The following is a 111057-nucleotide window of genomic DNA, read 5'->3' on the forward strand; positions in this document are numbered from 1 at the left end:
CCCGAGTCCCGAGTCCCGAGTCCCGAGTCCCGAGTCCCGAGTCCCGAGTCCCGAGTCCCGAGTCCCGAGTCCCGAGTCCCGAGTCCCGAGTCCCGGCACTCGACGCCTAGCGCCGCCCGCGCTCCTCGCGCGCATGCGCGCGCCGGTCGAACAGCACCGCGCTGATCACGATGCCCAGGCCCAGCGCCACGCCCAGCAGGAACAGCACCATCGCGATCGTGGGGTAGCCGAACAGCTTGCTGCCGGTGTCGATGCGCATCATCTGCGCCGAGGCCAGGATCAGCGCGGCGGTGACCACGCCGGCGGCGACGCGGTTGGCGATCTTCTGCAGGCTCTCCATCAGCCGCGATTCCTCCAGCCCGGCCACGCGCACCTGCAGGCGGTTGTCGGCGGCCAGCGACAGGATGTCCGACAGCTTGCGCGGGCCTTCGCGCAGCAGCGCCTGCATCTCCATCGCCTCGCTGGCCAGGTTCGCCGCCGACAGCGACTTCTTCAGCCGCGCGCGCATCACGTGCTGCAGCTGGTCCTCGACCACGCTGCGCGTGTCCAGGTTGGGCGACAGCGCGCGGCACACCGCTTCCAGGTTCAGCAGGGTCTTGCCGAGCAGGCTCAGTTCCGGCGGCGTGCGCAGCCCGTAGGCGGTGGCGATGCGCACCAGGTCCAGCACCACGCGGCCTTCGGAGGTGGCGTCGTGCGCGGCATAGCGCGCGATCATCTGCCCGGTCTCGCGCTGGTAGTGGTCCTCGTCGAAATCTTCCAGGCGCGTGCTCAGCGCGATGGTTTCCTCGGCCACTTCCTCGCCGCGGCCATCGACCGCGGCGAACAGCAGCTTGAGCAGGCGCTCGCGCAGCTTCGGCGGCACGTGCGCGACCATGCCCAGGTCGAAGATCGCCAGGCGTCCGTCGCTCAGCACGCGCAGGTTGCCCGGGTGCGGATCGGCGTGGATCTCGCCGTGCACGAACATCTGGTCCAGGTAGCCGCGCACCAGCGCCGCGGCCAGGTCGTCCATCGGCTGTTCGGTGCGGCGCAGCCCGGAGATCTTGTCCACGCGCACGCCTTCGGCGAGTTGCATGGTCAGCACCTTGCGGCTGCTCAGGTCCCAGATCGGCTGCGGCACCCACAGCTGCGGGAACGGCTTGAGATGCTCGCCGAAGCGCGCCAGGTTCTCCGCTTCGGCCTCGTAGTTCAGTTCGGCCAGCAGCGCCTTGCCGAACTCGGCCAGCCAGTCGGCGAAGCGGATGCGCCGGCCCAGGCCGGTCAGCTTGTCGGCGGCGCTGGCGAAGCTCTTGAGCACCTCCAGGTCCGAGCGTACCTGCGCGGCCACTTCGGGCTTTTGCACCTTGATCGCCACCGGGGTGCCGTCGCGCAACGCGGCGCGGTGCACCTGGGCCAGCGAGGCGGTGCCCAGCGGAGTGTCGTCGAACGCGGAGAAGGCCTTGTTGACCGGCACGCCGAGTTCGGCCTCGACGATCTCGCGGATGCGCTCCACCGGGATCGGCGCGGTGTTTTCCTGCATCCGCTCCAGCGCGGTGGCGAATTCCGGCGGCACCACGTCCGGACGCGTGGACAGCATCTGCCCGAGCTTGACGAAGGTCGGGCCCAGCGCCTCCAGGTCGGTAACGAACTGCTCGGGCGTGCCTTCCGGCGGCAGCGCGTGCTCGGCGTCGGCGGCCTCCACGTCCATGCCGGAGAACACCCCCGAGCTGCGGTAGCGCAGCAGCAGGCGCAGGATCTGGGTGCGGCGGCTGAGGCCGCCGACTACGTGCGAGGTGTCCGCAGCGTCGGGCGTCGCGCTCAAGGTTCGGCTCCGGGAATGGCAGGGATTGCGGCGGCCAGTGTGGCCGGGGCCGGGTCGTCGCCCGGTGAACTCGCACTCGCCACGGTGGGGCCGGGCCGCCGGACACGGACCCGTGGCACCCAGCGCATGCCGCGCTGGGCGGGCTGTTCTAGAATCCGTCGCTCCGGCACAGCGTGCCCACCTCCAGGACATGCCATGCGGTCGTTCTCTGCGCCCCTCCGAGTGCGCGCCGCCTGGCGCTGCGGTCTCGCCTTGCTGGGCGCGTTGTTGCTGGCGGCCACCGCGGCGGCCGCGCCGCAGCGCGACACCGACGACGGCTTCGATGCGCAGGCCTTCGCCGGCAGCCAGCGCCGCACCTATGAGGTGCAGGACTTTTCCACGCGCTACCGGGCGACGCTGGAGATCGAGGACACCAGCGAGGTGTTCCGCCCCGGCATCGTGCGCGTGTTCGCGCGCGGCCGCGCCACGCCGCTGATCGAGGTGGCTTCGCCCGAGCTGGTGCTGCACACCGATGACCAGGGCGGCAAGGCCAGGGCCAACGTGCACGAACTGCCGTACGGCGAGCAGAGCGTGCTGATCTACGCCGATTTCAATTTCGACGGGATCAAGGATCTGGCGTTGATGGACGGGCAGAACAGCTGCTACCACGGCCCCTCCTACCAGGTGTACCTCGGCACCGCCGACGGCTTCGCGCCGAGTCCGGCATTCACCGAGCTGGCGCAGAGCAACTGCGGCCTGTTCCAGGTGGACGCGCAGGCGCGCGAACTCCGCACCACGACCAAGGACGGCTGCTGCTGGCATCAGTCGGCGGTGTACACGGTGCGCAATGGCGAGCCGCTGCTGGAGCGCGAACTGGTCGAGGACGCCACCGGCGCCCCGCCGGGCCTGGCCCAGGAGACGCGCTACCGCGACCAGGGCGGCAGGCGCGTGGCGGAGCAGTACTACCTGTGGGACGAGGACGGCAGCATGGCGTTGTTGCCGCACAAGATCCTGCTCGAGTTCCGCCTCGCCCCCGCCGGCAAGCGCATCGTCGTGTTCGCCGACGCGGGCGATGGCGAGGCCGCGGCGCCGTACTACGCGGCGATCGGCGCGCAGCAGCGGGTGGACCTGCTGTATCCGGACGGCGCGGGCGAAGGTTTCGACTACGACGCCGACCGGCACGTACTCGGCTTCGGACGCGGCGACACCCGCTACCGCATCGTCGGCGATGCGCAGGGCGTGCCGCAGCGCATGGAAGTCGTCGTGCGCGGCAAGACCCAGCCGCTGGCATTGCAGCCTGGATCGGTGCATGGATCGTTGCAGGCGGTGGCGCAGGCGCTGAGCGCCGCACAGGCGGCTGCGGCGCAGTAGGGCCGGCGCCGCGCATCGATGTTCCTGGCGCGCATCGATGTTCCCTGTAGGAGCGGCTTCAGCCGCGACAGGCACTCTCCGGAAAGGCCCTGTCGCGGCTGAAGCCGCTCCTACAAGAGCAAGACGGCTACTGGCCCCATGCCGCGCAGCGCGTCAGTCCCGGTTGTTTCCGAAGCTGATGCGCTTCCCGGCTCCGCTCGTCGCGACTGAAGTCGCTCCCACAGCGTTTTGCGGCGAATGGGTCGGCTGCACTGTGGGAGGGACTTCAGTCCCGACTGCTTCTGGAGCCGGGTAGCTGGCGGACTTCGTTTGTCGCGGTTGAAACGGCTCCTGCAGGCGATTTCCGGCCGAGTGCATCGTCGGCATTCATTCGCCCCACGCCGCGAAGGCGCGCGCCACCGCGTCGGCGCCGGGGTCGACCACGCCGCGCAGCGCGTCCGCCGGCACCGCGGCCGAGCGGCCGGCGCGAGCTCGGTCCATCTGCGCGGTGGCATCGGCCCCAGTGCGTGCCGCGCGCGCCGCGTCGTCGGCGCTGCCGCCGCGTACCAGCGCCTCCAGTGCCGGCAGCAGCGCGTCGAGCATGGTGCGATCGCCCGGCTGTGCGCCGCCGTAGTGCTGCATGCGCGCCACGCCGGCCTGCAATGCCGGCACCCAGCCGCGCCCGGCTTCCAGCTCGGTGGCGGCGGTGGTGAACAGGATCGACAGCAGTACGCCGCTGGAGCCGCCCATGCTGCGTTCGATCGTCGCCGCCAGGCCGTGCGCCAGCGGCGCGGCTTCGCCGGTGGCCAGCGCGTCCTCGTCCAGCGCCTGCTGCAGCGCGCGGGCGCCGGCGGCGAAGGTGCTGCCGGCATCGCCGTCGCCGGTCTGCGCATCCAGCGCGTCCAGTTCCGCCTGCGCGGCGATCAGTGCCTGCGCGACCCGGGCCAGCGCCGCGCCGCGTTGCGCATCGCGGGCGCCGTGCCGGTGCGCGTCGCTGCGCAGCAGCGCCGGGGCGAAGTGGGCAGGCGCGTGCGGCACGCGCACGCCGGGCCAGCCCAGGGTCTGCACCGGCGCCTGCAGCGCGGCGAGCGCGTCGGCGTCGGCCGGCGCCAGGGTGATCGAGAAGCCGTGCATGTCCATCGAGGTCATCAGCGCGGCAGGCACGGTCATCAAGGCGATCCGCGCCACGCCGATGCGCTGCAGCGCCAGTCGGGTCAGCACGCCCAGTTCCTGGGTGGAGCAGCCGCCCAGGTCGTTGAGCATCAGCAGCAGCGGCGCATCGGCGCCGTAGCGCGCGTCTGCCTGTTCGAGCAGCGGGTCCAGCACCAGCGCCAGCGCCTCCTCGACCGAGGCCGGCTGCACCTTGCGCGTGCCCGGCTCGTTGTGGATGCCCAGGCCCAGCTCCGGCGCGCGGCGGCCAGTGTGCTGGCCCGGCACGGTGCAGCTGGACAGGGCCATGCCCAGCGACAGCAGGCGGTCGGCGAAGGCCTGGCCGCGCTGCGCCAGTTCGGCCAGCGGCACGCCTTCGCGGGCCAGGTGGCCGACGTACTTGTGCACCAGCACGGTGCCGGCGATGCCGCGCGGCTGTGCGGCGTCGGGCAGGGCGATGTCGTCGGCGACCAGCACGCTGGCCACGTCGATGCCTTCGGCGCGGGCGCGCTCGGCGGCCAGGCCGAAGTTGAGCCGGTCGCCGGTGTAGTTCTTGATCACCAGCAGCACCCCGGGCGCGTCGGCGCAGGCGCGGATCGCGGCCAGCACCGCTTCCACGCCCGGCGAGGCGAACAGGTCGCCGGCGATCGCGCCGCTGAGCATGCCGGGGCCGACGAAGCCGGCATGCGCCGGCTCATGGCCGGCGCCGCCGCCGGACAGCACCGCGACCTGCGCCGGGTCGCGCTCGGCTTGCAGCACGATGCGCGCGCCGCTGGCCGGGTCCGAACGCAGCAGCGGTTGCAGCGCGGCGACGGCGTCGAGCACGTCGTCGACGATGGCGCGGGGGGCGGTGAGGAACTGGTCCATGGGGGTCCTTCGCGGCGGCGTTGTGTGTGCCGCACACGGTAACCGAGCCGGCGTTATGCGCGGCTGAGGCCGTGCGTGGCCCCGCTCACCCACCCGGCGCGCGGAATCGGCGAGAATCCCCGCTCACCCTCGAACGGAATCCCCGCATGGCCGGCGCCAGCCTGTTCACCCTGCTCGACGACATCGCCACGTTGCTGGACGACGTGTCCATCCTGACCAAGGTGGCGGCGAAGAAGACCGCCGGCGTGCTCGGCGACGACCTGGCGCTGAACGCGCAGCAGGTCACCGGGGTCAACGCCGACCGCGAGCTGCCGGTGGTGTGGGCGGTGGCCAAGGGCTCGCTGCTCAACAAGGCGATCCTGGTGCCGGCGGCGCTGGCGATCAGCGTGTGGCTGCCGTGGGCGATCACCCCGCTGATGATGATCGGCGGCGCGTTCCTGTGCTTCGAGGGCGTGGAGAAGCTGGCGCACCGCTTCCTGCATTCCAAGGAAGAGGACGCGCAGCACCACGCGCAGCAGCTGCAGGCGCTGGCCGACGAGAAGGTGGACGTGGTCGCGCTGGAGAAGGACAAGATCAAGGGCGCGATCCGCACCGACTTCATCCTCTCGGCGGAGATCATCGTGCTGTCGCTGGGCGTGGTCGCCAACGTGCCGTTCGTGCAGCAGGTGTCGGTGCTGGTGGCGATCGCGCTGGCGATGACGGTCGGCGTATACGGCCTGGTCGCCGGCATCGTCAAGCTCGACGACCTGGGCCTGTATCTGACCCGCAAGGGCGCCGCCGCCGCGGCGATCGGCCGCGGCATCCTGTGGCTGGCGCCGTGGCTGATGCGGGTGCTGTCGATCGCCGGCACCGCGGCGATGTTCCTGGTCGGCGGCGGTATCCTGGTGCACAGCATCGGCCCGCTGCACCACGCCATCGAAGGCATCGCCCCGCCGGGCGCCTGGGGCAGCCTGGTCGTCAACCTGGGCAACGCGCTGGTCGGCATCGTGGCCGGGGCGGTGGTGCTGGGGGCGGTGGTGTTGTTTCAGAAGCTGCGGAAAGGCCGGGAGTAGGGATTCGGGATTCGCAAGAGCGAAACACTCGCGTTTGCCAATCCCGAATGCCCAATCCCCAATCCCGCGCCGGCTGCGCCGGCGCTAATCCGCTGAAACCACCCGGTTCTTGCCCGCCTTCTTGGCCTCGTACAGGGCGCGGTCGGCGCGCTTGACCACCACGTCCTGGGTCTCGCCGGCGCGGCGCAGCGCGACGCCGGCGCTGAAGCTGACGAACACGCGCTGGTCCTCGTGCACCACCGCGCGCTGGGCCAGGGCGCGTTGCACCCGGGTCACCGCCGCGGCGGCTTCGAAGATGGTGCAGTCGGGCATCAGCAGCAGGAATTCCTCGCCGCCGAACCGGGCGATCGCGTCGCTGCCGCGCAGCGTGGTGCGGGCCACCTCGACCACGTGGCGCAGTGCGGCGTCGCCGCCGGGATGGCCGTAGATCTCGTTGAGCTTGCGGAAGTTGTCCAGGTCCAGCATCGCCACGCACAGCGGCTGCTCGCCGCGCTCGGTGCGCACCAGCTCGCGCGCGAAAAGTTCCTCCAGGCCACGGCGGTTGAGCGCGCCGGTGAGCTGATCGACCCGCACCAGTCCGCTGACGTCCTGCAGCTCCTGCTCCAGGCGCAGGATGCGCTGCTCGGCCGCGTCCACTTCCTGGCGCGCGGCGATCAGGTGGTCGCGCGCGCGCAGCGCCTGCTGCTGCACGTGGCCGGTGTCCTGCAGCACTTCCTGCAGCAACCGGTTGAGGTCGCCGATGCTGCGCGCGTCGCGGATGGTCTGCGAGTAGTCGGCGATGCGGTCGTGGAATTCGCTGGTGCTGATCGCCATGCCGTCCAGGTTCTCGACGAAGGACACCATCATGTCCTTCATCGCTTCCTTGGATTCGGCGATGCCCTGCTTCAGCAGGCCCTGCTTGTAGGTCACCTCGCGCAGGCTGCCGCGCGCTTCCTCGATCGAATAGCGGTCCAGCGGGCCGCTGATCAGGTCGCGCACCACCGCGATCTGGCCCTGCAGCCAGCTGGTGTCGTCGAGCAGTTCGCCGACGTTCTCCAGCAGCAGGTCGAACAGGCCCAGCAGCAGGGTCTGCTGCTCCTGGCTGTCGCTGGCGCGCAGCGCGACCTGGTGGCACAGCTCGCGCACGCGCTGCGCCAGCGGTTCCAGCGGCTGGCCCGGCCGCCACTGCCGCAACGCCTCGCCGGTGGCCTCCGATTCGTTGGCCAGTTCGGGCAGGTTGTGCAACAGCGAGGCCAGCGCGCCGGCCACGGCCTGGCGCAGCAGGTCGCGCAGGCGTTCGGTGTCGCTTGGGCCGGCCAGCGGATCGCCGACGTCGATGGTGCGGATGTACTTGTCGATCAGCTGGCGCAGCGCGCGGCCGTAGCTGGGCCAGTCGCCGCTGCCGGCTGCCGACTGCAGGCGGCGGCCCATGTCGCCGAGTTCGCCGTGCAGGCCGGCCATGCCGTCGGCGAAGGCGCCGAGCAGGTCCAGCGGCTCGTGGGCGCGGTTGAACAGCTGGATCAGCGCCGCGGTGGCCGCGGCCGGATCGCTCCCCTGCGCATCTGCCGGCGCGGGCGCATGGCCGTGCGGCGCCACCGCCGAGGCGGCCGCCGGCGCGCGGCGGCGCGGCGACAACAGCTTGCGCAGGCCGCCGGCAGGCGGCTCGTCGCGTTGATCCGGCATGCGGACGCTTCCTTTCCAGTGAACGCGCCACCCTGCCACAAACGCGGCGACCGGGGGTGACGCTCAGGAACAGGATATCGGCGCCGGCGGCGTGCGCTTGAGCCGGCGCTGGCCCCGGCCCTACAGCGCGGCGCGGACCTCGTCCAGGCTGGGCGGGTTGGCGCCGGCACGGGTGCAGTTGATCGCCGCGGCGGCCACGCAGAACGTCAGCAGCCGCTGCAGCGCGTGCGCCGAGGTGCCCAGCGCGGCGAGCGCGGCCAGGTCGGGCAGCTGGTGCAGCAGCGCGGCCTGGAAGCTGTCGCCGGCGCCGACGGTATCGGCCACCTGCACCGCCCGCCCGGCCACGCGCGCCTCGGCATCGCCGCTCCAGGCCACCGCGCCGTCGCTGCCCAGGGTCATCACCACCAGCGACGGGCCCTGCTGCAGCCAGCTGCGCGCGATCGCGAACGGATCCTGCTGCGGGTACAGCAGCTCGATGTCCTCCTGGCTGACCTTGACCACATGCGCCAGCGCGATCCAGCGATCCAGCCGCGCGCGCCATACCGCCATGTCCGGTTCCACCGTCGGCCGCACGTTCGGATCCAGCGAGATCAGCCGCTGCGTGCGTTCGCGCTCGGCCAGGGTCTGGAAGGTGCTGGCGGTGGTCTCGGCGACCAGCGTGTAGGAGCCGAAATGCAGGCCGCCGACCGCGGCGTCGAGCGTCGGCAGGTCGGCCGCGGTCAGTGCGCGGTCGGCGCAGCCGGTGCCGTAGAACGAATAGTTGGGCACGCCTTGCGCGTCCAGCGCGACCATCACCAGGGTGGTCGCCTCGGCCTTGTCGATGCAGTGGTCCAGCGCCACGCCCTCGCGTTCCAGGGTGCCGCGCAGCTGACGGCCGAGCGGGTCGGTGGACAGGCCGGTGAACAGCGCCGACGGCGTGCCGAGGCGGGCCAGGCCGATCGCCACGTTGAACGGCGACCCGCCCTGGCGCGCGGTCATGCCGACCGAGGTGCCGGCGTAGCCGTCGATGAAGATGTCGTACAAGGCCTCTCCACACACCACGAACATCGAACGGCTCCTCGGTTGGCTGCTGCGGCGCCGGACGGCGCGCTGGCGGCTATTGTGGCGTACGCGCCGCAGCGCGGCGACCATGCGCGGCGCTGCGGGATCGGCTGCCGTGCAGGTACGCGGGCTTGTGTGTTGGGTGCACGAGGCTGCGCCCGTACCCTCATCCGCCCCTGCGGGGCACCTTCTCGCAAGGGGAGAAGGAGCAGCCCTAGCCCTCTCCCACCGGGAGAGGGGTGGGGTGAGGGTACGGCGCGCAGCGTCTCGCTGGGTTTTGGGTGCACGAGGCTTCGCCGTACCCTCATCCGGCCCTGCGGGCCACCTTCCCCCCAAAAAGGGGCCATGGTCCCGATGGGAGAAGGGAACAGCACAGTGCGCTTAGCCCCTCTCCCACCGGGAGAGGGGTTGGGGTGAGGGTACGGCGCGAAGCGTCTCGTGGGAGCCGGCCAAGCTCGCATGCCGCCAGTGCCTTGCCCATGCGCCTGCGATCGGCGTAGCTTCCTCCATCCACCGTGCAAGGGCGCTTTCGATGAAGATCCTGCTCGCCGGCGCCACCGGTCTGGTCGGCCGACATGCGTTGGCGCAGCTGCTCGCCGCGCCGGCATGCAACGCGGTCGTGGCGCCGACCCGGCGCGCGCTGGATCTGGTCCATCCCAAGCTGCACAACCCGTTCGTGGACTTCGAGCAGCTGCCGGCGCAGGCGCCGTGGTGGTCGGCCGATGCGGCGATCTGCGCGCTCGGCACCACGATGAAGCAGGCCGGTTCGCGCGCCGCGTTCCGCCGCGTCGACTACGACTATCCATTGGCGATCGCGCGGCTGGCGCAACAGCACGGCGCCACCACGTTCGCGCTGAACTCGGCGCTGGGCGCCGATCCGCGCTCGCGCTTCTTCTACAGCCGGGTCAAGGGCGAACTGGAACGTGAGCTGCAGGCGCTGGGGTTCGCCTCGCTCACGCTGGTACGCCCCGGACTGATCGGCGGCGAGCGCGCGCAGCCGCGCGGCGCCGAGCGGCTGGCCGGCACGCTGCTGCACGCGCTGGGCCCGCTGCTGCCGCGGCGCTACCGGGTCAATCCCGCCGCGCGCGTCGCCGCCGCGCTGGTGGAGCACGCGTTGCGGCCGCGTGTCGGCGTCCACGTGGTCGGTTCGGAACAGCTGGCCTGAGCGGCGCGGAGCGCGGATGGCGTGGTGTCGCCGCGCGCGTGGGCGACGCCGCGTCGGCGTAGCGCGCTTGCACGAAGGAGGCGCTGCCGCGTCCGCCATGCCTGCGTTGCTGCGCTGGCGGCATGCGCCGGCCGTTGCTGCACTTGCTGCGCCTGTGCTCCATGCCTGGCAACGCCTGGCAACCGATTGCGGTGCACCGGAGAAGGCGGTGACCTGATCGCCGACCTGCTCCCGCCACATCACCGCCTTGGGAAGCTCCAATCACCCTAAAAAACTTGATCGAAGCGCTCGTGATCCATTCGTGCACATCGCGTGCAAGTTTCGGAAATCGAGATTTTCAGAGGCTCCCATATGGCGCCGTGGGGCCGGCGCCATCGGACGCGTCGCCGGCGCTAGCCACCGCTCAGAAGTTCATGCTGACGCGCAGCCCGCCGACCACGCCGTTGTTGTCCTTGATCCCGTTGGCGTTGCGGATGTACTGCAGGTTGGGCATCAGCGACAGCGCCGGGGTGATGGCGTACTGGTAGTTCAGTTCCAGCGGGTATTCGTATTCCTGCACGCCCACCGCTGCCGCGCCGGCCGGCAGCGCGGCGTTGTAGCGGCGCTGCGCATCGCCCAGGCGCTCGCTGACGCGGGTGCGGCCGGCGGCAAAGCCGATGCGGTCGTACGGGCGCGAGGCGAACGGCGCATCCAGCCATGCGCCCAGCTGCAGCATCTGGTCGATGCGGTCGGTGTCCTTGTCGGCCTGCACCCAGTTGCCGAACAGGCGCAGCGTGCCGCCGCCGGGCGCGCGCCACAGCGCCTGCTCGGCGGTGGCGTAGTAGCCGCTTTCGCTGTCCATCACCGCGGTGGCGTCGTCGCTGACGTCCGACGGCAGGCCGCTGACCGTGACGGTGTTGCGGTAGTTGGCGCTGTTGCGCCAGCCGCCGACGCGGTAGTGGCCTTGCAGGCCATCGCCGAAGGTCGGCAGGTACTCGATCTCGGCCACCACCAAGGTTCCCTGGCTGTCGCCGTCGGTGCGCAGTTTCAGGCCCTGGTCGTGGTCCAGGTTGTTCGGGTTGACGTCGTAGGCGCCGACCTTGAAGCGCCAGGCGTCGTTGGGCTTGAACGCCACCACCGCGCCGTACTGGCTGATCGGGTCGACGTACCAGCCGTTGCTGACGTAGCCGGGCAGGCCGCCGCAGAAACTCAGGTTCTGGAACTTGCAGGAGAACGAGAAGAAATCGCCGTTGGCGTACAGGCGGCCGAGCTTGATGCTGAGGCGGTCGTCGAACAGTTCCTGGGTCAGCGAGAACTGGCTCAGGCGGGTCACCGCGCCGCGGCCGTGGATCTCCTGCACCGCCAGCAGGGTCGGAAAACCAGCCGTGTCGTTGAGCGAGTCGCCATTGCGGTTGGCCACTTCGACCTTGAAGGTCGCGCCGCGCCAGGCCCACAGCTTGTCCAGGTCGAAGGTGCCCGCCAGGAAGAACTGGTCGGCGTAGGCGTAGGTGTCGTCGCGGCTGCCGCCGGAGTTGTTGTGCGCGAACTCGCCGGTGTAGGACAGGCGCAGGTCCACGCCGCTGTCGACCAGCCGGGTGCGCGCGCCGCCCCAGTCGCCGGTCAGGGTCTTGGCCGGGTCGAAATCCTCCGCGGCGGCCTGTGCGCAGCACAGCGCTGCCGACAGCGCCGCCAGCGCGATGCATGGGTTCTTGTTCATGAGTGACTCGCTTTGCGCGGGGCCGCGGTGCGCGGCCCGGTCATGGGAAGGACTCCGGCGCGGCGGCTGCCGTCCGGAGGAGGGCGGCGATCGCCGTGGGGACTGCTGCATCGGTCGCCGGCCGCGGCGGATGCGGGGCTCAAGGCGCGGACGGGTGCCGTCCTTGCGGCGCGCGGTGGGCGGGTGACGGTGTCGATGCGTGGATGGAACACGTGGCCTCCAGGTGCCCGTCGCATGCGTGTGCTGCGGCGCGCGGGATGAAGTCGGATGCAACCCCTGCGCGCCGGAGCTTATCGTCGCCATGATCGTTTCATGTTCGTTATTGTTCGAATGGGTGTCTTCTTGTTGTTATTTATTCAGGTATGCTCCTGGGCGCGCGATCCCGCCACGTGCGTCGACCGTTGCGCAGCGCGGTTCCTGCTGGTCGAAGGGGATCGGCGCTGCCGCGCGCCATCGCGCTGCTGCATTGGCGAGGCATCCCGCGAGCGGAGCGTTTTTGGTGCGCCGCAGCGCTCGACTGCAGACACAGGGACCACCGCGGCGGCTGGAGACGCCGCCTGCGGTCATGGCATGAGTAGCGCACGGCGCGATTCGCCGAGCCGATTCAGGGAGTCGGCGAGCCTGCCAGGCCTCCGGCGCCGTTGCCGGTGCTTGCCCACGATGTGCTTGCGTACGCGCTGTGCGCGCAACGATCACCGGCCGCCGTGCGGCGGTCCTGCGCAGCCGCGCATGGCCCCACGCCCAGCGGCTAGGCGCCTGCCGACGGCCGACGCGGCGCGGTCAGACGCCCAGCGACTGTCCGCCGTCCACCGCCAGGATCTGGCCGGTGATCCAGCGCGCCTGAGGCGAAGCCAGGAACAACGCGGCGTGGGCGACGTCCTCGAGCGCGCCGAAGCTGCCGAATGGGATATCGGCGCGGATGCGCCGGTACAGCCCCGGCTGCTGTGCGCGGCGCTGGTCCCACAGCCCGCCGGGGAACTCGATCGAGCCGGGCGCGATCGCATTGACCCGGATCCGTTCGCGCGCCAGTTCGGCGGCCAACGTGGTCGTGTAGTAGTTCAGCGCCGCTTTCGCCGCCGAATACGCCGGCACCCGCGGCGTGGGCCGCAGCCCGTTGATCGAGCTGATGTTGAGGATGCAGCCGTGGGCGCTGGCGCGCAGCGCCGGCAACGCGGCGCGATTGCAGCGCACCGCGGCCATCAGGTCGATGTCGAATCCGGCCTGCCAGCTGGCGTCGTCGTCGCCATGGCCGTAGCCGGAGGCGTTGTTGACCATCACGTCGATGCCGCCCAGCGCATCGGCCGCATGCGCCACCCACTGCTGGATCTGCGCCGGGTCGGCCAGATCGCAGCTCAGCCGCGATACCGGATGGCCGTGGCGCAGCAACTGCTCGGCCGCGTCCGCCAGATGCGCGGGATTGCGCGCGCAGATCGCCACGCCCGCACCCTGGCGGGCGAAGGCGTCGGCGATCGCCAGGCCGATGCCGCGGCTGGCGCCGGCGACGAGCACGCGGTAGCCCGCGAAGGTGGAGGGGTCGGTCATCGGCGGCTCCTGCGGCGGCGGCGCGGGGATGCGCCAGGCGCCGATTGTCGGCCAATCCGCAGCGCGGGGCCGGGTTCTGGCACCATGGCGACCCCGCCGCGCCCGCCTGCGGCCGGCAGCAGGGCCATTGCCCGGGTCAGGCCGCACGCTCGCCAGCCGCCGCCGCGCCCGCCCGGCGGCCGCGTTCCCTCTTTCCAGGATCCTCCCGCAGTGAAGAAGACTTACCAGCTCCGCATCGAAGGCAAGCACCCCGACCGCCTGCTCGACGCCAGCAAGCACGACATCCGCAAGTACATCCGCCGCGAACGCCGCAAGACCCTGCCGGCCGGCGCCGACTATTGGGACTTCGACACGCTGTTCGGCGCCGACGAGGCCAGCGCCGCGGTGGTGCCGCCGGCCGAGCTGATCCGCGCGATCGACGCGCTGGTGGCGACCGGCGCCACCCAGTTCTACGTCGAGATCCGCAGCAAGCCGGGCAAGCGCACGCCGCGGGCGCAGGGCGATGCCGCCGTGGCCGATCCGTTCGACGATTGAGCGTGCCCCTGTTGGGAGCGGATGGGGGTGGTCTTCCAGCCATTGGCCGCGATGATCGACGCCGGGCGTTTCGGCCGCGACCGACAGGATCGGCGCGCAATGCATCGGATCGCGGCAACCTGCGCTCTGCGAAATAGCGCGCGCATCTCCGGCACCGGCCGCGACCAGCGCCGCGAACGCGATCAACTCTTCGCAGGCAGTCCGCCGCTGCCCTGCGCAGCCGCCGCGCGCAGCTTGTCCTTCTTGCTCGGGCGCTTGCCCTTGATGCCGCCGGTCTGCGGCGCTGTCTCGGCGGCAGGCGCGGCCGTCTGCGTCGGTTCGAAACCGGCGATGCGTTCGCGCGGCACGCGCAGCCGTTGGCGCTTCTCGATCAGGCGCAGGTGCGCCTCGCTGGCCGCATCGACGAAGCTCACCGCCAGGCCGTCGGCACCGGCGCGCCCGGTGCGGCCGATGCGGTGGGTGTAGTCGGCGGTGGCGCGCGGCAGGTCGTAGTTGACCACCACCGGCAGCTGCGCGATGTCCAGCCCGCGCGCGGCCACGTCGGTGGCGACCAGGACCTGCAGCTGGCCGCTCCTGAACCCGGCCAGCGCCTGGTTGCGGCGGCCCTGGCTCAGTTCGCCGTGGAACGGCTGCGCCGCCACGCCGGCCTTGTGCAGCTTCTCGGCCAGGTTGTCGGCGCCGCGCTGGCTGGCCACGAACACCAGCGCCTGCGGCCAGGCCTCGCTGTGCAGCAGGTGCCGTAGCAGCGCGGTGCGCTGAGCGCTGTCGACCTCGATCGCGCGCTGGCGGATCGTCGCCGGGGCGGCGGCGGCTTCCTCGCCGATGCGGCGCGGTCCGCGCAGCAGGCGTTGCGCCAGCACGTCCACCTCGGCCGGGAAGGTGGCCGAGAACAGCAGGGTCTGCCGGCGCCGTGGCAGCAGCGCCAGGATCCGGCCCAGTTCCTCTTCGAAGCCCAGCGCCAGCAGGCGGTCGGCCTCGTCCAGCACCAGCGTGCGCACCGCGCCCAGATCGAGTGCGTTGTGCGCGGCCAGGTCGAGCAGCCGGCCCGGCGTGGCTACGACGATGTCGGCGCCGCCGCGCAGCTTCAGCATCTGCGGATTGATCGAGGCGCCGCCGGCGACCGCAGCCACCTTGACCCGTCGCGGCAGGTAGCGCCCCAGCGCCTGCAAGGTGTCGCCGACCTGTGCGGCCAACTCGCGGGTCGGCACCAGCACCAGGCTGCGCACGCGGCGGCTGGGCGGCAGCAGCGCCGCATGCTGCAGCAGCGGCAGCGCGAACGCAGCGGTCTTGCCAGAGCCGGTCGCGGCGCAGGCCAGCAGGTCCTCGCCGCGCAGGATCGGCGCGACCGCCTGCGCCTGGATCGGCGTGGGCGTGGTGTAGCCGGCGGCGTCGAGCGCGCGGGAAAACGCGGGCAGCAGCTCGGGGGCGAGGCCCAGCGTGGCGAATGGCATGCAGCGTGGTCCGGAAGAGGGCGGCGAAACCGATGCCGTCGCGATGCGCTGCGGCGGACGTAGCCGCGCAGCCTACCCGCAGCCGGACGCCTATGCGAGGCGTACGCGTCTGGGAGGCCAATTGCCGCCGCTCGAAAGACGCTCGATCGGCGACAGCGGCCCTTGCCCGAGTGTCCTGCGGGAAACGGTCGCCGCAGTCGCCGCTCGCTGGCAAGGCGAGGTGGCGCGCGCGTGGAAAACCTGGCGCGGTGCTGGGTTGGTGCCGAACCGGTCGCGCATGACGACGTGCGCAGGCACCTCGCCATGCGCACCGGCGATAGCGCAGTCCGCTGGCTTGCCCGCAACGCCGTGTGGCCATATCGCCGCACGGCCACCGGTCCAGGTGGCCGTGCGGCGGGTGGTACCGGCTGCCGCGGTTACTGGCAGGTCACGCCGACCGAACTGAACGCGGCAGTCACCGCCGCCGCCGAACGGCCCAGGTCGCTGGCCGCGGTGCGCACGCCGCAGGCGCCGCTGTTGAAGCTGGTGCTCGGGGTCCAGTACAGGCGGTTAGCGCGGGCGAATACCTCGAAGGCAGTGCGCGTGTTCCAGCCGGAGGTGGTGGCCAGCTTGTAGAACGCCTTGTTGTAGACGCCGGAGGAGTAGTGCACGTCGAGCCCGCTGCGGTAGTTGGCGGCATTGTCGATCGAGGCGCCATCCTGCGGCGGATTGGCCATGTAGCGCAGCGCGCCGTTGGACTTGAAGATCTCCGGGCCGACCAGGAAATCGTTGCTGCCCTTGAGGTAGTACTCGGTGGCCTCGCCGGCGATGTCCGAATACGCCTCGTTGATGCCGCCGGACTGGCCGGAGTAGGTGAGGCCGGAATTCTGCTCGGTGAAGCCGTGCGAGACTTCATGGCCGGCGACGTCGATGCTGACCAGCGGATAGAAGCGGGTGTTGCCGTCGCCGAAGGTCATCGTCGAACCGTTCCAGAACGCGTTCTCGTAGCGCGTGCTGTAGTGCACCCGCATCACCAACTGGAAGCTCAGCGGCGCCACCCCGGCATAGGCGCGGTACATCTTCTCGATGACGCCGCCGAAGTAGTGCGCATCGTTGATCGGCGAGTAGGCGCCATTGATGGCCTTGTAGGTGTTGCGCGGGCAGGTGAACTGGTAGGCCGTGCTGCCGGAGGTGCCGCCATTGAGGTTCACCGACTTGACCGTGCTGTTCTGCATGCGGCAGTTGTTGTCCACCTCGAGGAAGCCGTGGATGCTGCCGCTGGTGCCGTATTCGTACTGCCCGGTCTTGGCGTTGCCGCCGGGGCCGGTGGCGTCGCGCGTGGTCAGCCCCTCCCACTGCCGCAGCACCGCACCGCTGCGCGCGTCGACGATCACGAATGGGCGGGTCGGTTCGCCGCCCTGCGGCGCGTCGGCGAAGAACGACACCACGTAGGCCATGTGTGCGCGGTCGTCGTCGTCCAGGTAGATCATCTGCGGCGCCTGTGCGCGCTCGATGCGGCGCGCGGCCAGCGCATCGCCGAGCGCGGCGCGCTTGGCCACGTCCAGCGCGCGATTGGCCGGCAGCAGCGCGGCTGCAGCGGCAGTCGCGGTGGCCGGCAGTTCGCTGGCCAGGCCGGCGACCGAGCGCCCGAACAGGCTGCGCACGCTGCCGTCGCTGCGCTCGCTGACCACGACGTGCTCGCCCCAGATCGGCACGCCGCGGAAGGTCTGCTGGTAGCGGCTGTGGACGGTGCCGTCGTCGTCGGTGCTGCTGCTCAGCAGGCTCAGCGCGGACTCGGCATCCAGCCCGACCAGCTCGGCATGGCGCACCGCGGCGGCCGCGGGCACGCCGCCGAGGCTGGTGGCGGCGGCCTTGTACTGGGTGTTGAGCGTGCCGAGATCCTTGCCGTGCAGATCCACGCGTTCGGCCGCGGCGGCGGAGGTGGCGGCGAGGGTGAGCAGCAACGACGGCAGCAGCGCCAGCGGGCGCTGGCGGCGGATGGACTGGGTCATTTGGAATTCCTCATGAGCGATAGGGAATGTCTTGCCGGCGCGGCAGCGCATGGCTGCCACGTTGCTTGCGGTTGCGTCGTGGATCGCGTCGGCATTGCGGCCAATGGCGCGCTGCCGTCCCCCTGGCAACGAACATAGCGATGCGGTTAGCGGCCGTGGTAGACGGCTTTCGCTCGGAGTGCCGATATGGGATGGCGAGCCTGCTATACCGTTTCGGCACGCGGGCGGGTGGGGACGCCTGCCGTGACGATTCGACGCAGCATGTCGGCAATAGCGCGATTTCGCTCAAGCCGCGTTTGCGGCAGGCGACGCTGGCGGTTCGTGCCAAGGCGCACAATAATTGCGCCGCGTTCCGTGGCAGGTGCAATATTTCTCGCAAGCGACGTGCGAACCGCTGCGGCGTGACGCGACGGTATGGCGTTCGCGAGAATGGCGGAAAACACGCACGCCAGCTGGATTGTGGCGCATGCGAGCGCTCGATTGCGATCCTTTCCTGTGCTTGGAAATGCCGCAGCGACTTGTTCGGTGCCACGCCAACGATGGTCGAAGCGCTGACGCGCAGGAGCGGCGGCTTGCGGTCTACGCCTCGGCATTGGATGGCAGCGCGGCGATCCGCTGCGGCTCGGTGAGGCCGCGCATGCGGCGCTGGTGCAGTGGCGGAACGTCAGCGGCGCGACCAGATGGCGCTGCAGATCATCCAGGCTTCGACGAGCAATTGATCCGACATGAGGGCCGCCGCTCCGTTGCGAAGCGGCGGCTCGCGGCTCAGTCCGCCAGCGCCAGGTCGTCGATCAGCGCGCGCAGGAAGCGCGCCGCTTCGCCGCCGGTGCAGGCGCGGTGGTCGAAGGTGACCGACAGCGGGATCAGCTTGTGCGTCTCGATGCCGCCCATCACCGGCACCAGCTGGTGGCGGGCGCGGCCGGCGGCGACGATCGCCACGCATGGCGGCACCACCACCGGGGTGGCGTAGCGGCCGGCGAACATGCCGAAGTTGGACAGCGAGATGGTGTAGCCGCTCAGTTCCGAGGCGGCGATGCTGCGCGCCTCCACCTGCTGGCGCAGGCGGCTGATGCCTTCGCGGATGCCGCGCGCATCGAGCATGTCGGCGTTGCGCAGCGCCGGCACGAACAGGCCGTCGTCGGTGTCCACGGCGATGCCGATGTCGACCTGCGCGTGCAGGGTGCGGGTCAGCGCGTCGCCGTCGAACCAGGCGTTGAGCGCCGGCACCGCGCGGCAGGCGGCGACGATGCCGCGCACCAGGCGCGCGGTCATGTCGTTGCCGGGCGCCCAGGCGTGGATGTCGGCGTCGTCGTTGAGCGTGGTCGGCACCACCTTGGCGTGCGCATCGGCCATCACCCGCGCCATGTTGCGGCGCACGCCCTTGAGCTGCTCGGGCTGGCCGTGCGCGGTGGCGCCGGGCGGCTGCGTGCGCATCGGCTTGCCTGCGGCGGACAGCGGCGTGCGCGTTGGTGCTGCGGTGGTGGGCGCGGTTGCAGGGGTGGCTTCCGCCTTGACCTGCGCAGGCCGTGCGGTCGCGGCGGAAGCCGCTCCTACAGCGGCCGAGCCGTCGGCGGCGGCCTGCTTCACGTCGGCCAGGGTCACCGCGCCGTCGCCGCCGCTAGCGCGTACCCGGGTCAGGTCCACGCCCAGTTTCCTGGCCAGCGCGCGCACCGCCGGCATCGCGCGCACGCCGCCGACCGAGACCGTGCGTTCGCTGTGCACGGCGTTGGAGCTCTGCATCGCGCCGACCACGGTGCCGGCGTCGTCGCGTTCGCCGCCGGCTTGCGCCGCGTCGGCGTCGCGCAGTTCGCCGCCGTCGTCGGAGGCGACGACGCGGTCGTTCTCGCCCGGCGCATCCGCGCCGGCGCCCTTGCCGGGGCTGGCCGGCGCAGCGCCGCCATGGTGGTGGCCGGTGTCCTGGCCCTCGGCGCGCTGCGGCATGCTGGCGTCGGGCGCGAACTGCGCCAGCATCGCGCCGGTAACGACGATGTCGCCCGGTGCGCCGGCCAGTTTCAGCACCTTGCCGGAGACCGGCGAGGGCACCTCGACCACCGCCTTGGCGGTCTCCATCGACACCAGCGGTTCGTCGAGCCGGATGGTGTCGCCTTCCTTGACGAACCATTCGACGATGGTCGCGTCGGGCAGGCCTTCGCCCAGGTCGGGCAGGTTGAAGCTCTTGGTTTCGCTCATGTGGTCTCTTCCAGCAGTTCCAGGTCGCGTGCCGGCAGCCAGCCCTGCGCGCCATCGGCGCGCTCGGCCCACCACCAGTCGCCGTATTCGTGATGCAGGGTCACGGTGTCGCCCTGCACCGCATCGAGTTCGCGCGCATCGTAGTCGCGCAGCGCTTCGGCATGGCCGTCGCCGGTCGCGCGCAGCCAGGCCAGCGGCGCCCAGCCGGCGCTGCCGGCGGCGGTGGTGGTCCACACGAACGCCGGCCATTCCTCGTCGCGCACGCCCAGCAGCACCCGCTCGCCGGCGGCGACGCGGAGCGGGTGCGGGTAGGTGGCGCGGTAGTCGCTGAGCAGGCGCGCGCGCATGTCAGCCTGCGGCGACGGCACGCTTGGCCGCCGCGACGATCTTGTCCACGCTCGGCAGGTATTTCATCTCCAGCCGGAACAACGGGATGTGCGTGTCGTAGCCGGTCACGCGCTGCACCGGCGCGACCAGGTCGTACATCGACTGCTCGGCCAGGCGCGCGGCGATCTCGGCGCCGAAGCCGGCGCTGCGCGGGGCCTCCTGCACGATCACGCAGCGGCCGGTGCGCGCCACCGATTCGGCGATGGTGTCGAAGTCCAGCGGGCGCAGCGTGGCCACGTCGATGACCTCGGCGCTGATGCCGTCGGCGGCCAGCTTGTCGGCCGCTTCCAGCGCTTCCTTGACCTGCGCGCCCCACGCGACCAGGGTCACGTCGCTGCCTTCGCGCAGCACGAAGCACACGTCCAGCGGCAGCGCCTCGCCGTCGTCGACCACCACTTCCTTGTACTGGCGGTACAGGCGCTTGGGTTCCATGTAGATCACCGGATCCGGCTCGCGGATCGCCGCCAGCAGCAGGCCGTAGGCGCGCTGCGGCGAGGACGGCAGCACCACGCGCAGGCCCGGCACGTTGGTGAAGATGGCTTCGTTGGCCTCGCTGTGATGCTCCGGCGCGCGGATCCCACCGCCCCACGGCACGCGCAGCACCATTGGGCAATGCAGGCGGCCGCGGGTGCGGTTGCGCAGGCGCGCGGCGTGGCAGATCAGGTGATCGACCATCGGATAGACGAAGCCGTCGAACTGCGCCTCGGCCACCGGCTTCATGCCCTGCGCGGCCAGGCCCACGGTCAGGCCGGCGATGGTGGTTTCGTCCAGCGGCGTGTCCAGCACGCGCTGCGCGCCGAAGCGCTGCTGCAGGCCGGCGGTGGCGCGGAACACGCCGCCGTTGACGCCGACGTCCTCGCCCAGCACCAGCACCGACGGGTCGTGCTGCAGTTCCCAGGCCAGGGCCTGGGTGACCGCTTCGATCAGGGTGATGGGGGTGCTGGTCATGAGGCTGTCTCCGCGCGCGGTGGCGGCGTGGTGGGCGGTGCCGGCCGCGTGCGTGGCGGCCGTGTCGGCAAGGCGGGGAGCGAGTTCATCCATGGCGCCGCTCCAGGGCGACGGCCTCGGCGCGCTGCGCGAGCAGCTCCGGCGGCGGATCGGCGTACAGGTAATCGAACATCGCCTCCACTGGCTGCACCGGGGTGGCCAGGTAGGCGTCGACCTCGATGTCGACCAGGCGCGCGCATTCCTGCTTCCATGCCGCTTCCTCGGTCTCGCTCCACAGGCCCTGCGCGGTCAACCAGGTGCGTAGGCGGGTCAGCGGTTCGCGTTCCCAGGCCTGCTTGACCTCGGCCTCGTCGCGGTAGCGGCGGGCGTCGTCGGCGGTGGTGTGGTCGGACAGGCGGTAGGTCATGAATTCGATGACGCTGCCGCCCTGGCCGGACAGCGCGCGCTCGCGCGCCTGGCGCATCGCCTCCAGCACCGCGATCAGGTCGTTGCCGTCCACCTGCAGGCAATGCAGGCCGCCGGCCAGACCCTTCTGCGCCAGGGTCTGCGCGCCGGTCTGCGCCGCGCGCGGCACCGAGATCGCCCAGCCGTTGTTGATCACGCACAGGATCAGCGGCAGCTGGTAGGCGCCGGCGGAATTGAGCGCGGCATAGAAATCTGTCTTCGACGAGCCGCCGTCGCCGCAGGTGGCGACTGCCACGTGGCTTTCGCCGCGCAGCTTGAACGCCAGCGCCGCGCCGGCGGCGTGCAGGCACTGGGTGGAGATCGGCACGCAGATCGGGAAGTCCTTGGCCGCGTCGGAATCGCGCAGGAAATCGCTGCCGCGCTCGTCGCCGCCCCAGTACAGCAACACTTCGCGCGGACGCACGCCGCGCATGAACATGGCGCCGTATTCGCGGTAGCTGGGCGCCAGCACGTCGCCGCTGCGCATCGAGGCGCCGATGCCGATGTGGGTGGCCTCGTGGCCCAGGCACGAGGCGTAGGTGCCGAGCTTGCCGGTGCGCTGCAGGGCCACTGCCTTGCTGTCGAAGGTGCGCACGTAGAGCATCTGCTTGAACAGTGTCAGCAGGGTCTGTGGGTTGGCCGAGTCGGCCGGAAGGGCGTCGCGGGCCGGTTGGCCGTCCGCGTCGAGGTACTGCAGGTATTCAATTTCGAATTGCGCGGCGATGGTCATGACGGCGGCACTCTCGACAACAAGTTTCAAATGATATGAGCTGGCATGTTAAGGAAGGCGTGCACAAAAGCCGTCCTGCACCGCAGCACGGCATCTTGCTGGATTGCAGCAAAAACGCGCCATGGGTTGGCTGCGTGCGCTGCTGGCGTTCATTTGGGAGATTGTTGCGCTGCGGTTGGTGGACGCGCGGTGGTTGCGGATGTCCAGCGGTGGACGTTTGGAGTTGGGCGCGATGGTGGGCTGCCGTGGTGTTCGGGTGACTGCGCAAAAGCATCGCGATGGCTGGAGCAAGATCAAGATCAAGATCAAGAGCTTTCGCGCCTGCCGGCGCGAGTTACTTTTGTCTTGGCAAAAGTAACCAAAACCGCTCCCGCCCGACACGAGCCGGTGCGATACAGCCGCACCGGTGCCCTGTGCTCCTCGCGGCGAGCGGCACGGCGCCCAAACTCGCTTCGCTCAAACAGGGGCGCCTCTTCGGCCGCTCGCCGCTGCGGTGCTCGGCTCGCTTTAGGGCGGGAAGTTTTAGGAGCGACAGCTAACGGCAACAGCAAGAGCAACAACTCAGGAGCGGCCCTTCGGCTGTTCCCTTCTCCCCTCGGGACCATGGCCCCCTTTTCGGGGGAAGGTGCCCCGCAGGGGCGGATGAGGGTACGGGCGAAGCCTCGTGCATCCAACTCAGCGAGACGCTTCGCCCCGTACCCTCACCCCAACCCCTCTCCCGAGGGGAGAGGGGCTTGGCTGTTTCCTTCTCCCCTCGGGAGAAGGTGGCCCGCAGGGCCGGATGAGGGTACGGGCGAAGCCTCGTGCCCCCAAACTCTGCGAGACGCTTCGCGCCGTACCCTCACCCCAACCCCTCTCCCGAGGGGAGAGGGGCTTGGCTGTTTCCTTCTCCCCTCGGGAGAAGGTGGCCCACAGGGCCGGATGAGGGTACGGGCGCAGCCTCGTGCCCCAAACTCCGCGAGACGCTGCGCGCCGGACCCTCACCCCAACCCCTCTCCCGTGGGGAGAGGGGCTTTGACAGCGGAGGTTTCGAGGGCTACTGCAGTTTCGGGAGCCACGGCGAACTCCGGAGCGGGTGCAAAAGAAAAGGGCGCGGCTTTGCGGCCGCGCCCTTGTTCTGCCCGAAGGCGCTGCGCTCAGCGGCCGATGCGGGTGCTGAAGCGCGCCGTGTTGTCGGACGGGTCGGCATCGGGCGAGGCGGAGCTGGCGCTGGCCTGGATCACGATGGTGCGGTCGGCCGGCAGCGGGCGGGTGGCCAAGGCCAGGGTGAACGTGGTGCTGGCGCCCGGGGCCAGGTCGGCGCGGGTGCTGCACTGGAACTGCGCGCTACGCAGGCCGTGGGCCTGGCGCACGCATTGCCAGCCGCGCGGCGGTACCAGCGCCGACAGCACCGACAGCGTGTTGCCGCTGACGCTCAGGCTGGCGCGGCGCACCGGCGCATTGCCGTGGTTGCTCAGGGCGATGCGGTAGTTGGCGCCGAATGCGGTCAGCGGCAGCGTCGCCGGGCCGTCGATGCGCAGTGCCAGGTTGCCGGCAGGCGCGGCCTGCACCGCCACCGCGGCGCTGGCGCCGTTGTTGCCGGCGTTCGGGTCCTCGGTCTGCGAGGCGACCGAGGCGGCCAGGCGCAGCGTGCGGCCGACCAGCTCGGCCGTGGCCGGCACCGCTACCTCGAAGCGCTGCGCCGCGCCGGCGGCGAACTGCGTCGTGGTGCAGGTGACCACGGTCTGCGCGCCCACGTCCGGCGCCGCACAGTCCCAGCCCGGGGCGGCGGTCAGGGTCGGCGTCACCGCTGCGTCCAGCGCGAAGGCGACCGCGGCGAAGCGGGCCGCGTCCGGACCGGCGTTGCCGACCTCGACGCTGTAGCGGATCGTGTCGCCGGCGTAGACCGCGGCATTGGCCGCGCTCGCGGTCACGCCCAGGTCGGCGCGCTGCAGCGGCTTGAGCTTGAGCAGCACCACCGCCGGGTCGTGGTCGGACAGCCGCGCCGGCGAGTTGGCGTCGTTGCGCGCGGTGGCCGGGAAGTCGGCGTTGAGCCGCGCGTGGCTTTCGCTCAGCGTGGCGATCTGCGCCGACCCCATCAGCGCGCTGTTGGCCAGCACGTGGTCCAGCGACTGCACATTGCCGTCGTAGGCATACGAGTAGCTCTGGTCCGGCGTGGACAGCAGGGTCAGGTTGTACAGGTCCGGGTCGACCAGGTCGGCACCATCGCCCTCGACCACGGTCTGCGCGTCGGCGGACGGCAGGCCGGTCACCGTGCCCATCGCATCGACGTAGCCGTCGTTGAACTCGAAGGCGTTGAAGTCGCCCATCACCAGCATCTGCTCGGCGGGATCGGCGGCCTGGCGTGTCTGCAGCAGGTTGGCCAGGAACACCGCCTGCGCCTGGCGCTTGGCGCGGATGCGCTGGCCGCTGGCGTCGTCGGTCTCGGCGCCGTTGAGCGAACGCTGGTGCACCTCGACCACGGTCAGCGGCAGTGCGCGGCCGTCGGCGAAATGCACTACTGCCTTCAGCAGCAGCGGCGGGCGGTCGTTGAGCAGGCTGGTGCCGCCGGCCGGCTCGGTCCAGGTGGTGGTCTTGCCTTCCTGGCTGACCGACACGACCTCCACGCGGGCGACGCCGGCACCGACCGCGCCGGTCTTGACCAGGAAGCCGACGTCGATGCCGCCGACATCATTGCCTTCCTGCAGATAGGCCACGTACTGCGGATCGGGTTGGCCGGCGGCGACCGCATCGCTGTTGACGCGCGCGGCCAGTGTCTGCAGCACGCTCAGGCTCTCCACTTCCACCGTGCCCAGGATGTCGGGCGTGTTGAGGTAGTTGCGGATCGCCAGCGAGGCCTTGTTGAGCCGGGCTTGGTAGGCGGCCGGGGTCAGCACCGGTTCGCCGATCGCCGGGTCGTTCTGGTCGTCGAAGAAGCGCTCCATGTTGTAGGTGGCGACGTTGACGTCGTCGGCCTGCGGCGCCGGGGCCGGCTTGGGCTGGTCGGCGCCGTTGCATTGCACGGTGGGCGCGGTTTCCGGATAGATCGTGTAGCGGCGGAAGCTGTAGTCCAGCGGTCCGCTGACGCCGAGTACCACGCAGCCGCCGGCCACGTCGATGCGCTCGCCGCCGAGGCCGGCGCTGCCCACCGCGATCACCTGCGGATTGGTGTTCCAGCGCGGCACGCCGGCCGGGGAGCCGGCTGGCAGCGGGTCGGGCTGCTGCACGCCGGGAGTGCGCCAGGCGCGCGGCAGGCCGGTGACCACGGCATGGAACACGCCGTTGCTGCTGGCGCTGGCGTTGGTCTCGTTGACGTTGCCGCCGGTGGGCGCGTTGACGGTCAGGCTGGGCGCGGCCACGCGCATGCCTTCCAGGCGCTCGAGCTGGTCGTAGGCGCCGCTCGGGTCGGGGAAGCTGGTGGTCAGCGTCACCGCGGCCGGCAGCGGATTGCCGGTGGACTGCAGCAGTACGGTTGGTGTGCCCAGCTCGGTCAGCGGCGGCTGGGTCGGGTCGGCGCTCGGCACGTACTCCAGCACGGTGGCCTGCACGCGCACCGCGTTGCCCACCGCGGCCTCGGCCGGCGGCGCGCTGCCGGTGTAGACGTAGATGCCTTCGGAGGTCTGCGGATCGGCATCGGCCTGGGCGTCGGACGCCTGCAGGAAGAAGCCGGCGCTGCGCCGCGCGGTGACGATGCCGCTGGTGGCGACGATCTGCCCGACCAGCGGCGAACGCGCGCCGCTGCCCTGGATGCTGTGGATCGGCACCAGGTTGAAGTCGTCGTTGAGGATCACGCCGCTGGCGGTCAGCGTGGCCGGCAAGGCGCCGCTGATGCCGCTGACGTCGAGGTAGAAGGTCTCGTCGGGTTCGTTGGCGGTGTCGCCATTGACCGGCACGCTGACCTGCGCGCTGCTGTCGCCGGCGGCGATGGTCACGCTGGTCGCGGCCAGGGCCTGGTAGTCGCTGCCGGCGCTGGCGCTGCCGTCGCGGGTGGCGACGCTGAAGCTCACCCCGCCGCTGCCGGCCGGCTGGCTCAGGGCGATGGTGAACACGAACGCGGTGCTGCCGCTGTCGCCTTCGCCGCGGCTGACGTTGGCCACGCTGGCCACCGGCTGGTTGCCGCCGCCGCACAGGTTGAGCGCCGCCGCGGCGTTGCGCGGGGTCGGCGCGCCGGTGGCGAAGTCGGCATTGTTGTTGTCGCTGTCGCTGCAGCCGCCGTTGCCGCGCAGCACCGCCAGGGCGTTGCTCGGCGCGGCGGTCGGCGCGCTGCCTTCGGCGCAGCTGGCGGTGCTGCCGTAGCCGACGAAATCGACGTTGCCGGCGGGGCAGGCGCCGCTCAGCGCGGTCGCCGCGTTGCTCAGCGCGATCTTGCCGGCGGTGCCGCTCATCGCGGTGGTGCCGGTGGCGTCCGGGGTCGGCAGCGCAGTGCTGCCGCCACTGCCGTCGGCCTGCTTGACCAGGTAGTAGCCGCCCGCCGGGATGCTGCCGGCCAGCGCGGTGACCTGCCAGCTGCTGCCGGCGGCCGAGGCGTACTGCAGCGACCAGCCGGCCAGGCTCACCGCCTCGTTGCCGTTGTTGTGCAGTTCGACGAAATCGCTCTTGTAGGTGGCGCCGCTGTTGCCGCCACCGCCATAGACCTGGCTGATGACGACCTGGGCCTGGCCGGTTCCGGCACAGGCAAGCGCGCACGACAACACTGCGGCACGAAGCAGCATGGTTCGCATGACGAAGACTCTCCCCAATCCTTGAAGACGTGACGACGGATGACGATCGGGCGCCCCCCAAGGCGCCGGCTCGATTCTGCCCGAGTTTGCCGCCCGCCGCTGACCGGGATGTGACAGGCGTCGCTGCGGTACCCTTGCCGGCCCCGGACCGCCGTACCCGCCCATGCCCGTCGAACAGAACCAGCGCCCGCTCGAAGCCGGCATCCACACCGACCTGGAGGGCCGCCTGACCTACGGCGGCTACCTGCGGCTGGACCAGCTGCTGTCCGCGCAGCAGCCGCTGTCCGACCCGCCACACCACGACGAGATGCTGTTCATCATCCAGCACCAGACCTCGGAGCTGTGGCTGAAGCTGCTGGCGCACGAGTTGCGCGCGGCGATCGTGCACCTGCAGCGCGACGAGGTCTGGCAGTGCCGCAAGGTGCTGGCGCGCAGCAAGCAGGTGCTGCGCCAGCTGACCGAGCAGTGGTCGGTGCTGGAAACGCTGACCCCGTCCGAATACATGGGCTTTCGCGACGTGCTCGGCCCGGCCTCCGGCTTCCAGTCGCTGCAGTACCGCACCATCGAATTCCTGCTCGGCAACAAGAACGCGCAGATGCTGCGCGTGTTCGGCCACGACCCGCAGGGCCAGGCGGCGCTGCAGGCGGTGCTGGAAGCGCCCAGCCTGTACGAGGAATTCCTGCGCTACCTGACCCGCTTCGGCCATGCCGTGCCCGAGCAGTACCGGGCGCGCGACTGGCGCCAGCCGCACGTCAGCGACCCGCTGCTGCGGCCGGTGCTGGAGCGCATCTACGAGAACACCGATCGCTACTGGCGCGAATACGCGCTGTGCGAGGACCTGGTGGACCTGGAGACGCAGTTCCAGCTGTGGCGCTTCCGCCACATGCGCACGGTGATGCGGGTGATCGGCTTCAAGCGCGGCACCGGCGGCTCCAGCGGCGTGGGCTTCCTGCAGCAGGCGCTGGCGTTGAACTTCTTTCCGGAGCTGTTCGAGGTGCGGACCTCGGTGGGGCTGGAAAGCCGGGACCGGGGACCGGGGACCGGGGACCCGGAAGCGGCATCGCAGGAACCGTAAGGCCACCGCCGGCGCCGCGCTTGCCAGGGAATCGTTGCGGCTGGGCGCCCCTGCTTTCCCGGTCCCTGGTCCCCGGTCCCCGGTCCCGCCAATTTGACGTCCCCGCCAACTGTCGGTGATGCTCGCCCGTTACCCGGCCCGGCCGGAATCGCCCAGCCCATACTGAATACGCAAGGGAACACCGCATGAGCGTTGACGACGTCGCGTCGCACCCCCCCGCCTCACCGCAGCCGGCGCAACCGCCCGAATTCAAGACCTTGCTGGGCCATCCACGGCCATTGTGGATGCTGTTCATGACCGAATTCTGGGAGCGCTTCGCGTTCTACGGGATTCGCTGGGCGTTGGTGCTGTACATCGTGGCGCAGTTTCATGACGGCCAGGGGACGGGCCAGGCGCCGGCCAGCGCCACCTACGGCGCCTACCTGGCGCTGGTGTACGCGGCGGCGATCTTCGGCGGCTACATCGCTGACCGGGTGCTCGGCTACCAGCGCTCGATCCTGGTCGGTGCGGCGGTGATGTCCGCCGGCCTGTTCCTGATCTCGATCCCGAACCCGCAGATCTTCGAGCTGGGCCTGGCCACCGTGGTGGTCGGCAACGGTTTGTTCAAGCCCAACATCTCGACCATGGTCGGCCAGCTGTACAGCGCCGCCGACCCGCGCCGGGACAGCGGCTTCACCATCTTCTACATGGGCATCAACCTGGGCGCGATGATCGCGCCGTGGCTGACCCAGCAGCTGGCCGAGAAGGTGTTCGGCACCGCGGCGATGCCGTCGTACAAGATGGTGTTCATCGCCTCGGGCATCGGCATGCTGATCAGCCTGGTGTGGTTCTGGTTCGGCCGCGCCCAGCTCAAGGGCATCGGCGCACCGATCCACGACGGCGCCAGCCGCATGCGCGTGGTGTACGTGCTGCTCGGCATGCTGGTGGCGATCCCGGTGGTGTACCTGGCGCTGGCCGCTGGCGCCGGGGTGCTGCAGTGGATCCTCAGCACGATGTTCGTGATCCTGGCGGTGATGCTGCTGATCGAAGGCGTCCGCAACGGCAAAGTGGCGCGCGACAAGGTGATCGCGATGCTGATCATCTTCGCCTTCAACGTGCTGTTCTGGATGTTCTTCGAGCAGGCGGGCAGTTCCTTCACCTTCCTCGCCGACGAAATCGTCAATCGCCGGTTCGGCGACTGGACCTTCCCCACCGCCTGGTTCCAGTCGGTGAACTCGCTGGCCATCATCACCCTGGCGCCGCTCATCGCCTGGATCTGGGTCAAGGCCGGCCGCTTCAATCCCTCCATCTCGCGCAAGTTCGCGCTGGGCCTGACCTTCAATGGCCTGGCGTTCCTGTTGCTGATGTTCGCGCTGTCGAGCCTGGTCGACGACGCCGGCAAGATCCCGTTCTGGACCCTGTTCATGGTCTACGTGATCCAGTCGGTGGGCGAGCTGTGCCTGTCGCCGATCGGCCTGTCGATGGTGACCAAGCTGGCGCCGCTGCGCCTGGTCGGCTTCGGCATGGGCGGCTGGTTCCTGTCCACCGGCATCGGCAACAACCTGTCCGGCATCTTCGCCAGCCATGTCAGCGGCGAGGGCGGGATGACGGTATCGTCCGCCCTGAGCGGGTATACCTTCGGCTTCTGGGCGCTGCTGGGCTCGGGCGTGTTGCTGTTCCTGATTGCACCGTTGATCAGCAAGCTGATGCACGGTGTCAAATGACGTGAGGTAGATCGCAATGTCGAACAAGACGATCAAGACGATAGGCAGCGCCGCGGCGCTGCTGCTGGCACTGTCAGGCTGCGAGAAGGCCGTCGCACCGGAGGCCGAGCAGGCCCCGGCCAAACCGTTGGACACCTCGGTGCAGAAGCCGCCGGTGGCCGATCCCAGCCAGCCGGTGGCCTCGGGCAATACGCCCGCCGCCGCCGACGTGGCCGCGGTGGCGGCGCTGAGCGCGCAGTTCGACCCGGCCCGCGACCCGGCCAAGGACCTGGAGACCGCGCAGGTGGAAGCCAAGCGCGGCGGCAAGCGGATCCTGCTCGATGTCGGCGGCGAGTGGTGCTCGTGGTGCCACATCCTCGACCAGTTCATCGAGGGCGATGCGGAACTGCGCAGCTTCCGCGACGCCAACTACGTGTGGGTCAAGGTCAACTACAGCGACGACAACAAGAACGAGGCGTTCCTGGCCCAGTACCCGAAGATCGAGGCCTACCCGCACCTGCTGGTGCTGGATGCCGACGGCAAGCTGCTGCAATCGCAGTTCACCGGCGAGCTGGAGAAGGGCAAGGGCTACGACCGCAAGAAGTTCTTCGACTTCCTCAAGCAGTGGGCGCCGCCGCAGACCTGAGCGAAGCGGTGGGGCGTCTTGCTGGCTGCCGGAAGGCATTGAACCTGTAGGAGCGGCTTCAGCCGCGACAGGCTTTACCGGTAGAGCCCGTCGCGGCTGAAGCCGCTCCTACAGGGGTTCGTGCATCCGCCGGATCTCCATGTGGAGCGATTTCAGTCGCGACGGCTTTGCCGAACGGCCCGTTGCGGTTGCAGTCGCTCCCACAGGGCTGCCGCTCGGCGGTGTCCGTGTAGCTGGGCACACAAATCGCCCGCGCGAGGCAGCATCCAACCTCTGTAGGAGCGGCTTTCAGCCGCGACAGATCGCTTCGAGGCGCAGCAGGCCAGCGGTGGCGGCCAAGCCGCTCCTATAAGGATTGCTGTGGACCCACCAGATCCTCATGCGGGAGCGACTCAGTCGCGACGGGCCTTGCCGTCGGGCGCGCCACTCCCGCAACACCGCGGCTACTTGCCCGTCATGCTCGGCAGGCCCTCGGCCGCCAAGCGGTCGATCAGCCGGTGCAGCACGCGCTGCTCTTCCTCGCTGAACGGCGCCAGCAGGCGGCGCTCGCATTCCAGCACCATCGGCGCGACCACCTGGTAGACCTCCACGCCCGCCGCCGTCAGGTGCAGTACCGAGCGGCGGCGGTCGTCGCCATGGGTCTCGCGCTGGATGAAGCCGCGCTCGAGCAGGCGCGCCACCGCGCGGCTCACCGCCACCTTGTCCATCGCGGTGCGCTCGGACACCTCGCCGGCCGACAGCCCCGGGTACAGCGCCAGCACCGCCATCACCCGCCATTCGGTCACCGCCATGCCGTAGCGCTCGCCGTAGACGCGGGCGATGTTGCTGCTGATCCGGTTGGACAGCACGCTGATGCGGTAGGGCAGGAACTGCTCCAGGTCGAGCGAGGGCTGCTCGGGAGCGGGTGGGGCGGAGGAAGCGATCGACGTCATGCTGCATTGCACCTTGCTGGTGGTTTCATTTGTAACTACAACGGAGGACACTACCGACCATTCTCGCGAGTCTGGCGTCCGTCCGCATCCGAAATTTCGGCCGGCCGCGGCCCGCGTCCTCCAGGAGACGAGCCATGAGCGCACAACCGCAGTATCCGTCCCAGCCGGCCAACCTGGGCATGCAGGTCACCACCTTCGAAAACCCGATGGGCATCGACGGCTTCGAATTCGTCGAATTCGCCGCGCCGGCCGGGCAGGGCGAACAGCTGCACGCCTACTTCCGCAGCATGGGCTTCAGCGCGGTGCTGCGCCATCGCAGCCGCGCGATCACCGTGTACCGGCAGGGCGGGGTCAACTTCCTGGTCAACGAGGAGCCGGATTCCTTCGCCGCCGACTTCGCCGCCGCGCACGGCCCCTGCGCCTGCGGCTTCGCGATCCGCTTCCGGCATCCGGCCGACGAGGTGTTCGCCAAGGTGCTGGGCAACGGCGGCGAAGCCATCGCCGACAAGGCCGACACGCGCGCGGTGCCGGCGCCGGTGGTCAAGGGCATCGGCGACTGCATGCTGTACCTGGTCGACCGCTATGGCGAAAAGGGGTCGGTGTACGCCGATTTCGAACCGGTGCCCGGCGCCGAGCCGCATCCGGCCGGCTTCGGCCTGACCTTCATCGACCACCTGACCCACAACCTGTACTTCGGCAACATGCAGCGCTGGTCGGACTACTACGAGCGCCTGTTCAACTTCCGCGAGATCCGCTACTTCGACATCAAGGGCGCCAAGACCGGGCTGACCTCCAAGGCGATGACCGCGCCGGACGGCGTGGTGCGCATCCCGCTCAACGAATCGTCCGACCCGAAGAGCCAGATCAACGAATACCTGGACGCTTACCACGGCGAAGGCATCCAGCACATCGCCTGCTTCACCGACGACATCTACGAGACGGTGGAGCGCATGCGCGCGGCCGGGGTCGAGTTCCTGGATACGCCGGACGCGTACTTCGAGGTGATCGACCAGCGCATCCCCAACCACGGCGAAGATGTGCCGCGGCTGGCCCGGAACAAGATCCTGATCGACGCCGACCTGGAGACCAAGCAGCGCAAGCTGCTGCAGATCTTCACCCAGAACTGCATCGGCCCGATCTTCTTCGAGATCATCCAGCGCAAGGGCAACGAGGGCTTCGGCGAAGGCAACTTCCAGGCCCTGTTCGAGAGCATCGAGCGCGACCAGATGAAGCGCGGCGTGCTCTGACGCGACACCGCGGAGAACGCTGATAAGCGCATGAGCCCCTCTCCCATCGGGAGAGGGGTTGGGGTGAGGGTACGGTGGCGTCATGACCGTGAAGCCGCCATTGCCTACAGCGACGCTCGGAAACGCCCGCAGGTTGCGCCATGCCATGACCGATGCGGAACGAAAGCTCTGGCAGTATCTGCGCGGCGGGCGTCTGCTCGGTCTGAAATTCCGCAGACAGCACCTGGTTCCACCTTACGTTGTCGATTTCTACTGCGAAGCGCTGAAACTTGTCGTCGAACTGGATGGCTCGCAACATTCGACAGAGGTCGATGCCGAGCGAACTCGTTACCTGCAGGCGCAAGGAATGCACGTACTGCGCTTCTGGAACAACGATGTAATGCTACAACCGGACGCAGTACTGGAGTCGATTCTGGGCTTTGCCAGCGTCCGCACCCTCACCCCAACCCCTCTCCCAGTGGGAGAGGGGCTTTCAGAGCTAGAGTCCACGCCATGAACATCCAGCATCACGGCTACCAATCCGGCTTCGGCAACGAATTCGCCACCGAAGCCGTGCCCGGTGCGCTGCCGCAGGGGCAGAACTCGCCGCAGCGCGTGGCCCATGGCCTGTACGCCGAGCAGCTGTCCGGCACCGCGTTCACCGCGCCGCGCGGCGTCAACCGGCGCAGCTGGCTGTACCGGATCCGCCCGGCGGCGGTGCATGGCGCATTCGCCGCGTACACGCAGGCCGGCGGCTTCCATAACGACTTCAACGCCGGGCCGGTGTCGCCGGACCAGTTGCGCTGGAGTCCATTGCCGCTGCCGCAGGCGCCGGTGGATTTCGTCGACGGCCTGTACACGGTGGCCGGCAACGGCTCGGCCGAGGCGCAGCATGGCGTGGCGGTGCATCTGTACGCGGCGAACGCCTCGATGCAGGACCGTTTCTTCTACAACGCCGACGCCGAGCTGCTGATCGTGCCGCAACTCGGGCGGCTGCAGCTGTGCACCGAACTGGGCACGCTCGAGGTCGAGCCGCAGGAGATCGCGGTGATCCCGCGCGGCGTGCGTTTCCGCGTCGCGCTGCCCGACGGACAGGCGCGCGGCTACGTGTGCGAGAACTTCGGCGCACTGTTGCGGCTGCCCGACCTGGGGCCGATCGGCGCCAACGGCCTGGCCAATCCGCGCGACTTCCTCACCCCGGTGGCCGCCTACGAAGACGACGAAGGCGAGTTCGAACTGATCGCCAAGTTCCAGGGTCACCTGTGGCGCGCGCCGATCGGGCATTCGCCGCTGGACGTGGTCGCCTGGCACGGCAACTACGCGCCGTACAAGTACGACCTGCGTCGTTTCAACACGATCGGTTCGATCAGTTTCGACCATCCCGATCCGAGCATCTTCACCGTGCTCACCGCGCCCAGCGACACGCCGGGCACCGCCAACCTGGACTTCGCGATCTTCCCGCCGCGCTGGCTGGTGGCGCAGCACACGTTCCGCCCGCCGTGGTTCCACCGCAACGTGGCCAGCGAGTTCATGGGCCTGGTGCACGGCGTCTACGATGCCAAGGCCGAAGGCTTCGCGCCGGGCGGCGCCTCGCTGCACAACTGCATGAGCGGGCATGGCCCGGACGCGGCCACCTTCGACAAGGCCTCGCAGGCGGACCTGTCGCGGCCGGACGTCATCGCCGACAGCATGGCCTTCATGTTCGAGACCCGCGCGGTGCTGCGCCCGACCGCGCAGGCGCTGGCCGCCGCGCACCGGCAGCGCGACTACCAGCAGTGCTGGCAGGGCCTGCGGCGCAATTTCCAAGCGCCCTGAGCGGCGCGGTGTGTGGCGTACCGGCCCTCCCGCACTGCGGACCGCGGGCCAGCGCCTGCAGCAGCGCGCTTAGGCGGTTCCCAGTTCCAGCGACGCGCGCGGCGGGGTGGCAGCACTTGTAGCGTGCGCTGCGCGTAGCGCCGGAGGTCGTTTTCCGCGCGCCCCGACTAGGTCGCGCACCGGTCCGCGCCGACCGAGGGTCAGCAGTAGGGCGGTGCGCTCAGGCGGCTTCCAGCGACGCGTGCAGCGGCGCGGGCAGCACTTCCAATACGCGCTCGCGGATGCGCTGCGCGTAGCGCTCGGAGGTCATTTCCGGCATCGCGCGCAGGGCGTTCGCGATCGCCTGCAGTGTGGTGGCGTCCTCGCGCGCATCGCGCAACTGCTGCTGCAGCGGGCGCGAGGCCGGGTGGCGCTGCAGTTGCAGCAGGTCGAGCAGATACATGCGCGCGTTGAGCAGCGCGCGGCGCGGATCCGCTGGCGCCGCGGCCGGGGCTGCCGGAGCGGCGACCGGTGCGGCGGCGCGGCCATCGTCCAGATAGCCCTGCTGCAAGAGCGCCTGCACGATCGCCGCGGCGTTGCTGCCGCCCAGCGCGGCCAATTCCTCGACGCTGCGCTGGCCATCGGCCAGGATCAACACGCGCCGCTGGCGCATGTCCAGTGGCGCGGCGTGGGATTGCGGTGCCGCGAGGGCGAGGGCGGTCTTGCGCGGATGCATGGCAGTGGTACCGGAAGAGGCGCAGCTTCGCCTTTGGCGGTGAAACGCTGATGACAGGCGATGCGCGCTGCGCGGCGGCGAGTCGCGTGCGGGTACGAGGCAAGGCCAGTGTGAGGAGGGAAACTTCGTCTACGCACGGGTGGCGATGCCTCCCTCCTGGGATGCCGGACGAATGCGATGCGCCGCATGTGCAGCAGCGTTCGCCGGCACCATCAACATCAACATCAACGCCACAACCACAACCACAACCACAACGACAACGACAACGACAACGACAACGGCAGCCAAGACCAATGCCAAGGCGCAGTTACAGCGCAGCCACGGGCACGGCTACGGCTAAGTCAAAGCCAAAGCCAAAGCTGCTGAGCCGGGTGGCGATAGCGAGGACGATGGCGGACCTGCGTCGTGATTCCGCAACGCCAGCCAGTGCATGCATCCGCCGCGCGCGCTAGCCTATGCGCTGCTCTTGCGAGGAACTGCGATGAAGCCGACCCTGCCCGCCGCCGCATTGCTGCTGCTCGCGCTGAGCGCTTGCGACACATCGCCGCCAGCATCGCCGCCGTCGGCGTCAGCGCCCGCCGCGGCGAACGACGACGCCTTGCCGCCGCCGCCACTGGACCAACCCGATACCGACGTGCCGCCGGCGCAGGCCCCGGCGGCGGCGATACCGCCGGAGATGGCGCCGGCCGAGCGCCAGCTGGCCCGCGCCAATGGCTACGGCGACCTGCGCCTGGGCATGAGCGCGGCGCAAGCGCGCACGGCATGGGGCGGCGAGCTCGACGGCCAGCCCGGTGAGCCTGGCGGCTGCTATGTCCTCAGGCCGCGCTGGGCCAAGGGCGGCAACGACTTCGGCCTGATGTTCGAAGCCGACAAGCTGGTGCGCTATGACGTGCGCACTCCCAAGGAGACCGCGCCGGGCGGCGGCAAGGTCGGCATGGACTTGGCGCAGCTGCGCGCGCTGTATGCCGGGCGCCTTGAGGAGCAGCCGCACAAGTACATCGAAGGCGGCAAGATCCTGCGCATCTCCAGCGCCGCCGGAGAGTCCGGCGTGCTGGTATTCGAGATCGACGCCGCGGGCAAGGCCAGCGCCTGGCGCGTCGGCCTGCCGCCGCAGGTGGACTACGTCGAAGGCTGCGGCTAGCCGAGTCGCTGCAGGAGCGGCGCCGTCGCGAAGGGATATCGCGATGGATTTAACGAAAGCGCGTTGGGGGCCGATGGTCCAGCTACAGGAGCCACTCCCACAGCGCACCCAGCCAGTGCAGCGGCTTGACCGGCGCCTAGTGCACGAGGACAAGCTGGTCGATCAGATCAGCGCGACTTTGTAGGAGCGGTTTCAACCGCGACAGATACCGCGTAAGACGACGGGCTTCGGCAGACAGGCTGCGTAGCAGTCGAGGCTGAAGCCCCTCCCGCAGTGCACCCAACCAGCGCACCGCGGCTTTGCAGGAGCGGTTTCAACCGCGACAGGTACCGCGACGAGGCAAAAGGATTCGGCAGCTGACGGGACTGAAGCCTCCTTCACAGTCCAGTCTGGCAGGCTCGCCGCAAGTCCCTGTGGGAGCGACTTCAGTCGCGACGAGCGAAGCGGTGGACCTGAAGCTCCAGGACAGCCGTCTGAACTGATGGCACCAGGCCATCCGGAACCCTGCTGCAATTGTGCCTTCCAACCTGACGGCCCCTCACAGGCACGGTTCTGGTTGTCTTCGGTTTGCGACCGTGACCCGCGCTTGGCCAGGAGGACCGCCTGACCACGGATCGCCCCGCCATTACCACGATGACGACCGCATCATCCGCGCTGAGCATAGAATCGCGCATCGTAACGGCGAGGGGATGGGCGATGGCGAGCGCGATCGGCTTGGTGCTGGTGGGACTGCTGTTGCTGGCCTTGGGCGGCGACTCGATCGTCAAGGCGGCGTCCGGCCTGGCGCAGCGCTGCGGCGCCTCGCCGTTCGTCGCCGGCCTGCTGCTGGTGGCGTTCGGCACCTCGTTGCCGGAACTGGCGGTCAATGCGCGCGCCTACGCGGTCGGCGCGCAGGACCTGGCGCTGGGCAATGCGGTCGGCAGCAACCTGGCCAACCTGGGCCTGACCCTGGCGTTGGCCGCGCTGGCGGCGCCGCTACTGGTACGCACGCGGATGCTGGCGCCGTTGCTGGTGGTGCTGGCGGTGGCGACGCTGGCGCTGATCGGCTTCGGCCTGGATGGGGCGATCGCGCGCTGGGAAGGCGCGCTGCTGTTGCTGGGTTTCGTCGGCGTGCTGGTGTTCCTGTTGCGCCGCGCGCGCAGCGAGGACGCCGCGCGCCAGCTCGGCCTGTCCGGCTATGCGGTGACCCGCACCGCGCTCGGCCTGAATCTGCTGCGCCTGCTGATCGCGATCGCGCTGCTGTATTTCGGCGCCAAGCTGGTGGTCGATGCGGCGCCGCGGCTCGGCGCCGCCTGGGGCCTGTCGCCGTTGCTGGTCGGCCTGCTGCCGGTCGCGATCGGCACCGCGCTGCCGGAAGCCGCCGCCGCGATCGCCGCGGCGCGGCGCGGGCAGGGCGACATGGTGGTCGGGCACGTGCTCGGCTCCAGCCTGTTCAACCTGCTGGTGGTGATCGGCGGCATGGCGGCGCTGCGTCCGCTGCCGTTGCCGGCGTCGTTCGTGCGCCTGGAACTGCCGGCGGCGGTCGCGCTCAGCGTGGTGCTGTACCCGATGCTGCGCGGCGACATGCGCATCAGCCGCGGCGAAGGCGCGGTGCTGCTGGTCGCGTTCCTGGCTTGGGTGGGGCTGGAAGTGGCGTTGGTGGGGTGAGGCGGTGTGTCGGGACCAGGGACCGGGGACCGGGGACCCGGAAAGCGGAGGCTGGTTGTTGGCTGGAGCCTGCAGCCAAGCGACGCCACTTGTAGGAGCGGCTTCAGGCGCGACAGGGCGTTACCGGTAATGCGCGGTCGCGGCTGAAGCCGCTCCTACAGGGTGCTGTGTCAACGTGGCACATGCGGGTCGGAATCTTCTAGCGCTCGTCCTGTTGCGCCGGCGGCGGCAGCCCTTCCTTGTCGGCGTGGTCGCTGCCCGGCACCTGCGGGCGCTGTTCCATCATCAGCGACAGCGCGGCCTTGGCCATCATGTGCGCGCTGATCGGGGCGGTGATGAACAGGAACGCGGTGATCAGCAGTTCGCGCGGTTGCGGGTCCTGGCCCAGGAACAGGTGGTAGCCGACCGAGGCCAGCAGCACGCAGCCCACGCCCAGGGTGCTGGCCTTGGTCGGCGCGTGCAGGCGCTTGAAGAAGTCCGACAGCTTCACCAGCCCCAGCGCGCCGAGCAGGATGAAGAAGCAGCCGACGATCAGCAGCAGCGACAGCCCGACCTGCAGCAGCCCGATCATTCGACGATGTCCCGGCGCAATACGAACTTGCTCAGCACCACGGTGCTGCCGAAGCCGAGCATGGCGATCACCAGCGCGGCCTCGAAATAGATCGGCGAATCCAGGTACATGCCGAACAGCATCAGCTCGGCGATCGCGGTCACCGACAGCGTGTCCAGCGCCAGGATGCGGTCGGGCACCGTCGGCCCGCGCAGCAGCCGCCACAGCGCCAGCAGCATCGCCAGCGCCACCACGTGCATGCACACGGCGATGGTGCCCTCGATGAACATGTGGCCGGTCATGGGAAGATCTCCATCAGGGGCGCTTCGTAGCGCGTCTTGATCTGCCGGATCACTGTCTCGGCGTCGTCCAGGTGCAACACGTGCACCAGCAGATACTTGCGGTCGTCCGACAGCGCCGCCGACACCGTGCCCGGGGTCAGCGTGATCATGCTGGTCAGCGCGGCGATACCGTGGATGTTGGCGATGTCCAGCGGCACCCAGATGAAACCGGGATGGATCCGCGATTCCGGGCCCAGCACCTGCAGCGCCACCACCACGTTGGAGCGCACGATGTCCCAGGCGACCACGCACAGCATCTTCGGCACCGGGCGCAGCGAGCCGATGCGTGCGAACTCGCGGTCCAGGCGCGCGGCGAACAGCGGCACCGCCACGCCCAGCAGCGCGCCCAGCACCACCTGGGCCAGGCTGAAGCTGTCGCTCATCAGCAGCCAGAACACGGTGACGGTGACGCTCAGCGGCCACGAAGGGAACAGGCGGCGCAACCAGGGACGGCGCATGTCAGGGCTCCCGCAACGCCGGCGCGACGGCGCGCAGCTGGGTGGCGTAGTCGGCCGGGCGCAGCAGCTGCGCCGCGGCGGCCTCGGTATAGCGCAGCATCGGCCCGGCGGCGATGGTCATCGCCACGCCGTAGCCGAGCAGCAGCAGCGTCGCCGCGGTTTCCAGCGGCCGCGCGCGCGCCTTGCGCGGTTGCCGCTGCGGCCGCTGTTCGAGGCTGTCGTCGTCGAGGCGCTGGTCGCCCGGCACGCGCCAGAACAGGCGCACGCCGGCGCGGGTCAGGCCCATGATCACCATCAGGCTGCTGAGCAGCACCGCCGCCCACACCGGGCCGACGCTGGCCGCGGGCGTGGCGCCCAGGATCGCGACCTTGGCCAGGAACCCGGACAGCGGCGGCAGGCCGGCGATCGACACCGCCGCGATCAGGAACAGCACGCCGGGCACGGTCTTGCCCGGCAGCGGCGCGATCACTTCCTTGCGGTCGCTGGCGTCGCCGCGGCGGCGCCGGATCAGGTCGGCGATCAGGAACAGCGCCGCGGCGACGAAGCTGCTGTGCGCCAGGTAGTACAGGCCGGCGCCGAGCGTGCCCGGCGCGTCCAGCGCGAAGGCGATGAACAGCGTCGCCGCCGACACGATCACCAGATAGCCGACCAGCACCCGCAGGCGCACCGCGGCCAGCACCCCGAGCGCGGCCAGCAGCAGCGTGCCGATGCCCAGCCACAGCAGCCAGTCGCGGCCATAGCCGGCCAGCGCCTGCGCCTGGTTGCCCAGGATCAGCGTGCTGACCCGCAGCACCGCGTACAGCCCGACCTTGGTCATGATCACGAACAGCGCCGCCACCGGCGCCGGCGCCCGCGCATAGGTTTCCGGCAGCCACAGGTACAGCGGCAGCAGCGCGGCCTTGGCGCAGAACACCAGCAGCAACAGGCCGAAGGTAGCCTTGATCAGGCGCAGGTTCTCCGGCGGCGCCTGCGCGATGCGCTGCGACAGCTCGGCCATGTTCAGCGAGCCGAGCAACGCGTACAGCAGGCCCAGCGCGATCAGGAACAGGGTGGAGGAGGTGACGTTGAACACCACGTAGTGGAAGCCCACGCGCAGGCGCAGGCCGCGCCCGCCGCTGAGCAGCAGGCCGTAGGAGGCGATCAGCATCACCTCGAAGAACACGAACAGGTTGAACACGTCGCCGGTCAGGAACGCGCCGTTGAGGCCGACCAGCTGGAACTGGAACAGCGCGTGGAAGTGCGGCGCGCGCCGGTCCCAGCCGGCGCAGGCGTGCAGCAGGCAGGCCGCGGCGAGCAGGGTGGTGGTCAACAGCATCCACGCCGACAGGCGGTCGGCCATCAGCGCGATGCCCAGCCGCGAAGGCCAGTCGCCGAGCAGGTACACCTGCACCTGGCCGTCGCCGGCGCGCACGAACAGCGCGATCACCGCCGCGGCCAGCGCCGCCATCGACGTCCATGCCACCGCGCGGCGCGCGTGGCGCCCGTAGCGGCGGTGCTCGACGAACAGCGACAGGGCGGCGCCGAGCAGCGGGATCAGGATCGGCAGGATCACCAGATGGTTCATAGCGCGCTGCCGCCATCGTGATCGACGCGCGCATCGACATGGTCGCTGCGGTTGTCGCCGCGGCTGCGCATCGCCAGCACGATGCTGACCGCGGTCATCGCGAAGGCGATCACGATCGCGGTCAGCACCAGCGCCTGCGGCAGCGGATCGGCGTGCTCGGCCAGGGTCGGCGCGATACCGTCGCGCAGCACCGGCGCCTTGCCCTGTACCAGCCGCCCGCCGGCGAAGATCAGCAGGTTGGTGGCGTAGGACAGCACGGTCATGCCCAGGATCACGTCGAAGCTGCGCGCGCGCAGCAGCAGGTACACGCCGACCGCGGTCAGCACGCCGATGGCGCTCGCCAGTGCCAGTTCCATCAGCGCATCTCCCCGGTGCGTGCCGAGCGCTGCGCCGGATCGATCTGGCCGCGCTGCGACGCGCGGGTGCGCGAAGGCTTGACCGTGCCCATCATCGACAGGGTCAGCATGGTGCCGCCGAACACCACCAGGTACACGCCGGTATCGAAGCCCAGCGCGCTGGCCAGCGGGATGTCGCCGATCAACGGCAACTGCAGGTCGTAGTGGCCGCTGGTCAGGAACGGCACGCCGAACAGCATCGAGGCCATGCCGCTGAGTGCGGCCAGCAGCAGGCCCAGGCCGATGCAGCGGATGTAGTCGAAGCCGAAGCGCGACTCCACCGAGGCGGCGCCCTGGATCACGTACTGGATCAGCAGCGGCACCGCCAGCACCAGTCCGGCGACGAAGCCGCCGCCGGGCGCGTTGTGGCCGCGCAGGAACAGGAAGATCGACACGGTGAGGGTCAGCGGGAACATCAGCTGCGCCAGATCGGCCGGCACCGGCAGCTTGATCGGCGGGCCGGGCATCACCTTCTCCGGCGCCATCCGCGCGCGCCGCAGCAGCGCATGCACCACCAGCGCGGCGATGCCGAACACGGTGATCTCGCCGAAGGTGTCGAAGCCGCGGAAGTCGACCAGGATCACGTTGACCACGTTGCGCCCATAGGCTTCCGGCAGCGCGCGCTGCAGCAGCTCGCCGGCCATCGTCGATGCCGGCCGGGTCATCACCGAATACGCCAGCAAGGCCATGCCGGTGCCGGCGGCGATCGCCAGCGTCGCATCGCGCAGCTTGCGCCAGCGCTGCGGCTCGACCGGAGAGGCCTTGGGCAGGTAGTTCATCGCCAGCAGCATCAGCACCAGCGTCACCATCTCCACCAGCAACTGGGTCAGCGCCAGGTCCGGCGCCGACAGGAACACGAACACCAGGCTCACGCCCAGGCCGCTGCCGCCGATCACCAGCACCGCCAGCAGCCGCTGCCGGTACAGGAACAGCGTGGCCAGCGCGCAGCTGACGATCAGCAGCCACAGCCCCCAGCCCAGCAACGGCATCGGCTGCGGGGCCGGCCACTGGTTCCACAGCGGCGGCGCGGCGACGAACGGCGCCGCCGCGACCACCACCGCGCTCAGCAGCAGCCAGCGTAGGCTGCGCTGCAGGCTGCCGTTGGTCAGCAGCCGGGTGAAGCGCGCGGCGACGCCGAACAGCGCTTCCACATGCCAGTGGAAGACCCGCTTGCCCAGCGAGCGACGCGCCTCGGTGTACAGCGCGGTCAGCTTGCGCAGGCCGAAGTACAACGCCACCCCGCCGACCACGCCGGCGAAACTCATCGCCAGCGGCGCGTTCCAGCCGTGCCACACCGCCAGGCTGTAGGCGGGCAGCGCCTCGCCGAGGATGGAGTGCGCGGCGGTGCGCAGCACCGGCGCCACGGTCAGCGCCGGTACCACGCCGACCGCCACGCACAGCAGCACCAGGATGTCCACCGGGATTCTCATCCAGCGCGGCGGCTCGTGCGGCATCGCGTCCAACTGCCGTGGCCCGCTGCCGAAGAAGGTCTCGTAGACGAAGCGCAGGCTGTAGGCGACGCCGAACACGCCGGCCAGCAGCGCCGCGGTGGCGGTGAACACGCGCATCGCCGCCGGGCCGCCGGCCTCCAGCGCCTGCGCGAAGAACATTTCCTTCGACAGGAAGCCGTTGAGCAGCGGGATGCCGGCCATCGACAGCGAGGCGATGATCGCCAGCGCGCTGGTGAACGGCATCCAGCGGCGCAGGTTGCCGAGCCGGCGCATGTCGCGGGTATGCGTCTCGTGGTCGATGATGCCGGCGGCCATGAACAGCGAGGCCTTGAACACCGCGTGGTTGAGGATGTGGAACACGCCGGCCACCACCGCCATCGGCGTGGACAGCCCGAACAGCATGGTGATCAGGCCCAGGTGCGAGATCGTCGAATACGCGAGCAGGCCTTTCAGGTCGTGCTGGAAGATCGCCAACCAGGCGCCGGCCAGCAGCGTGATCGCGCCGACGCCGCTGACCGTGTAGAAGAACAGGTCGCTGCCGGCCAGCGCCGGATGCAGCCGCGCCAGCAGGAACACGCCGGCCTTGACCATGGTCGCCGAATGCAGATAGGCCGACACCGGCGTGGGCGCGGCCATTGCGTGCGGCAGCCAGAAATGGAACGGGAACTGCGCGCTCTTGGTGAAGATGCCGAGCAGGATCAGCCCCAGCGCCCACGGATACAGCGCACTGGCGCGGATCGCCTCGCCGGCGGCGAGCACCGCATCGAGCTGGTAGCTGCCGACGATGCGCCCGAGCAGCAGGATGCCGCCGAGCAACGCCAGGCCGCCGCCGCCGGTGATCACCAGGGCCATGCGCGCGCCGTCGCGCGCGTCCTTGCGATGCGACCAGAAGCCGATCAGCAGGAACGAACTGATGCTGGTCAACTCCCAGAACACCATCAGCAGCAACAGGTTGCCGGCGATCACCATGCCCAGCATCGCGCCCATGAACAGCAGCAGATAGCCGTAGAAGCGCGCCACGTTCTCGCGCGCGCCGAGGTAGTAGTGCGCGTACATCACCACCAGCGCACCGATCGCCAGCACCAGCCCCGCGAACATCCACGCCAGCCCGTCCAGGCGCAGCGAGAACGTCAATCCGATCTGCGGCAGCCAGGCGTGGTCGGCGCGCACGATGCCGCCGTCCAGCACGGTCGGCGTCAGCATGCCCAGCAGCACCAGCCCGGCCAACGGCGCGGCCGCGGCGACCCAGGCCAGAGTGGCGCGCGAACGATGGCGCAGGGCGACGATGGCCGCCGCCATCAGGAACGGCAAGGCCAGCAGGATGTCCAGGACGGGGATCATGCAGGGAATGCGAGATTCGCGAGCAGGAGCCCGAGTGTAACAGGCGCATCCCGGCGCTGGCCTGCGATGGTGGTCGGCGCATGCGAGGTCATTGCGCCACGATAGCGCAGGCGGGGTGATGCGTTTGCGAGCGCCGCGCCGCAGGCATTGGGCGTGGCGGCGCGCGCTCGCTATGCTTGTGCGATGACCGACGCGCCTGCCATTGCCGCTTCCTCCACGCTTGCACACGATACGGGCGCGCGCGTGGCGCTGCTGTTCGGCGGCAGCGGCCAGATCGGCGAGCGCGTGGTGCAGGGCTTGCTGGCCGCCGGCTGGCAGGTGCATGCGTTCTCGCGCAAGCCACAGCCGCCGCGCGACGGCCTGCATTGGCACCTGGGCGAACTGGGCGCGCTGCAGGCGCCGCCGCTGCAGGTCGATGCGATCTTCAGCTGCGGCCCGCTGGATGCGTTCGCCGACTGGTACCGGCGAACGCCGCTGTCCGCGTCGCGCGTGGTCGCGTTCGGTTCCACCAGTCTGGAGGTCAAGCGCGATTCGCTGGACGCCGCCGAGCGCGACGTCGCGCGGCGTCTGCGCGAGGCCGAGGCCACGCTGTTCGCCGTCGCCGCCGAGCGCGCCGCCGCCGCCACCGTGCTGCGCCCGACCCTGGTCTACGGCGCCGGCCGCGACCGCACGCTGAGCGCGATCGCGGCCCTGGCACAGCGCAGCGGCTGGTTCGTGCTGCCGCGCAGCGCGCAAGGCCTGCGCCAGCCGGTGCACGTGCAGGACCTGGCCGAGGCGGCGCTGGCGGTGCTGGCGCATCCGGCCACGCATGGCCGCAGCTATGCGCTGGGCGGCGGCGAGGTGCTCAGTTATCGCGAGATGGTGCGGCGGGTGCTGGCCGCATTGCAGCCGCCTGCGCGGCTGCTGTCGCTGCCGCATGCGGTGTTCGCGCTGGCCCTGCGCATCGCCCATGCCGGCGGCCGCCTGCGCGGCATGAACCGCGCCGCGCTGCAGCGCATGGGCGAGGACCTGGTGTTCGACCTGGCGCCGGCGCAGCGCGATTTCGGCTATGCGCCGCGCGCGTTCGCGCCGGATGCGGGAATGCTAGGTTTGCCGCGCTGAGGCAGACGCAGACGCGGCGCCTGGCTCAGTAGCGCCAGCCCATGCGCCGATAGACCTTGGCCAGCACCCACGCCGGTCCGATCAGCAGATACACCAGGTCGGTGAGGAAGCTGGGCTTGTGGCCTTCCAGCTTGTGCCCGACGAACTGCGCGATCCAGGCCACCACGAACACGCCCAGTGCCAGCCACAGCAGGCCGTGCAGGCCGAGGTGCGCCTCCAGCAGCCGGCACAGGCAGCCGCAGAAGAAGAACGCCGCCAGCATGCCGTAGCCCAGCGGCCGCGACAGCCGGTTGTAGAACATCCACGCCGCGAACATGCCCAGCGCCGCCCACAGCCCGCTCTGGAACCAGCTGCCGCCGACCGGGATGCACCACAGCAGCGCCACTACCGACCACAGGATCGCCGGCACCGCCAGCACATGGATGCGCTGGTTGGCGACATTGCGGTGATCGTCGGAATAGCTGGCGAAGTAGCGGTCGATCGGGCGCGCGTAGGCGGTGGTATCCATCTTCCCTCCCAGGAACCGGGCCAGCATAGCGCCATCGGCGTGGCGATGCGGAGACGGCGGTGCGGGTCGGGAGCCGCCCGAAATCCGGTGGGAGCGACTTCAGTCGCGACGAACGAAGCGCTGGATATCCGCGACTGGAAAAGCGTCGGGCTGAAGCCCGTCTATAAGGCAAGCACATCGAAGCCCAGCATCGACTGCGCTTGCGCAAGGGCTGTTGCGGATTTTGCGTTGTCCCTCGCTCCGGGGGCGACGCCATCGGGTGGTCCAGAAGGCCATCCCCCATAGATTGCCGCGCTTCCTGGATGATCATGTGATGCGGCTTGCTGTGGGATCGCTGGCGTCGCCTGAGTCGCTGTGGGGCTCTTATCGTCTGGGTATCGCCTACTTGCCAGCCCTCGAAGCGGCCATGATCGAAGTCCTGGTCTATTTGGTTGTGAATCCAGAGTCGTTACAGTCAAATTCCATTGGAGAAAACGTCCAGCTGCTGAGGCTCTACCCAGCCCTGGGCGCAGTCGCCTTCAGGGCGTGCGCCGTCTATCAGTGCGCATGCCTTGCCGCTTTTGTGCTGCGCGACGAAGGTGATCGGGCGGTCACCATACTGGTTGCAGATCGGCTTGCCTCGGCACGCGGGGATGCTGGCGACGGGGAGGCCCACCACGTAGTAGTAGGCCGATTGCTGGCCGGCACGCGCCGTCGCCTGCACGCACACGAATTGTCCATCGGAGAGGTGTGCATTGATCTGGGCTTTGCTGCCGGTCACCGGCAGGGTATCCAGCAGGGGCGCATCGGGTTCGGAAACGCCTGCGAAGAAGCCCTCCGCACTACAGTTCGGGGACAGCTCGATGTCGTAGAAGTCGCCGGCTTCCATATTGCCTGCTGTGCAGCCGCGTCCCTTGGAAGCGTCCTCGCACTGGACGTGCAGGGCTTTCGCGAAATTGGCGAGATCGTCGCCTTGCGAGGCGTCGGCAGGCAATGCCGCTGGTGGAGCGACCGACGCCTGCTCCTTCGATGTGTCCGGGTGCGTGGCAGCGGCAGCATTCATGCTGGTAGGGCGATTGCATCCAACCAATCCAATGACCGGCAGAGACAGCGCCAGAAAGAGAGCGTGGCGAAAGTAGCCAGACAAGTTGCTCATAAGAAGCAGAAACTCGGAAGCAAGGGAGAAGATTCGCAGCGAACTGCGGTGCTCTGCGCGTGACTGGTGCAGTGGAGCTTTGGCCCGTAGGTCTTTCCTTATCCTCATGGAGATCCATCGAGGGTGCTGCGTGTCCTTCGGTTCACAGGGATTGATCGTCCACCTTCACCAAGGTCCAACACGGGCGCTGGGCGAAGTGGTAGACCTGCTGATCGCTGGTGTCGGCCTTGCGGACCAGCACCTGGCGGCCGTCGGCGTTCTCGGAGACGACGACCTCGCGGCCGCCGCGACGCGCTTCATCCAGAGTCGGGATCACCGGCCACTCGACCTCGGCCAGCGGGACCTCGCGGCTCACCGGCGCCGGCTCGGGCTGGGCGCCCGGGTCGACACTGATCATCGTCAGCGGGTTGGCCGTGGCCTTTTCCTGCACCGCGATGTCGGCGCTGAACCGCTGGAGGAAACTGCCGAAATCGGCATCCGGGCAGCGGGGCGCGGCCTGGGCGGGGGCGGCGGCCGTCGCGGAGGGCAGCGAGGTGACGGCCGTGGACTCGCCCTGCTGCGGCTTACACGCGGCAAGGAGCAGGCTAAGCGCGAGAGCGGTCGAAAGCATGCGTGCTAAGACCAACGGATCCTCCTGATCTGGTTGGATGGCATGACCCCAGTGGGGTGAGCAGCTTATGGAGGCGGGGTAAAGAGCCAGTGATCCGCCGACGTGGCGGTGCGGCTGGATTGGCGGCGTGTGCTCGTGGCTCAGGCGTCCGTCGCCGCGCCAGGTAAGGCCAGCACCAGACGGGAGGTGCTGGCGAGCACGGACCCGGAGGGCCTGCGCAAACCCAGGCCCAGCCCTTGCGGCGCGCCGTTGGAGCCTCAGTCGATCGAGATGCCCGCCAGCCGCTGCAGCGCCTCGGCGTACTTGGCGCGGGTGCGGTCGATCACGTCCTGCGGCAGGCTGGGGCCGGGCGCGGTCTTGCCCCAGTCCAGCGTCTCCAGGTAGTCGCGCACGAACTGCTTGTCGTAGCTCGGCGGGCTGGTGCCCACGTCGTACTCGTCGGCCGGCCAGTAGCGCGAGGAATCCGGGGTCAACATCTCGTCCATGATGTACAGGCGGCCGTCGGCGTCGGTGCCGAATTCGAACTTGGTGTCGGCCAGCAGGATGCCGCGTTCGGCAGCGAAATCGGCGGCGAAGCGGTAGATGCGCAACGTGGCGTCGCGCACGCGCTCGGCCAGCTCGGCGCCGACGGTCTTGACCATCGCGTCGAAGTCGATGTTCTCGTCGTGGTCGCCGACCGCGGCCTTGGTCGAGGGGGTGAAGATCGGTTCGGCCAGTTTCTCGGCCTGGCGCAGGCCGTCGGGCAGTTCGATGCCGCTGACCTTGCCGGTGCGCTGGTAATCCTTCCAGCCGCTGCCGATCAGGTAGCCGCGCGCGATCGCCTCCACCGGCACCGGCTTGAGCTTCTTGGTCACCACCGCGCGCCGGGCGTACAGCGCCGCGTCCACGCCGGCCGGCAGCACCGCGGCCACGTCGATGCCGGTGAGGTGGTTGGGCATCAGGTGCTCGGTCTTCTTGAACCAGAAGTTGGAGACCTGGCACAGCATCTCGCCCTTGCCGGGAATGGGGTCGGGCAGCACCACGTCGAAGGCGGACAGGCGGTCGGTGGCGACCATCAGCAGGTAGTCCCCGGGCGGGGCGTCGGCCGGCAGGCGCTCGCGGGGAATATCGAATACGTCGCGGACCTTGCCCCGGTGACGCAACGGCAGGCCGGGCAGATCGGATTGCAACAGCGTGGTGGACACAGGCGCTCCTACGGACTTCGCAATGGCGGCTGTCCCGGGACCCGGCGGGCCCGCGGCTCGACAGCGGGCCGCGTAGTGTACGGCCGGAAAGGCCCGCTGTGCCGTAAAATACGAGGCCTTGTCCGCCGAGCCCGCCCTCGCCCATGCACTGGTACGGAAAACTGCTCGGCGCGATCGTCGGGGCACTGCTGTTCCGGCCCAATCCGGTGTTCGGCGCGGCGCTCGGGCTGCTGGTCGGGCACGCCTTCGACGCCGACTGGTTCAAGCTCGGCCAGCGCGACGACCCGTACCGCGAGCTGGGCGTGACCCGCGACGCCACCGATGCCGAGATCGAGCTGGCCTACCGCCGGCTGATCTCCCAGTACCACCCCGACAAGGTCGCCGGCGCCAGCCCGGAGCTGCGCGCGCGGGCCGAGAAGAAGGCCAGCCAGCTCAACACCGCCTACGACCGTATCCGCACCCTGCGCAAGCGCTGAGACCTTCGCCATGTCCGACTGCATCATCTCCCCGTCCATCCTCTCCGCCGATTTCGCCCGCCTCGGCGAGGAAGTGGACAACGTCCTCAAGGCCGGCGCCGACTGGATCCATTTCGACGTGATGGACAACCACTACGTGCCGAACCTGACCATCGGCCCGATGGTGTGCCAGGCGCTGCGCAAGCACGGCGTCACCGCGCCGATCGACGTGCACCTGATGGTCGAGCCGGTGGACCGGCTGATCCCGGATTTCGCCGAGGCCGGGGCCAGCCTCATCAGCTTCCACCCCGAAGCCAGCCGCCACGTGCACCGCACGATCCAGCTGATCAAGTCGCATGGCTGCAAGGCCGGGCTGGTGCTCAATCCGGCCACCCCGGTGGACATCCTCGACTGGGTGCTCGACGACCTGGACCTGGTGCTGGTGATGTCGGTCAATCCGGGCTTCGGCGGCCAGGCCTTCATCCCCTCGGCGCTGGACAAGCTGCGCGCAATCCGCGGCCGGATCGACGCCAGCGGCAAGCCGATCCGGCTGGAGATCGACGGCGGGGTCAAGCCGGACAACATCGCCGCGATCGCCGCGGCCGGCGCCGACACCTTCGTCGCCGGTTCGGCCATCTTCAATGCGCCGGACTATGCCGCGGTGATCGCGCAGATGCGTGCAGCGGTGGCGGCGCGCTGACATGGCCGCGTTGCGCATCCGCCCGGCCACGGCCGACGACGCGGCGCTGATCCTGCGCCTGATCCGCGAGCTGGCCCGCTACGAGCGCGCCGAGGATGCGGTGCAGACGGACGAGGCCGGCCTGCGCGCCAGCCTGTTCGGCCCCGGCGCCACCGCGCATGCGCTGATCTGCGAAGCCGACGCGCAGCCGATCGGCTACGCGGTGTACTTCTACAACTATTCGACCTGGCTCGGCCGCAACGGCCTGTACCTGGAAGACCTGTACGTGGCCCCGGAACACCGCGGCGGCGGCGCCGGCAAGGCCTTGCTGCGGCACCTGGCCAGGCAGGCCGTGGCCGAGGGCTGCGGCCGCTTCGAGTAGTCGGTGCTGGACTGGAACCGGCCGGCGATCGATTTCTACGAAGCCGTCGGCGCGCGGGCGCAGGACGAATGGACCGTGTACCGCCTGCAGGGCGAGGCGCTGGCCCGGTTCGCAGCCGGCTGAGCGGCGCCACCGGCGCAAAAGAAAAGAACCGCACTGTCGCCAGTGCGGCCCCTGGGAGAAATCGGAGGCTGATCCTGCCTCCATCCGTCGTCCTTGCTATGGCCTCCCATGGTCCGGGCGATCGGTGACGGGCGTATGACACGGCGGCAGACAGCGTCTGGTTTCACCGGCGACCCGTGGCCGTCGTCGCTGGTGCCGTAGCGCGTCGCCCATGGCCCATGTGCCGCCGCTGCACGGCGTATTCACGATGCCCGCATCCGCTGCCGGCTAGGCTGCGGGCCTGATCCCGGGAAGCTCCGTATGGCAACACCGCACTGGCGTCTGATCCTCAACGGCAAGTCCGCGGGCGACGAAGCGCTGCGCGAGGCGGTCGCCGATCTGCGTGCGCGCGGCATCCAGCTGCAGGTGCGGGTCACCTGGGAAGAGGGCGACGCCGAACGCTACGTGGCCGAGGCCGTGACCGACGGCGTGGACTGCATCGTCGCCGCCGGCGGCGACGGCACGCTGAGCGAAGTGGCCAGCGCGCTGGCCCACCACGATGCCGGCGCCGCGGCGTTGCCGGCGCTGGGCCTGGTGCCGCTGGGCACGGCCAACGACTTCGCCAGCGCCGCCGGCATTCCCGACACGCCGCTGGAAGCGCTGCACTTGATCGCGCAGGCGCCGGCGGTGGCCATCGACCTGCTGCGCATCGAGGCCGAGCACGGGCCGCACTGGTGCGCCAACGTCGCCAGCGGCGGCTTCGGCACCCAGGTCACGGTGGAGACCGACGAGGGCCTGAAGAAGATGCTCGGCGGCCTGGCCTACCTGATCACCGGGATGGGCAAGCTGGGCCAGATCGAGCCGATCCAGGCGCGGTTCGAGGGCCCGGAGTTCGCCTGGGAGGGCGAATTCATCGCGCTGGGCCTGGGCAACGGGCGCCAGGCCGGCGGCGGCCAGGCGCTGTGCCCGGACGCGCTGATCGACGACGGCCTGCTCGACCTGACCATCGTCCCGGAGATGACCGGCGAAGTCGCCGCGACGCTGGGCACGCTGGTCACCTCTGGCAAGCAGGCGGCGCTGGAGCGCGTCGCGGTGCGCGCGCGGCTGCCGTGGCTGCGCATCGACGCGGCGATGCCGTTGACCCTGAACCTGGACGGCGAGCCGGAAACCTCGCGGCACTTCCGCATCGATTGCGTCGCCGGTCGCTTGCGCATGCACCTGCCGCTGGAGTCGGCATTGCTGCGCGGTCGCGCGGGGTAGCGGCCGCGCCGGTCGCTTGCCTGGAGGGTATGTCGCGTCGCGACTGAAGTCGCTCCCACATGGGTGGGCCACATGAGGTAGGCCGTTGGCGTACAGGCCCTTGGTGACAGAGCTCCAATCCCGATTGCCCCGAAGCCGTCCGTGCGACCACTTCATTCGTCGCGATTGCGGCCCTGCAAAAAGCTCGCGGTGAGCATCCCGAGTGCATTGTGGGAGGAACTTCAGTCCCGACTGCATGCCATCGACGCCACCGCTTCACCCGTCGCGATAGCGACCCTGCAAAGGCTCGCGGTGAGCATCCCGAGTGCATTGTGGGAGGGACTTCAGTCCCGACTGCATGCCATCAACGCCACCACTTCACCCGTCGCGATAGCGACCCCACAAAAGGCTCGCGGTGAGCATCCCGGGTGCATTGTGGGAGGGACTTCAGTCCCGACTGCATCAGTCCAGCAAGTCTGCTGCTTTGCTCCGAGCTGGTCGACCGGCTCGCGATGCACCGTTGTGCCAACCGACGATTGCGCCGAGTCCACGCGCTTGGCGATCCATTGCCTTGCGGGAGGGGTTTCAACCCCGACGCCTTTCCCCGCACGATTCGGCTCCGATGCCGCAGCACCACCGCAACGCCGATGGTCCCTTCTGCAACCGTTGCCAGCCCTCGCAGTTGCGGTAAAGTACCGCCGTGTCCAGGCTGACGACTCCGCGTTCCCTCACTTCCGCTCGCCGTGCGTGGCGATGGTGGCCTGCAGCCGTCGTCCGCCCCGCCACCGAGTCCCGGAAGGAAAGCCGTCTTGATCACCCGCGAGCAGTTCCAGCGCTACGCCGCTGAAGGTCACACCCGCATCCCCGTCGTCCGCGAAGTGCTGTCCGACCTAGACACGCCGCTGTCGGTCTATCTCAAGCTCGCCGCCGCACCGCATACCTATCTGTTCGAATCGGTGGAAGGCGGCGAACGCTTCGGCCGCTACTCGATCATCGGCCTGCCGGTGCGCCGCGTGTACACCTTCAGCGGGCAGACGCTGGAAGTGCGCGATCACGGCGAGCTGGTCGAGCGCCGCGAGGTCGCCGATCCGTTCGCCGAGGTCGAGGCGCTGCGCTCGGCGCATTCGGTGCCCAAGCTCGACGGCGTGCCCGGCTTCACCGGCGGGCTGGTGGGCTGGTTCGGCTTCGAATGCATCGGCTACATCGAGCCGCGCCTGGCCAGCGGCGACAAGCGCAACGAACTGGACACCCCCGACATCCTGCTGATGCTGTCCGAGGAGGTCGCCGTGTTCGACAACCTCAAGGGCCGCCTGTACCTGATCGTGCACGCCGATCCGCGCAACGTCGATGCCTGGGAACAGGCGCAGGCACGGCTGGATGCGTTGACCGCCACGCTGCGCCAGCCAGGCGCCGGCTATCCGGTGCCGCTGGCGCGCGACGTGCTCGACGAAAGCGACTTCGTGTCCGGCTTCACCCGCGAGGGGTTCATCGCCGCGGTGGAGAAGTCCAAGGAATACATCCGCGCCGGCGACATCTTCCAGGTGGTGCTGAGCCAGCGCCTGAGCGTGCCGTTCAGCGCGCGCCCGGTGGACGTGTACCGCGCGCTGCGCGCGCTGAATCCATCGCCGTACATGTATTTCCTCGACGTCGGCGACACCCAGGTGGTCGGTTCCTCGCCGGAGATCCTGGTGCGGCTGGAAGCGGGCCAGATCACCGTGCGCCCGATCGCCGGCACCCGCCCGCGCGGCAAGACCGCGGAAGAGGACCTGGCGCTGGAAGCGGAACTGCTGGCCGATCCGAAGGAGCGCGCCGAGCACCTGATGCTGATCGACCTGGGCCGCAACGATGCAGGCCGCGTGTCGCAGGCCGGCACCGTCGAAGTCGGCGAGCGCTTCGTGATCGAGCGCTACAGCCACGTCATGCACATCGTCAGCGAGGTCACCGGCACGCTGCTGCCCGGACTCAGCTACGCCGACGTGCTGCGTGCCACGTTCCCGGCCGGCACCGTCAGCGGCGCGCCGAAGATCCGCGCGCTGGAAGTAATCCGCGAGCTGGAGCCGATCAAGCGCAACGTCTACGCCGGCAGCATCGGCTACCTCGGCTGGCACGGCGACGCCGATACCGCCATCGCCATCCGCACCGCGGTGATCAAGCACGGCCGCCTGCACGTGCAGGCCGGCGCCGGCATCGTCTACGACTCCGATCCGCAGACCGAATGGGACGAGACCATGAACAAGGGCCGCGCGCTGTTCCGCGCGGTGGCCGAGGCGGCGAAGGGGCTGTGAGCGTGTCCGCACCGACCGCGCGGATCGGCTTCCGCAACGACTACAGCGAAGGCGCGCATCCGCGCCTGCTCGCCGCGCTGGCCGCGGCCAGCGCCGAGCAGAACGGCGGCTACGGCCTGGACCGGCACAGCGAGCGCGCCGCACAGTTGATCCGCCGCGAATGCGCCTGCGACCATGCCGACGTGCACCTGCTGGTCGGCGGTACGCAGACCAATCTGGTCGCGATCGGCGCGTTCCTGCGCCCGCACCAGGCGGTGATCGCCGCCGCCTGCGGGCACATCGCCACCCACGAGACCGGCGCGATCGAGGCCACCGGGCACAAGGTGCTGACCGTGGACGCGGCCGATGGCCGGCTCAGTCCCGAGCGGATCGCGCCGCTGCTGGCCGAGCACGGCAACGAGCACATGGTGCAGCCGCGGCTGGTCTATATATCCAACACCACCGAAGTCGGCACCCTCTATCGCAAGCGCGAATTGCAGGCCTTGCGCGACTTCTGCGACGCGCACGGGCTGTGGCTGTTCCTGGACGGCGCGCGCATTGGCAGCGCGCTGACCGCCGAAGGCAACGACCTGAGTCTGGCCGACATCGCCGCGCTGAGCGACGCGTTCTACATCGGCGGCACCAAGAACGGCGCGCTGCTCGGCGAAGCGCTGGTGATCGTGAACCCGGCGCTGCAAGCCGATTTCCGCTACCTGCTCAAGCAGCGCGGCGCGCTGCTGGCCAAGGGCATGGTGCTGGGCGCGCAGTTCGCCGCACTGTTCGAGGACGGCCTGTTCTACGAACTGGCCGCGCATGCCAACCGCATGGCCGCGCGCCTGCGCCAGGGCCTGGCCGCGGCCGGCGCGCAGTTCGCGTCGGACTCGCCGACTAACCAACTGTTCGTGGCGTTGCCGGCCGCTGCCGTCGAGGCGTTGGCACAGCGCTACGACTTCGAACGCTGGCAGTTGCTGGCCGACGGCCGCTGGGTGATCCGCTTCGTGACCTCGTGGGCCACGCAGGCCGATGCGGTGGATACATTGATTGAGGATTTCGACGCGCTCGCGCAACCCGGCGCGCAGCGCGCGGCCGGCTGACATTCACCAAGGAGAGGAAGGATGAAGACGAACATGTTCGGTGCCTGGCTCATGGCCGCGCTGCTGGCGCTGCCGGCGTTCGCCAGCGCGCAGGTCAACAGCCTGCCGTCGCAGCCGCACCTGCTGGTCAAGGGCGAGGCGCAGCGCGAGGTGGTGCCGGATCGCTTCGGGGTCAAGATCACGCTGAGCGCAGTGGACGCCGATCCGGGTGCGGCGCGCAAGCGCGTGCAGGCCAACGCGGCGAGCGTGCTGGCCGCATTCAAGCAGCAGCACGCGCTGGCCGACAGCGTGCAGGCGACGACGCTGTCGATCGAGCCAGAGCAGCGTTACGAAGACGACGAGCAAGTCTTCAAGGGTACCCGCGTGCAGCGCACCTTGTCCGCCGACTTCGGCGCGCTGGACGATGTGCGCAGCCTGCTTGGCAAGCTAAGTACCAGTGAGGAACTGCAGGTGTCCGGCATCGCACCGCGCTACAGCGGCGAGGCTGCGTTGCGTGCAGAGCTCAAGCGTCAGGCAGCCGAACAGACTCGTACGTCGGCGCAGGCACTGGCAAAGGCCTATGGCGTGCGCCTGGGCGGGCTGTACACCATCTCGGAGGTGGCGCCTGACTTTGCGTATGGCATCCAGGCTGGTCATTGGCCATCGGAGTCGCGTCGCAAGGATCTATTCAGCGATAACTACAGGTCTACGCCGCTTCCGATGCCGGCGCCCCCCGCCGAATCCTTGGAAGCCGGCAGCCTCACCCTCTCCGAAAACGTCTACGCGGTCTTCCTGATCGCGCAATGAGCCCGCGCCATGGTGCCGGTGCTGGATCTCCAGCATCGGCGGCATCCGATACGACCGACGTCCGCGCAGCGCACGCCTGACGCTGCCTGCGTCAGGTTTTCTTCCTGGCCGCGGCCGGACTGCGGCGGGCCACCTTCGGCTTGGCCGCAGCGGCTTTCGTCGCGACGGCTACTGGCTTCTGCCGCGTCTTCTGGGCGGCGGTTTCGTCGCCATGCAGCGTCATCAGCGATTCCAGCAACTGCTCGTCGGAACTGGAGCAGACCCCCAGCAGCAGGGCTTCCTTGCAGCCCTTGGCGGCGAGGTAGGCGTGGCCCATGTTGGAGTCGATGTAGACCGATTGGCCTGCGTCCAGGACGATCGGGTCGTAGAACTCGGTATGCACTTCCACGCGCCCCTCGAGCACGTGGATGTATTCCTCGCCCGAGTGGTGGACCAGTTCGCCGAACTCCTCGATGCTCTTGGCGCGCACCTTGGTCAGCACCGGGATCATGCGCTTGCGGCGCAGTTCGGGGCACAGGTAGTAGTAGTCGTAGTTGGGCGTGTTGACCCGGATCGCGTCCTCGATCCGGCCGATGCTGCGGCGCGCGGTCACCGCCGGCTCGGGCGTGTCGTCCTGTTCGGCGAACAGTTCGGACATGCGCAACTGCAGGCGTTGGCTCAGCTGCAGCAGCTTGTCGTAGGTCAGGGTCAGGCGGTCGTGCTCGACCTTGGACAGCGTGGAGAGCGGAATGCCCGAATGCTGGCTCATCTGCTTCAGGGTCCAGCCCTTGCGCGCCCGCAGCGAGCGCAGCAGTCCGCCGATGGTGGGGTGGTGCGAATTCATCCTTACCTGCTCTCCTGGGGGAATGCCCGGACCCACGGAAGCGTCCTGGGCAGGATCATCATCGCCTTAGTGGATGAGGTTGGAAAGGGCGAAGGCCAAGGGCCGCAGTGGATGTCGCCGGCGTTTTGCTCGTGGTTGACAATTCTCTGATTGGGATCATTATTACCAAATCAGGACAAAGACAGCCCGCATCTGCCCGGTCGTCGCAGGCCGCGGGATTGCCCATCACCAGCTCCGGAGAGAAGCGATGCGCCTCATCCCGTTCGCGTTGTGCGGCTGTCTGTTGTTCATGGCATCGGTTGCGCCAGCGGGGGCGCGGCAGGCGCCTTCGGTTCCGCCCAGCGTGCCGCCAGCGACCGCGCCGGCCACCGCCGCCGCTTCGCCGCTGCCCGACACCGGCAGCCCTGCCGGCACCCCCGCGCTGACCCGCGCCGACGCGGAGGCCTGGCTGGACGGCTACCTGCCCTACGCGCTGGAGAGCGGCGACATCGCCGGCGCGGTGGTGGTGGTGGTCAAGGACGGCCAGGTGCTGCTGCAGAAGGGCTATGGCTATTCGGATCTCGACAAGCGCACCCCGGTCGATCCGGCAGGCACCCTGTTCCGGCCCGGCTCGGTGTCCAAGCTGTTCACCTGGACGGCGGTGATGCAACTGGTCGAGCAAGGCAAGCTGGATCTGGACGCCGACGTCAATCGCTACATCGACTTCAAGATTCCGCCGCGCGACGGCAAGCCGATGACGCTGCGCCAGATCATGACCCACACCACCGGCCTGGAAGAGCAGATCCGCGGGTTGATCAGCTCCGATGCGGACCAGATCGTGTCGTTGGAAGCGGCGCTGAAGCGCTGGGTCCCCGAGCGCATCCATGTGCCAGGCGCCACGCCGGCGTATTCCAACTACGCGACGGCGTTGGCGGGCTATATCGTGCAGCGCGTGTCGGGCGAGCCGTTCGACGCCTACATCGCGCGCCACATCTTCCAGCCCTTGGGCATGGCCCATTCGAGCTTCGCGCAACCGCTGCCGCCGGCCTTGCTGGCCAACATGTCCAAGGGCTACGACAAGGCCTCCGACGGCAAACCCAAGGACTACGAATTCATCAGTCTGGCGCCGGCGGGCAGCCTGGCGGCCACCGGCACGGACATGGGCCGTTTCATGATCGCGCACCTGCAGGACGGCGCCTACGGCGATGCGCGCATCCTGGGCGCGGACACTGCGCGCAAGATGCATTCCACCGCGCAGGCGTCGGTGGGGCCGTTGAGCCGGATGATGCTCGGCTTCTACGAATCCACGGTCAACGGCCACCGCGCGATCGCGCATGGCGGCGACACCATGTGGTTCCACAGCGATCTGCAGCTGTTCCTGGACGACGGCATCGGCATCTTCGTCTCGATGAACAGCAGCGGCCGCGATGGCGCGACCGGGCACATCCGCGGCGCGCTGGTGCGCGGATTCGCCGATCGCTATTTGCCGGGACCGGCGACGCGCGCAGCGGCCGGCGTCGCGCCGGAACAGGCCAAGTTGCACGCGCAGCAGATGGTCGGCCACTACGACAGCAGCCGCCGCCCGCAAAGCAACCTGCTGTCGCTGGCGAACCTGCTGGGCCAGGTCAAGGTGATCGCCAACGAAGACGGCACGATCAGCGTGCCGATGGCGACCGACGCCAGCGGCGCACCGAAGAAGTGGCGCGAGATCGCGCCGTACCTGTGGCAGGACGTCGCCGGCAGCGACCGTCTGGCCGCCGATGTGGTCGACGGCAAGGTGGTGCGTTTCACCATGGAGCCGTACGCGCCGATCATGGTGTTCGAGCGCCTGTCGCTGTGGCGTTCGCTCACGCTGCCATTGCTGGCCGCGAGCCTGGCGGTGCTGCTGCTGACCGTGCTGGCGTGGCCGATCTCGGCGCTGGTGCGCCGCCACTATGGCGTCGCCTACGGGCTGTCGGCAGCCGACGCGCGCGCCCAGCGCGTGGCGCGGCTGACGGCCTTGGCCGTGCTCGTGTCGATCGGCGGCGCGCTCGGCTTCGTGGTGGCGATGCTCAGCGATCTGGAAATGACCGGGTCCGGCTCCGACGCAATGATCAACGCGCTGCGGCTGTTCGCATTGGTGGCGCTCCCGGTCGGCGCGGCGCTGTCCCTCTGGAGTGCGTGGCAGGCGGTGCGCCGCCGGCGCCGCTGGCTGGCCAAGCTGTGGGCGGTGTTGCTGGCGCTGGCGTGCCTGTTCCTGCTGTGGGTGGGATTGGCCAACCACCTGATCGGCTACGGCGCGTACTACTGAGCGCAGCGGGCGGCGCTCGCCCGCCCGCCGCTTCCCGTCCGTCTTTCGCGAGGTGCGCATGACCATCGCCGGTCCCATCGAACTCGATCTGCACAACGAGCCGCTGCCGCTGTCGGCACCGTTCCGCATCGCCGGGCATGTGTTCGAGGCGATGCCGGCAACCGTGGTCACCCTGCGCGATGGCAGGCATGCCGGGCGCGGCGAGGCGGCGGGGGTGTACTACACGCAGGATCGTCCCGAGACGATGATCGCCACGCTCGAAGCGTTGCGGCCGCGCATCGAGGCGGGCATCGACCGGCACACGCTGCGCGCGCTGCTGCCGGCCGGCGGCGCGCGCAATGCGCTGGACTGCGCACTGTGGGAACTGGAATCGCAACGTCGCGGCGTGCCGGTGTGGACGCTGGCCGGGCTGCAGGCGGTGCGCCCGCTGCTGACCACCTTCACCGTCGGTGCCGACGATCCGGCGCGCATGGCCGAGCGCGCGGCGGCCTACGTGCAGGCGCGTGCGTTGAAGCTCAAGCTGACCGGCGATCCGGATCTCGATGGCGCGCGCGTGCATGCCGTGCGCGCGCGCTGTCCAGAGACCTGGATCGCGGTCGATGCCAACCAGGGCTACGACGCCGATTCCCTGCCGCGGCTGTTGCCGGCGCTGGTCGCGGCGCAGGTGGCGCTGCTCGAGCAGCCATGCGCGCGCGGCCGCGAAGCCGATCTGGACGGTATCGAGCGCGCGCTGCCCTTCGCCGCGGACGAAAGCATCCTCGACCTGGCCGAACTCGAAGCGCGCCACCACCGCTTCGATGTGATCAACATCAAGCTGGACAAGTGCGGCGGGCTCACCGAGGGCCTGCTGATGGCCGCGCGCGCGCGCGAACTGGGCAAGCGGGTGATGGTCGGCAACATGTGCGGCACCAGCCTGGCGGCGGCACCGGCGTTCGTGCTGGGGCAGTTCTGCGACGTCGTCGACCTGGACGGGCCGATCTTCCTGGCCCGCGATCGGGTGCCGTCGGTGCGCTACGAGGATGGCCACATCTTCTGCGGCGATGAGGTCTGGGGTCCCAGGATCAACGCATGAGCGGCATGGCGGACAAGACATGGTTCGGCCAGCCGCGCGGGCTGACCATCCTGTTCCTGACCAACATGTGGGAACTGTTCTCCTACTACGGCATGCGCACGCTGCTGGTCTACTACATGACCAAGCAGCTGTTGTTCGCCCAGGAAAAGTCCTCCTTCATCTACGGCAGCTACACCGCGATGGCGTACTTCACCCCGATCCTCGGCGGTGCGGTGGCCGACCGCTGGCTGGGCAAGCGCAACGCGGTGATCATCGGCGGCAGCGTGATGGCGCTGGGCCATTTCCTGATGGCGTTCGAACCGCTGTTCTACGTCGCGCTGGCGACGATCGCGCTCGGCAACGGCCTGTTCCTGCCCAGCCTGCCCAGCCAGATCAACGACCTGTACGCCGCCGACGATCCGCGCCGCGGCAGGGCCTACAACGTCTACTACGTCGGCCTGAACATCGGCGGCTTCATGGCGCCGATGATCTGCGGCACCCTGGGCGAAGTCTACGGCTGGCACTACGGCTTCGGCGCCGCCGGCATCGGCATGTTCGTCGGGCTGGCCATCTACGTGCTGGGCCGCGGCTATCTTCCGCCGGACAGCCGCACGCGCGCGCCTGCGCCGGCCGCCGCGGGCGCATCCAGCGGCGACGGCAAACGGGTCTGGTTGCTGCTGCTGGGCGTAGGTCTTGCGGCGACGATCTTCCGCGGCGCCTACGAGCAGATCGGCAATACGCTGTCGCTGTGGATCGATGTCGGCGTGGACCGGACCTGGGGTGGCGTGGTGATTCCCATGACCTGGTTCCAGTCGCTCAATCCCCTGCTGGTCATCAGCATGACCCCGCTGCTGCTGCTGCACTGGCGGCGTCGCGCCGATGCCGGCCGCGAGACGCCGCCGGCGCGCAAGATGGCGATCGGTGCGGCGATCGTCGCGCTGGCCTACCTGTTGCTGGCGGCACTGGACGGGGCGGCCGGCGGCGGGCGCGTCGGTTGGCCATGGGTGCTGGCGTTCTTCGCGATCCTCACCCTGGGCGAGCTGTACATCCTGCCGACCGGGCTTGGCCTGTTCGCGCGCCTGGCGCCGCCGCGGCTGGGCGCGACCACGGTGGCCGCGTGGTTCCTGGCGATCTTCACCGGCAGCCTGCTGGCCGGCGCGGTGGGCGCATTGTGGTCGCGGATCAGCCACGCCGGATTCTTCGTGCTGCTGGCCGGGCTGGCGGTGCTGGCGGCGTGCCTGCTGTGGACGCTGGACCGGCCCATCCGCCAGGTGGAACGGGACCGCGGTCCTGCGGCGGCCGCATCGCCGCCGCCGACCGCGGCGGGCATGCTGCCGAAGGAACGTCTTCGTTGAAGTCCGCCGGTTTTCCTCTGCCGGCGGTGTCTGTTGTCGTCGCGGTACCTACCAGGAGCACACCGATGTTGCGAGTGCGAGGTTCCATTCTGATGCTGGCGCTTGCCGGCTGTTGCTCGGCGCCTGGCGCGATGGCTGCCGCCGGCGAGACGTACGACGTGCTGATCCGCAACGGCGTGGTCTACGACGGCAGCGGCGCCGCCGGCCGGCGCGTCGACGTGGCCGTGCGCGCGGACCGCATCGTCGCGTTGCTGCCGGCGGGGAGCGGGGCGACGGCCACGCACACTGTCGATGCCCGCGGCCATGCGGTGGCGCCGGGCTTCATCAACATGCTGAGCTGGGCGCCGGAAGCGCTGATCGCCGATGGCCGCGGCTTGAGCGATACCAAGCAGGGCGTGACCCTGGAGGTGTTCGGCGAGGGCTGGTCGATGGGTCCGTTCACCCCGAAGATGAAGGCCGATGCGCTGAAGCAGCAGGGCGACATCCGCTACCCGATCGAATGGACCACGCTGGGCCAATATCTGGACTACCTGCAGAAGCGCGGCATCACGCCGAACGTGGCCTCGTTCGTCGGCGCTACCACAGTGCGCATCCATGAGTTGGGCGAGGGCGACGTTGACCCCGATGCCGCGCAGCTTGCGCGCATGCAGGAACTGGTGCGGCAGGCGATGGGCGAAGGCGCGCTGGGCGTGGGGGGCTCGCTGATCTATCCGCCGGCCGCGTTCGCCGACACCGGCGAACTGGTCGCGCTCGCGCAGGCCGCGGCCGAATCCGGCGGCGGCTATGTCGCGCATATGCGCAGCGAGGCGGACCGGTTCCTGGAGGCGCTGGACGAAACCATCGCCATCGCCCGCGCCACCGGGCAGCGCGCCGAGGCGTATCACCTCAAGGCCGCGGGCGAGAAGAACTGGCCGAAGATGGCCCAGGCGATCGCGAAGATCGATGCGGCGCGTGCGCAAGGTTTGGCAGTCAGCGCCAACATGTACGCGTACACCGCCGGCGCCACCGGCCTGACCGCGGGCTTGCCGCCCTGGGTGCAGGCCGGCGGCCACGAGGCGATGGTCGCCCGGCTCAAGGATCCCGCCATCCGCAAGCGGGTGATCGCCGAGATGAAGGATCCCAACGTCGACTGGGAGAACATTCGCCTGCTCACTGGTTCCGACGAGCGCGTGCTGTTCATCGAGTTCAAGAACGAGAAACTCAAGCCGTTCCTCGGCAAGACCCTGGCCGACGTGGCCAGGGTGCGTGGCACATCCACCGAAGAGACCGTGCTCGACCTGATCGTGGAGGACGATTCCCGCGTGGTCGCCGCGTATTTCCTGATGAGCGAGCAGAACGTCGAGCTGGGCCTGAAGCAGCCATGGACCAGCCTGGGCTCGGACGCCGAATCCTCGGCGCCGGAAGGCGTGTTCCTCAAATCCAGTACGCATCCGCGCGCCTACGGCAATGTCGCCCGGTTCCTGGGCCACTACGTGCGCGACCGCAAGCTGATGCCGCTGGAAGAGGGCATCCATCGGCTGACCGGCCTGCCGGCGGCGAACTGGAAACTGCGCGACCGCGGTTGCCTGCAGCCGGGCTGCTTCGCCGACATCGTGGTGTTCGATCCGGCCACGATCGTCGACCACGCCACCTACGCGGCGCCGCAGCGGTACGCGACCGGCGTCAGCGACGTGTTCGTCAACGGCGTGCAGGTGTTGCGCGACGGCGAGCACACCGGCGCGAAACCGGGGCGCGTGGTGCGCGGGCCGGGCTGGCGCGAGCGCAAGCGGGACTGAGTGCGATGCCGATTGCGGCGGCGTCAGCTGCTTCGGCGTGCACAGGTAGTTTCCAAATGTATTGACAATTCTCTGATTAGGACGATTATCTCCTATCAGAGCATGCCCGATCGCCGCGAGCGCCATGCAGCGCGGCTCGCACGTACGGATCGCCATCCGGGGAGAGCAAGATGAACGCGTTCCAGTCCACCCGCCCGTGGTACCGCTCGCCGTTGTCCCTGGCCATCGCCGGCAGCCTGGCGTGGGTGGCCACGGCGCCCGTCGCGGCGCAGCAGCCTGCCGCACTCCAGCCGGCCACCGCCGAGCGCCTGGCAACGCTCGACAAGGTGGAAGTCACCGCCAACAAGCGCGTCGAAAACATCCGCGACGTCGCCGCGTCCATCAGCGTCCTCGGCGAGCGCCAACTGGAAAACCTCGGCGCCAGTTCGTTAGCCGACTACGCGAGCCTGATCCCGGGAATGCAGGTGCAGGACAGCGGCAGCCCCGGGCAGACCTCGGTGTCGCTGCGCGGCATCTCCGCACTGTCCTCCGGCGCCACGGTGGCGACCTACATCGACGAGGTTCCAGTCGGATCGAGCGGCATCTACCAGGGCGCCAACACCTTGATGCTGGACGTGCTGCCCTACGACATCACCCGGGTCGAAGTGCTGCGCGGGCCGCAAGGCACGCTGTACGGCGCCGGCGCCATCGGCGGCCTGCTCAAGTACGTGACGCGTGCGCCGGAGGTGAGCGGCGAGGAGTTCCGTCTCGGTGTCGGCCTGCGCTCGGTGGCCGGCGGCGGACAGGGCTGGAACACGCGCTTCGGCGCGAGCGTGCCGCTGAAGGAGGATCGCCTGGGGTTGCGCATGAGCTTTGCGCGCAACGAACTGCCCGGCTACACCGACAACGCCACCGACGGCCGCAAGGACATCAACGACAGCGAACAGATGGGCGCGCGCGCGGCGCTGTTCTGGGACGGCGATGCGTTCGACGCGAACCTGTCGGTGCTGCAACAGCGCATCGATGCCGACGGCCGCGGCGGCACCGCGCTGGACCCGGACACGCTCGAGCCCCTGTTCGGCGACCACGTGGACCGGACCTGGCAACCGCAGCCGTTCTCCAAGGAACTGACCCTGACCGCGCTGAGCCTGGAGTGGGACCTGGGCTGGGCCGACCTGGTGTCGGCCACGGGCTGGTCGCAGACCGACACGATGACCCAGACCGATTCGACCATCCAGTTCGGCGAAGTCGCCAACCTGGTGCTCGGCCTGCCGGAGCCGGGCAGTTCCTTCGTGCGCTACGACTTCGACCTGGACAAGATCACCCAGGAACTGCGGCTGAGTTCGAACAGCGGCGGCGCGTTCGAGTGGCTGCTGGGCGTGTTCTACACCAAGGAGGACGCGCTGCAGAGCCAGCTCGCCGCGTTGCGCCAGCGCGACGGTTCGCCGCTGCCGGCGCCCTACGACCAGATGTACGAAACGCTGACCTTCCTCGGCATGCCCAGCACCTACAAGGAGTTCGCGGTGTTCGCCAACGGCGCGTGGCGCATCGGCGAGCGTTTCAAGATCGACGCCGGCGTGCGCCAGGCGCGCAACGAACAGTGGTTCAGCCAGAACGTGAGCGAGGGCATCCTGGTGCCGCTCGGCGATACGCCCGGCGAATCCGAAGAGGACGTGTTCACCTGGAGCCTGAGCCCGCAGGTCAAGCTGGGCGAGGACAGCATGTTCTATGCGCGTGTGGCGACCGGCTACCAGCCGGGCGGGCCGAACGTGGCGCTGCCCGGCATCCCGCCCAAGGTGGATTCCTCGATGCTGACCAGCTACGAACTCGGGCTGAAGTCCCAGTTCGCCGACCGCCGCGTGCAACTGGACCTGGCCGCGTTCCGCATCGAGTGGGACGACATCCAGGTCAGCTCCTCGTTCAACGGCATCGGCGGCCTGGTCAATGGCGGCGAAGCGACCAGCGAGGGTGCCGAACTGTCCACCTGGTTCCTGGCCACCGACCACTGGACAGTCGGCTTCAACCTCGCCTACACCAAGGCCAGTATCAAGAACGACTTCGCGCCCACGGTGATCCCGCAGGACGGCTTCGACATCGTGCTCAATACCGGCCTCGCCGGTGACCGGATGCCGTACGCGCCGCGGCTGGCGTGGGCGTTGAACACCGAATACGCCTTCGCCATCGGCGGCGGCTTCAACGGCCAGGTCGGCGCGTCGCTGCGCGGCGTGGGCTCGCAGCTCAACGCGACGACCGAGCGCCAGCGCGTGACCGCACCAGGCGACCCGTCGACCGTGCTGGATGAAGTGGTGACGCCGCCGCTGCGGCTGGACAGCTACCGCACCGTGGACGTGTACGCGGGCATCGGCAGGAACAACTGGGAACTGCGCGTCTATGCCAACAATGTCACCAACGAAGACGCCTGGTCGTCGTTGTCGCCGGTGAACAGCGAGGTGAGCGGCACGCCGGTGCAGGTGGCGGCGGTGCCGATCCGGCCGCGCACCGTCGGCGTCGAGTTCGACTACCGGTTCTAGCCATGCACCGCCCGCCAGCGGCAGTCCGCATCGCATCGCCGCCGCGCAACGGCGGTCCGCCCCACGATCTCCAGGTGAACGACCGCGTATGCCACAGACCCGCCCGCCATCCGCACCGGCATTGAAGGCGCTGCCAGGGCCTCATCTCCTGTTCCTCGGCGACGTCACCGAACCCGGCTACGCCAAGACCGCGTTCGGATTGCGCGACTGGGCGCCGGAGCGCTGCGTCGGCGAGTTCGCCTGCGCTGGCGCGACCGTCACCACCGGCTTGCCGCGGATGACCCCGGCCGAGGCCGCCGCGCGCGGCGCGCGCTCGCTGGTCATCGGCGTGGCCAATGCCGGCGGCGTCATCCCGCAGGCCTGGGTGGGCTCGATCCTGCAGGCGATGGAAGCCGGCCTGGACATCGTCAGCGGCATGCACGTGCGCATGAGCGAGATCGAGCGCCTGCGCGAGGCGGCCGCCGCGCTGGGGCGTCAGCTCATCGACGTGCGCCAGCCGCCGCCGGGCATTCGCGTCGCCACCGGCCAGCCGCGCCGCGGCAAGCGCTTGCTGACGGTCGGCACCGACTGCGCGTTGGGCAAGAAATACACCGCGCTGGCGCTGGCCAGGGCGTTCGCGCAGCGCGGTGTCGATGCGGATTTCCGCGCCACCGGCCAGACCGGGATCATGCTCGCCGGCAGCGGCATGCCGATGGATGCGGTGGTGGCCGATTTCGCCGCCGGCGCGGCGGAGTTGCTTTCGCCCGAGGCCGCCGACGGCCACTGGGACGTGATCGAAGGGCAGGGTTCCTTGTTCCATCCGGCCTATGCGGGCGTCGCGCTGGCGCTGCTGCACGGCAGCCAGCCCGATGTGGTGGTGGTCTGCCACCAGCCGGGGCGCGAACGCGTGCTGGGCCATCCGCAGTTCGCGCTGCCCAGCATCGAGGAGACCATCGCGCTGGCGCTGCAGCTGGGGCGACGCACCAATCCGTCGATCCGCTGCGCGGGCGTGAGCCTCAACACGGCACACCTGGGCGAAGCTGCGGCGCATGCACTGTGCGCGGCGGAGAGCAGGCGCCTGGGCTGCGCGGTCGCCGATCCGATGCGCGGCGGCGCGGCGTTCGACGCCTTGGTGGAGGAGTGCCTGGCATGAAACCCGTCGATCTTGTTCTGCGTCGTATTCGCCTGCAGCGGTGCGCGCCGTGAGCGGCGCATCCACCTGGTTCCGGCGCTATCTGCTGCCGGGCTTCGTGTTCCAGGCGGCGGTGATCGCGGGCGGCTACGCCACTGGTCGCGAACTGGTGGAGTTCTTCCTGCCGGCCGGTCCCTGGGGCGGCCTGCTGGGCATGGCGGTGAGCATGCTGGTGTGGAGCGCGGTGCTGATGGTCAGCTTCGAGCTGGCCCGGGTCGCGCGCGCCTACGACTATCGTTCGTTCTTCAAGGTGCTGCTCGGCCGCGCCTGGTTCCTGTTCGAGATCGGCTACTTCGCGCTGATGATCGTGATCCTGGCGGTGATGGGCGCGGCCGCCGGCGAAATCGCGCACAGCCTGTTCGGCCTGCCCAAGCTGGCCGGTTCGCTGGGCATGATCGCCGCCACCGGCGCGATGCTGGTCTACAGCAGCGCGGCGATCGAGAAGTTCCTCACCGCGTCGGTGGGCTATCTGTACCTGGTCTATTTCATATTCCTGGTCTGGAGCGTGGTCGCCTTCGGCGACCGCATCCAGGCCAACTTCGCCGCCGTGCCGCTCGCCGATGGCTGGTTCGGCGCCGGGCTCAGCTACGCCGGCTACAACGTCGCCACCATTCCCGCGGTGCTGTTCTGCATCCGCCATCTGCGCAGCCGCCGCGAGGCGCTGGCCGCCGGCGCGCTCGCCGGCCCGCTGGGCATGCTGCCAGGCGTGGTGTTCTACATCGCGATGATGGGCTACTACCGCGAGATCGGCGCCGAGGCGCTGCCCTCGGCGTTCCTGCTGGGCAAGTTGCACGCGCCGTGGTTCGAGTGGGCGTTCCAGATCGCGGTGCTGCTGACCCTGGTCGATACCGGCGTGGCGTTGCTGCACGCCATCAACGAGCGCGTGGCCAAGACCTTCGAGGAACGGCAGCGGCCGATGCCGCGCGCGCTGCGTCCGGCGCTCGCGGTCGGCTCGATGCTGCTGGCGGTGTACGCCGCCAGCGCCGTGGGCCTGGTCGAACTGATCGCCAAGGGCTACGGCACGCTGACCTGGCTGTTCCTGGCGGTGTACGTGCTGCCACTGATGACCTGGGGCGTGTGGCTGCTGTGGCGCCGTCCGCAGCGCCTCGGTGCCGAGCTCCGCTAGCCAACCCGTCCGGGAGTCCATGATGGCCGCCATTCCGAAATGCCTGCAGGCCGCGATCGTCGCGATCGGTCTTGCCTGGGCCGCCAGCGCGGCCGCCGCGCCGCCGCCGGGCTTCGACGCGCGCGTGGAGCGCATGCTCGCCGAACACGACGTGCCCGGCATGGCCATCGCCATCGTCGAGCAGGGCCGGATCGTGCAGGCCAAGGGCTATGGCGTACGCCGCCTGGGCGCGACCGAGGCGGTCGATGCGGACACCATCTTCCCCACCGGTTCCACCGGCAAGGCCTTCACCGCCGCGGCGCTGGCGATCCTGGTGGACGAGGGCAAGCTCGGCTGGGACGACAAGGTCATCGACCACCTGCCCGAGTTCAGCATGTACGACCCCTGGGTGACGCGCGAGATGACCGTACGCGACCTGCTGGTCCATCGCAGCGGCCTGGGGCTGGGCGCGGGCGACCTGCTGTTCGTCCCGCGCAGTTCGCGCAGCCGCGGCGACATCGTGCGCGCGCTGCGCCACCTCAAGCCGGCCACCAGCTTCCGCAGCAACTACGCCTACGACAACATCCTGTACGTGGTCGCCGGCGAAGTGATCGCCGCGGCCAGCGGCCAGGACTGGGAACGCTTCATGCGCGAGCGCGTGTTCAAGCCGGCGGGCATGGGCAGCTCGGTCAGCGACGAGAAGGACCGCTTCGCCAACCCGAACCGGGCGCAGCCGCATGCGCGCCTGGACCCGCGCGTACGCGGGCTCGGCCCGCAGCAGCTGCTGCCCGAGCGCGAGGGCCTGGGCCAGGTGGCCGCGCCGGCCGGCGGCCTGTCCTCCAGCGCCAACGACCTGGCCCGCTGGCTGCAGATCCAGCTGGCGCTGGGCGCATTGCCGGGCAGCGACGGCAAGCGCCTGTACAGCGCAGCGTCCGCGCAGGCGATGTGGACCCCGCAGGTGCCGGTGCCGATCAACCCGTACCCGGCGCCGATCGCCGGCATCACGCCGAACTTTTCCAGCTACGCGCTGGGCTGGAACGTGCAGGACTATCGCGGGGTCAAGGTCGTGCAGCACGGCGGCGCGGTGTTCGGCGTGCTGACCTTCATCGTGCTGGTGCCCGAGCGCAACCTGGGCATCTCGCTGCAGATCAATGCCGAGGACGTCGGCGTAATGCGCGGCCTTGGCTACGAACTGCTCGACCACTATCTGGGGTTCGCGCCGCGCGACTGGGTGGCGGCGTTCGACGCCTGGTACCGGCAGCGCCTGGATGGCGGCCTGGCCGCCTTGCAGGCCGCCGGCAACAGCGCGCGCAAGGCATCGCGTCCCTCGCTGCCGGTCGCCGGCTATGCGGGCCGCTATGCCGATGCGTGGTATGGGCCGATCGAGATCGCCGAGCGCGCGGGCAAGCTGCGGATCGACTTCAAGCAGACCCCCAACATGGCCGGGACGTTGCGCCATTGGCAGTACGACACCTTCCGCACCGAATGGGACGACCGCGCCATCGAGCCGGCCTACGTCAGCTTCGCGCTGGATGCCGAAGGCAAGGTCGCGCGCATCGCGATGCAGCCGGTGTCGCCGCTCGCCGATTTCAGCTACGACTACCAGGACCTGCTGTTCGTTCCCCTGGCCGACGGGCGCGTGGCCACGCCCTGACCGGCGCACTGCGGCGCGTCGCTCGCACCCGGCCGCCACGCACCGGCTCCACCCATGCGCCTGGCGCAGCGAGCGCCCGCTCGTCCGCGGCACATCGGAACATCGGCGCGCCGGCAGCGGACACTGGACACCGGACATCGGCCGGTCCCCCGGGGATGAAGCACGGGCCTTGGCCGAGTTTCCGCGCCCATGCCACTATGGCCCACGTGCAGTCTCCCGACTGGCGGCGCAGGGTATCGACTAAAATTGCGGGTATCCAAGCGGGCACGAATCCGGGGTTCCAGGGTTCTGCGCCTTACTAATCAACTGGATGGACCGCACATGCTGCTGATGCTCGACAACTACGACAGCTTCACCTACAACCTCGTGCAGTACCTGCAGGCGCTCGGCGCCGAGGTCAAGGTGGTGCGCAACGACGCGCTCAGCGTGGACGAAATCGAGCAGTTGGCGCCCGAGCGCATCGTGATCTCGCCCGGCCCGTGCACGCCGAACGAGGCCGGGGTGTCGCTGCAGCTGATCGAGCGGCTCGGCCAGCACACGCCGATCCTGGGCGTATGCCTGGGCCACCAGAGCATCGGCCAGGCCTACGGCGGCGAAGTGGTGCGTGCCGGCACCATCATGCACGGCAAGACCTCGCGCATCCGCCACGAGGGCCGCGGCGTGTTCGCCGGCCTGCCGGACCGCTACGAGGCCACCCGCTACCACTCGCTGGTGGTGGAGAAGACCACGCTGCCGGACTGCCTGGAAGTCACCGCCTGGACCGAGAACGAGGACGGCACGGTCGAGGAGATCATGGGCCTGCGCCACCGCCAGTTCCCGGTCGAGGGCGTGCAGTTCCATCCCGAGTCCATCCTCACCGAACACGGCCACGCGTTGCTGAAGAACTTCCTGGAGCGATGAACATGCGTCTGCATTCACGCGCGGCGTTCGCCGTGACCGCGCTGCTGCTGTGCGCGCCGTGCCTGGCGGCGCCCGCCGGCGCCAAGGCGGCCGCGCCGCGATGCGCCGAGGCCGCGCGGACCCAGGCCGCCAAGCTGCTGGCCTTCCATTCCGACAACGACGAGCGCGCCGAGGTCGGCGACGAGGTCGAGCGGCTGCCGTCCATCGTCAATCCGGCCAATGCCAAGCAGCGCTTCGAGGTGCTGCAGGTGTGGGGCTACATCTACAAGGGCGAGTACCGCATGCGCCTGCTCTACTACCCCATGGCCGAGGGCGACTGCGTGCTGATGGGCCAGGAAATCCTCGAGCACGCCAGTCTTTGAACGTCCAGGAACCGCAATGACGCTGACCCCGCAGCAAGCCCTGCAACGCACCATCGAGCACCGCGAGATCTTCCACGACGAGATGGTCGGGCTGATGCGGCAGATCATGCGCGGCGAAGTGTCGCCGATGATGACCGCGGCGATCCTCACCGGGCTGCGGGTGAAGAAGGAGACGATCGGCGAGATCGCCGGCGCGGCGGCGGTGATGCGCGAGTTCTCGCGCACCGTCGAGGTGGCCGACCGCACCCACATGGTCGATATCGTCGGCACCGGCGGCGATGGCTCGCACACCTTCAACATCTCCACCTGCGCGATGTTCGTGGCCGCTGCGGCCGGCGCCAAGGTGGCCAAGCACGGCAACCGCAGCGTCTCCTCCAAGTCCGGCAGCGCCGACGCGCTGGAGGCGCTGGGCGCGGTGATCGAACTGCAGCCCGAGCAGGTGGCGCAGGCACTGGCCGCCACCGGCATCGGCTTCATGTATGCGCCGGTGCACCATCCGGCGATGAAGGTGGTAGCGCCGGTGCGGCGCGAGATGGGCGTGCGCACCATCTTCAACATCCTCGGCCCGCTGACCAATCCGGCCGGCTCGCCCAACATCCTGATGGGCGTGTTCCATCCCGACCTGGTCGGCATCCAGGCGCGCGTGCTGCACGAGCTGGGCGCCGAGCGCGCACTGGTGGTGTGGGGCCGCGACGGCATGGACGAACTCTCGCTCGGCGCCGGCACCCTGGTCGGCGAACTGCGCGACGGCCAGGTGCGCGAGTACGAAGTGCATCCTGAGGATTTCGGCATCGCCATGTCGGCCAGCCGCAACCTCAAGGTGGCCGACGCCAACGAGTCGATGGCGATGCTGCGCGGCGTGCTCGACAACGTGCCCGGTCCGGCGCTGGACATCGTCGCCTTCAACGCCGGCGCGGCGCTGTACGTGGCCGGCGTGGCCGACGACATCGGCGCCGGTATCGCGCTGGCGCGCACGGCGATCGCCGACGGCCGCGCGCGCGGCAAGCTCGATGCGTACGTGGCGTGCACGCAGCGCTTGGCCGACGTTCGCGACTGAGGATGCGGGACCCGAAGCGCTTGCCCGCCTGAGCGCGCGGCATTGGCATCGCGGCGGGCGGTGCCGATGTCGCCCGTTGTCCGTCCAGTGCGCCGGCAGCCCGTGTTGGGCGTGCGCGACGTCCGTGTCGTGCAGCCAAGCGACACGCAAGCCGTGGCGACGTGCGGACACTCCCGCGTCCATCCGAGATGGCCGGCCCTTCGGTCGGCGCGTAAGCTGCCCGCTGCGCCGCGTCGGTGGCGCACGACGACAAAGGGTTTGCATGGCCAACCGCTCCTATCTCTACAGCCTCAGCAACCGGCCGGCCTCGTATGGCGATCGGCCCGACACCATTTCCAGCCTCTCCGAATGGGCCTACGACGTGCCGTTCGTGTATCGGCTGCTGATGTCGGCCGATCCCCAGTTGTGCGCGTCGCTGGTGGCGGAAGGCCTGGATGACGAGGATGAGGACGAAGGGGAAGGCGAGGTCGAGGGCGGGGAGGAGAGCGAAGAGCAGGCCGAACGCGAGGACGAGAACGAAGAGGCGGGCGCCGACGAAGACGATGACCAGCCGGCACGCCTGCATGCGATCAGCAGCCCGTTCGCCCCGGGCCTGGAGCGGGTCAAGCGCTTCGCCGAGATCGTCAAGGTGATCGCAGCCGCGCCTCCCCTGCCGCCTGCGCCAGCGCCGGTCGTGGCGCCGCCAGCGTCCCTGATGGGTCGTCTCAAGCGACTGTTCTCGCCGACGCACGCACCGGTCGAAGCGCCGGTCCCGGTGCCGGCGACGGTCGAGCACCTGCCAGGCTGGCTGGACGAGACCGTCGCCTTCCTGGAAGCGAACCGCGACGCGTTCCTGCTGCTGGAGACCCTCGAACTCGACATGATGTCGGCGATCGGGGAAGAAGACCTGCGCCACTGCGTCGAGCAGGAGATCGGCCGATGCCGTGAGGTCGGCGCCGCGTTCGAGGCCCTGCCGGCCGACCTCCACGAGGCCGCGACCCTGCTGCGCCGCCTGGCCGTCGAAGAGGGCGCGCCGCCGCTCGATGTCTTCCACGGCCTGCGCTTCGACGACGACTGCGACAGCACGCGGACCGGCGCCACCGAACGGCCGCTGGGACTGACGAACTGGTCCGAGGTGCTGTACTTCGAATTGTCGGACCAGGACGAGCCCGACGCAGACCAGGCCAAGGACTGAATCCAAGATCCGTCTGGTCGAACGGCGTCGGTACTACGCTATTGCCGAGTCCCGAGTCCCGAGTCCCGAAACTAGAGTCCCGGCCTGTTCAGCCCAACTTGGCCGATAATGCCGCGTCCCCCGGAACCCCGAGCGCATGAGCGACATCCTCCGCACCATTCTCGCCCGCAAGGCCGAAGAGATCGCCGCGCGCAGCGCGCGCGTGCCGCTGGCCGAGCTGGTCGCCCGCGTCGGGGCCGCGCCGCCGGTGCGCGGGTTCGCCCGCGCGCTGCAGAGCGCCATCGCCGACGGCGAGCCGGCGGTGATCGCCGAGATCAAGAAGGCCAGCCCGTCCAAGGGCGTGATCCGCCCCGACTTCCACCCGGCCGACATCGCGGTCAGCTACGAGTTCGGCGGTGCCGCCTGCCTGTCGGTGCTGACCGACGTTGACTTCTTCCAGGGCCACGACACGTACCTGCAGCAGGCGCGCGAGGCGTGCACGCTGCCGGTGCTGCGCAAGGACTTCACCATCGATCCCTACCAGGTGTACGAGGCGCGCGTGCTCGGCGCCGACTGCATCCTGCTGATCGTCGCCGCGCTGGACGACCTGCAGCTGGCCGAGCTGTCGGCGCTGGCGATGGAGCTGGGCATGGACGTGCTGGTCGAGGTCCACGACATCGACGAACTGGAGCGCGCGATCCAGGTGCCGGTGCCGCTGATCGGGATCAACAACCGCAATCTGCGCACCTTCGAGGTATCGCTGCAGACCACGCTGGCGATGCGCGACGCGGTGCCGCGCGACCGCCTGCTGGTCACCGAGAGCGGCATCCTCGGCCAGGCCGACGTGGCGATGATGCGCGCGGCGGGCGTGCACGCGTTCCTGGTCGGCGAGACCTTCATGCGCGCCGAGGAACCCGGCGAAGCGCTGCGCCAGTTGTTCTTCGAGCCATGAGCGGCGCCTATTCCGCGCCGCGCGCCGACGCGCCGCTGGTGGTGTTCGATTTCGACCACACCCTGTACGACGGCGACTCCGGCAGCCACCTGTTCGCCTGGCTGATCCGGCGCAACCCCTTGCGCCTGGCCGCCGCGCTGCTGGCCACGCCGCTGCTGGGGCCGCTGGTGGCGATGCTGCCGACCCGGCGCACCGGCATCTCCGGCTACGTGTGGATCGCCAGCTTCGGCCTGCACCGCGCGCGCGAGTTCAACCGGGTGATCGACCAATACGTGCTGCGCCACGAGGCGCAGATCCGCCAGCGGCTGTTGCCGCAGGCGCTGGAGGTGTTCGCCCGGCACCGTGCCGCCGGCGACCGGGTGGTGGTCGCCACCGGCGCGCCGCCGGAGCTGGCGCGCGCCATCCTGGCCTTCGTCGCGCACCAGGACGTGCCCGTGGTCGGCAGCCTGATCGGCCCGCGGCTGGGCGCGGTCACCGCCACCCGCCACTGCCACAACGAAGAAAAGATGCGCATGCTGCGCGAGCTGGGCTATGCCGACATCGCCATCGCCTATTCCGACAGCACCGCCGACCTGCCGTTGCTGCAGGCCGCCGCAACGCCGGTGGTGGTCAACCCCAAGGCCTCGGCGGTGGCGCGCTTCCGCCGCGAACTGCCGTCCGCCACGCCGATCCTGAACTGGGGTTGCCGCGATCGCGCCGGCGACGCAGTGACGGCACCGGCCGCGCCGCGCGACTAGACCTGCCAGCGGTACAGCGTGCTGCCGATCTGGTACAGGCTGATGCCCAGCACCAGCACGCCGACCGCCACCAGCACCCAGCGTTCGCGCACCCGCTTCACCAGCACCGCCGCCAGCGGCGCGGCCAGCATGCCGCCGACCAGCAGGCCGAGCACGATCTCCAGGTGCTGCACGCCCATGCTCAACAGGAAGGTCAGCGAGATCGACAGCGTCACCAGGAACTCGGCGGCGTTGACCGTGCCGATCGTGGTGCGCGCCTGGCCGCCGTGGGCCAGCAGGGTCGAGGTCGCCACCGGGCCCCAGCCGCCGCCGCCGCTGGCGTCGAGCAGGCCGGCGACGAAACCGAGCAGCGGCACCCGCCGCACCTGCTGCCGCGGCAGCGCCCGGCCGGCCGCGCGCAGCAGGATCAGCACCGCCAGGCCGAGCAGGTACAGGTGCACGAAGGGGCGGATGAGGTCGCCGGGCAACTGGGTCAGCACATAGGCGCCGAGGACACCGCCGGCCATGCCCGGCAGCGCCAGGCGCAGGAACAGGCGTTTGTCGACGTTGCCCAGCGCCAGGTGCGACAGGCCCGAGGCGCCGGTGGTGAAGACCTCGGCGCTGTGCACGCTGGCGCTGACCGCCGCCGGCGGCAGGCCCATGCTCAACAACACCGACGAGGACACCAGGCCGAAGGCCATGCCCAGCGCGCCGTCGACCAGCTGCGCCGCCAGGCCGACCAGCACGAACCAATAGAAGGTCTCGCTCAGGACCATCGCGATGGTCCGCTGCCGCCGCTAGCGCGGCGCGCAGCCATGCGCGTTGCGCTCAACGCGCGCCGTACAGCACCACGGTCTTGCCGCGGGCGTGCAGGATGCCGTCGACCTGCAGCTTCTTCAGCACGCGGCCGGCCATCTCGCGCGAGCAGCCGACCAGCCGCGCCAGCTCCTGCCGCGACACGCGCAACTGCATGCCCTGCGGGTGGCTCATCGCTTCCGGCTCCTGGGCCAGGTCGTGCAGGGTGCGCACGATGCGGTCGGTGACGTCCAGGAACGCCAGCCGGCTGGCCTTGCGCGAGGTGTCGAGCAGGCGCTTGGACAGCTGCACGCCGATCGCGTACAGCACCCGCGGCGCGTCGGCCGACAGCGACCCCAGGAACAGCTGGTGCAGCCGCTCGTAGCTGATCTCGGCCAGTTCGCACGGGGTACGGGTGCGCAGGATCACCTCGCGCTGGTCCGATTCGATGAACAGGCCCATCTCGCCGACGAACTCGCCGCTGCCGAAATAGCCCAGCACCAATTCGCGATCGTCATCTTCCTCGGCGATGATGCTGACCGAGCCGCTGACGACGTAGTACAGGGTGCCGGCCGGGTCGCCGGGCCTGAACACGTCGGTCCGCGCCGGATAGCGCCGGCGGTGGCTATGCGCCAGGAAGCGGTCGATCGTGGCGGTGTCCAACGTCAGAGGACTTGGAGCGATGCGCACAGGTGTTGCAGTGGAGGTGTTTCCGGGACTCATGGCGGCTTCGCTACTGCGTGAGTCCCGAAGCTTAACGGGACGCGTTGTCTGCGGCAAACGAGCGCCAATCCCCACGTTTCGCTACGGGCGCGTTTGGCCCATAATTGCTGCCCTTTCTACCCCGTCCATCTTTTAGAGGATTCACGCCCGTGGTCAAGCCGTTGCCTCGCCTGAGGCTGCAAGGTTTCAACAACCTCACCAAGGCGTTGAGCTTCAACATCTACGACGTCTGCTACGCGGTGTCCGAAGAGGAGCGCCAGCGCTACATCGAGTACATCGACGAGCAGTACGACGCCGACCGCCTGACCGAGATCCTCACCGATGTGGCCGAGATCATCGGCGCCAACATCCTCAACATCGCCCGCCAGGACTACGATCCGCAGGGCGCCTCGGTGACCATCCTGATCTCCGAAGAGCCGGTGATCGACAAGAAGCTGGCCGGCAAGGAGATCATCTCCGACGCGGTGGTCGCGCACATGGACAAGAGCCACATCACCGTCCATACCTACCCGGAAACCCATCCGCAGCACGGCATCGCGACCTTCCGCGCCGACATCGACGTCGCCACCTGCGGGGTGATCTCGCCGCTGAAGGCGCTCAATTACCTGATCGAGCGGCTGGAATCGGACATCGTGATCATGGATTACCGCATCCGTGGCTTCACCCGCGACGTGAAGGGCAAGAAGCACTACATCGACCACAAGATCAACTCGATCCAGAACTTCCTGGCCAAGAACATCAAGGCGCGTTACGAGATGTTCGACGTCAATGTCTACCAGGAGAACATCTTCCACACCAAGATGCACCTGAAGGACTTCGACCTGGACCAGTACCTGTTCGAGGAAAAGGCCAAGAACCTCTCGTTCAAGGAGCGCATGCGGATCGAGGCGCTGCTCAAGCGCGAGATCGAGGAACTGTTCCACGGTCGCAACCTGGCCGAGTAGCGCGTCACATTCGGCGGGACGGCCCGCCCCGCAGCGTTTGCGCTGCGACCCTTGCCGACGGCGGCCCGATGTGCAGACATCGGGCCGTTTTTATTTTTATTTGTCTACGGAGACAGACAATGCCATGGATCTACCTGCTGCTCGCCGGCCTGTTCGAAATCGGCTTCGCGCTCGGCCTCAAGTACAGCGAAGGCTTCACCCGCCTCTGGCCGACGCTGGGCACCCTGGCCGGCGCCGGCATCAGCCTGTGGCTGTTGACCCAGGCGCTGAAGGACATCCCGCTGGGCACGGCGTACGCGATCTGGACCGGGATCGGCGCACTGGGCACGGCCGCGTTGGGCATCGCGCTGTTCGGCGACAGCGCGTCGCCGGCGCGGCTGGCCTGCATCGGCCTGATCGTGGCCGGGGTGATCGGCCTGAAGCTGGTCCAGTCCTGAGCGCCGCCGGGTTCGCAGCCTATAAAGAATGTCGCAGGCGGCAGCGCTGCCAACGTTCGTGGGCAGGCGCTGCGGGTCAACTTGAGGCGCGGGCCGATCCGGGCGCTCGCAGTGCTCGCCTGGCTCCGCTGTCATGGGCGCCGAGGCTGAGAGCGGCGACTGTGCCGAGCCGTCAGGCCACGGCGGGGCGGCGCGCACTGAGGACGCGGCCGATCAGCATCTGGTGCGCGACCGCGGCCAGCAGTGCGGCGATCGACAGCGCGATCGCCACCCGGCTGAGCATGCCGCCGAGGTTGCCGGCGTGCTGCAACTGGTCCAGACGGCCGAAGCGCGACGGATCGGCGTTGGCATAGGCGATCTCCACGGTCGCGCCGTCGAGCAGCAGCGGCCCGGCCTCGGCGCCGCTGGCCTCGAACGCGCCGCGGTGCAGCCGGCCCTTGCTCTCGAAGACATAGTGGAAGCGGTAGTGCACCAGCGGCTCGGCATGCGCGCCGAACGCGCCGTCGGCGATCACCGGCACCGTCGCCACCGAGTGGTCGCGCAGGATCGCGCTGGCATGGCGGTAGTCGCCGAGCAGGTGGTAGAGCAGGGCGCCGCCGCCGAGCGCGAACAGGCTTGCGAACAGCAGGCGCGAGAGCCAGCGGGTCCGTGGCGATGGCAGATGGGTGGAGCGTGCAGGCATTGTCGGTCGTGGAAGCGGACGCAAGCGGCAGGGTGCGGCGCGGTGGTGCGGCGAAATCGGACGACGCCGGGATGGAAGCGCCGGTCGCTGAACAGGATAGGCGGACGTCGGAATCAGTCAGCCTTCGTTCACTTTAACCCGAATGCGCCGGCAATGCCAGCACGGCGCCGGCGGCAGGCGCGCCGCGGCGCGCTCAAAGCCGGTAGGCGACCGCTTTCATCAGCCGCGAGGCGGCGGCCATCAGCGACGGAATCGGCGCCGGCAGCCGCCGCGCGCCGGCCTGTTCGGCGTGTTCGGCATGGCGCGCCTCGTCGGCTTTCATCACCCGCAGCACGTCGCGGCTGCGCAGGTCGGCCGGCGGCAGCGTCTGCAGGTGTTCGTCCAGGTGCGCCTCGACCTGGCGTTCGGTCTCCACCACGAAGCCCAGGTTCCAGCCGTCGCCGCGCAGCCCGGCCAGGGTGCCGATGGCGTAGCTGCCGGCGTACCAGACCGGGTTGAACAGGCTCGGGCGGCTGTCCAGCTCGCGCAGCCGCGCCGCGCACCAGGCCAGGTGGTCGGTTTCTTCCTGCGCCGCTTCCAGCAGGTGCGCGCGGGTCGCCGGATCGCGGGCGACCGCGGCCTGGCCGAAGTACAGGCCCTGCGCGCAGACCTCGCCGACATGGTTGATGCGCATCAGCCCGGCGGCATGGCGGCGTTCGTCCGGCGCCAGCACCACGTCGGCGGTGGCCGCCGCCGGGTAGGGGCGCTGCGCCGGCGGATCGCCGAACACCGTTTCCAGGGCGCGCTGGGCTTCGACCAGGACGCGGTCGAGCGGGGTATGCAGGCGGGGAGCCGTCATCGCGAGGGGCCTGGGGATGGTGGGGCATTCGATTTTCGCCCCGGGCCGCCGCCATGCCAAGCGCCGGCGGCGCTGGGGTCCCGGGCAAGGGCCGGACTTGCGCGTGCCGCTGGCGGCGCGTAGAATTCCGCCTCTTGCGTTTTTGCAAGTCACAACGCGTGGCAAAGTTCAGGCAGCGTCCTGCCGGAATCCGCCCGACCAACCGAGTCTTCTTAATGAGCACCTTCACCGCTAAGTCCGAGACCGTCCAGCGCGACTGGTATCTCGTCGACGCCGCCGGCAAAACGCTGGGCCGGCTTTCCACCGAACTGGCCCGCCGTCTGCGCGGCAAGCACAAGCCGGTCTATACCCCGCACGTCGATACCGGCGATTACCTGGTGGTGATCAACGCCGAGAAGATCACGGTCACCGGCAACAAGCTCAACGACAAGAAGTACCACCGCTTCACCGGCTACATCGGCAACCTGAAGACCGAGACCTTGGCGCAGGCGCTGGAGCGTCACCCCGAGCGCGTCATCGAGATCGCGGTCAAGGGCATGCTGCCGAAGGGTCCGCTGGGTCGCGCCATGTACCGCAAGCTCAAGGTCTACAAGGGCTCCGAGCATCCGCATACCGCCCAGCAGCCGCAAGTTCTGGATATCTAATCATGGCGATCACGCAAAACTACGGCACCGGCCGCCGCAAGTCCTCCACCGCCCGCGTGTTCCTGCGCAAGGGTACCGGCAACATCACCGTCAACGACCGTCCGCTGGACGAGTTCTTCGGCCGTGAGACCGCGCGCATGATCGTGCGCCAGCCGCTGGAGCTGACCAAGAACACCGAAAGCTTCGACATCTTCGTCACCGCCGCTGGCGGCGGCACCACCGGCCAGGCCGGTGCGATCCGCCTGGGCATCGCCCGCGCGCTGGTCGAGTACGACGAAACCCTGAAGTCCGAGCTGCGCAAGGCCGGCTTCATGACCCGCGACGCCCGCGAAGTCGAGCGTAAGAAGGTCGGTCTGCACAAGGCCCGCCGCGCGACCCAGTTCTCCAAGCGCTGATCCACCGCGCCTGGCGAGGAATCCTTCGGGATTCCCCTGGGAAGTACGCAAAAGCCCGGCCCCGGCCGGGCTTTTGTCGTTTGGGTCCGACGGCAGCGGCGGTCGCAAGCCAGGCCGTGCTCTTGCGTCGCCTCGATCTCGTGGTCGTTGGTTCGGCGCGCCTGTACCCAGCTCCATGCCGGTGCTGTCTCCTGCTTGAGTGTTGCCATCAGTCGCGCGTGATTTTTACTGCTGCGGATCTAGCGATGCATCAGTAGCGCGGTCGGCTGCATAGCAATCGCCGTCCGCGGGAAAGCGTTCGCAGCTCGGCGCTGTTTTTCATATGACATGCGCACCGAGCGTCTGGTGAAAAGCCCCCTTGGAGTCCAAGGGGGCGCGCCGACAGGCGCGGGGATGTGGAGAGGGAAGGCCGGGGCCCACGCCTTGCGCAGCAAGGTGCGGGGCGCAGGCGCCAAGCGCCTGCGCGAACCCGCAGCCAAACACCAAAAAAAAGGCCGATCTTTCGATCGGCCTTTTTTTTGGTGTTTGGCTGCCCCGGATGGATTCGAACCACCGAATGCCTGAGTCAGAGTCAGGTGCCTTACCGCTTGGCGACGGGGCAATGTCGCAGATCGCAATTATCGCACGCCTGCTGCGTGGACACCATGGTGGCTATGGGTGGACTCGAACCACCGACCCCAGCATTATGAGTGCTGTGCTCTAACCGGCTGAGCTACATAGCCTTGGTGAACCGCCAATTCTTATAGCAAATCGGACGGCTGTCAACGGGTTTTTGCCGCGCTTGTGGCCCGGCCGCAGCCATGGCAGAGTCGGAGCCAGTAGATTTTTCAGGAGTCCGCATCGTGATCGATCCGGACGGTTATCGACCGAACGTGGGCATCGTGCTGATGCGGCCGGACGGTCAGGTGTTCTGGGCACGTCGCGTGCGCCGGGATGGCTGGCAGTTCCCGCAAGGTGGCATGAATACCGACGAGACCCCGGTCGAGGCCATGTACCGCGAGTTGCGTGAAGAGACCGGGCTGTTGCCCGAGCATGTCGAAGTGCTCGGAGCCACGCCTGGCTGGCTGCGCTATCGGCTGCCCAGCCGCGCCATCCGCCGCAACGAACGCCAGGTGTGCATCGGCCAGAAGCAGGTCTGGTTCCTGCTGCAGATGCGCTGCGACGAGAGCCAGTTGAACCTGGAGCTGACCGAGACGCCGGAGTTCGACCATTGGCGCTGGGTCGACTTCTGGTATCCGGTGGAGCACGTGGTGCTGTTCAAGCGCGGCGTCTACGCGCGGGCGCTGCGCCACCTGGCGCCGCTGGCGCAGAGCATCGCCGGGCCGGGCATCCGTGCCATGCCGACCCTGGCGCAGGAGGCGTGGATGCCCGGCAACACCGCCGGCCACGAGCGCCCGCGCAAGCGTCCACGCAAGCGTGGCGGGCCTTGGGTGGCCCGTATTAATAACGATTAACGCCCGGAATTGACAACCATTCTCACTTTGGTTTGAATGGCGGCCAGGCGCAGTCCGCGCCGCCCGCCGCCGAACGCCATCGTGTACGTCTGCATCTGCAATGGGGTCACCGATCGTCAGATCCGCGAAGCCGCCGACGCCGGCTGCCGCACCGTGTCCGAACTGACCATGCGCACCGGCTGCGGGGCCACCTGCGGCTCGTGCCTGGACATGGCCGGCGATCTGCTAGAACGCGCGCTGCTGCGCGACCTGCCGCTGCCCGTGCTGGGTGGCCTGGCCCGCGCCGCCTGAGCCGCGCGCCGCCGCCGCGCGGATGCGCAGCGGGATGATCACGATTCGCGTTCCTTCACGGCCGTGGCCGATTCGCTAAAGTCTGCGCTTTCCAGGCATTAGCGAGCACTGCGATGAAGGGCGACAGCAAGGTCATCGAGTTCCTCAACAAGGTCCTCTACAACGAGTTGACCGCGATCAACCAGTACTTCCTGCACGCCAAAATGCTGAAGAACTGGGGGCTGAAGGAACTGGCCGAACACGAGTACAAGGAATCGATCGACGAGATGAAGCACGCCGACAAGTTGGCGGACCGCATCCTGTTCCTCGAGGGGCTGCCCAACTTCCAGGCGCTGGGCAAGCTGCGCATCGGCGAGAACCCGAAGGAAATCCTCGAGTGCGACCTGGCCCTGGAGCAGGACGGCACCACCACCTTGCGCGACGGCATCGCCTACGCCGAGTCGATCCAGGACTACGTCAGCCGCCAGCTGCTGGCCGACATCCTGGAGTCGGAGGAAGAGCACATCGATTGGCTGGAAACCCAGCTCGATCTGATCGGCCGCATCGGCGAGCCGAACTACCTGCTGACCAAGCTCGAGGACTGAGCGGCGGCTGTGCATGCCAAGCGGCGGCACATGCCGCCGTTGGTGGCGCGCTAGGTTTGGCGACGCTGCGCGAAGACCGCGATCGGTTTAGCTCGTCCAGCGTCTGTGCGGGCGCGCATGTGGACAAGGCCGCTAAGGCACCTCGTTAGGGTATTCGCAGCCTGCGAAACGTTGTGGGAGCGACTTCAGTCGCGACGGGCTTTACCGGGAAGGCCCGTCGCGACTGAAGTCGCTCCCACAGGTATTCCCACAGGTGTAAGCGAGGCTAGGGCGCGGGGGTTTCGACAGCGTCGCGCAAGGTGTTGCGGTAGCCGTTCAAGGCCAGCCGCGCGCGTGCGAATTCGGCGATGACCAGCGCCACCGCGACCGCGGGGCGCTCCAGCTGGTGGGCGCGCACGCCGGCCTCGATGCGCAAGGCCGCGGCCGACAGCGCCAGTGCGCCGACGTTGGCCGCCGAGGACTTCAGCGTATGCGCCGCGTCGCGCAGCGGCTCCAGTTGCGGGGTCACGGCGGCCTGCTCCAGGCGCTGGATCAGCTGCGGCGCGTCGCCCAGGAACAGTTCCACGATCTGCGCGGTGGTCGCGCTGCCGGCAAGCTCGCGCAATTCGTCGAGCACCGCGATGTCCAGCACCGGCAGCGGTGTCGGCGGCAGCGGTGCCAGATCGGCGGTGCTGATGCTGGTACTGGTGGCGCCGTCGCTATTGTTGTCGCTATTGCTATTGCTATTGCTATTGCTGAAAGCGGACGCTGCGATTGCCGCTGTCTGCGTCTGCGTCTGCGTCTGCGTCTGCGCGGATTGCGCTGTCTGCGCACTCGCCGTCTCCGCATCCGCCGGCAGCGCGGCACTCTCCGGCGCGGCCTGTGCCGGCGCGGCATTGGCGGCGCGGTGTGGCAGCCAGCGCTGCAGGCATTGCGCCAGCAGCTCGCGGCCGACCGGCTTGGACAGGTAGTCGTCCATGCCGGCCTCCAGGCAGCGCTGGCGGTCGCCGGCCATCGCATTGGCGGTCATCGCCACGATCGGCAGCCGCGTCCGTCCTGCCGCCGCTTCGGACTGGCGCCATTGGCGGGTGGCGGCGTAGCCGTCCAGCACAGGCATCTGGCAGTCCATCAACACCAGGTCGTAGGCCTGCGTGGCCAGTTGCGCCAGCGCGGCGGCGCCGTCGGCGACGCTGTCGCTGCGGTAGCCGAGCACGTCGAGCAGTTTCTGCGCGACCAGCAGGTTGACCGGGTTGTCCTCGACCAGCAGCAGGCGGTAGTCGGCGGCCGGCGAGGCCGGCCCGATCGCCTCGGCCGGGTCCGCGGCGGTGGCGGTGGTGGATGCCGATGCCGCTGCGGCATCGCGCTGCGGATCGGAAGCGGGTTCTTCGGGCAAGGCCGGCGCGGCCGCGGAGGCGAGGGCCGCCGCCGGCGCCAGCGCGAGCATGCCGCGCAGGTCCAGGTCCGCCGCCTGCCGCGACAGCAGCGCGCCGTGGGCGCGGATTTCCTCGGGGATCTCGGTGTCGCCGTACAGCCAGATCAGGCGCATCGCGTGCGGCGCCGGCAACCGCGTCACCGCGCGCTGCAGCGCCCGCGCGCTCTGGCGCAGGCCGTCGAGGTCGCCGATCACCAGGTCGTAGGGCGGGGCGGCGGCGTTGCCGGCACGCAGCCGCTCCAGCGCTTCCTGGGTCGAGTCGACCTTGCTCAGCTGCACGCCCCAGTTCGGCAACAGCGTTTTCAGCCGCTGGTACAGGCGCTGGTCGGCGCCGACCAGCAGCGCGTGCAGCCGCGGCAGGCTGCCCTGGGCCTGCGGCAGGTCGCCGATCACCTTCAGCAGCGGGATCTCGAACCAGAACGTGGCGCCCTGGTCGCTGCCCGATTCCACGCCGATGCGCCCGCCCATCAGGTCGACGATGCGTTTGCAGATCGCCAGGCCGAGCCCGGTGCCGCCGTACAGGCGGGTGGTGGACGCATCGGCCTGGGTGAAGGAGCGGAACAGCCGCTCCTGCTGCTCGGGGCTGATGCCGATGCCGGTATCGCGCACCTCGAAGCGCAGCAGGTGCTGCGCCGGGGTCTCGCCGAGGCGGCGCACGCGCAGCTCCACGCTGCCGCGCGCGGTGAACTTGATCGCGTTGCCGATCAGGTTGCTCAGCACCTGCCGCAGCCGCAGCGGATCGCCGCGGACCGGCAGGCGCACCGCCGGATCCAGCTGCAGCGCCACGCGCAGGCCCTTGGCCTCGGCCGCGCGCTGCATCAGCTGCAGCATGCCGTCGAGCAGTTCGCGCAGGTTGAAGCTGGTGATCTCCAGCTCCAGCCGGTTCGCTTCCAGCTTGGAGTAGTCGAGGATGTCGTCGACGATGCGCAGCAGTTGCAGCGAGGAGTCGTTGGCGGCGCGCAGCATCTCGCGCTGCTCGGTGCCGAGCTGGCCGCGCGCGATCAGTTCCAGCATCGGGATGATGCCGTTGAGCGGAGTGCGGATCTCGTGGCTCATCGTGGCCAGGAATTCGCCCTTGGCCATCACCGCGGCCTCGGCGGCCTGCTTGGCCTGCACCAGTTCGCGTTCCAGCCGCTCGCGCAGGTGCACGTCGCGCTGCAGCGCGTCGCGTTCGGACTCGGCCAGCGCCGCGCGCGCCGACGCCGCGTCCAGTGCGCGCGCCTGTTGCCGCGCGCGCCAGGCGGCGAGCGCGGCCAGCAGCGCGGCGGCGCCGATGCAGGCCGGCGCCAGCAGCTGCCACGGCGGCGGCGGCGCCAGTGCCGGCACCGCCAGCGGTGCGGCGGCGAGCGCGAGCGCCGCGCTCGACGCGGCCAGCCACGGCAGGGGCCGGCGCCGGCGTGCGGGCATCGCTACAGCACCGCGTTCTGGAAATCGAAGTTCAGTTCGTCGCCGACCGATTGCACCAGGTTGCCCTGGATGAAATCGACCCCGCCCATCCACATCGCCGCGGCGGCCTGCGCTTCCTCGATCTGCTGGCCGATGATCATCAGCCCGGCGCGGTGCGCCAGGTCGATCGTGGCGCGCAACTGGTCGCGCAGTCCGGCATCGGCATGCGCATTGGCGAAACGCGCGGACAGGCGCAGGTAGCCCAGCGGCAGCTGGCCGAGCAGCGCCTCGTTTTCGGCGCCGGGCTCGAACTGGCTGAGGCAGAACTGCACGCCCAGCGGCATCAGCCGGGCGCAGAACTGCTGCAGGGTGACCGTGTGGATCAGCGCGTCGTCCAGACGCAGGTCGATCACCAGCGAGGTGCCGGTGACGCCGCGGCGGCCGATCGCCTCGACCAGCCAGTCGGCGAAGGCGCCGCGCGCCAGCGTGCGCGAGGACTGCGACACGAACAGGCGCAGCGGCGGCGTGGCGTGCTGGTACAGGTGCAGCAGGCCGAGCGCGTGGTCCAGCACCTGCTGGTCGAGATCGGCGATGCGCCCGCCGGCCTCGGCCGCGGGCAGCACCTGCCCGGCCGACAGCAGGGTGCCGTCGCGCTGGCGCAGGCGCAGCAGCACCTGGTACTGCGCGGTGTCGCCGCCGGCGACGGCGACGATCGGCTGGTAGGCCGGTTCCAGTTGGCCTTCGAACATCGCGATGCGGCCGAGGTCCTCTTCCTCGCGCGGCGGCGCGTACGCGGCCACGCCCTGCGGATGCAGGCGCGCTTGCAGCGCTGTGCGCTCGACCGCTTCCAGCGCGCTGCCGGCGTCCTCGAACCCTTGCGCCAGGTCGGCGTAGCCGATCGCGCAGCGCAGGTGCACCGCTTCGTCCTCACGCAGCGGGAAGGCATGGTTGGCCAGGGCTTCGCGCAGGGCCTGCGCGCGCTGCCGCAGCGCGTCCAGATCGTCGCCCTGGGCCAGCAGCAGGAAGCTGTTGTCGTTGAGCCGGGCCAGCGGCTGCGGCGCGGTGACGCTGGCCAGGCGGCGCCCTGCCTGGGTCATCAGGCGTTCGAACGCGGCATAGCCGTAGCGCTCGCGCAGGCCCAGCGCGCTGGCGATCTCGATGAAGAACAGGCCGCCGCCGCGGGTGCGCAGCGACTCGCCGAGCAGCTGCAGCACGTGGCTGCGGGTCGGCAGGCCGGTCTCGGGATTGTTCAGCGGCACGCCGTCGCTGGCGCTCTGCTGCGCCTGCTGGCGCGCGCGGCGGATGCGATTGGAGACGGCGGCGATCAGGTGTCGCGGCCGGATCGGCTTGGTCAGGAAATCGTCGGCGCCGCTGTCGAGCACTTCGTACTGCAGTTCCGGATCCGGATCGCCGGTCAGGAACACGATCGGCAGCAGCTGGTGCTGCGGTTGCTGGCGGATCAGCGCGGTCAGGCGCATGCCGTCCAGGCCGGGCATGTGCAGGTCCATCAGGATCAGATCGGGCCGGTACTCGGCGATCGCCTGCTGCACGCCTTCGGCCTGCATCTCCACCTGCGCCTGCATGCCGGCGCCGTGCAGCACGCTCTGCGCGAACAGGGCCTGCGAGCGGTCGTCCTCGACGATCAGGATCCGGTACGGCGCGTCCAGCGGCTGCGGCGGCGCGGTGGCGGCGTTCGGCGTCTCCGTCGCGCCTGGCGGACAAGGCGCCACGTCGGCGGCGGCCTGGTGGTCGGCGGCCGGCGCTGCAGCGTCCTGCGCGTTCGGTGCCGCAGCGGGCGCCGTCGCTTCTTGCGCCTCGGGCACGGCATCGGCGGCCCAGCGGCGCCAGTAGTGCGGCGGCGGGGTTTCGGCACGGACGTTGCGCGAACGCGGGTCGTCGCGGCTGGGAAGCGGTGCGGTGTCTCTGGCGGCCATCGCGTCTTTATCCTGGTGCACGCGCAATTATGCGATGAAGTTCACGAAGACAGGGAGCCGTCCCGGTTCGGCCTGGCCACGGCGGCGTCCGCGGGCACCGCCAGCAGGCGGCGCACGCCGCGCCACAGGGTGCGCCACACCCACCACACCAGCAGCGCTCCCAGCACGCTGGCGCCCAGCACCACGATCAACGCCAGCCACGGATGCGCCAGGGCCAGCGCCAGCGTGGCGATCACCACCGAATCCTCGGTCAGCGAGGCGATCCAGTTGCTGGCCGGTTCCGGCGAGGTGTTCAGCAATGCGCGCGAGCCGGATTTCAGCACATGGCTGGTGAGCGCGATGCCGGCGCCGGTGGCCAGCGCGCCGGCGCCGAGCTGGCCATCCGGCGACAGCGTGGCCGCGGCCAGGAACGCGCCGGCGGGGATCCGGGTCAGGGTCTGCAGCAGGTCCCACACCGAGTCCACGCCGGGAATCTTGTCGGCGAAGAACTCGGCCAGGGCCAGCGCGCCGGAGGTGCCGAGCACCCACCACGACTCGGTCGCCTGCAGCGCCTGCGGCAGGTCCAGCCAGCCGAGCAGGCCGGCCATGCCGACCCCGAACACGGTCAGGTAGACGCGGATGCCGGCCAGCCAGGCCAGCAGGATGCCGATTACGAAGAGATGGGCGTCGGTCATGGCGAGGCGCTCCTGGGTGCGCGCGTGTGGCGGCCACTATCGGCCAAGCGTGCGGCGAAGGCCAGCATGGGGCGCGCCGCTGCGCTTGCGGCGATTGGTCCGGCGCCGGTCGGGAGCCTGGCTTACACTAGCTGGCCGGCCGAACCCCCGCGAGGATCGACGCCGCTGCCGCCTCGGTGGCGCGGCTTTGACGATGAACCGACCCGTCCCCCGTTTCCAGATCGTGCCCAACGGCGCCGCGCCAGTGCGCGGGCGCGGCCTGTGGCTGCTGATCGCCGTCGCCTGGCTGCTGTCGCTGGCCGGAACCTGGCTGCTGGCCAGCCGCCAGGCCGCGCCGGAGCTGGGCGATGTGCGCACCCAGTTGCGCGAGGCCGAACGCAAGCTGCAGGCCCAGCAGCGGCAGATCGAGACGCTCAACCAGCGCCAGGCCACGCTGGCGCGCTCGGACCAGATCAGCCGCGCCGCCAACAACGCGGTGCAGAGCTCGCTGGCCGAACGCGACGAGGAGATCGCCGGGCTGCGCGCCGACGTGGCCTTCTACGAGCGCCTGGTCGGCGCGACCAGCCAGCGCAAGGGCCTGACCGTGCATTCGGCGGAGTTCTCGGCCGAGGCCGGCGGCACCTGGCACTACAACGTGGTGCTGACCCAGAACCTCAACCGCGGCGCGATCAGCCAGGGGCAGATGCGCCTGGCGGTGGAAGGCGTGCGCGGCGGCAAGCTGACCAGCGTGGGCTGGGACGAACTGCACCAGAAGAGCGGCGTGCCCGGCCAGGACTATTCGTTCCGTTATTTCCAGCAGTTGGACGGCAGCGTGATCCTGCCCAAGGATTTCACCCCGCAACGGGTGCGAGTATCGCTGTCCGGCGGAGGGGCGCCGGTCACCCAGAGTTTCGATTGGACACTGGCCGGCAACGGCAAAGGGGAATAGGCAGCTTATGTTCGGAAGCAAGAACGGTCGCAGCAGCGGCCAGACCGTGGTCGATACCTTGATCGGCGCGCAGGTGGTGATCCGGGGCGATCTGGTGTTCAGCGGCGGCCTGTACGTGGAAGGGCGCATCCTCGGCAAGGTGCTGGCCGAGGACGGTGCGCCGGCGACGCTGACCCTGTCCGAGCACGGCAGCATCGAGGGCGAGGTGCGTGCGCCGATCGTGATCATCAACGGCCAGCTGATCGGCGACGTGCATGCTGCCGAGCGCGTGGAACTGGCGCCGAAGGCGCGGGTGCAGGGCAACGTGCACTACCAGGTGGTGGAGATGAACGCCGGCGCGCAGCTGACCGGGCGGCTGATCCACGCCGGCAGCATGGCCGCGCTGGCCCCGCCGGAGCACCTGCACGAGGAGCCGCAGGCCGAGCCGGCGCAGCGCGTGCTGACCAAGGCCGAGGCTTGATTCGGCCCGTCGCCGCCCCCATCCTGCTGCCATGAGTACTCTCGTTTCCCTGCCCAGTGCCGCGCCCGCGCCCGACTACCAGTCGCTGGAGCGGCCGCTGAACTTCACCCAGGCCGCCGCGGCCAAGGTGCGCGAGCTGATCCGCGAGGAAGGCAACGACGCGCTGGCATTGCGCGTGTACATCCAGGGCGGCGGCTGTTCCGGCTTCCAGTACGGCTTCGAGTTCGACGAGAACCGGGCCGAGGACGACCTGTCGGTGCGGACCGACGAAGTCACCCTGCTGGTCGATCCGCTGAGCCTGCAGTACCTGATGGGCGCGGAAGTGGATTACAGCGAAGGCCTGCACGGCGCGCAGTTCGTGATCCGCAACCCCAACGCCAAGACCACCTGCGGCTGCGGCAGCAGCTTCAGCGTGTAACACGCCGCGGCTTGCCGGATGCGTGGTTTGCCTGCACCCTGCGCCGCATGTCCGAACTGACCTCCGCTTCCTTCGTTTTCGCCGACGCGGCCGTCGACCGCGCCGATGCGCTGCGCAACGATCCCGAGGCGCTGCGCCGCGCTTGGCCCACCGCGCGCCTGCTGCTGCTCGATGCCGACGGCAACGCCTACGCCGACGCGCAGGGGCAGCCGCTGGCGCTGACCGGCGCGGCGCTGGGCGACGCGGTCGCGCAGGCGATCTTCCTCGGCCTGCGCGACGGCACGGCCTGGTTCGCGCTGGCCGCGGCCGCGCTCGATGCCCAGCTTGACCCGCCGCAGCGCATCGACCTGCGCCGCGCCGCGGCCGAGTGGCCGGCCGCCGCGTCGGGCCTGTTCGCCTATGCGCGCGGCATGCTCCACTGGCAGTCGCGCACCCGCTTCTGCGGGGTCTGCGGCGGCGCCATCGCGTTCGGCCGCGGCGGCTTCCTCGGCACCTGCACGCAGTGCGCCAGCGAACACTACCCGCGCGTGGACCCGGCGGTGATCGTCGCGGTCAGCGACGGCCGGCGGCTGCTGCTGGGCCGCCAGGCGAGCTGGCCGGCGCGGCGCTATTCGGTGATCGCCGGGTTCGTCGAACCGGGCGAGTCGCTGGAACAGACCGTGGCGCGCGAAGTGGCCGAGGAAACCCAGGTGCGGGTCCGGCCCGGCAGTTGCCGCTACTACGGCGCGCAGCCATGGCCGTTCCCCGGCGCGTTGATGCTCGGTTTCCGCGCGCTGGCCGAACCCGATGCGCCGCAGGTGGATGGCGAACTGGAAGACGCGCGCTGGGTCGAGCGCGACGAGATCGGCGCCGCCCTGCAGCGTGCGGCCACGCTCGGCGACAGCGCCGACGACGGCCACGGCCTGCGCCTGCCGCCGCGGATTTCCATCGCGCACGCGCTGGTCGTGGACTGGTACCGCCGCGACGGCGACCACGCCTAGCCGTTGCGCCGGTCCGGCGCGGCGGTTGCCACTGCGCACACGCTTCAGAACGGTCCCGGAGGACCTGCATGTTCACTACCCTCGTCGCTGTGATCGTTGCGCTGGTGCTGGGCCATGTCGCGCCCGGCATGGTCGCCTCGTTGCGGCGCTTCGATGCCTACGGCGACTGGCTGTCGTGGCTGGATGCGCACACCGGCGAGGGCAGCGCCTGGCGCGGCCGCTACGGCATCGCGCTGGCGCTGCTGCCGGCCGTGCTGCTGGTGGGCCTGCTGCAGTGGTTGGTCAGTGCGCCGCACCTGGGCCTGCTGGCCTTGCTGTTCGGGGTGCTGGTGCTGGCCTTCAGCTGGGGGCCGCGCGACCTGGATACCGACGTGGAAGCGGTGATCGAGGCCGACGACGTCGCCGCGCGACGCGTCGCGGTGGCGCAGCTGCAGGCCGACGGCGGGCCGCTGCGCGAGGATCCGGCCGGGCTGGTCGAGGCGGTGGCGGTCAGCGCGCTGCGGCGCTGGTTCGCGGTGCTGTTCTGGTTCCTGCTGCTGGGGCCGGTCGGCGCGCTCGGCTATCGCCTGCTGGCGCTGGCCGCTGCCGGGCCGTACGCGCCGCGGCTGCCGCTGACCACCGCACTCGGCGCGCGCACCGCGCTGGCGGCGATGGAATGGCCGGTGGCGCAGCTGATGACCTTTTCGCTGGCGCTGGTCGGCAACTTCGAGACCGTGTTCGGCGCCTGGCGCGCGGCCGGCGGCAACCGTTGGCAACTGGACAGCGGCTTCCTGGGTCCGGTGGCCTGCGCCAGCGTGCGCGGTGAGCTGGACGAGGAGGCGCACGACTACAGCGATGCCGGCATGGCGGTGCCGGCGCTGCGGCGCCTGCCGGAACTGCGCGATGCGATGAGCCAGATCTGGCGGGTGCTGCTGTTGTGGCTGGTGCTGCTGGCGTTGCTGGTGATCGCCGGCTGGGTCAGTTAGCCCGGCGCGAGCAGGGTGAACGGGAACCACGGCAGGTTGCGCGCGATCCAGTAGCCGGGCAGCGCCAGCAGCCAGAAGTTCGGCCGCGATACCACGGCGACCACCGGCGCGAACCACGCCGCACGCCAGCCGGCCTTCCATGCGATCAGTCCCGGCAGCACGGCCAGGCCCAGCATCGCCCCGGGATTCATCGCGAAGGCGCCGAGCGGATCCAGATGCACCAATGCGTGCAAGGCGCGGGTCATGCCGCAGCCGGGGCAGTAGTAACCGGTGAGCGCATGGAACAGGCACGGCGCGAACGGATTGTCCGCGGCGTTGGGATCGAACCGGTACAGCATGGTGGCGCCGGCCGCCGCGATGGCGGCGCCGGCGCCGAGGCACGCCCGTTGTTGCCAGGCGCGCATGCCGGTCAGCTCATCTGCTGCATCTGGTTCACGTAGTCCATGTAGCCCTGCATGCCGCCGGTGGCGACCATGCCGACGTTGATCAGCAGGCCGATGATGGCCAGCGCGGTGGTCACCCAGCACCAGGTCTTGGCGTTGTTGGAGGCGCGCCGCGCGCCGTCCAGGTCGCCCTGGTTGAGCAGCCCGTTGACCTTGCTGGAGAACACGATCGCGACGATGCCCGGAATGATCGACGGGCAGCACAGGCAGAAGCCGAGCACCGTGGCGATGATCGCCCAGGCCAGGTGATTGGGGATCGCGCCGGGCGCGGGGGCGGGCGGGGGCGTGACGGGGCTGACGGTGCTCATGTGGATCTCCTTGAGTGGCTATGCGCTGGGCATAGGGAGGAGTCTAGACGAGGTGGCCGTCCGGCCTCCATCTTTTGGCCCGGGCCATTGCGCTCAGTGCGGCGCCAGCAGCGCGAACGGAAACCACGGCAGGTTGCGCAGCACGGCGTAGCCGAGCAGCAGCCACAGCCACAGGCGCGGGTCGGCGAGGATCTTCAGCAGCGGCGCCAGCGGGCGCATGCGCAGCCCGGCGGCGTTGAGCGCCATGATCGCCAGCAGCGGCAGGGCCACCACCAGCAGCGGATTGCTCGCCAGCGCGTGGGCCAGATCCAGGTGCACCAGCGCGTGCAGGCAGCGGGTGCTGCCGCAACCGGGGCAGTACAGCCCGGTGAGGGTATAGAACGGACAGGCCGGCAACGGATTGCCCGGCGTATTGGGATCGACCCGGCGCAGCACCAGCGTCGCCACCGCAGCGGCAGCGCTCAGCGCGGCCAGCGGCAGCCAGCGGGGCAGGGGACGACCGCGCAGAAGCAGCATGTTCGGAAAAGAACGCAAGCAATCGGCAAGGGCCGCCGCTGCGCGCGGCAACGGCGGCTCTGCTCGTCGATCAGGACATGGACGACTGCTGCATCATGCCCAGGCCGCCCAGGGCGAAGATGAAGATCAGGTACAGCACGACCAGCACGACCCAGGCGATGACCGAGTAGATCGCCCACTTCTTGGCCTTCTCCGACGAGTCGCGGGCGCCATTGATGTCGCCGGCGGCGAGCTTGGTGTTGACCTGCGAGGCGAACACGATCGAGACGATGCCCAGCGGCAGGCAGCAGAACAGCGTGCTCAGGATCGCCCAAACGAGATTGTTGGACACTTGCGGTGCGGTGGTATTCATCCGTGTTACTCCGGTTGCGTGGTGGAACGAGGAAAAAAACGAAAAGGCGGGGAGGTTCAGTGTCCGAGCAGGCTGCCGAAGATCGCCAGTCCGCCGAACAGCAGGAACCACAGCGCGAGCAGGATCGGCGCGGCGAGCGCGGACCACATCGCCCACAGGCCGGCCTTGCGCGACGCCTCGCGGGCGCCGGCGACATCGCCGGCGGCGCGTTTGCCGTCCACCTGCGAGGCGTAGACGATCGACACCACGCCCAGCGGCAGACAGCAGAACAGCGTGGACAGAATCGCCCACACCAGATTGTTGGGGACGTAGATGCCCGCGCCGTTGGGCGGTGGTGGTGGCAAAACCTGACTCACTCTCGACCCCTGAAATGGACGCCGCTGCAGCATGCAGGCGTCTCCCCGGCGCCTAATCTACCTGAAGCGGCGTTTCCAGGCACCCCAAAGGTTCAGGCGGCATCCCCGCGCAGCTGCCGCACCTGCGCTTCCAGCAGCTCGGCGCTGGCCTCGGCGGCCGCCACCGGCGGCCCGGCGATCACCTCCACGTGCGCGCGGAAGCGGCGCGGCACGCGCATGCGCCGCAGCCGCGAGTCGCGCTTGCTCCACATGCTGGTCCACATGTTGCGCAAGGCCATCGGCAGCACCGGCACCGCGCGGCGCTCGACGATCTTCTCCATGCCGGACTTGAACTTGGCGATTTCCCCGTCCTTGGTCAGCGCGCCCTCGGGGAAGATGCACACCAGTTCGCCGTCGGCCAGCGCCGCATCGATCTCGTCGAACGCGCGCTGCATCAGCGCCGGGTCCTCGCGCGCGCCGGCGATCGGGATCGCCTTGGCGGTACGGAAGATCCAGCGCATCACCGGGATGTTGAAGATGCGGTAGTACATGACGAAGCGCACCGGCCGCGGGATCGACGCGGCCAGCACCAGCGCGTCCATGTAGCTGACGTGGTTGCACACGATCAGCGCCGCGCCCTCGTCGGGGATGTGCCGCTCGATGCCGTGCAGGCGCAGCCGGTACAGCGCGCGCACCATCACCCAGCTGAGGAAGCGCATCAGGAATTCGGGGACGATGCTGAAGATCCAGATCGCCACCACCGCATTGGCGATGGCCAGCGCCAGGAACACCTGCGGGATGCTCAGCCCCGGCATCGGCACGCGCACGCCGAACAGGCTCAGCTGCTGCATCTGCAGCGCGATGCCGACCACCGCGGCGATGACGATGAACATCGAGTTCTGGATGTTGAGCCCGGCGATGACCCGCGACAGTTCCGCCTTGGGCGTGCGGCTCTGGATCAGCGCGAACAGCGGCACCACGAACAGGCCGGTGCACAGGCCGATGCCGACCAGGTCGAGCATGATCCGCCAGCTGCCGGCCTGGCGCACGAACTGGCCGATGTCCAGCCCGGCCTGCAGCGCGCCGCCGGGGCGGGCGAAATACAGGTCGAGCATGAACGCGCTGATGCCGAACGCGCCCAGCGGCACCAGGCCGATCTCGACGGTGCGCCCGGACAGTTTTTCGCACAGCAGCGAGCCGGTGCCGGTGCCGATGGAGAACAGCGCCAGGGCGAAGATGTACAGGTCCTGCGCGCCGCCGAGGTTGAGCTCGGCGTAGGTCGGCAGCTGCGCGGTCAGCACCGTGCCGATGAACCAGAACCAGGACACGCCGAGCACCGCGTTGCGCACCGCCAGCTGGCGCCGGGTCAGGCGCATGATCGCCAGCGACTCGGGCACCGGGTTCCAGTTGATCTTCAGCTCCGGCGCGCCGGCATCGACCTTGGGGATCAGCCGCGCGACCAGGTTGCCGGCGACCGCCAGCGCGATCACCGCGGTGGCCGCGGCGACCGGGCCGTGGCTGCCGGCGATCTGGAAGATCAGCCCGCCCAGGATCATGCCGCACAGGATCGAGATCGAGGTGCCCATCTCGACCAGGCCGTTGCCGCCGGTTAGTTCCTCCGGCTTGAGCACCGACGGCAGGATCGAGTACTTCACCGGGCCGAACAGCGTGGACTGCAGGCCGGTGCAGAACAGCGCGACCAGCAGCACGGCCATGTTCTCGGTCAGGAAGCCGACCGCGGCCAGCGACATGATCGCGATCTCCATCGTGGTGGTGATCACCACCAGCCGCGATTTCTCCAGCTTCTCGGCGATCTGTCCGGCCAATGCGGAGAACAGGAAGTACGGCAGGATGAACAGCGCCGGCGCCAGGTTGGTGTACAGCGTGCGCTGCTCGGGGGTGACGCCCAGATAGAACAGCAGGCCGATGATCGCCTGCCGGTACACGTTGTCGTTGAACGCGCCCAGGCCCTGGACCACGAAGAACGGCAGGAAGCGGCGCTGTTTCAGCAGGGCGAACTGGCTATGGCCGGACATGCAGGCTCCTTTGCGAACGCGCGCAGCCTAGCAGGTTCGTTGCGCGGCGGAGGCGGGTGGCGCGGGGCAGGCGTGCTGTGATGCGGCCGGTGCCTGCGGTGCCGTCTGTGGGGACACGCGTGTTGCGGTTTGGAGGGGTGCCAAGGTGTCTTGCTCCGTTCGTCGCGACTGAAGTCGCTCCTACAGGGAGCGCGTGTTTGCGAACGCGCAGAGGCGGGGCTGCGGCCGTGCAAGGCGGCCGGTGCCTGCGGTGCCGTCTGTGGGGACACGCGTGTTGCGGTTTGGAGGGGGCGCCATGGTGTCTTGCTTCCGTTCGTCGTGGCTGAAGCCGCTCCTACAGGGGGGCGGTGCGGTGCGAGCCGGTTAGCTGGCTTCGCTGGCGTCCTCCTGCCCCTGCCGCAGCAGCGCGATCAGCGCGCGCGCGGCCGGGGTCGGGTCCGCGCGCCAGGTGGCGTAGGTGAGGAAGCGGAAGCGCTCGCGCAGCGCGATCACCGCCACGCCGTGCATCGCTGCGGCCATGGTCTGCGGCACGATCGCCAGGCCCAGGTCCTCGACCACCAGCTGGCGCTGCAGGTCGGCATGGGTGACTTCGTACTGCAGGCGCTGGCGCAGGCCGGCCTCGGCGAAGGCGCGGTCGATGATGCCGCGCACGCCGGCGCCGGCGATCAGCCCGGCCATCGGCGCGTCCTCCAGTTCGTGCAGCGCCACCTCGGTGCGCGCGGCGAAGCGGTTGCCGGGCGCGGCGATCAGCGCCAGCGGTTCCTCGTGCAGCAGCAGGCGCTGTTCGGGCAGAACGATGTGCGGGCCGACCCCGACCAGGGCTACGTCCAGCCGGCCCTCGCCCAGTTCGAGCAGCAGCGCATCGCTCATGCCGGTGCGCAGGTGCACGTCGACCGCGCTGTGCGCGTCGCGGAAGCGGCGCAGCAGCGCCGGCACCTGCACCGTGGTCAGCGAGGAGATCTGGCCGATGTGCAGGCGCCCGCGCACCGTGCCCAGGGTCTGCGCCATCTCCTCGTGCAGGCGCTCGGCCGCGCGCAGGGTCTCGCGGGCGTTGTGCAGGAACACCTCGCCGGCGGCGGTGGTGCGCACCTGTCGCGCGCCGCGCTCGAACAGCCGCGCGCCCAGCGCTTCCTCGATCTTGGCGATCTGGTGGCTCAGCGCCGACTGCACCGTGTGGCAGCGGCGTGCGGCGGCGGTGAAGCTGCCTTCCTCGGCGACGGCGACGGCGAATTCGAGCTGGCGTAGGGTCAGCATGGCATCTGCAAAAAAGATGGGTGGAGTGAAAACAATACATTGGAAAGATCGATCGTGCCGGCCCAGACTGGCGCCATTCCTTCCGCTCCCCCTTGGATTCCCGCTCATGGACACCTCCCCGCACCCCCCGATGCACCGTGGCCTGGTGCTGCTGATGGCCGCCGCCACCGGCCTGGCGGTGGCCAGCAACTACTACGCACAGCCGCTGCTGGAGGTGCTGGCGCAGACCTTCTCGATCGACGTGCGCAGCGCCGGTGCGGTGGTCACCACCGCGCAGCTGGCCTACGCGGCCGGCCTGCTGTTGCTGGTGCCGCTGGGCGACCGCTTCGAGCGCCGCAGCCTGATCGTGGGGCTGTACGCGCTCAGCGCGGTGGGCCTGCTGATCAGCGCCGCCTCGAGCAGCTTCGCGCTGCTGCTGGTCGGCACCCTGGTCACCGGGCTGAGCTCGGTGGCCGCGCAGATCCTGGTGCCGTTCGCCGCCACCCTGGCCGCGCCGCACGAGCGCGGGCGGGTGGTCGGCACGGTGATGAGCGGGCTGCTGCTCGGCATCCTGCTGGCGCGCACCGTCTCTGGGCTGCTGGCCGGCGCCGGCGGCTGGCATACCGTGTACTGGGTGGCCGCGGCGCTGATCCTGCTGGTGGCGGCGCTGCTGTGGCGCGCGCTGCCGCGGCATCCGGGCAATCCGCGGTTGTCCTATCCGCACCTGATCGGCTCGGTGCTGGCGCTGCTGCGCGACGAACCGGTGCTGCGTTCGCGGGCGATCCTGGGCGGGCTGCTCTTCGCCGGCTTCAGCATGTTCTGGACCACGCTGGCGTTCCTGCTGTCCGGCCCCGACTACGGCTACGGCACCGCCACGATCGGCCTGTTCGGCCTGATCGGCGCCGCCGGCGCGTTCGCCGCCAACCTCTCGGGCAAGCTCGCCGACCGCGGCGCCGGGCACTGGGTGGGCTGGGGCGGGCTGGCCATGCTGCTGCTGTCGTGGCTGCTGCTGGCCGCCGCGCCGCACTCGCTGTGGCTGCTGATCGCCGGGGTGCTGTTGCTGGACGTGGCGGTGCAGGGCGTGCACATCGGCAACCAGCACGTGATCTACCAGCTGGATCCGAAGGCGCGCAACCGCATCACCTCGGCCTACGTCACCTGCTACTTCATCGGCGGCGCGATCGGCTCCAGCCTCGGCACCGCGGCCTACGCCTACGCCGGCTGGCGCGGGGTGGTGGTCGGCGGCGTGGCGCTGGCGGTAGCGGCGCTGCTGTGGATGGGCATCAGCGTGCGGCCGGTACCGCAGAAGGCGGCGTTGGCGCCGACGCCGGAGCGGTGACCGCATGCGCGGCGGCGCGCAGCTTGGGCAGCAGGCGCAGGGTCAGCGCCAGCTGGTTGCGCACCAGCCGCCGCTTGGCCTCGTCGATCCCGTCCTCGTGTTCCAGCGCATCGGCCATCGCCACCTCGGCCGATTCGTCGGCCGGCGGCAGCGCCTGGCGCTGCGCCAGCGCGTCGGCGATCGCGCCCAGGGTGTCCTGCAGGTAACCGCCGGCGCGGTCGATGGCCGGGTCGGCTTCGCCGGCCAGCGCGGCGCGGTGCGCGCCCAGCGCCGACAGGTAGCCGAGCAAGGTATTTGACAGCGCCAGGAAGCGGAAGCCGGCATCCAGGTTGCGGCGGTAGCGGCCGGGTTCGCGCAGCATGTTGGACAGCGCCACCGACAGCGCGGCGTCGGCGTTGTGCATGTCGCGGCGGGCGATGCGGTAGGGCAGGTCGTCGCGCATGCCGCTGCGGTACTGCTCCAGCACCTGCGCCAGGTAGCGCGCGCAGCTGGCCAGCACGGTGGCCATCACCTGGTTGAGGCGACGGCCCTGCCAGTCGGGCAGGATCAGGAACGAGGCCGCCGCGGCGATCGCGCAGCCGATCAGGGTGTCGAGCAGGCGCGGCCAGATCAGCACGAAGCCGTCGCCGAGCAGGTTGAAGCAGAACAGCGCCATCACCGTGATCGCCGCGGTGGCCAGCATGTAGCGGTCGGTACGGGTGACGAAGAACAACAGCGCGCCGGCCAGCGCGAACAGCAGCTGCAGTTCGGTGCCGGGGAACAGCTGCATCAGCGCCCAGGTCGCGATCAGCCCGATCAGCGTGCCGGCGATGCGCTGCGCCAGGCGCAGCCGGGTGGCGCCGTAGTTGGGCCGGCATACGAAGGCGGTGGTGAGCAGGATCCAGTAGCCGTTGCTGGCGTGGATCGACTGCATGATGGCGTAGCCGACCACCAGTGCGATCGCCATGCGCAGCCCGTGCCGGAACAGCACCGAGCCGGGGGTGAGTTGCTGGCCGACGCGCACCAGCATCTCGCGCAGCGTGTGCGGCGAGGAGTCGCGCAGGCGCGTGTCGAGGTTGTCGCTGGTGGTGTCGGACTGCGCGGATTCGGACAGCCGCCGCTCGATGCTCTGCAGGTTGGTCACCAGCAGTTCCAGCGAGCCGAGCAGCCGCGCCTGGCGCGGATCGGCGCGGGCATGCAGGAAGTCCAGCGACTGGCGCAGGTCGGTGGTGGCCAGCTGGGTCTGCTCGCCGTATTCGAACGGCTGGCGCAGCCGGATCGCCTCGCCCAGCGCGGCGCAGGCCTTGCCCTGCAGGGCAAGCAGGCGCTGGCAGCGGTACAGCACGTCGCTGTGGAAGAACGCGTCGGTCAGCGCTTCGTAGGGATAGTGCGAGGAGCTGGCGCGTTCGTGGAAATCCTGCGCCATGTAGTACAGCCGGAAGTACAGGCCGGACTGCACGCCGGGCCGGCCGGAGCGGCCGAAACGGCTCATGATCGCGGTCTTGGCCGCGTTCAGCGCCGCCACCACCTGCGCGTTCTGCTCGGCCAGCGCCAGCCGCCGCGCGTGCAGGTCGCTCTGCCGCACCGGTTCGAACAATGCGGCCTTGAGCCGCAGGTAGCGGCCGAGTTCGAAGAACAGCCGCGACAGCCGCTCGCGCACCGGGCGGTTGGCGAACAGCACGGTCCACAGGATCGACAGCAGCCCGTACCAGGCGGCGCCGAGCATCAACAGGCCGATGCCGTGCCAGGCGCTGCCGCCGACGTGGCCGGCGCGGCCGCCGTGGTCGATGCCGATCATCGCGTAGATCGCCAGCGCCACCGTGGCCTGGGCGATGGAGGCGTAGCGCTCGCCGAGCGCGCCGAGCAGGGTCAGGGCGAAGGTGGACAGCGCCATGCCGGCGACGAACGCCAGCGGATACGGGAACAGCAGCACCACCGCGGCCGCGGCCGCGGCGAAGCACAGCAGCGACAGCAGCACCGACTTGATCCGGCCCAGCCAGTTGTCGTCGGTCTCGGCGATGGCGCTGGCGATGGCGCCGAGGAAGATCGCCGGCAGCGCGGTCAGTTGCTGCTGCTGCCAGCACACCCCCATCGCCACGCCCAGGGCGATGAACACGCGCAGGCCGTAGCTGGCCTTTTCGTGGGCCCACAGGCGGCTGAGGCGCGATTCGATCGAGGATTTCGGCACGGCGACACGATAACGCAACGGTGGCGCCCGGCGCATCGCGTCGCGCAGTCCCGTCCTCTCAGATCCGCAGTTGTCGCAGGCGCGCCTCGAGCAGTTCCGGAAAACGCTTGAACCAGGTCTGGTTGAGCGGCGAGGGATGCGGCAGCGGATGCAGGGCGAAGCGCCGCGACGTGCCGCGCTCGGTCTGCAGGTCGACTTCGATGCTCGCGCTGAAGCGCGCATCGTCGGCCCAGAACGCGTCCAGCTGCGCGCGCACCTGCTTGGGCTGGTCGATGCCGAACCACAGGAAGGCTTCGCGGCCGAGGGTGACGATGTCGCGGCCGCGCCACTGCTCGATCAGCAGGCGCCGCATCAGCGGATGGAAGCGTCGCTTCACCTGCATCGACCAGGCCTTGTTGCCGAGCGGTTTGTACGGCACGGTGTTGATCCAGAAGAAGGCGCGGCCGATTTTCAGCGAGGCCGCGAAATCCGGCATCGGCTGGCCGTCGTGCAGATGCCGGTACAGCGCCTTGCGCACGAGCTGCCCGCCGCTGCCGACGAAGGGCTCGCCGTGTTCGACCTCGCTGCGGCCCGGGTCGCGGCCGAAGAAGCACAGCCGCGCGTTGCGGCGGCCCAGGCCGATGATCGGCTCCAGCGGATCCTTGGCGTAGTCTGCGTAGACCTTGGTATCGATGCCGTCGGTCTGCGCCGCCAGCTCGCGGAATTGGGCGTGGAGGTCGGGATCCAGTGCCATGGAATGTCCTCGAATACCGATGGTGCAACCTGTAGGAGCGGCTTCAGCCGCGACAGATCCTATGGATCCCTGTGTATAGGGTCTGTCGCGGCTGAAGCCGCTCCTACAGAGGGCTACGTGCGGCCTATGCGCCCGCGTTCGCGCGCGATCGCGCGCCAGCCGATGTCGCTGCGATGGAATTCGCTGGGCCAATGGATCTTCGCCACGCCGGCGTACGCATTGCGCTGCGCATCGGACACGCTGTCGCCGAGCGCGGCCACGCACAGCACACGGCCGCCGGCGCTGAGCACGCGGCCCTGCGCATCCAGTGCGGTGCCGGCATGGAACACCTTGGCGCTGGCTGGCACCTGCTCCAGGCCGGAAATCGCCTCGCCGGTGATCGGCGCTTCCGGATACGGCGCCGCCGCCAGCACCACGCCCAGCGACGGACGCGGATCCCACTGCGCTTCGGTCGCATGCAGTTGTCCGTCGATCGCCGCCTCGACCAGCTCCACCAGGTCCGACTGCAGGCGCAGCATCACCGGCTGCGTCTCCGGGTCGCCGAAGCGCACGTTGAACTCGATCACCTTGGGTGCGCCGCTGGCATCGATCATCAGCCCGGCATACAGGAAGCCGGTGAACGGCACGCCGTCGGCGATCATGCCCTGCACGGTCGGTTCCACCACCTCGCGCATCACCCGCGCGTGCACCTCGGGCGTGACCACCGGCGCCGGCGAATACGCGCCCATGCCGCCGGTGTTGGGGCCGGTGTCGCCGTCGCCGACGCGCTTGTGGTCCTGGCTGGTGGCCATCGGCAGCGCGGTGGCGCCATCGACCATGGAGATGAAGCTGGCTTCCTCGCCGTCGAGGAATTCCTCGATCACCACGCGCGCGCCGGCATCACCGAACGCATTGCCCGACAGCATGTCTCGCACCGCCGCTTCGGCCTCGTCCAGGGTCATCGCCACGATCACGCCCTTGCCCGCGGCCAGGCCGTCGGCCTTGACCACGATCGGCGCGCCCCCGCCTTCAACGGACATGCGGCGCACGTAGGCCAGCGCCGCGTCCACCTCGGTATGCACTTCGTAGAACGCGGTCGGGATGCCGTGGCGGGCGAGGAATTCCTTGGCGAACGCCTTGCTGCCTTCCAACTGCGCGGCCTTGGCCGTGGGCCCGAAGATGCGCAGTCCGGCGGCGCGGAAGCGGTCGACCACGCCCAGCACCAGCGGCACTTCCGGGCCGACCACGGTCAGCGCCACCGCTTCGTCCTGCGCCAGTTTGAGCAGGCCGTCCAGGTCGTCGACCTTGATCGCCACGTTGCGGCACTTGGGTTCAGTGGCGGTGCCGGCATTGCCCGGGGCGACCAGCACGTCGCTGACGCGCGGGGACTGGGCCAGCTTCCAGGACAGGGCGTGTTCGCGGCCGCCGGAACCGATGACGAGGATTTTCAAGGCGTGTCTCGTGATGTCGAAGGAGGGCTATTCGCAGGCTTCGCGCTGCATCGAATCGGGGAACGGATAGGCCCAGCGGGCCGCGTCGAACGCGAACACCTGGGTGGTGCCGAGCTTCTTGCCGCAGGACATGCCGGTTTCCTCGATGGTCACCGGCCACACCCGCGCGGCCGGATCGCTGTCGTCCACGGCGAGCTTGAAATCCACGTCGAACAGCTCCGCCTGGCACTGCGCGGCGGTCTGCTGCGGATCGCGGCCTTCGTCGCTGCAATCCAGCGCGCCCTGGTTGTCGATGTGCTGGCGCACCGAGCCGGCGTTGACCAGGCCCTTGGGGCCGGGCAGCACCAGGTCCTGCGATTCCAGCACCAGGCCTTGCCCGATCCAGCTGCTGTAGACCACGAAGCCGTAGAAATCGCTGCCCAGGCGCAGGATGTCCACCGCGCCCGGATCGCCGTCGCTGCCGAAGCCGTCGGCCAGCTTCTCGGCGACCACCGCCAGGCCCTGTCCGTCGTCGCGCAGGATCAGGAAGTCGATCAGTCCGGGATTGGCATGGCCGCCGTCGTCGAGCCGGTGGCATACCGCCAGCAGTTGCTGGATCTGGCTGCCGACCACCACCGGCTGCTCGGCGCAGACCTCGCTCTGCACCGCCTGGCCATCGGCCTGGCCGGACCAGCTTTCCGACAGGCGCGCCTGCTTGCCGTAGCGCGCCTGCAGGAAGGCCTGCAGGCGCTCGGTGCGTGGCGCGTGCGCGGACTGCACTGGCGCCGTGGTCGCTGCCGGTGCGGCCGGTGCGGCCGGCGCTGCGGCCGGAGCGGGTGCTGCGGTCGGCTTGCACGCGGCCATGCCGAGCGCGAGCAGCAGCGGCAGGCCGTGGCGCAATGGAGTGCGTTTCATCGTTTTCGATCCCTTGGCCGCTCAGTGGCGGAAATGACGCACGCCGGTGAACACCATGGCGATGCCGTGTTCGTCGGCGGCGGCGATCACCTCGCCGTCGCGCATCGAGCCGCCCGGCTGGATCACCGCCTTGATGCCGGCCGCCGCGGCCGCGTCGATGCCGTCGCGGAACGGGAAGAACGCATCGGAGGCCATCACCGAGCCTTCCACCACCAGCGCCGCGTCGGCGGCCTTGATCCCGGCGATGCGCGCCGAATACACCCGGCTCATCTGCCCGGCGCCGACGCCGATGGTGCGGTGGTCCTTGGCGTAGACGATGGCGTTGGACTTGACGTACTTGACCACCTTCCACGCGAACAGCAGGTCGGCGAACTGCGCCTCGGTCGGTGCCAGGCGGGTCACCACCTTGAGTTCGTCGCGGGTCACCACGCGGTCGTCGGCGCTCTGCATCAGCAGGCCCGAGCCGATGCGCTTGGTATCGATGAAGCCGCCGGAGGCCGGCGCCAGCGGGATGCGCAGCACGCGCACGTTGGCCTTCTTCTTCGCGTACTCGAGCGCACCGGCCTCGTAGTCCGGCGCGATCAGCACTTCGACGAACTGGCGGTCGAGGATGACCTTGGCGGTAGCCGCGTCCAGCGGGCGGTTGAAGGCGAGGATGCCGCCGAAGGCGCTGGTCGGATCGGTCGCGTAGGCCAGTTCGTAGGCGTCGCCGCAGCCGGCGCCCACCGCCACGCCGCAGGGGTTGGCGTGCTTGACGATGACGCAGGCCGGCGCGTCGAACTGGCGCACGCATTCCCAGGCCGCATCGCTGTCGGCGATGTTGTTGTAGCTCAGTTCCTTGCCCTGCAGCTGCTCGAACGTCGCCAGCGAACCCGGGGCCGGGCACAGGTCGCGGTAGAACGCGGCGTGCTGGTGCGGGTTCTCGCCATAGCGCAGGTCCATGACCTTGATGAAGCTGCCGTTGGCCTGCGCCGGGAACGCGGCACGCACCGGCACCTCGCTCGCAGGGTCGGTCACCGTGGACAGGTAATTGCTGATCGCCGCGTCGTACTGCGCCACGCGGTTGAACGCGGCCACCGACAGCGCGAAGCGCTTGGCGGCCGACAGCTGGCCGTCGTGCGCCTCCAGTTCGGCCAGTAGGTCGGCGTACTGCGCCGGATCGGTGGCCACCGCCACGCGCGCGAAATTCTTCGCCGCCGAGCGCAGCATCGCCGGGCCGCCGATGTCGATGTTCTCCACCGCCTCGGCGAGCGTGCAGTCGGCCTTGGCGGTGACCGCCTCGAACGGATACAGGTTCAGCACCAGCAGGTCGATCGGCGCGATGCCGTGTTCGGCCATCACCGCATCGTCGGTGCCGGCGCGGCCGAGCAGGCCGCCGTGCACCAGCGGGTGCAGGGTCTTGACCCGGCCATCCATCATTTCCGGGAAGCCGGTCACTTCGGAGACGTCCTTGACCGGCAGCCCCGCGTCGCGGATCGCCTTGGCGGTGCCGCCGGTGGACAGCAGCTCCACGTTGCGCGCGGCCAGCGCGCGGGCCAGGTCGAGCAGGCCGGTCTTGTCGGAAACGGACAACAATGCCCGGCGCACGGGCAGGAAATCGGAGGACATGGGGGCAGGGCACACATCGGAGCGGGGAGTGGATATTGTAGGCTGCGCCGCCCCGGCATGGACCCTCAGGACCCCGCAATGGTTTCCATCTACGCATTGAAAGGACGCTTCCAGGACCTGCTGCGGCCCGGGGTGCGCGGCCTGTACCGGCTCGGCGTGACCGCCAACCAGGTCACCGTGGGCGCGGCCGCGGTGTCGTTGCTGGTCGCCGCCTGGGTGTTCTGGCGCGCGCCGGCGCAGCCGCTGTGGTACGCGCTGCTGCCGGCGTGGATGCTGCTGCGCATGGCCTTGAACGCGGTCGACGGCATGCTGGCGCGCGAGTTCGGGCAGCAGTCCAAGCTGGGCGCCTACCTCAACGAATTGAGCGACGTGATCGCCGACGCGGCGCTGTACCTGAGCCTGGCCAGCGTGCCCGGCGCGAGCGCCGGCTGGCTGTGGGCGCTGGCGCTGGCGGCGGCATTGACCGAGTATGCCGGGGTGTTGGGGCTGATGGTCGGCGCCGGACGGCGCTACGACGGACCGATGGGCAAGAGCGATCGCGCCTTTGCGATCGGCCTGCTGGGGCTGCTGCTGTCCGCTGGCTGGGTGGGGGCGAAGACGGTGGACGGGTTCGCGATCGTGCTGGCGCTGCTGTGCGCGGCGACGGTGCTGCGGCGCGTGGCCGCCGGCCTGCGCGAGGCGGCCTCGCGCTGAACCGCGGCACGCGGACCACGGCCACGACACGGATGCGATAGCGACACTCACGGCAACAGCGGTACCACGACAGGGAATCGGCAACGGATGCGGCAGGTCAGCGAAAGCGAGTTTTGCAGTTTCGACGGAACACGGTTGTTCTACCGGCACTGGCCGGCCACCGCGCCAGCGGCGCAGCCGCGTGCGGTGGTGCTGTTGCATCGTGGCCACGAGCATTCGGGGCGGGTGCTGCACCTGGCCGACGAACTGGGCCTGGACGACTGCGCGATGTTCGCCTGGGATGCGCGCGGCAACGGCCGCTCGCCCGGCGTGCGCGGCGATGCGCCCGGCTTCCCGGCGCTGGTGCGCGACCTGGACAGCTTCATCGCCTACATCGGCGCCACGTACGGCATCGCGGTGCAGGACATCGTGGTGATCGCGCAGAGCGTGGGCGCGGTGATCGCCAGCACCTGGGTGCACGACTACGCGCCGCCGCTGCGCGCGCTGGTGCTGGCCTCGCCGGCGTTCAATGTCAAGCTGTACGTGCCGTTCGCGCGGCCCGGGCTGGCCTTGATGCACAAGCTGCGCGGCAATTTCTTCGTCAACAGCTACGTCAAGCCGCAGTGGTTGACCCACGACCCGGCGCGCGTGGCCAGTTACCGCGACGATCCGCTGATCACCCGGCCGATCTCGGTGCGGGTGCTGCTCGGCGTGTACGCCGCAGCCGACCGCGTGGTCGGCGATGCGCAGGCGATCACCGTGCCGGTGCAGCTGCTGGTGTCCGGCGACGATTTCGTGGTGCACCGCGGCCCGCAGGACCGCTTCTACGAGCGGCTGTCCTCGCCGGTGAAGGAGCGCCACCTGCTGCCCGGGTTCTTCCACGACACCCTGGGCGAGCGCGACCGCGCACCGGCGCTGGCGCAGATCCGCCGGTTCGTGCGCGAACGCTTCGCCGAGGCGCCGGCGCTGCCCAGCCTGTTGCAGGCGCACCGGCGCGGGCCGACCTTCGAGGAATCCGAGCGGCTGTCCTGGCCGCCGGAAAAGTACAGCCTGCAGGACCTGCGCTGGCGTTTCGTGCGCGCCAACCTGCGCTTCGGCGGCACCCTGTCCGAAGGCGTCGCGTTGGGCCTGCAGACCGGCTTCGATTCCGGCAGCACGCTGGACTACGTGTATCGCGACCGCGCCATCGGCAAGGGTCCGCTGGGCCGCTTGATCGATCGCAACTATCTCGATGCGATCGGCTGGCGCGGCATCCGTGTGCGCCGCACCCACCTGCACGAACTGCTGCGCCTGGCCATGCAGCGCCTGCGCGAGGCCGGCGCGCCGGTGCGCGTGCTGGACGTCGCCGCCGGCCACGGCCGCTACGTGCTGGAGGCACTGGCCGGCGCCGAGCAGCGCGCCGATGCGATCACGCTGCGCGATTTCAGCGCGTTGAACGTGGAGCGCGGCCGCGCGCTGATCGCCGAGCTCGGCGCCGCCGACATCGCCCGCTTCGAGCAGGGCGACGCCTTCGACCGCGACGCGCTGGCGGCATTGCAGCCGCGGCCGACGCTGGCGGTGGTGTCCGGCCTGTACGAACTGTTCCCGGACAACGACCAGGTGCTGCGCTCGCTGCAGGGCGTGGCCGCCGCGGTCGAGCCGGGCGGCTATCTCGCCTACACCGGCCAGCCCTGGCATCCGCAGCTGGAGTTCATCGCCCGCGCGCTGACCAGCCACCGCGGCGGCGCGGCCTGGGTGATGCGCCGCCGTACCCAGCAGGAGATGGACGAGCTGGTGCGCGCGGCCGGCTTCCGCAAGCTCGAGCAGCGCATCGACGAATGGGGCATCTTCACCGTGTCGCTGGCGCAGCGGATCGCGCCGTGAGCGTACCGGCGCCGCGGCCATGGCGGCGGGCGCTGGGATGGCTGGCGCTGCTGGGGCCGTTCTTCTTCCTCAGCTACGGCCTGGCCAACACGCTGGCCGAGCGGCGCGCGGGCGTGCCGTCGCTGCCGTTCGCATGGGAAACGCAGATCCCGTTCTGGCCGTGGACGATCGTGCCGTACTGGTCGATCGACCTGTTCTACGTGGCCTCGTTCTTCGTCTGCCGCACCCGCGCCGAACTGGACACCCACGCCAAGCGGTTGCTGACCGCGCAACTGCTGGCGGTGGGCTGTTTCCTGCTGTGGCCGCTGCGCTTCAGCTTCGAACGGCCGCCGAGCGAGGGCGTGTTCGGCTGGCTGTTCGCGGTGCTGCTCGGGTTCGACAAGCCGTTCAACCAGGCGCCGTCGCTGCACATCGTGCTGCTGGTGGTGCTGTGGGTGCGCTATGCGCAGCATCTGCACGGCCTGGCGCGCGGCGTGCTGCACGCCTGGTTCGCGCTGATCGGCATCTCGGTGCTGACCACCTACCAGCACCATTTCCTGGACATTCCCACCGGCCTGGCCGCGGGCTGGTTGTGCGTGTGGCTGTGGCCGCAGCGCATCGCGCCGCCGTGGAGCGCGCTGGCACTGGCGCGCGATCCGGCGCGCTGGCGCCTGGCCGGCGCCTACCTGGCCGGCAGCGCCGCCTGCGTCGCGCTGGCCTGGGCGATCGGCGGCGCGGGCTGGTGGCTGTTGTGGCCGGCATTGTCGCTGTCGCTGGTCGCGCTCGACTACGCGTTGCTCGGCGCGATTGGCCTGCAAAAGCGCGCCGACGGCCGCCTCAGCCTGGCCGCGCGCTGGCTGTACGCGCCGTACCTGGCCGCGGCCTGGCTCAACTCGCGCGCCTGGACCCGGCGCGATCCGGCGCCGCGCGAAATCGCCGACGGGGTTTGGCTGGGACGCGTGCCCGGTCGCGGCCAGCGCGCGGCCTTCGCCGCGGTGGTCGACGTCAGCGCCGAACTGTCGCTGCGCGATGTCGGTGCGCACGATCGCACGGTGCCGATGCTGGACCTGGTCGCGCCACCCGCCGATGCCTTGCGTGCCGCCGCCGCCGCGATCGAGGCCGCACGCCACCACGGCCCGGTGCTGGTGTGCTGCGCGCTGGGCTATTCGCGCAGCGCCGCCGCGGTCGCCACCTGGCTGCTGCACAGCGGGCGCGCCGCGGAACTGGATGACGCGCTCGCGCTGCTGCGCGCGCGCGCATCGCGGGTCGTGCTGGGTCCCGCGCAGCGCGACGCCATCGCCGCCGCATGCGCCGCGCCGGCCGCAGCGCTGCAGGCCTTGGAGCAGCCGGCATGAGCACGCGGTTGCAGCTGCGCACGATGGCCGCGCTGCTGCGCCAGGCGGCGCCGCTGGACCGGCTATCGCTGACGCTGCTCGCCGTCGCCTTGTTGCTGGGCGCGTGGTACGCCAATGCCGGCGCAGCGCTGGCAATGGCGCTGTGCCTGCTCAGCGTGCTGGCCGGGTTGCTGCAACGGTACTGGGCGGCGCGCGTTGGCCTGGACGTGGCGCTGCTCGACGCGGTGCTGGCCGAAGCCGATCCCGACCAGGCCGGCGCCGATCTGGACGCCGCGCTGCACCGGCTCGGCCTGCTGCGGCAGTTGCCACCGCCGCGCGACTGGCAAGCGCGCTGGCGCGGCATGCGTGGCTTGTTGCTGCGGCAGGTCGCCAGCCTGGCGCTGCAACTGCTGGCGCTGCTGGCGGCGCCGATCGCGGCGCAGTTCGCATGATGGAGTGCAGACCATGACCGCATCCGCCGATCCGGCGCCGCTTTCCCATGCCGATGCCGCGCAACAGGCATTGTGGCAGCGCCTGCAGGCCTACCGTTTCGGTGAGGACGACGACGCGTTGCCGGTGTTCTTGCGCCGCGTGGCCAAGGAAGCCAAGGTCTCCCTGGCCGAAGCCGCGCAGGCGGTGGAGGAATACCGGCGCTTCTGCTTCCTTGCCTGCAGCAGCGCCGACGCCGAGGTCACGCCCAGCACGCTGATCGACCAGGTCTGGCATACCCACCTCACCGACACCCACGAATACTGGCAGCGGTTCTGCCCGGACGTGCTGCAGACCACGCTGCACCATCGACCTGGGCGCGGCGACGCCGCCGACGCCGACCGCCACGCGCTGCAGTACCGGACCACCTTGGCGCGCTACCGCCACCATTTCGGCGAACCGCCGGCGGCGTGCTGGCCGGCGCCGGGCGATACCACAGCGCCGCAACCGTGGCTGCGCAGCGATGTTCCGGCGCGGCGTTGGCCGATGCCACGCGAGGGCGGCAAAGCGCTGTGGCTGTGGTTGCTGGCGACGCTGCTGCTGGGCGGGTGGCTGAGTTCGATCAACACCGCCGCCTCGCCGCTGCACTGGCGCGGCGGTTCGTTCCTGCTGCTGTTCCTGGCGGCGATCGGGCTGGCCTGCGCATTGGCCGCACGGCTGCGGCGCGCGGTGCGCGGCCTCGGCCAGCAGCGCGCGGTCCGGCAGGTGGACAATGCCGAACTGGCGTTCCTGGCCGGCGGCAGCGAGCGCGTGGCGGACATGCAACTGGCCTTGCTGATGGCGTGCGACGCAGTGCAGCTGGCGCCGTCGAGCCTGCGTGGCAGCCACCGCGACGCGGCCCAGCTGCAGGTCACGGACGCTGCAGTGCCGGCGGCGCTGCAGCGCGCCCTGCTGCTGGTGCGCGCCAACCCGAAATTGCCGCTGGCGCTGCAGGCATTGCGCGACGATGCGTCGCCGCTGCGCAAGGCGTTGATCGGCAAGCGCCTGCTGCTCGGCCGCGGGCAAGCCTGGTGCGCGCGTCTGCTCGGCGCCGCGCCGCTGCTGGCGCTGTGGATCGCCGGTGCGCTGAAGATCGACATCGGCCTGCAGTTGCAGCGCCCGGTCGGCTTCCTGGTCGCGGCGATGGTGCTGGTGACGATGCTCGCGCTCGGCTTCCTGTTGACGCCGCCGCGGCGCAGCGTCGCCGGCGAGCGCTTGCTCGCCGAGCGCGACAAGGCATGGCGCGCAGGCGCCGGATCGGCGCCCGCGCCGCAGGCGTTGCACCTGGCATCGCCCCTGGCCCTGGCCGGCACCGGCGTGCTGCTGGGGACGCCATGGGCGGACTACCACGCGTTGCGCACGCCGATCGTCGCCAGCAGTGGCAACGGTGGCGGCAGCAGCTGCACCAGCGGCAGCAGCGGCGGCGGTGGAGGCGGCGGCAGCAGTTGCAGCAGCGGTTGCGGCGGCTGCGGCGGAGGAGGCGACTGATGGCACGACCGAGCATGCGCGAACGCCGCGCGCGGTGGCGCGCACGCCTGGCGACGGCGCTGCGCGCGCGCGGCGCCACGCCGAACGGCCTGTCCTGGACCGCGACCGGCTTCGCTGCGTTGGCGGCGCTGATGTTCTATTGCGCCTGGCGCGAGCCGCCGCGCGACGCGGCCGGCTTGCTGCTGCTGGCCGCGCTCGCCCTGCAGGGGCGGCTGCTGTGCAACCGCCTGGACGGGCTGATGGCGCGGCAGGCGCAGATGATCGGCCGCGCCGGCGAGGTCTACAACGAGGCGCCGGATCGGCTCTCCGATGTGCTGGTATGCCTGGGCGTGGGCTACGGCCTGCAGCACGTGCTGAGCTGGGGCGCCGAGCTGGGCTGGGCGGCGGCCTTGCTGTGCGTGGGCACCGCCTACGTGCGCATGCTCGGCCTGGCCTGCGGCGTCAGCGAGCCGGTGCAGGGGCCGATGGCACGCGTGCAGCGCATGCATTGGCTGTCGCTGGCGGCGTTGCTGGCCGCCGCCGCGCTGCTGCTGCAGCGTAGTGCCATCGCCGAAATCTTCCTGGTCCTGACCCTGGCGCTGCTGATCGGCGGTGCCGCGTTGACCATCGTGATCCGCCTGCGCGCCATCGTGCGCGAACTGGAGTGGAAATGATCGAGCGTCTGATCGCCCGCGGCTGCAGCGCCGCGATCCGTACCCTGACCGGCGCGCGTGCGTTCTGGCGCGGCTGCATGCCGTCCAGCGAACGCCGCGTGTACTACGGCAACCACGCCAGCCACGGCGACTTCGTGCTGATCTGGTCGTCGCTGCCGGCGGCGTTGCGGCGCGAGGTGCGGCCGGTGGCTGCGGCCGACTACTGGCAGCGCGACG

At 69.8% G+C, this 111057-nt stretch carries 99 protein-coding genes, 2 tRNA genes and 1 pseudogene (1 of these 102 only partly in view); 55 read left to right on the top strand and 47 right to left on the bottom strand.

The annotated features are described in order from the left end of the window. Positions 1-106: 106 nt before the first annotated feature. The gene (locus J2Y70_RS13395; protein ID WP_263396844.1) at positions 107-1798 is read right to left on the bottom strand and encodes an AarF/ABC1/UbiB kinase family protein; all 1692 of its coding nucleotides are present in this window, start codon (positions 1796-1798) and stop codon (positions 107-109) included. Between the two features lie 195 nt (positions 1799-1993). Between J2Y70_RS13395 and J2Y70_RS13400 the strand changes: the two genes are divergently transcribed. Continuing rightward, a complete protein-coding gene (locus J2Y70_RS13400) occupies positions 1994-3148 on the top strand; it encodes a hypothetical protein (protein WP_309918342.1) in 1155 nt (384 codons plus the stop codon). 366 nt (positions 3149-3514) lie between these two features. Here the strand turns inward: J2Y70_RS13400 and J2Y70_RS13405 are convergent, their stop codons facing one another. After that, positions 3515-5143, bottom strand: a complete 1629-nt coding sequence (locus J2Y70_RS13405) for a dihydroxyacetone kinase subunit DhaK (protein ID WP_309918345.1) — start codon at positions 5141-5143, stop codon at positions 3515-3517. Between the two features lie 146 nt (positions 5144-5289). On the opposite strand from J2Y70_RS13405, the gene J2Y70_RS13410 reads away from it, so the two are divergent. After that, on the top strand, positions 5290-6195 hold the full coding sequence (locus tag J2Y70_RS13410; protein ID WP_309918348.1) for a DUF808 domain-containing protein: 906 nt from the start codon (positions 5290-5292) through the stop codon (positions 6193-6195). A gap of 84 nt (positions 6196-6279) precedes the next feature. On the opposite strand, the gene J2Y70_RS13415 is transcribed toward J2Y70_RS13410, so the two are convergent. After that, positions 6280-7857 (bottom strand): diguanylate cyclase, encoded by a 1578-nt coding sequence (locus J2Y70_RS13415; RefSeq protein WP_309918351.1) that lies wholly within the window; start codon positions 7855-7857, stop codon positions 6280-6282. Between the two features lie 120 nt (positions 7858-7977). After that, positions 7978-8904, bottom strand: a complete 927-nt coding sequence (locus J2Y70_RS13420) for a carbohydrate kinase (protein WP_309918354.1) — start codon at positions 8902-8904, stop codon at positions 7978-7980. Positions 8905-9430: 526 nt separating this feature from the next. Between J2Y70_RS13420 and J2Y70_RS13425 the strand changes: the two genes are divergently transcribed. After that, entirely contained in the window at positions 9431-10063 is a 633-nt protein-coding gene (locus J2Y70_RS13425) for an NAD-dependent dehydratase (RefSeq protein WP_309918357.1), read from the top strand. A 403-nt stretch (positions 10064-10466) separates the two neighbouring features. Here the strand turns inward: J2Y70_RS13425 and J2Y70_RS13430 are convergent, their stop codons facing one another. Beyond that, positions 10467-11759 (bottom strand): carbohydrate porin, encoded by a 1293-nt coding sequence (locus tag J2Y70_RS13430; RefSeq protein ID WP_309918360.1) that lies wholly within the window; start codon positions 11757-11759, stop codon positions 10467-10469. Positions 11760-12539: 780 nt separating this feature from the next. After that, on the bottom strand, positions 12540-13301 hold the full coding sequence (locus J2Y70_RS13435; RefSeq protein WP_309918363.1) for an SDR family NAD(P)-dependent oxidoreductase: 762 nt from the start codon (positions 13299-13301) through the stop codon (positions 12540-12542). Positions 13302-13511: 210 nt separating this feature from the next. Here J2Y70_RS13435 and J2Y70_RS13440 point away from each other — a divergent pair, with 210 nt between their 5' ends. Continuing rightward, on the top strand, positions 13512-13835 hold the full coding sequence (locus tag J2Y70_RS13440; RefSeq protein ID WP_309918366.1) for a DUF6172 family protein: 324 nt from the start codon (positions 13512-13514) through the stop codon (positions 13833-13835). Positions 13836-14017: 182 nt separating this feature from the next. Here the strand turns inward: J2Y70_RS13440 and J2Y70_RS13445 are convergent, their stop codons facing one another. The 6 genes from J2Y70_RS13445 to pdhA all read right to left on the bottom strand — a co-directional run bounded on the left by J2Y70_RS13445 (position 14018) and on the right by pdhA (position 21976). Then, positions 14018-15286, bottom strand: coding sequence for a DEAD/DEAH box helicase (locus tag J2Y70_RS13445; protein ID WP_309918369.1), 1269 nt, complete (start codon positions 15284-15286; stop codon positions 14018-14020). Positions 15287-15702: 416 nt separating this feature from the next. Continuing rightward, on the bottom strand, positions 15703-17277 hold the full coding sequence (locus J2Y70_RS13450) for a M4 family metallopeptidase (RefSeq protein WP_309918372.1): 1575 nt from the start codon (positions 17275-17277) through the stop codon (positions 15703-15705). Between the two features lie 765 nt (positions 17278-18042). Next, positions 18043-19467, bottom strand: a complete 1425-nt coding sequence (locus tag J2Y70_RS13455; protein WP_309918375.1) for a dihydrolipoamide acetyltransferase family protein — start codon at positions 19465-19467, stop codon at positions 18043-18045. After that, the gene (locus J2Y70_RS13460; RefSeq protein ID WP_263396858.1) at positions 19464-19814 is read right to left on the bottom strand and encodes an SH3 domain-containing protein; all 351 of its coding nucleotides are present in this window, start codon (positions 19812-19814) and stop codon (positions 19464-19466) included. Before J2Y70_RS13460 ends, J2Y70_RS13455 begins: the two co-directional genes overlap by 4 nt. 1 nt (position 19815) lies before the next feature. Further along, entirely contained in the window at positions 19816-20895 is a 1080-nt protein-coding gene (locus J2Y70_RS13465; RefSeq protein ID WP_309918380.1) for an alpha-ketoacid dehydrogenase subunit beta, read from the bottom strand. Further along, positions 20888-21976 (bottom strand): pyruvate dehydrogenase (acetyl-transferring) E1 component subunit alpha, encoded by a 1089-nt coding sequence (pdhA, locus tag J2Y70_RS13470; protein WP_309918383.1) that lies wholly within the window; start codon positions 21974-21976, stop codon positions 20888-20890. Before pdhA ends, J2Y70_RS13465 begins: the two co-directional genes overlap by 8 nt. 121 nt (positions 21977-22097) lie before the next feature. Here pdhA and J2Y70_RS13475 point away from each other — a divergent pair, with 121 nt between their 5' ends. Further along, on the top strand, positions 22098-22334 hold the full coding sequence (locus tag J2Y70_RS13475; RefSeq protein WP_309918385.1) for a hypothetical protein: 237 nt from the start codon (positions 22098-22100) through the stop codon (positions 22332-22334). Positions 22335-23112: 778 nt separating this feature from the next. Here J2Y70_RS13475 and J2Y70_RS13480 read toward each other — a convergent pair. Further along, the gene (locus tag J2Y70_RS13480; protein WP_309918388.1) at positions 23113-26676 is read right to left on the bottom strand and encodes a lamin tail domain-containing protein; all 3564 of its coding nucleotides are present in this window, start codon (positions 26674-26676) and stop codon (positions 23113-23115) included. Between the two features lie 163 nt (positions 26677-26839). Between J2Y70_RS13480 and J2Y70_RS13485 the strand changes: the two genes are divergently transcribed. The 3 genes from J2Y70_RS13485 to J2Y70_RS13495 all read left to right on the top strand — a co-directional run bounded on the left by J2Y70_RS13485 (position 26840) and on the right by J2Y70_RS13495 (position 30079). After that, positions 26840-27751: a tryptophan 2,3-dioxygenase family protein gene (locus J2Y70_RS13485; protein WP_309918391.1), complete on the top strand. Its 912-nt coding sequence runs from the start codon at positions 26840-26842 to the stop codon at positions 27749-27751. A gap of 185 nt (positions 27752-27936) precedes the next feature. Next, entirely contained in the window at positions 27937-29454 is a 1518-nt protein-coding gene (locus J2Y70_RS13490; RefSeq protein ID WP_309918394.1) for an oligopeptide:H+ symporter, read from the top strand. Positions 29455-29470: 16 nt separating this feature from the next. After that, complete coding sequence (locus J2Y70_RS13495) at positions 29471-30079, top strand: thioredoxin family protein (RefSeq protein WP_309918397.1); 609 nt, start codon at positions 29471-29473, stop codon at positions 30077-30079. 443 nt (positions 30080-30522) lie between these two features. Here J2Y70_RS13495 and J2Y70_RS13500 read toward each other — a convergent pair whose 3' ends face one another. Further along, positions 30523-31011 carry a MarR family winged helix-turn-helix transcriptional regulator gene (locus tag J2Y70_RS13500; protein WP_309918400.1) on the bottom strand — a complete coding sequence of 163 codons (489 nt, stop codon included), beginning with the start codon at positions 31009-31011 and terminating at the stop codon, positions 30523-30525. A 179-nt stretch (positions 31012-31190) separates the two neighbouring features. Here J2Y70_RS13500 and hppD point away from each other — a divergent pair, with 179 nt between their 5' ends. The 3 genes from hppD to hmgA all read left to right on the top strand — a co-directional run bounded on the left by hppD (position 31191) and on the right by hmgA (position 34052). After that, positions 31191-32258, top strand: a complete 1068-nt coding sequence (gene hppD / locus J2Y70_RS13505; RefSeq protein ID WP_309918922.1) for a 4-hydroxyphenylpyruvate dioxygenase — start codon at positions 31191-31193, stop codon at positions 32256-32258. An 82-nt stretch (positions 32259-32340) separates the two neighbouring features. Beyond that, positions 32341-32754 (top strand): endonuclease domain-containing protein, encoded by a 414-nt coding sequence (locus J2Y70_RS13510; RefSeq protein WP_309918403.1) that lies wholly within the window; start codon positions 32341-32343, stop codon positions 32752-32754. Then, positions 32751-34052, top strand: a complete 1302-nt coding sequence (gene hmgA / locus J2Y70_RS13515) for a homogentisate 1,2-dioxygenase (protein ID WP_309918405.1) — start codon at positions 32751-32753, stop codon at positions 34050-34052. The genes J2Y70_RS13510 and hmgA overlap by 4 nt, the downstream gene beginning before the upstream one ends. Positions 34053-34272: 220 nt before the next feature. Here the strand turns inward: hmgA and J2Y70_RS13520 are convergent, their stop codons facing one another. Further along, complete coding sequence (locus J2Y70_RS13520; protein ID WP_309918408.1) at positions 34273-34767, bottom strand: hypothetical protein; 495 nt, start codon at positions 34765-34767, stop codon at positions 34273-34275. Positions 34768-35248: 481 nt separating this feature from the next. On the opposite strand from J2Y70_RS13520, the gene J2Y70_RS13525 reads away from it, so the two are divergent. Then, positions 35249-35908: a lectin gene (locus J2Y70_RS13525; protein WP_309918411.1), complete on the top strand. Its 660-nt coding sequence runs from the start codon at positions 35249-35251 to the stop codon at positions 35906-35908. Between the two features lie 696 nt (positions 35909-36604). Beyond that, entirely contained in the window at positions 36605-37555 is a 951-nt protein-coding gene (locus tag J2Y70_RS13530; RefSeq protein ID WP_309918414.1) for a calcium/sodium antiporter, read from the top strand. A 199-nt stretch (positions 37556-37754) separates the two neighbouring features. Here J2Y70_RS13530 and J2Y70_RS13535 read toward each other — a convergent pair whose 3' ends face one another. The 6 genes from J2Y70_RS13535 to J2Y70_RS13560 are packed head-to-tail and all read right to left on the bottom strand — an operon-like array spanning position 37755 to position 43655. After that, positions 37755-38126, bottom strand: coding sequence for a Na+/H+ antiporter subunit G (locus J2Y70_RS13535; RefSeq protein WP_263396871.1), 372 nt, complete (start codon positions 38124-38126; stop codon positions 37755-37757). Beyond that, positions 38123-38407 (bottom strand): K+/H+ antiporter subunit F, encoded by a 285-nt coding sequence (locus tag J2Y70_RS13540; RefSeq protein ID WP_309918417.1) that lies wholly within the window; start codon positions 38405-38407, stop codon positions 38123-38125. Before J2Y70_RS13540 ends, J2Y70_RS13535 begins: the two co-directional genes overlap by 4 nt. After that, positions 38404-38904, bottom strand: a complete 501-nt coding sequence (locus tag J2Y70_RS13545) for a Na+/H+ antiporter subunit E (RefSeq protein ID WP_309918420.1) — start codon at positions 38902-38904, stop codon at positions 38404-38406. Before J2Y70_RS13545 ends, J2Y70_RS13540 begins: the two co-directional genes overlap by 4 nt. A 1-nt stretch (position 38905) precedes the next feature. After that, positions 38906-40468 (bottom strand): monovalent cation/H+ antiporter subunit D, encoded by a 1563-nt coding sequence (locus tag J2Y70_RS13550; RefSeq protein ID WP_309918423.1) that lies wholly within the window; start codon positions 40466-40468, stop codon positions 38906-38908. Further along, positions 40465-40824, bottom strand: a complete 360-nt coding sequence (locus J2Y70_RS13555) for a Na+/H+ antiporter subunit C (protein WP_263396875.1) — start codon at positions 40822-40824, stop codon at positions 40465-40467. The genes J2Y70_RS13550 and J2Y70_RS13555 overlap by 4 nt, the downstream gene beginning before the upstream one ends. Continuing rightward, positions 40824-43655 carry a monovalent cation/H+ antiporter subunit A gene (locus J2Y70_RS13560; protein WP_309918426.1) on the bottom strand — a complete coding sequence of 944 codons (2832 nt, stop codon included), beginning with the start codon at positions 43653-43655 and terminating at the stop codon, positions 40824-40826. The genes J2Y70_RS13555 and J2Y70_RS13560 overlap by 1 nt, the downstream gene beginning before the upstream one ends. A gap of 183 nt (positions 43656-43838) precedes the next feature. Between J2Y70_RS13560 and J2Y70_RS13565 the strand changes: the two genes are divergently transcribed. Further along, on the top strand, positions 43839-44756 hold the full coding sequence (locus J2Y70_RS13565) for an NAD-dependent epimerase/dehydratase family protein (protein WP_309918428.1): 918 nt from the start codon (positions 43839-43841) through the stop codon (positions 44754-44756). Positions 44757-44781: 25 nt separating this feature from the next. Here J2Y70_RS13565 and J2Y70_RS13570 read toward each other — a convergent pair whose 3' ends face one another. The 4 genes from J2Y70_RS13570 to J2Y70_RS13585 form a co-directional block, all read right to left on the bottom strand. Next, positions 44782-45264: a DUF962 domain-containing protein gene (locus tag J2Y70_RS13570; protein WP_263396878.1), complete on the bottom strand. Its 483-nt coding sequence runs from the start codon at positions 45262-45264 to the stop codon at positions 44782-44784. A gap of 454 nt (positions 45265-45718) precedes the next feature. Beyond that, entirely contained in the window at positions 45719-46399 is a 681-nt protein-coding gene (locus J2Y70_RS13575; RefSeq protein WP_309918434.1) for a hypothetical protein, read from the bottom strand. Between the two features lie 142 nt (positions 46400-46541). After that, positions 46542-47009: a hypothetical protein gene (locus J2Y70_RS13580; protein WP_309918437.1), complete on the bottom strand. Its 468-nt coding sequence runs from the start codon at positions 47007-47009 to the stop codon at positions 46542-46544. 257 nt (positions 47010-47266) lie between these two features. Beyond that, positions 47267-48193 carry a phosphoribosylaminoimidazolesuccinocarboxamide synthase gene (locus tag J2Y70_RS13585; protein ID WP_309918439.1) on the bottom strand — a complete coding sequence of 309 codons (927 nt, stop codon included), beginning with the start codon at positions 48191-48193 and terminating at the stop codon, positions 47267-47269. A gap of 143 nt (positions 48194-48336) precedes the next feature. On the opposite strand from J2Y70_RS13585, the gene J2Y70_RS13590 reads away from it, so the two are divergent. From J2Y70_RS13590 to J2Y70_RS13620, 7 genes and pseudogenes are all read left to right on the top strand, one after another. Then, the gene (locus J2Y70_RS13590; RefSeq protein WP_263396881.1) at positions 48337-48669 is read left to right on the top strand and encodes a DnaJ family molecular chaperone; all 333 of its coding nucleotides are present in this window, start codon (positions 48337-48339) and stop codon (positions 48667-48669) included. A 10-nt stretch (positions 48670-48679) separates the two neighbouring features. Next, entirely contained in the window at positions 48680-49348 is a 669-nt protein-coding gene (rpe, locus tag J2Y70_RS13595; protein ID WP_309918445.1) for a ribulose-phosphate 3-epimerase, read from the top strand. Position 49349: 1 nt separating this feature from the next. Next, positions 49350-49832 (top strand): annotated as a pseudogene (locus J2Y70_RS13600) (N-acetyltransferase family protein). Between the two features lie 300 nt (positions 49833-50132). Then, positions 50133-51071: a lipid kinase YegS gene (gene yegS / locus J2Y70_RS13605; RefSeq protein WP_309918448.1), complete on the top strand. Its 939-nt coding sequence runs from the start codon at positions 50133-50135 to the stop codon at positions 51069-51071. Between the two features lie 788 nt (positions 51072-51859). After that, on the top strand, positions 51860-53335 hold the full coding sequence (trpE, locus tag J2Y70_RS13610; protein WP_309918451.1) for an anthranilate synthase component I: 1476 nt from the start codon (positions 51860-51862) through the stop codon (positions 53333-53335). 2 nt (positions 53336-53337) lie between these two features. Continuing rightward, positions 53338-54408: an aminotransferase class I/II-fold pyridoxal phosphate-dependent enzyme gene (locus tag J2Y70_RS13615; protein ID WP_309918453.1), complete on the top strand. Its 1071-nt coding sequence runs from the start codon at positions 53338-53340 to the stop codon at positions 54406-54408. A gap of 21 nt (positions 54409-54429) precedes the next feature. Beyond that, positions 54430-55194, top strand: a complete 765-nt coding sequence (locus tag J2Y70_RS13620) for an SIMPL domain-containing protein (RefSeq protein WP_309918456.1) — start codon at positions 54430-54432, stop codon at positions 55192-55194. A gap of 91 nt (positions 55195-55285) precedes the next feature. Here J2Y70_RS13620 and J2Y70_RS13625 read toward each other — a convergent pair whose 3' ends face one another. Further along, the gene (locus J2Y70_RS13625) at positions 55286-56017 is read right to left on the bottom strand and encodes a helix-turn-helix domain-containing protein (protein WP_309918459.1); all 732 of its coding nucleotides are present in this window, start codon (positions 56015-56017) and stop codon (positions 55286-55288) included. 343 nt (positions 56018-56360) lie between these two features. Here J2Y70_RS13625 and J2Y70_RS13630 point away from each other — a divergent pair, with 343 nt between their 5' ends. The 14 genes from J2Y70_RS13630 (at position 56361) to J2Y70_RS13695 (ending at position 74068) form a co-directional block, all read left to right on the top strand. Continuing rightward, positions 56361-58286, top strand: a complete 1926-nt coding sequence (locus J2Y70_RS13630) for a serine hydrolase domain-containing protein (RefSeq protein ID WP_309918461.1) — start codon at positions 56361-56363, stop codon at positions 58284-58286. A 58-nt stretch (positions 58287-58344) separates the two neighbouring features. Next, positions 58345-59358: a dipeptide epimerase gene (locus J2Y70_RS13635; protein ID WP_309918463.1), complete on the top strand. Its 1014-nt coding sequence runs from the start codon at positions 58345-58347 to the stop codon at positions 59356-59358. After that, the gene (locus J2Y70_RS13640) at positions 59355-60692 is read left to right on the top strand and encodes a peptide MFS transporter (RefSeq protein WP_309918466.1); all 1338 of its coding nucleotides are present in this window, start codon (positions 59355-59357) and stop codon (positions 60690-60692) included. The genes J2Y70_RS13635 and J2Y70_RS13640 overlap by 4 nt, the downstream gene beginning before the upstream one ends. Positions 60693-60766: 74 nt before the next feature. After that, complete coding sequence (locus J2Y70_RS13645; RefSeq protein WP_309918469.1) at positions 60767-62467, top strand: amidohydrolase family protein; 1701 nt, start codon at positions 60767-60769, stop codon at positions 62465-62467. Between the two features lie 170 nt (positions 62468-62637). Next, a complete protein-coding gene (locus J2Y70_RS13650) occupies positions 62638-64977 on the top strand; it encodes a TonB-dependent receptor (protein ID WP_309918472.1) in 2340 nt (779 codons plus the stop codon). 88 nt (positions 64978-65065) lie between these two features. Then, positions 65066-66109 carry a DUF1611 domain-containing protein gene (locus J2Y70_RS13655; RefSeq protein ID WP_309918475.1) on the top strand — a complete coding sequence of 348 codons (1044 nt, stop codon included), beginning with the start codon at positions 65066-65068 and terminating at the stop codon, positions 66107-66109. A gap of 49 nt (positions 66110-66158) precedes the next feature. Next, positions 66159-67274, top strand: coding sequence for a hypothetical protein (locus J2Y70_RS13660; protein ID WP_309918477.1), 1116 nt, complete (start codon positions 66159-66161; stop codon positions 67272-67274). 22 nt (positions 67275-67296) lie between these two features. Beyond that, positions 67297-68907, top strand: a complete 1611-nt coding sequence (locus J2Y70_RS13665) for a serine hydrolase (RefSeq protein ID WP_309918480.1) — start codon at positions 67297-67299, stop codon at positions 68905-68907. Positions 68908-69228: 321 nt separating this feature from the next. Further along, on the top strand, positions 69229-69807 hold the full coding sequence (locus J2Y70_RS13670; protein WP_309918482.1) for an aminodeoxychorismate/anthranilate synthase component II: 579 nt from the start codon (positions 69229-69231) through the stop codon (positions 69805-69807). A gap of 2 nt (positions 69808-69809) precedes the next feature. Further along, positions 69810-70169 carry a hypothetical protein gene (locus tag J2Y70_RS13675; RefSeq protein ID WP_309918485.1) on the top strand — a complete coding sequence of 120 codons (360 nt, stop codon included), beginning with the start codon at positions 69810-69812 and terminating at the stop codon, positions 70167-70169. Between the two features lie 16 nt (positions 70170-70185). Then, positions 70186-71226 carry an anthranilate phosphoribosyltransferase gene (trpD, locus tag J2Y70_RS13680; protein WP_309918488.1) on the top strand — a complete coding sequence of 347 codons (1041 nt, stop codon included), beginning with the start codon at positions 70186-70188 and terminating at the stop codon, positions 71224-71226. A 262-nt stretch (positions 71227-71488) separates the two neighbouring features. After that, entirely contained in the window at positions 71489-72400 is a 912-nt protein-coding gene (locus tag J2Y70_RS13685) for a hypothetical protein (RefSeq protein WP_309918491.1), read from the top strand. Positions 72401-72536: 136 nt separating this feature from the next. Further along, on the top strand, positions 72537-73331 hold the full coding sequence (trpC, locus tag J2Y70_RS13690) for an indole-3-glycerol phosphate synthase TrpC (protein ID WP_263396901.1): 795 nt from the start codon (positions 72537-72539) through the stop codon (positions 73329-73331). Beyond that, positions 73328-74068 carry a haloacid dehalogenase-like hydrolase gene (locus tag J2Y70_RS13695; RefSeq protein WP_309918495.1) on the top strand — a complete coding sequence of 247 codons (741 nt, stop codon included), beginning with the start codon at positions 73328-73330 and terminating at the stop codon, positions 74066-74068. The genes trpC and J2Y70_RS13695 overlap by 4 nt, the downstream gene beginning before the upstream one ends. On the opposite strand, the gene J2Y70_RS13700 is transcribed toward J2Y70_RS13695, so the two are convergent. Both J2Y70_RS13700 and crp read right to left on the bottom strand, forming a co-directional pair. Beyond that, on the bottom strand, positions 74065-74823 hold the full coding sequence (locus J2Y70_RS13700) for a sulfite exporter TauE/SafE family protein (RefSeq protein WP_309918499.1): 759 nt from the start codon (positions 74821-74823) through the stop codon (positions 74065-74067). The genes J2Y70_RS13695 and J2Y70_RS13700 overlap by 4 nt on opposite strands. Positions 74824-74875: 52 nt before the next feature. Next, positions 74876-75565 carry a cAMP-activated global transcriptional regulator CRP gene (crp, locus tag J2Y70_RS13705; RefSeq protein ID WP_046979198.1) on the bottom strand — a complete coding sequence of 230 codons (690 nt, stop codon included), beginning with the start codon at positions 75563-75565 and terminating at the stop codon, positions 74876-74878. A 149-nt stretch (positions 75566-75714) separates the two neighbouring features. Between crp and speD the strand changes: the two genes are divergently transcribed. Then, a complete protein-coding gene (gene speD, locus J2Y70_RS13710) occupies positions 75715-76509 on the top strand; it encodes an adenosylmethionine decarboxylase (RefSeq protein ID WP_003476431.1) in 795 nt (264 codons plus the stop codon). A 119-nt stretch (positions 76510-76628) separates the two neighbouring features. Next, positions 76629-76946: a multidrug efflux SMR transporter gene (locus J2Y70_RS13715; RefSeq protein WP_263396904.1), complete on the top strand. Its 318-nt coding sequence runs from the start codon at positions 76629-76631 to the stop codon at positions 76944-76946. Positions 76947-77118: 172 nt separating this feature from the next. Here the strand turns inward: J2Y70_RS13715 and J2Y70_RS13720 are convergent, their stop codons facing one another. Together J2Y70_RS13720 and coq7 are read right to left on the bottom strand one after the other, a co-directional pair. Then, on the bottom strand, positions 77119-77628 hold the full coding sequence (locus J2Y70_RS13720; protein ID WP_309918508.1) for a hypothetical protein: 510 nt from the start codon (positions 77626-77628) through the stop codon (positions 77119-77121). A 193-nt stretch (positions 77629-77821) separates the two neighbouring features. Beyond that, complete coding sequence (gene coq7, locus J2Y70_RS13725; protein ID WP_309918511.1) at positions 77822-78466, bottom strand: 2-polyprenyl-3-methyl-6-methoxy-1,4-benzoquinone monooxygenase; 645 nt, start codon at positions 78464-78466, stop codon at positions 77822-77824. A 215-nt stretch (positions 78467-78681) separates the two neighbouring features. On the opposite strand from coq7, the gene rplM reads away from it, so the two are divergent. After that, a complete protein-coding gene (gene rplM / locus J2Y70_RS13730; protein WP_003470250.1) occupies positions 78682-79110 on the top strand; it encodes a 50S ribosomal protein L13 in 429 nt (142 codons plus the stop codon). 2 nt (positions 79111-79112) lie between these two features. Then, entirely contained in the window at positions 79113-79505 is a 393-nt protein-coding gene (gene rpsI, locus J2Y70_RS13735) for a 30S ribosomal protein S9 (protein ID WP_128419653.1), read from the top strand. Positions 79506-80031: 526 nt separating this feature from the next. Here rpsI and J2Y70_RS13740 read toward each other — a convergent pair. Next, positions 80032-80106: transfer RNA gene (locus tag J2Y70_RS13740), tRNA-Gln, on the bottom strand. 44 nt (positions 80107-80150) lie between these two features. Next, positions 80151-80227: transfer RNA gene (locus tag J2Y70_RS13745), tRNA-Met, on the bottom strand. Between the two features lie 120 nt (positions 80228-80347). Here J2Y70_RS13745 and J2Y70_RS13750 point away from each other — a divergent pair. The 3 genes from J2Y70_RS13750 (at position 80348) to bfr (ending at position 81834) form a co-directional block, all read left to right on the top strand. Then, complete coding sequence (locus J2Y70_RS13750; RefSeq protein ID WP_263396907.1) at positions 80348-80959, top strand: RNA pyrophosphohydrolase; 612 nt, start codon at positions 80348-80350, stop codon at positions 80957-80959. Positions 80960-81040: 81 nt separating this feature from the next. After that, complete coding sequence (locus J2Y70_RS13755; protein ID WP_263396908.1) at positions 81041-81250, top strand: bacterioferritin-associated ferredoxin; 210 nt, start codon at positions 81041-81043, stop codon at positions 81248-81250. 113 nt (positions 81251-81363) lie between these two features. Continuing rightward, positions 81364-81834 (top strand): bacterioferritin, encoded by a 471-nt coding sequence (gene bfr / locus J2Y70_RS13760; protein WP_309918518.1) that lies wholly within the window; start codon positions 81364-81366, stop codon positions 81832-81834. A 265-nt stretch (positions 81835-82099) separates the two neighbouring features. On the opposite strand, the gene J2Y70_RS13765 is transcribed toward bfr, so the two are convergent. Genes J2Y70_RS13765 through J2Y70_RS13775 form a run of 3 tightly spaced genes read right to left on the bottom strand, consistent with a single transcriptional unit; the run spans position 82100 to position 87239 of the window. Beyond that, complete coding sequence (locus J2Y70_RS13765) at positions 82100-84652, bottom strand: ATP-binding protein (protein WP_309918521.1); 2553 nt, start codon at positions 84650-84652, stop codon at positions 82100-82102. Between the two features lie 2 nt (positions 84653-84654). Continuing rightward, entirely contained in the window at positions 84655-86565 is a 1911-nt protein-coding gene (locus tag J2Y70_RS13770; protein ID WP_309918523.1) for an EAL domain-containing protein, read from the bottom strand. A gap of 41 nt (positions 86566-86606) precedes the next feature. Continuing rightward, positions 86607-87239 (bottom strand): DUF4126 domain-containing protein, encoded by a 633-nt coding sequence (locus J2Y70_RS13775; RefSeq protein WP_309918526.1) that lies wholly within the window; start codon positions 87237-87239, stop codon positions 86607-86609. A 193-nt stretch (positions 87240-87432) separates the two neighbouring features. Between J2Y70_RS13775 and J2Y70_RS13780 the strand changes: the two genes are divergently transcribed. The 5 genes from J2Y70_RS13780 (at position 87433) to J2Y70_RS13800 (ending at position 90990) form a co-directional block, all read left to right on the top strand. Further along, positions 87433-88167: a DUF6776 family protein gene (locus tag J2Y70_RS13780; RefSeq protein WP_263396913.1), complete on the top strand. Its 735-nt coding sequence runs from the start codon at positions 87433-87435 to the stop codon at positions 88165-88167. Between the two features lie 7 nt (positions 88168-88174). After that, positions 88175-88627, top strand: coding sequence for a polymer-forming cytoskeletal protein (locus tag J2Y70_RS13785; protein WP_263396914.1), 453 nt, complete (start codon positions 88175-88177; stop codon positions 88625-88627). A 31-nt stretch (positions 88628-88658) separates the two neighbouring features. Then, positions 88659-89045, top strand: coding sequence for an iron-sulfur cluster insertion protein ErpA (erpA, locus tag J2Y70_RS13790; protein ID WP_053836095.1), 387 nt, complete (start codon positions 88659-88661; stop codon positions 89043-89045). A gap of 47 nt (positions 89046-89092) precedes the next feature. Continuing rightward, the gene (nudC, locus tag J2Y70_RS13795) at positions 89093-90025 is read left to right on the top strand and encodes an NAD(+) diphosphatase (protein WP_309918532.1); all 933 of its coding nucleotides are present in this window, start codon (positions 89093-89095) and stop codon (positions 90023-90025) included. A 68-nt stretch (positions 90026-90093) separates the two neighbouring features. Beyond that, positions 90094-90990, top strand: a complete 897-nt coding sequence (locus J2Y70_RS13800) for a hypothetical protein (protein ID WP_309918535.1) — start codon at positions 90094-90096, stop codon at positions 90988-90990. On the opposite strand, the gene J2Y70_RS13805 is transcribed toward J2Y70_RS13800, so the two are convergent. The 7 genes from J2Y70_RS13805 to J2Y70_RS13835 all read right to left on the bottom strand — a co-directional run bounded on the left by J2Y70_RS13805 (position 90987) and on the right by J2Y70_RS13835 (position 96234). Next, positions 90987-91394, bottom strand: coding sequence for a DUF2752 domain-containing protein (locus J2Y70_RS13805; RefSeq protein WP_309918537.1), 408 nt, complete (start codon positions 91392-91394; stop codon positions 90987-90989). The genes J2Y70_RS13800 and J2Y70_RS13805 overlap by 4 nt on opposite strands. 5 nt (positions 91395-91399) lie before the next feature. Further along, positions 91400-91741, bottom strand: coding sequence for a CD225/dispanin family protein (locus tag J2Y70_RS13810; protein WP_263396918.1), 342 nt, complete (start codon positions 91739-91741; stop codon positions 91400-91402). Positions 91742-91834: 93 nt separating this feature from the next. Further along, the gene (locus J2Y70_RS13815) at positions 91835-92257 is read right to left on the bottom strand and encodes a DUF2752 domain-containing protein (RefSeq protein ID WP_309918540.1); all 423 of its coding nucleotides are present in this window, start codon (positions 92255-92257) and stop codon (positions 91835-91837) included. A 70-nt stretch (positions 92258-92327) separates the two neighbouring features. Further along, positions 92328-92609, bottom strand: coding sequence for a CD225/dispanin family protein (locus J2Y70_RS13820; RefSeq protein WP_263396920.1), 282 nt, complete (start codon positions 92607-92609; stop codon positions 92328-92330). A 56-nt stretch (positions 92610-92665) separates the two neighbouring features. Beyond that, positions 92666-92965, bottom strand: coding sequence for a CD225/dispanin family protein (locus J2Y70_RS13825; protein ID WP_263396921.1), 300 nt, complete (start codon positions 92963-92965; stop codon positions 92666-92668). Positions 92966-93057: 92 nt separating this feature from the next. Beyond that, the gene (locus J2Y70_RS13830) at positions 93058-94980 is read right to left on the bottom strand and encodes an MFS transporter (RefSeq protein WP_309918543.1); all 1923 of its coding nucleotides are present in this window, start codon (positions 94978-94980) and stop codon (positions 93058-93060) included. A gap of 363 nt (positions 94981-95343) precedes the next feature. Beyond that, positions 95344-96234: a LysR family transcriptional regulator gene (locus J2Y70_RS13835; RefSeq protein WP_263396923.1), complete on the bottom strand. Its 891-nt coding sequence runs from the start codon at positions 96232-96234 to the stop codon at positions 95344-95346. 106 nt (positions 96235-96340) lie between these two features. Here J2Y70_RS13835 and J2Y70_RS13840 point away from each other — a divergent pair, with 106 nt between their 5' ends. After that, positions 96341-97552: an MFS transporter gene (locus tag J2Y70_RS13840; RefSeq protein WP_309918547.1), complete on the top strand. Its 1212-nt coding sequence runs from the start codon at positions 96341-96343 to the stop codon at positions 97550-97552. Here J2Y70_RS13840 and yccS read toward each other — a convergent pair. The 5 genes from yccS to purH form a co-directional block, all read right to left on the bottom strand. Then, entirely contained in the window at positions 97497-99755 is a 2259-nt protein-coding gene (yccS, locus tag J2Y70_RS13845) for a YccS family putative transporter (RefSeq protein ID WP_309918552.1), read from the bottom strand. The two genes, J2Y70_RS13840 and yccS, sit on opposite strands and share 56 nt — an antisense overlap. A 22-nt stretch (positions 99756-99777) precedes the next feature. Continuing rightward, positions 99778-100452 (bottom strand): uracil-DNA glycosylase family protein, encoded by a 675-nt coding sequence (locus J2Y70_RS13850; protein WP_309918555.1) that lies wholly within the window; start codon positions 100450-100452, stop codon positions 99778-99780. Between the two features lie 113 nt (positions 100453-100565). Further along, on the bottom strand, positions 100566-101882 hold the full coding sequence (purD, locus tag J2Y70_RS13855; RefSeq protein ID WP_309918558.1) for a phosphoribosylamine--glycine ligase: 1317 nt from the start codon (positions 101880-101882) through the stop codon (positions 100566-100568). Positions 101883-101909: 27 nt separating this feature from the next. Continuing rightward, entirely contained in the window at positions 101910-102776 is an 867-nt protein-coding gene (locus J2Y70_RS13860) for a hypothetical protein (protein ID WP_309918560.1), read from the bottom strand. A 21-nt stretch (positions 102777-102797) separates the two neighbouring features. Further along, a complete protein-coding gene (gene purH / locus J2Y70_RS13865) occupies positions 102798-104384 on the bottom strand; it encodes a bifunctional phosphoribosylaminoimidazolecarboxamide formyltransferase/IMP cyclohydrolase (protein WP_309918563.1) in 1587 nt (528 codons plus the stop codon). Between the two features lie 78 nt (positions 104385-104462). Here purH and J2Y70_RS13870 point away from each other — a divergent pair, with 78 nt between their 5' ends. The 7 genes from J2Y70_RS13870 to J2Y70_RS13900 form a co-directional block, all read left to right on the top strand. Continuing rightward, entirely contained in the window at positions 104463-105077 is a 615-nt protein-coding gene (locus tag J2Y70_RS13870) for a CDP-alcohol phosphatidyltransferase family protein (protein ID WP_309918568.1), read from the top strand. A gap of 87 nt (positions 105078-105164) precedes the next feature. Then, positions 105165-106919 (top strand): bifunctional alpha/beta hydrolase/class I SAM-dependent methyltransferase, encoded by a 1755-nt coding sequence (locus tag J2Y70_RS13875; protein WP_309918571.1) that lies wholly within the window; start codon positions 105165-105167, stop codon positions 106917-106919. Then, a complete protein-coding gene (locus J2Y70_RS13880) occupies positions 106874-108253 on the top strand; it encodes a phosphatase PAP2/dual specificity phosphatase family protein (protein ID WP_309918574.1) in 1380 nt (459 codons plus the stop codon). Before J2Y70_RS13875 ends, J2Y70_RS13880 begins: the two co-directional genes overlap by 46 nt. After that, positions 108250-108684, top strand: a complete 435-nt coding sequence (locus tag J2Y70_RS13885) for a hypothetical protein (protein WP_309918577.1) — start codon at positions 108250-108252, stop codon at positions 108682-108684. The genes J2Y70_RS13880 and J2Y70_RS13885 overlap by 4 nt, the downstream gene beginning before the upstream one ends. A gap of 13 nt (positions 108685-108697) precedes the next feature. Continuing rightward, positions 108698-110188 (top strand): TIGR04222 domain-containing membrane protein, encoded by a 1491-nt coding sequence (locus J2Y70_RS13890; protein ID WP_309918580.1) that lies wholly within the window; start codon positions 108698-108700, stop codon positions 110186-110188. After that, positions 110188-110841 carry a CDP-alcohol phosphatidyltransferase family protein gene (locus J2Y70_RS13895; RefSeq protein WP_309918583.1) on the top strand — a complete coding sequence of 218 codons (654 nt, stop codon included), beginning with the start codon at positions 110188-110190 and terminating at the stop codon, positions 110839-110841. Before J2Y70_RS13890 ends, J2Y70_RS13895 begins: the two co-directional genes overlap by 1 nt. Further along, positions 110838-111057 carry the 5' portion of a lysophospholipid acyltransferase family protein gene (locus tag J2Y70_RS13900; RefSeq protein WP_309918588.1) on the top strand. It continues 413 nt past the right edge of the window, so 220 of the gene's 633 nt are visible here — the first part of the coding sequence; its start codon is at positions 110838-110840; its stop codon lies off the right edge, out of view. The genes J2Y70_RS13895 and J2Y70_RS13900 overlap by 4 nt, the downstream gene beginning before the upstream one ends.

This window comes from Xanthomonas sp. 1678, assembly GCF_031455575.1.
In the GTDB taxonomy this organism is placed as follows: Bacteria; Pseudomonadota; Gammaproteobacteria; order Xanthomonadales; family Xanthomonadaceae; genus Xanthomonas_A.

Excerpts from the sequence above, each read along its gene's own strand:
- J2Y70_RS13805 (WP_309918537.1), bottom strand. The coding sequence starts at position 91,394 with ATGCGCGCCTGGCAACAACGGGCGTGCCTCGGCGCCGGCGCCGCCATC.
- J2Y70_RS13620 (WP_309918456.1), top strand. The coding sequence starts at position 54,430 with ATGAAGACGAACATGTTCGGTGCCTGGCTCATGGCCGCGCTGCTGGCG.
- J2Y70_RS13565 (WP_309918428.1), top strand. The coding sequence starts at position 43,839 with ATGACCGACGCGCCTGCCATTGCCGCTTCCTCCACGCTTGCACACGAT.
- J2Y70_RS13510 (WP_309918403.1), top strand. The coding sequence starts at position 32,341 with ATGACCGTGAAGCCGCCATTGCCTACAGCGACGCTCGGAAACGCCCGC.
- J2Y70_RS13650 (WP_309918472.1), top strand. The coding sequence starts at position 62,638 with ATGAACGCGTTCCAGTCCACCCGCCCGTGGTACCGCTCGCCGTTGTCC.
- J2Y70_RS13850 (WP_309918555.1), bottom strand. The coding sequence starts at position 100,452 with ATGGCACTGGATCCCGACCTCCACGCCCAATTCCGCGAGCTGGCGGCG.
- J2Y70_RS13820 (WP_263396920.1), bottom strand. The coding sequence starts at position 92,609 with ATGAATACCACCGCACCGCAAGTGTCCAACAATCTCGTTTGGGCGATC.
- J2Y70_RS13425 (WP_309918357.1), top strand. The coding sequence starts at position 9,431 with ATGAAGATCCTGCTCGCCGGCGCCACCGGTCTGGTCGGCCGACATGCG.
- J2Y70_RS13560 (WP_309918426.1), bottom strand. The coding sequence starts at position 43,655 with ATGATCCCCGTCCTGGACATCCTGCTGGCCTTGCCGTTCCTGATGGCG.
- J2Y70_RS13625 (WP_309918459.1), bottom strand. The coding sequence starts at position 56,017 with ATGAATTCGCACCACCCCACCATCGGCGGACTGCTGCGCTCGCTGCGG.
- J2Y70_RS13675 (WP_309918485.1), top strand. The coding sequence starts at position 69,810 with ATGCGTCTGCATTCACGCGCGGCGTTCGCCGTGACCGCGCTGCTGCTG.
- nudC (WP_309918532.1), top strand. The coding sequence starts at position 89,093 with ATGTCCGAACTGACCTCCGCTTCCTTCGTTTTCGCCGACGCGGCCGTC.
- bfr (WP_309918518.1), top strand. The coding sequence starts at position 81,364 with ATGAAGGGCGACAGCAAGGTCATCGAGTTCCTCAACAAGGTCCTCTAC.
- J2Y70_RS13655 (WP_309918475.1), top strand. The coding sequence starts at position 65,066 with ATGCCACAGACCCGCCCGCCATCCGCACCGGCATTGAAGGCGCTGCCA.
- yegS (WP_309918448.1), top strand. The coding sequence starts at position 50,133 with ATGGCAACACCGCACTGGCGTCTGATCCTCAACGGCAAGTCCGCGGGC.
- J2Y70_RS13640 (WP_309918466.1), top strand. The coding sequence starts at position 59,355 with ATGAGCGGCATGGCGGACAAGACATGGTTCGGCCAGCCGCGCGGGCTG.
- J2Y70_RS13485 (WP_309918391.1), top strand. The coding sequence starts at position 26,840 with ATGCCCGTCGAACAGAACCAGCGCCCGCTCGAAGCCGGCATCCACACC.
- rplM (WP_003470250.1), top strand. The coding sequence starts at position 78,682 with ATGAGCACCTTCACCGCTAAGTCCGAGACCGTCCAGCGCGACTGGTAT.
- J2Y70_RS13450 (WP_309918372.1), bottom strand. The coding sequence starts at position 17,277 with ATGACCCAGTCCATCCGCCGCCAGCGCCCGCTGGCGCTGCTGCCGTCG.
- crp (WP_046979198.1), bottom strand. The coding sequence starts at position 75,565 with ATGAGTCCCGGAAACACCTCCACTGCAACACCTGTGCGCATCGCTCCA.
- J2Y70_RS13860 (WP_309918560.1), bottom strand. The coding sequence starts at position 102,776 with ATGAAACGCACTCCATTGCGCCACGGCCTGCCGCTGCTGCTCGCGCTC.
- J2Y70_RS13495 (WP_309918397.1), top strand. The coding sequence starts at position 29,471 with ATGTCGAACAAGACGATCAAGACGATAGGCAGCGCCGCGGCGCTGCTG.
- rpe (WP_309918445.1), top strand. The coding sequence starts at position 48,680 with ATGTCCGACTGCATCATCTCCCCGTCCATCCTCTCCGCCGATTTCGCC.
- J2Y70_RS13550 (WP_309918423.1), bottom strand. The coding sequence starts at position 40,468 with ATGAACCATCTGGTGATCCTGCCGATCCTGATCCCGCTGCTCGGCGCC.
- J2Y70_RS13870 (WP_309918568.1), top strand. The coding sequence starts at position 104,463 with ATGGTTTCCATCTACGCATTGAAAGGACGCTTCCAGGACCTGCTGCGG.
- J2Y70_RS13665 (WP_309918480.1), top strand. The coding sequence starts at position 67,297 with ATGGCCGCCATTCCGAAATGCCTGCAGGCCGCGATCGTCGCGATCGGT.
- J2Y70_RS13420 (WP_309918354.1), bottom strand. The coding sequence starts at position 8,904 with ATGTTCGTGGTGTGTGGAGAGGCCTTGTACGACATCTTCATCGACGGC.
- J2Y70_RS13780 (WP_263396913.1), top strand. The coding sequence starts at position 87,433 with ATGAACCGACCCGTCCCCCGTTTCCAGATCGTGCCCAACGGCGCCGCG.
- purH (WP_309918563.1), bottom strand. The coding sequence starts at position 104,384 with ATGTCCTCCGATTTCCTGCCCGTGCGCCGGGCATTGTTGTCCGTTTCC.
- J2Y70_RS13410 (WP_309918348.1), top strand. The coding sequence starts at position 5,290 with ATGGCCGGCGCCAGCCTGTTCACCCTGCTCGACGACATCGCCACGTTG.
- J2Y70_RS13590 (WP_263396881.1), top strand. The coding sequence starts at position 48,337 with ATGCACTGGTACGGAAAACTGCTCGGCGCGATCGTCGGGGCACTGCTG.
- J2Y70_RS13810 (WP_263396918.1), bottom strand. The coding sequence starts at position 91,741 with ATGAGCACCGTCAGCCCCGTCACGCCCCCGCCCGCCCCCGCGCCCGGC.
- J2Y70_RS13555 (WP_263396875.1), bottom strand. The coding sequence starts at position 40,824 with ATGGAACTGGCACTGGCGAGCGCCATCGGCGTGCTGACCGCGGTCGGC.
- hppD (WP_309918922.1), top strand. The coding sequence starts at position 31,191 with ATGCAGGTCACCACCTTCGAAAACCCGATGGGCATCGACGGCTTCGAA.
- J2Y70_RS13670 (WP_309918482.1), top strand. The coding sequence starts at position 69,229 with ATGCTGCTGATGCTCGACAACTACGACAGCTTCACCTACAACCTCGTG.
- erpA (WP_053836095.1), top strand. The coding sequence starts at position 88,659 with ATGAGTACTCTCGTTTCCCTGCCCAGTGCCGCGCCCGCGCCCGACTAC.
- J2Y70_RS13435 (WP_309918363.1), bottom strand. The coding sequence starts at position 13,301 with ATGACCGACCCCTCCACCTTCGCGGGCTACCGCGTGCTCGTCGCCGGC.
- J2Y70_RS13715 (WP_263396904.1), top strand. The coding sequence starts at position 76,629 with ATGCCATGGATCTACCTGCTGCTCGCCGGCCTGTTCGAAATCGGCTTC.
- J2Y70_RS13475 (WP_309918385.1), top strand. The coding sequence starts at position 22,098 with ATGGGTTGGCTGCGTGCGCTGCTGGCGTTCATTTGGGAGATTGTTGCG.
- J2Y70_RS13490 (WP_309918394.1), top strand. The coding sequence starts at position 27,937 with ATGAGCGTTGACGACGTCGCGTCGCACCCCCCCGCCTCACCGCAGCCG.
- J2Y70_RS13700 (WP_309918499.1), bottom strand. The coding sequence starts at position 74,823 with ATGGTCCTGAGCGAGACCTTCTATTGGTTCGTGCTGGTCGGCCTGGCG.
- J2Y70_RS13445 (WP_309918369.1), bottom strand. The coding sequence starts at position 15,286 with ATGCCATTCGCCACGCTGGGCCTCGCCCCCGAGCTGCTGCCCGCGTTT.
- J2Y70_RS13540 (WP_309918417.1), bottom strand. The coding sequence starts at position 38,407 with ATGACCGGCCACATGTTCATCGAGGGCACCATCGCCGTGTGCATGCAC.
- J2Y70_RS13500 (WP_309918400.1), bottom strand. The coding sequence starts at position 31,011 with ATGACGTCGATCGCTTCCTCCGCCCCACCCGCTCCCGAGCAGCCCTCG.
- J2Y70_RS13785 (WP_263396914.1), top strand. The coding sequence starts at position 88,175 with ATGTTCGGAAGCAAGAACGGTCGCAGCAGCGGCCAGACCGTGGTCGAT.
- J2Y70_RS13840 (WP_309918547.1), top strand. The coding sequence starts at position 96,341 with ATGGACACCTCCCCGCACCCCCCGATGCACCGTGGCCTGGTGCTGCTG.
- J2Y70_RS13875 (WP_309918571.1), top strand. The coding sequence starts at position 105,165 with ATGCGGCAGGTCAGCGAAAGCGAGTTTTGCAGTTTCGACGGAACACGG.
- J2Y70_RS13430 (WP_309918360.1), bottom strand. The coding sequence starts at position 11,759 with ATGAACAAGAACCCATGCATCGCGCTGGCGGCGCTGTCGGCAGCGCTG.
- J2Y70_RS13695 (WP_309918495.1), top strand. The coding sequence starts at position 73,328 with ATGAGCGGCGCCTATTCCGCGCCGCGCGCCGACGCGCCGCTGGTGGTG.
- J2Y70_RS13580 (WP_309918437.1), bottom strand. The coding sequence starts at position 47,009 with ATGCTTTCGACCGCTCTCGCGCTTAGCCTGCTCCTTGCCGCGTGTAAG.
- pdhA (WP_309918383.1), bottom strand. The coding sequence starts at position 21,976 with ATGACCATCGCCGCGCAATTCGAAATTGAATACCTGCAGTACCTCGAC.
- J2Y70_RS13570 (WP_263396878.1), bottom strand. The coding sequence starts at position 45,264 with ATGGATACCACCGCCTACGCGCGCCCGATCGACCGCTACTTCGCCAGC.
- J2Y70_RS13685 (WP_309918491.1), top strand. The coding sequence starts at position 71,489 with ATGGCCAACCGCTCCTATCTCTACAGCCTCAGCAACCGGCCGGCCTCG.
- J2Y70_RS13635 (WP_309918463.1), top strand. The coding sequence starts at position 58,345 with ATGACCATCGCCGGTCCCATCGAACTCGATCTGCACAACGAGCCGCTG.
- coq7 (WP_309918511.1), bottom strand. The coding sequence starts at position 78,466 with ATGACGGCTCCCCGCCTGCATACCCCGCTCGACCGCGTCCTGGTCGAA.
- J2Y70_RS13765 (WP_309918521.1), bottom strand. The coding sequence starts at position 84,652 with ATGCCCGCACGCCGGCGCCGGCCCCTGCCGTGGCTGGCCGCGTCGAGC.
- J2Y70_RS13800 (WP_309918535.1), top strand. The coding sequence starts at position 90,094 with ATGTTCACTACCCTCGTCGCTGTGATCGTTGCGCTGGTGCTGGGCCAT.
- J2Y70_RS13535 (WP_263396871.1), bottom strand. The coding sequence starts at position 38,126 with ATGATCGGGCTGCTGCAGGTCGGGCTGTCGCTGCTGCTGATCGTCGGC.
- hmgA (WP_309918405.1), top strand. The coding sequence starts at position 32,751 with ATGAACATCCAGCATCACGGCTACCAATCCGGCTTCGGCAACGAATTC.
- J2Y70_RS13525 (WP_309918411.1), top strand. The coding sequence starts at position 35,249 with ATGAAGCCGACCCTGCCCGCCGCCGCATTGCTGCTGCTCGCGCTGAGC.
- J2Y70_RS13885 (WP_309918577.1), top strand. The coding sequence starts at position 108,250 with ATGAGCACGCGGTTGCAGCTGCGCACGATGGCCGCGCTGCTGCGCCAG.
- J2Y70_RS13530 (WP_309918414.1), top strand. The coding sequence starts at position 36,605 with ATGGCGAGCGCGATCGGCTTGGTGCTGGTGGGACTGCTGTTGCTGGCC.
- J2Y70_RS13545 (WP_309918420.1), bottom strand. The coding sequence starts at position 38,904 with ATGCGCCGTCCCTGGTTGCGCCGCCTGTTCCCTTCGTGGCCGCTGAGC.
- J2Y70_RS13575 (WP_309918434.1), bottom strand. The coding sequence starts at position 46,399 with ATGAGCAACTTGTCTGGCTACTTTCGCCACGCTCTCTTTCTGGCGCTG.
- J2Y70_RS13480 (WP_309918388.1), bottom strand. The coding sequence starts at position 26,676 with ATGCGAACCATGCTGCTTCGTGCCGCAGTGTTGTCGTGCGCGCTTGCC.
- J2Y70_RS13775 (WP_309918526.1), bottom strand. The coding sequence starts at position 87,239 with ATGACCGACGCCCATCTCTTCGTAATCGGCATCCTGCTGGCCTGGCTG.
- trpD (WP_309918488.1), top strand. The coding sequence starts at position 70,186 with ATGACGCTGACCCCGCAGCAAGCCCTGCAACGCACCATCGAGCACCGC.
- J2Y70_RS13405 (WP_309918345.1), bottom strand. The coding sequence starts at position 5,143 with ATGGACCAGTTCCTCACCGCCCCCCGCGCCATCGTCGACGACGTGCTC.
- J2Y70_RS13460 (WP_263396858.1), bottom strand. The coding sequence starts at position 19,814 with ATGCGCGCGCGCCTGCTCAGCGACTACCGCGCCACCTACCCGCACCCG.
- J2Y70_RS13415 (WP_309918351.1), bottom strand. The coding sequence starts at position 7,857 with ATGCCGGATCAACGCGACGAGCCGCCTGCCGGCGGCCTGCGCAAGCTG.
- J2Y70_RS13835 (WP_263396923.1), bottom strand. The coding sequence starts at position 96,234 with ATGCTGACCCTACGCCAGCTCGAATTCGCCGTCGCCGTCGCCGAGGAA.
- J2Y70_RS13895 (WP_309918583.1), top strand. The coding sequence starts at position 110,188 with ATGGCACGACCGAGCATGCGCGAACGCCGCGCGCGGTGGCGCGCACGC.
- trpC (WP_263396901.1), top strand. The coding sequence starts at position 72,537 with ATGAGCGACATCCTCCGCACCATTCTCGCCCGCAAGGCCGAAGAGATC.
- J2Y70_RS13465 (WP_309918380.1), bottom strand. The coding sequence starts at position 20,895 with ATGGATGAACTCGCTCCCCGCCTTGCCGACACGGCCGCCACGCACGCG.
- J2Y70_RS13815 (WP_309918540.1), bottom strand. The coding sequence starts at position 92,257 with ATGCTGCTTCTGCGCGGTCGTCCCCTGCCCCGCTGGCTGCCGCTGGCC.
- J2Y70_RS13400 (WP_309918342.1), top strand. The coding sequence starts at position 1,994 with ATGCGGTCGTTCTCTGCGCCCCTCCGAGTGCGCGCCGCCTGGCGCTGC.
- yccS (WP_309918552.1), bottom strand. The coding sequence starts at position 99,755 with ATGCGCCGGGCGCCACCGTTGCGTTATCGTGTCGCCGTGCCGAAATCC.
- rpsI (WP_128419653.1), top strand. The coding sequence starts at position 79,113 with ATGGCGATCACGCAAAACTACGGCACCGGCCGCCGCAAGTCCTCCACC.
- J2Y70_RS13455 (WP_309918375.1), bottom strand. The coding sequence starts at position 19,467 with ATGAGCGAAACCAAGAGCTTCAACCTGCCCGACCTGGGCGAAGGCCTG.
- J2Y70_RS13720 (WP_309918508.1), bottom strand. The coding sequence starts at position 77,628 with ATGCCTGCACGCTCCACCCATCTGCCATCGCCACGGACCCGCTGGCTC.
- J2Y70_RS13880 (WP_309918574.1), top strand. The coding sequence starts at position 106,874 with ATGGGGCATCTTCACCGTGTCGCTGGCGCAGCGGATCGCGCCGTGAGC.
- J2Y70_RS13830 (WP_309918543.1), bottom strand. The coding sequence starts at position 94,980 with ATGTCCGGCCATAGCCAGTTCGCCCTGCTGAAACAGCGCCGCTTCCTG.
- J2Y70_RS13890 (WP_309918580.1), top strand. The coding sequence starts at position 108,698 with ATGACCGCATCCGCCGATCCGGCGCCGCTTTCCCATGCCGATGCCGCG.
- J2Y70_RS13520 (WP_309918408.1), bottom strand. The coding sequence starts at position 34,767 with ATGCATCCGCGCAAGACCGCCCTCGCCCTCGCGGCACCGCAATCCCAC.
- J2Y70_RS13770 (WP_309918523.1), bottom strand. The coding sequence starts at position 86,565 with ATGGCCGCCAGAGACACCGCACCGCTTCCCAGCCGCGACGACCCGCGT.